Annotated in this window: 74 protein-coding genes, 1 tRNA gene and 1 pseudogene; 34 read left to right on the top strand and 42 right to left on the bottom strand. The window is 63.5% G+C overall.

Annotation, left to right across the window (positions count from 1 at the left end):
* Positions 1-340: 340 nt before the first annotated feature.
* From BN2475_RS29760 to BN2475_RS29785, 5 genes are all read right to left on the bottom strand, one after another.
* Positions 341-2098 (bottom strand): tetratricopeptide repeat protein, encoded by a 1758-nt coding sequence (locus tag BN2475_RS29760; RefSeq protein WP_159444630.1) that lies wholly within the window; start codon positions 2096-2098, stop codon positions 341-343.
* Between the two features lie 77 nt (positions 2099-2175).
* Positions 2176-2976 (bottom strand): hypothetical protein, encoded by an 801-nt coding sequence (locus BN2475_RS29765; protein WP_094782986.1) that lies wholly within the window; start codon positions 2974-2976, stop codon positions 2176-2178.
* 1023 nt (positions 2977-3999) lie between these two features.
* Positions 4000-5952: a tetratricopeptide repeat protein gene (locus tag BN2475_RS29775; RefSeq protein ID WP_094782988.1), complete on the bottom strand. Its 1953-nt coding sequence runs from the start codon at positions 5950-5952 to the stop codon at positions 4000-4002.
* Positions 5953-5956: 4 nt separating this feature from the next.
* Positions 5957-6388, bottom strand: coding sequence for a hypothetical protein (locus BN2475_RS29780; protein WP_094782989.1), 432 nt, complete (start codon positions 6386-6388; stop codon positions 5957-5959).
* Between the two features lie 470 nt (positions 6389-6858).
* A complete protein-coding gene (locus BN2475_RS29785) occupies positions 6859-9696 on the bottom strand; it encodes a UvrD-helicase domain-containing protein (protein WP_094782990.1) in 2838 nt (945 codons plus the stop codon).
* A 203-nt stretch (positions 9697-9899) separates the two neighbouring features.
* Between BN2475_RS29785 and BN2475_RS29790 the strand changes: the two genes are divergently transcribed.
* The gene (locus BN2475_RS29790) at positions 9900-10772 is read left to right on the top strand and encodes a hypothetical protein (protein ID WP_245841683.1); all 873 of its coding nucleotides are present in this window, start codon (positions 9900-9902) and stop codon (positions 10770-10772) included.
* Positions 10773-11129: 357 nt separating this feature from the next.
* Here the strand turns inward: BN2475_RS29790 and BN2475_RS29795 are convergent, their stop codons facing one another.
* Together BN2475_RS29795 and BN2475_RS29800 are read right to left on the bottom strand one after the other, a co-directional pair.
* Positions 11130-11633 carry a hypothetical protein gene (locus BN2475_RS29795; protein ID WP_094782991.1) on the bottom strand — a complete coding sequence of 168 codons (504 nt, stop codon included), beginning with the start codon at positions 11631-11633 and terminating at the stop codon, positions 11130-11132.
* Positions 11630-12109 (bottom strand): hypothetical protein, encoded by a 480-nt coding sequence (locus tag BN2475_RS29800; RefSeq protein WP_143325975.1) that lies wholly within the window; start codon positions 12107-12109, stop codon positions 11630-11632. Before BN2475_RS29800 ends, BN2475_RS29795 begins: the two co-directional genes overlap by 4 nt.
* 265 nt (positions 12110-12374) lie before the next feature.
* Here BN2475_RS29800 and BN2475_RS29805 point away from each other — a divergent pair, with 265 nt between their 5' ends.
* From BN2475_RS29805 to BN2475_RS29825, 5 genes are all read left to right on the top strand, one after another.
* A complete protein-coding gene (locus tag BN2475_RS29805) occupies positions 12375-13190 on the top strand; it encodes an HNH endonuclease (protein ID WP_094782993.1) in 816 nt (271 codons plus the stop codon).
* Complete coding sequence (locus BN2475_RS29810) at positions 13165-14019, top strand: hypothetical protein (RefSeq protein ID WP_094782994.1); 855 nt, start codon at positions 13165-13167, stop codon at positions 14017-14019. Before BN2475_RS29805 ends, BN2475_RS29810 begins: the two co-directional genes overlap by 26 nt.
* 373 nt (positions 14020-14392) lie before the next feature.
* Complete coding sequence (locus tag BN2475_RS29815) at positions 14393-15520, top strand: ABC-three component system protein (RefSeq protein WP_218023742.1); 1128 nt, start codon at positions 14393-14395, stop codon at positions 15518-15520.
* Positions 15517-16032: an ABC-three component system middle component 2 gene (locus BN2475_RS29820; RefSeq protein WP_094782995.1), complete on the top strand. Its 516-nt coding sequence runs from the start codon at positions 15517-15519 to the stop codon at positions 16030-16032. The genes BN2475_RS29815 and BN2475_RS29820 overlap by 4 nt, the downstream gene beginning before the upstream one ends.
* Before the next feature lie 2 nt (positions 16033-16034).
* On the top strand, positions 16035-17882 hold the full coding sequence (locus BN2475_RS29825; RefSeq protein WP_094782996.1) for a P-loop NTPase family protein: 1848 nt from the start codon (positions 16035-16037) through the stop codon (positions 17880-17882).
* A gap of 103 nt (positions 17883-17985) precedes the next feature.
* Here BN2475_RS29825 and BN2475_RS29830 read toward each other — a convergent pair whose 3' ends face one another.
* Complete coding sequence (locus BN2475_RS29830) at positions 17986-18246, bottom strand: CppA family protein (RefSeq protein ID WP_094782997.1); 261 nt, start codon at positions 18244-18246, stop codon at positions 17986-17988.
* 247 nt (positions 18247-18493) lie between these two features.
* Between BN2475_RS29830 and BN2475_RS29835 the strand changes: the two are divergent.
* Positions 18494-19399, top strand: a pseudogene (locus BN2475_RS29835) (GNAT family N-acetyltransferase); the annotation flags it as partial.
* Positions 19400-19408: 9 nt separating this feature from the next.
* The gene (locus BN2475_RS29840; protein WP_094782998.1) at positions 19409-19717 is read left to right on the top strand and encodes a GIY-YIG nuclease family protein; all 309 of its coding nucleotides are present in this window, start codon (positions 19409-19411) and stop codon (positions 19715-19717) included.
* A 50-nt stretch (positions 19718-19767) separates the two neighbouring features.
* On the opposite strand, the gene BN2475_RS29845 is transcribed toward BN2475_RS29840, so the two are convergent.
* From BN2475_RS29845 to BN2475_RS29870, 6 genes are all read right to left on the bottom strand, one after another.
* Positions 19768-21861, bottom strand: a complete 2094-nt coding sequence (locus BN2475_RS29845) for an FUSC family protein (protein WP_094782999.1) — start codon at positions 21859-21861, stop codon at positions 19768-19770.
* A 303-nt stretch (positions 21862-22164) separates the two neighbouring features.
* The gene (locus BN2475_RS29850) at positions 22165-22521 is read right to left on the bottom strand and encodes a copper-binding protein (RefSeq protein WP_094783000.1); all 357 of its coding nucleotides are present in this window, start codon (positions 22519-22521) and stop codon (positions 22165-22167) included.
* A gap of 79 nt (positions 22522-22600) precedes the next feature.
* Positions 22601-23896, bottom strand: a complete 1296-nt coding sequence (locus BN2475_RS29855) for a copper oxidase (RefSeq protein WP_094783001.1) — start codon at positions 23894-23896, stop codon at positions 22601-22603.
* A 2-nt stretch (positions 23897-23898) separates the two neighbouring features.
* Positions 23899-25425, bottom strand: a complete 1527-nt coding sequence (locus BN2475_RS29860) for a TolC family protein (protein ID WP_094783002.1) — start codon at positions 25423-25425, stop codon at positions 23899-23901.
* Positions 25422-25742 carry a hypothetical protein gene (locus tag BN2475_RS29865; RefSeq protein ID WP_094783003.1) on the bottom strand — a complete coding sequence of 107 codons (321 nt, stop codon included), beginning with the start codon at positions 25740-25742 and terminating at the stop codon, positions 25422-25424. The genes BN2475_RS29860 and BN2475_RS29865 overlap by 4 nt, the downstream gene beginning before the upstream one ends.
* An 87-nt stretch (positions 25743-25829) precedes the next feature.
* A complete protein-coding gene (locus BN2475_RS29870; RefSeq protein ID WP_094783004.1) occupies positions 25830-26222 on the bottom strand; it encodes a DUF2946 family protein in 393 nt (130 codons plus the stop codon).
* 244 nt (positions 26223-26466) lie between these two features.
* Here BN2475_RS29870 and BN2475_RS29875 point away from each other — a divergent pair, with 244 nt between their 5' ends.
* Positions 26467-26667, top strand: a complete 201-nt coding sequence (locus BN2475_RS29875) for a heavy-metal-associated domain-containing protein (protein WP_094783005.1) — start codon at positions 26467-26469, stop codon at positions 26665-26667.
* 146 nt (positions 26668-26813) lie between these two features.
* Here the strand turns inward: BN2475_RS29875 and ppa are convergent, their stop codons facing one another.
* Positions 26814-27341: an inorganic diphosphatase gene (ppa, locus tag BN2475_RS29880; protein WP_094783006.1), complete on the bottom strand. Its 528-nt coding sequence runs from the start codon at positions 27339-27341 to the stop codon at positions 26814-26816.
* Positions 27342-27613: 272 nt separating this feature from the next.
* Between ppa and BN2475_RS29885 the strand changes: the two genes are divergently transcribed.
* The 4 genes from BN2475_RS29885 to BN2475_RS29900 all read left to right on the top strand — a co-directional run bounded on the left by BN2475_RS29885 (position 27614) and on the right by BN2475_RS29900 (position 31531).
* The gene (locus BN2475_RS29885; RefSeq protein WP_094783007.1) at positions 27614-29053 is read left to right on the top strand and encodes an aldehyde dehydrogenase family protein; all 1440 of its coding nucleotides are present in this window, start codon (positions 27614-27616) and stop codon (positions 29051-29053) included.
* 74 nt (positions 29054-29127) lie between these two features.
* Positions 29128-29886, top strand: a complete 759-nt coding sequence (locus BN2475_RS29890) for an SDR family oxidoreductase (protein WP_094783008.1) — start codon at positions 29128-29130, stop codon at positions 29884-29886.
* Between the two features lie 45 nt (positions 29887-29931).
* On the top strand, positions 29932-30114 hold the full coding sequence (locus tag BN2475_RS34550) for a hypothetical protein (RefSeq protein ID WP_162494347.1): 183 nt from the start codon (positions 29932-29934) through the stop codon (positions 30112-30114).
* Positions 30115-30211: 97 nt separating this feature from the next.
* Positions 30212-31531, top strand: coding sequence for an MFS transporter (locus BN2475_RS29900; protein ID WP_094783010.1), 1320 nt, complete (start codon positions 30212-30214; stop codon positions 31529-31531).
* A 282-nt stretch (positions 31532-31813) separates the two neighbouring features.
* On the opposite strand, the gene BN2475_RS29905 is transcribed toward BN2475_RS29900, so the two are convergent.
* From BN2475_RS29905 to hemC, 3 genes are read right to left on the bottom strand one after another with little or no spacing between them, the layout of a single operon-like run.
* Positions 31814-33004 carry a heme biosynthesis protein HemY gene (locus tag BN2475_RS29905; protein WP_094783011.1) on the bottom strand — a complete coding sequence of 397 codons (1191 nt, stop codon included), beginning with the start codon at positions 33002-33004 and terminating at the stop codon, positions 31814-31816.
* Between the two features lie 2 nt (positions 33005-33006).
* Complete coding sequence (gene hemDX / locus BN2475_RS29910; RefSeq protein WP_094783012.1) at positions 33007-35037, bottom strand: fused uroporphyrinogen-III synthase HemD/membrane protein HemX; 2031 nt, start codon at positions 35035-35037, stop codon at positions 33007-33009.
* Positions 35037-36065, bottom strand: coding sequence for a hydroxymethylbilane synthase (gene hemC, locus BN2475_RS29915; RefSeq protein WP_094783013.1), 1029 nt, complete (start codon positions 36063-36065; stop codon positions 35037-35039). The genes hemDX and hemC overlap by 1 nt, the downstream gene beginning before the upstream one ends.
* A gap of 393 nt (positions 36066-36458) precedes the next feature.
* On the opposite strand from hemC, the gene ppc reads away from it, so the two are divergent.
* Entirely contained in the window at positions 36459-39677 is a 3219-nt protein-coding gene (gene ppc, locus BN2475_RS29920) for a phosphoenolpyruvate carboxylase (protein WP_094783014.1), read from the top strand.
* 66 nt (positions 39678-39743) lie between these two features.
* On the opposite strand, the gene BN2475_RS29925 is transcribed toward ppc, so the two are convergent.
* Complete coding sequence (locus tag BN2475_RS29925; RefSeq protein WP_094783015.1) at positions 39744-40496, bottom strand: class I SAM-dependent methyltransferase; 753 nt, start codon at positions 40494-40496, stop codon at positions 39744-39746.
* A 156-nt stretch (positions 40497-40652) separates the two neighbouring features.
* Here BN2475_RS29925 and BN2475_RS29930 point away from each other — a divergent pair, with 156 nt between their 5' ends.
* From BN2475_RS29930 to BN2475_RS29950, 5 genes are all read left to right on the top strand, one after another.
* A complete protein-coding gene (locus BN2475_RS29930; protein WP_094783016.1) occupies positions 40653-41465 on the top strand; it encodes a helix-turn-helix transcriptional regulator in 813 nt (270 codons plus the stop codon).
* Positions 41466-41721: 256 nt separating this feature from the next.
* Positions 41722-43128, top strand: a complete 1407-nt coding sequence (argH, locus tag BN2475_RS29935) for an argininosuccinate lyase (RefSeq protein WP_094783017.1) — start codon at positions 41722-41724, stop codon at positions 43126-43128.
* 334 nt (positions 43129-43462) lie between these two features.
* The gene (locus tag BN2475_RS29940) at positions 43463-44017 is read left to right on the top strand and encodes an energy transducer TonB family protein (RefSeq protein ID WP_094783018.1); all 555 of its coding nucleotides are present in this window, start codon (positions 43463-43465) and stop codon (positions 44015-44017) included.
* 590 nt (positions 44018-44607) lie between these two features.
* On the top strand, positions 44608-45915 hold the full coding sequence (locus BN2475_RS29945; protein WP_094783019.1) for an MFS transporter: 1308 nt from the start codon (positions 44608-44610) through the stop codon (positions 45913-45915).
* A 235-nt stretch (positions 45916-46150) separates the two neighbouring features.
* Positions 46151-46330: a hypothetical protein gene (locus tag BN2475_RS29950; RefSeq protein ID WP_094783020.1), complete on the top strand. Its 180-nt coding sequence runs from the start codon at positions 46151-46153 to the stop codon at positions 46328-46330.
* A gap of 32 nt (positions 46331-46362) precedes the next feature.
* Here BN2475_RS29950 and BN2475_RS34725 read toward each other — a convergent pair whose 3' ends face one another.
* Both BN2475_RS34725 and waaC read right to left on the bottom strand, forming a co-directional pair.
* Entirely contained in the window at positions 46363-46503 is a 141-nt protein-coding gene (locus tag BN2475_RS34725) for a hypothetical protein (protein WP_162844504.1), read from the bottom strand.
* Between the two features lie 613 nt (positions 46504-47116).
* Positions 47117-48124: a lipopolysaccharide heptosyltransferase I gene (gene waaC / locus BN2475_RS29960; RefSeq protein ID WP_094783022.1), complete on the bottom strand. Its 1008-nt coding sequence runs from the start codon at positions 48122-48124 to the stop codon at positions 47117-47119.
* A 212-nt stretch (positions 48125-48336) separates the two neighbouring features.
* Here waaC and BN2475_RS29965 point away from each other — a divergent pair, with 212 nt between their 5' ends.
* Positions 48337-49785, top strand: coding sequence for a chloride channel protein (locus BN2475_RS29965; RefSeq protein ID WP_094783023.1), 1449 nt, complete (start codon positions 48337-48339; stop codon positions 49783-49785).
* An 84-nt stretch (positions 49786-49869) separates the two neighbouring features.
* Here BN2475_RS29965 and minE read toward each other — a convergent pair whose 3' ends face one another.
* From minE to BN2475_RS30005, 8 genes are all read right to left on the bottom strand, one after another.
* A complete protein-coding gene (gene minE / locus BN2475_RS29970) occupies positions 49870-50124 on the bottom strand; it encodes a cell division topological specificity factor MinE (protein WP_094783024.1) in 255 nt (84 codons plus the stop codon).
* A gap of 14 nt (positions 50125-50138) precedes the next feature.
* Positions 50139-50954: a septum site-determining protein MinD gene (gene minD / locus BN2475_RS29975; protein WP_094783025.1), complete on the bottom strand. Its 816-nt coding sequence runs from the start codon at positions 50952-50954 to the stop codon at positions 50139-50141.
* Positions 50955-51058: 104 nt separating this feature from the next.
* Positions 51059-51916 (bottom strand): septum site-determining protein MinC, encoded by an 858-nt coding sequence (minC, locus tag BN2475_RS29980; RefSeq protein WP_094783026.1) that lies wholly within the window; start codon positions 51914-51916, stop codon positions 51059-51061.
* Between the two features lie 293 nt (positions 51917-52209).
* Positions 52210-52743, bottom strand: coding sequence for a GNAT family N-acetyltransferase (locus tag BN2475_RS29985; RefSeq protein ID WP_094783027.1), 534 nt, complete (start codon positions 52741-52743; stop codon positions 52210-52212).
* Positions 52744-52935: 192 nt separating this feature from the next.
* On the bottom strand, positions 52936-53721 hold the full coding sequence (map, locus tag BN2475_RS29990) for a type I methionyl aminopeptidase (protein WP_094783052.1): 786 nt from the start codon (positions 53719-53721) through the stop codon (positions 52936-52938).
* Positions 53722-54278: 557 nt separating this feature from the next.
* A tRNA-Ser gene (locus tag BN2475_RS29995) sits at positions 54279-54368 on the bottom strand.
* 247 nt (positions 54369-54615) lie between these two features.
* On the bottom strand, positions 54616-55911 hold the full coding sequence (gene serS, locus BN2475_RS30000) for a serine--tRNA ligase (protein ID WP_094783028.1): 1296 nt from the start codon (positions 55909-55911) through the stop codon (positions 54616-54618).
* Between the two features lie 139 nt (positions 55912-56050).
* Positions 56051-57364, bottom strand: a complete 1314-nt coding sequence (locus tag BN2475_RS30005; RefSeq protein WP_094783029.1) for a replication-associated recombination protein A — start codon at positions 57362-57364, stop codon at positions 56051-56053.
* 297 nt (positions 57365-57661) lie between these two features.
* On the opposite strand from BN2475_RS30005, the gene cytX reads away from it, so the two are divergent.
* Positions 57662-58978 carry a putative hydroxymethylpyrimidine transporter CytX gene (gene cytX / locus BN2475_RS30010; RefSeq protein WP_094783053.1) on the top strand — a complete coding sequence of 439 codons (1317 nt, stop codon included), beginning with the start codon at positions 57662-57664 and terminating at the stop codon, positions 58976-58978.
* Between the two features lie 141 nt (positions 58979-59119).
* Here cytX and speB read toward each other — a convergent pair whose 3' ends face one another.
* The gene (speB, locus tag BN2475_RS30015) at positions 59120-60109 is read right to left on the bottom strand and encodes an agmatinase (protein ID WP_094783054.1); all 990 of its coding nucleotides are present in this window, start codon (positions 60107-60109) and stop codon (positions 59120-59122) included.
* A 171-nt stretch (positions 60110-60280) separates the two neighbouring features.
* On the opposite strand from speB, the gene BN2475_RS30020 reads away from it, so the two are divergent.
* Entirely contained in the window at positions 60281-61201 is a 921-nt protein-coding gene (locus tag BN2475_RS30020; protein WP_094783030.1) for a LysR family transcriptional regulator, read from the top strand.
* 93 nt (positions 61202-61294) lie between these two features.
* On the opposite strand, the gene lolA is transcribed toward BN2475_RS30020, so the two are convergent.
* Together lolA and BN2475_RS30030 are read right to left on the bottom strand one after the other, a co-directional pair.
* Positions 61295-62029 (bottom strand): outer membrane lipoprotein chaperone LolA, encoded by a 735-nt coding sequence (gene lolA / locus BN2475_RS30025; RefSeq protein ID WP_094783031.1) that lies wholly within the window; start codon positions 62027-62029, stop codon positions 61295-61297.
* Between the two features lie 96 nt (positions 62030-62125).
* Positions 62126-64432: a DNA translocase FtsK gene (locus BN2475_RS30030; protein ID WP_094783032.1), complete on the bottom strand. Its 2307-nt coding sequence runs from the start codon at positions 64430-64432 to the stop codon at positions 62126-62128.
* A gap of 334 nt (positions 64433-64766) precedes the next feature.
* Here BN2475_RS30030 and trxB point away from each other — a divergent pair, with 334 nt between their 5' ends.
* The 5 genes from trxB (at position 64767) to BN2475_RS30055 (ending at position 69257) form a co-directional block, all read left to right on the top strand.
* The gene (gene trxB / locus BN2475_RS30035) at positions 64767-65765 is read left to right on the top strand and encodes a thioredoxin-disulfide reductase (RefSeq protein WP_094783033.1); all 999 of its coding nucleotides are present in this window, start codon (positions 64767-64769) and stop codon (positions 65763-65765) included.
* 225 nt (positions 65766-65990) lie between these two features.
* Positions 65991-66749: a Smr/MutS family protein gene (locus BN2475_RS30040; RefSeq protein WP_094783055.1), complete on the top strand. Its 759-nt coding sequence runs from the start codon at positions 65991-65993 to the stop codon at positions 66747-66749.
* Between the two features lie 13 nt (positions 66750-66762).
* Positions 66763-67383 carry a trimeric intracellular cation channel family protein gene (locus BN2475_RS30045; RefSeq protein WP_094783056.1) on the top strand — a complete coding sequence of 207 codons (621 nt, stop codon included), beginning with the start codon at positions 66763-66765 and terminating at the stop codon, positions 67381-67383.
* A 170-nt stretch (positions 67384-67553) separates the two neighbouring features.
* Complete coding sequence (locus BN2475_RS30050; protein WP_094783057.1) at positions 67554-68213, top strand: glutathione S-transferase family protein; 660 nt, start codon at positions 67554-67556, stop codon at positions 68211-68213.
* Positions 68214-68339: 126 nt separating this feature from the next.
* Entirely contained in the window at positions 68340-69257 is a 918-nt protein-coding gene (locus BN2475_RS30055; protein ID WP_094783034.1) for a LysR family transcriptional regulator, read from the top strand.
* A 103-nt stretch (positions 69258-69360) separates the two neighbouring features.
* Here the strand turns inward: BN2475_RS30055 and BN2475_RS30060 are convergent, their stop codons facing one another.
* The 4 genes from BN2475_RS30060 to BN2475_RS30075 form a co-directional block, all read right to left on the bottom strand.
* Entirely contained in the window at positions 69361-70476 is a 1116-nt protein-coding gene (locus tag BN2475_RS30060) for an ABC transporter ATP-binding protein (protein ID WP_094783035.1), read from the bottom strand.
* Positions 70477-70595: 119 nt separating this feature from the next.
* Positions 70596-71453: a carbohydrate ABC transporter permease gene (locus tag BN2475_RS30065; protein ID WP_094783036.1), complete on the bottom strand. Its 858-nt coding sequence runs from the start codon at positions 71451-71453 to the stop codon at positions 70596-70598.
* Positions 71443-72381 (bottom strand): carbohydrate ABC transporter permease, encoded by a 939-nt coding sequence (locus BN2475_RS30070; protein ID WP_094783037.1) that lies wholly within the window; start codon positions 72379-72381, stop codon positions 71443-71445. Before BN2475_RS30070 ends, BN2475_RS30065 begins: the two co-directional genes overlap by 11 nt.
* Positions 72382-72582: 201 nt before the next feature.
* Positions 72583-73830: an ABC transporter substrate-binding protein gene (locus tag BN2475_RS30075; protein ID WP_094783038.1), complete on the bottom strand. Its 1248-nt coding sequence runs from the start codon at positions 73828-73830 to the stop codon at positions 72583-72585.
* 543 nt (positions 73831-74373) lie between these two features.
* Between BN2475_RS30075 and zwf the strand changes: the two genes are divergently transcribed.
* The 5 genes from zwf to BN2475_RS30095 all read left to right on the top strand — a co-directional run bounded on the left by zwf (position 74374) and on the right by BN2475_RS30095 (position 79819).
* Positions 74374-75834 (top strand): glucose-6-phosphate dehydrogenase, encoded by a 1461-nt coding sequence (zwf, locus tag BN2475_RS30080; protein WP_094783039.1) that lies wholly within the window; start codon positions 74374-74376, stop codon positions 75832-75834.
* Between the two features lie 181 nt (positions 75835-76015).
* Complete coding sequence (gene pgl, locus BN2475_RS30085) at positions 76016-76792, top strand: 6-phosphogluconolactonase (RefSeq protein WP_094783040.1); 777 nt, start codon at positions 76016-76018, stop codon at positions 76790-76792.
* A complete protein-coding gene (locus tag BN2475_RS30090) occupies positions 76770-78686 on the top strand; it encodes a bifunctional transcriptional regulator/glucokinase (RefSeq protein WP_094783041.1) in 1917 nt (638 codons plus the stop codon). Before pgl ends, BN2475_RS30090 begins: the two co-directional genes overlap by 23 nt.
* The gene (locus BN2475_RS34430) at positions 78658-78831 is read left to right on the top strand and encodes a hypothetical protein (protein ID WP_159444631.1); all 174 of its coding nucleotides are present in this window, start codon (positions 78658-78660) and stop codon (positions 78829-78831) included. The genes BN2475_RS30090 and BN2475_RS34430 overlap by 29 nt, the downstream gene beginning before the upstream one ends.
* A 61-nt stretch (positions 78832-78892) precedes the next feature.
* The gene (locus BN2475_RS30095; RefSeq protein ID WP_094783042.1) at positions 78893-79819 is read left to right on the top strand and encodes a bestrophin family protein; all 927 of its coding nucleotides are present in this window, start codon (positions 78893-78895) and stop codon (positions 79817-79819) included.
* Between the two features lie 54 nt (positions 79820-79873).
* On the opposite strand, the gene BN2475_RS30100 is transcribed toward BN2475_RS30095, so the two are convergent.
* The 5 genes from BN2475_RS30100 to apbC form a co-directional block, all read right to left on the bottom strand.
* Positions 79874-80599, bottom strand: a complete 726-nt coding sequence (locus BN2475_RS30100; protein ID WP_094783058.1) for a lysozyme inhibitor LprI family protein — start codon at positions 80597-80599, stop codon at positions 79874-79876.
* A 2-nt stretch (positions 80600-80601) separates the two neighbouring features.
* Positions 80602-82887: an arginine/lysine/ornithine decarboxylase gene (locus BN2475_RS30105; RefSeq protein WP_094783043.1), complete on the bottom strand. Its 2286-nt coding sequence runs from the start codon at positions 82885-82887 to the stop codon at positions 80602-80604.
* Positions 82888-82974: 87 nt separating this feature from the next.
* The gene (gene dcd, locus BN2475_RS30110) at positions 82975-83544 is read right to left on the bottom strand and encodes a dCTP deaminase (protein WP_094783044.1); all 570 of its coding nucleotides are present in this window, start codon (positions 83542-83544) and stop codon (positions 82975-82977) included.
* A gap of 311 nt (positions 83545-83855) precedes the next feature.
* Positions 83856-84389: a superoxide dismutase family protein gene (locus tag BN2475_RS30115; protein ID WP_094783045.1), complete on the bottom strand. Its 534-nt coding sequence runs from the start codon at positions 84387-84389 to the stop codon at positions 83856-83858.
* A 120-nt stretch (positions 84390-84509) separates the two neighbouring features.
* Positions 84510-85598, bottom strand: a complete 1089-nt coding sequence (apbC, locus tag BN2475_RS30120; RefSeq protein WP_094783046.1) for an iron-sulfur cluster carrier protein ApbC — start codon at positions 85596-85598, stop codon at positions 84510-84512.
* 339 nt (positions 85599-85937) lie between these two features.
* Here apbC and BN2475_RS30125 point away from each other — a divergent pair, with 339 nt between their 5' ends.
* Positions 85938-86591, top strand: coding sequence for a YiaD family glycine zipper/OmpA-like lipoprotein (locus BN2475_RS30125; protein ID WP_094783047.1), 654 nt, complete (start codon positions 85938-85940; stop codon positions 86589-86591).
* Between the two features lie 384 nt (positions 86592-86975).
* Positions 86976-89120, top strand: a complete 2145-nt coding sequence (metG, locus tag BN2475_RS30130; RefSeq protein WP_094783048.1) for a methionine--tRNA ligase — start codon at positions 86976-86978, stop codon at positions 89118-89120.
* A 130-nt stretch (positions 89121-89250) separates the two neighbouring features.
* Here the strand turns inward: metG and BN2475_RS30135 are convergent.
* Positions 89251-92247, bottom strand: a 2997-nt coding sequence (locus BN2475_RS30135) for a translocation/assembly module TamB domain-containing protein (protein WP_094783049.1), incomplete at its 5' end; no start/stop codon positions are given.

Consider the following 92247-nt stretch of genomic DNA (forward strand, 5'->3'; position numbering starts at 1 on the left):
CTGCTGGAGAACGAGGCGGATTGCCTCATTCGCCAACATAAAGCCGCGTGACCGGCCTCTCCCTGACCTCCGGTGTCAGACCGTAGCCCCTACCGCGCGAGCGGTTTAGTCCGTCGGCCATCAAGTGACATTCAACCAGCGCTATCGAATGACCGAAGTTAGGTTCACAGCCGACGTCGAATAGGAGTTGGGATTTGGTTGTACCGCCGCGTGGTGCGCGTCGGATACGCGGTGATGCCGGTCGCACGGAAGCGCGGGTTTCCGATTTTCGTACTGATCCCAGCTGCACGTGCTCGGCGTTGCACGTGAACATCACTTCGAGCACGGCGCGCGGATAAAGTCATTCCGGCATGCGCCTGCGTTGGTCGATTAATTGCGCAACCGAGCTGAGAGTATCGTCAAAGTAGGCGTCGAAGTCGGTGATGTCCGCCCGGTGATATTCGCTAAGGGCCGATTGGATGGTTTTCACTGCTTCCTCCAACCGGGCCGTGCCGCTCTCCCGCTCGCCCAAATTCCGCAGCGCATTACCGAGGCCGTTCTGGACCACCGCCCAATCCAGCGGAACGCGTTCGCGAGTGTATTCCATCAGCGCCGCGCGGAAGGCCGCCACCGCTTCCTCTAGGTGCGCCGTGTCGCCCACCCGCGTGCCCAGGCTCGAGAGCGCGGCCCCAAGATTATTTTGGGTGCCCGCCCATCCCATCGGGTCGCGCTCGCGAGTCCGTTCGGTGAGCACGATGCGGTAGATTGCTATCGCTTCTTCCAGTCGAGCCGAGTCGCTCTTCTGCTCGCCCAGATTCCACAGCGCAGCCGCGAGATTATTTTGGGCGATCGCCCAATCCAGCGGGAAGCGCTCACGCGCGTATTCCGTCAGCGCCGCGCGGTAGGCCGCGACCGCTTCTTCCAGTCGAGCTGTGTCGCGCTCCCGCTCTCCCAGCCCCGAGAGCGCGGCCCCAAGGTTGCTCTGGATGTCCGCCCAACACAACGGGTCGCGTTCGCGTGGGTATTCGCTTAGTGCCGCGCGGCAAGCCGCCACCGCCTCTTTCAGATGGTCCGTGCCACCCTCCCGCTCGCTCAGCCTCCACAACGCGATCCCGAGATTGCTTTGGGTCACCGCCCAGCCAAACGCGTTGCGTTCGCGCGTGTTTTCGGTCAGCGCCGCCCGGAAGGTCGCTATAGATTCTTCGAGATGAGCAGTGTCGTTTTGCCGCTCGCCCAGATTGCGCAATGCTAAGCCTAGTTGGTTTTGGGTCGCCGCCCAATCAAGCGGGACGCGTTCGCGCGTGTATTCGGTCAGCGCCGCGCGAAAGGCCGCCACCGCTTCTTCTAAATGAGCCGTGTCGCCTACCCGCGCGCCCAGCGTCCGGAGCGCAGCGCCGAGGTTGGTCTGAATCGCCGCCCAGTTCAGCGGGACGCGCTCGCGCGGTGCGTCGGCGAGCGCTTGGCGGTAGATCGCGATCGCAGCGGCAAGTGCATCGTTGTTTCCAGCACGAGAGCCAAAGTCGCACAGTGCTGCCGCGGCGTCCAACGCGTATGACAAGCGCAGGTCGGAATCATCAATGGGAGCAAGCACGTGCAAGCCTTCCTCGAACCGCGCATGAGCGTCCGCGACGTTGCGTTGCCCCAGGGCGGCCCGGCCGAGTAAGGCACAGGTTTCGGCCTCTGACTGTAGTCCGGCGACCCACTCCGCCTGTGCTTCTCGCGCCCTGCGACGTCTTTGCTCAGAGATCACGCTCTTTCGTGCACGGATGTCGTTGAGTATGCTTGTCGCATCGTCGAAGGCACCTGCATCTAAAGCAGCAATCGCCCGCTGGCGAAGTTCCGCGGTCTCACCGTCCTCACTGCCGGTTAGCGCCTGACGCATCGCGCAAAATTGTGTGGCGAGGGCGAGCAACGTACCGGACCAGCGCTCAGGCGGGACATCGTCGTGGCCAACGATGCGAAGCATCGACCGTACTGCCTCGCGCGTCATGCCCAACTGCTCGGCTAATTCTTTGAGTTGCGGGGTGAATTGTTGGATAAGTCCGTCGCGTTCAGCCTTGAGGAGCTGCGCGACCTGTGCCGCGCTGTAGCCGACAGAAAGACGCTTGCCCTGCAGCACGACCGCACCGGGCCCAACATCTCCGATAAGGTATCGTGGCAGCCCCGAGGGCATGGCGCTCTGGGAGCTCATGGAGCCTACTTTACAAACGCGTCAATAGCCGCTCTGGTGGCGGCCTCGGACACCGTGCCCAGAGTCTCCTGCGCCGCCTCGCTTTTGAGAATGTCGCCGAGCGCGTTCCCTACCCCAGACGCGCTGCTGCCGAACCACGACTTGGCGTCGATCAGCGCGCGACGGAGCACGCCGGGTGATTCCTGAGCCTTGGCGAGGCCTTCGGCAACCGCCGCCGTCTTGTCCTTGGCAAGCGCGCGGGTGTCATCATCTAGCGACGCGTCCTTGTCGATCTGGTCCAGTAGCGCGGCGAATTGCCGGGCGAGCGTCTCGCCTTCGGGCAGGTCAGCGACCCCTTCGATCCAGGAGATGTTCTCGCCCTGTGCGACGCGGGCGCCCGCGCCGACATAGCCGATCTGATAGCTGCGTTCCGGTGTGGGGTTCGGTTTTTCGGACTTGGATTTGTCCTTCGTCGGGGTACGGGGCTGGGACGTCCCCGTTATTTCGGGTTCAGTGTTTCTAAGCAATTTCGCGACGTACTTTTCGCGGCCAAGTTCTGACGGTTGATTCAACCCTTCTTTTATCGAACTGGCAACCTTATCTTCTGATTTCTCGAGAGTCTCGATTATCAGCGCCTTCAGCGCCCCGTATCTTTCGGGATCTTTCTGAAATACAGAACTATCATGAACAATCTCGTTCAGCAACTCCTCGGTCTTGGGCGATTTTCTTAGTACAAGAGCTAATTCCTTTTCAAAACTCCTTTCATACTTGCTTTTCACGAAAGTCTTAAGAATATCCCGAAATGCCTTGGCGACGCCCACTCCCATCGAGATTACTGCTCCTGATACCGCGAGTATAGAAAGTGTTAAAGGCTCCATTTTTAAAACCTCATCTCATGAAATCGGGGAATGGTTCCTGAAGCCGTATATGTCTATTGTATCTTTCAGCCGTGTGGCAAACAAACATCAAAAACATTCCCGCGCCACAGACAAATAAAATAAGGGCCTCGTGGGGCGGATGTCCCTTAACGCTGAGTCCATAAAATAATATATAGAAAACTGCTTCCATGAGCGCGACGCCAAATAGACCTTGGTATTTGGATGCGACCCCGATACCAATCGCATACATCGATGCCGTCAACGCGACAGATTCCGTTTTCACTGCGTCCGAGATGAGCCATTCGAACCCGAGGGGGAAAAGCGGCCAAAGTATCGTCAAGATCACGCAAAACAGGAATTGCTGCCATGACTTTGTCATATTTTTCCCCACCCGCGTTTACGAAACTAGCAACTATCGTGGGAAACGGATAGTGTCCTTTGTTACCAGCGCAGGCGTTCGGGCTTCGAACGCTCTAGCATGAGCATAGGCGCTCATGATTCCCCACACAACGCGAGTGGCCGCCTCCAACGGCGGAGCCGCCATGCAAACGCCCGTTCCAGGTCGCGACCAAGCGACCGCAATTGGGCCGAACTTAGGCGGACACTTACCTCGCACCACGCCGTTTGCGTCGCCTCCTCGAGTCGGTCGAAAGTTCAACGGTCGGCCGGTATTGCTGCCTGCCCGTCCATCCGAAAGGCCGTCGTCGAGCGAGTTCAGTGTTTGAGAGAACTGTCGGCTCGTTTGACTCTGGATCCGGTGCACCCACTGGAATGGGACTTCCGGCCGACCGGTTTAGATGGTGACTCACGGTTCGTCGGTCGAGCCAACTCCGTTTCCGCACGTTGCGTACGGCGGCCTAGATTCCGAAGGAGAGTTCGTGCCCGCGGGTCCGTATGGTTCAAGCGCATCGCGCCAATTGACCTGCCTATTCCAGTCTCGAATGATCTCTGCCCGCAGGAAAGGTGAATCTGTTACGGCGACTTGCGCTGGCGCTCTGCAATCAATCTACCAAGCGCGCCCAATGACTCGTCGAAGTAGGTATCGAGATCACCGATGCCGGCACTTTGGTACGCACTACGCGACGAGTCGATCGCTTTCTGCGCTTCCTGCAGGCGGGCCGTGCCACTCTCCCTCTCGCCAAGTTTCCAGAGCGCAGTTCCCAGGCTGAACTGGATCGTCGCAAAGCCCAGCGGGTCTCGCTCGTGCGTGCGTTCAGCTAGCGCCTCGTGGTAGGCCGCCACCGCTGCTTCCAGGTGGGCGGGGTCATTCTCGAGTTCGCCTAGCGTCGCGAGCGCGTTTCCCAGGTTGTGTTGGGTCGTCGCCCAGTCCAGCGGGACGCGCTTGCACGTGCGTTCGGTTAGCGCCGTCTGGAAGGCTGCCACCGCTGCTTCCAAGTGGGCGGGGTCATTCTCGAGTTCGCCCAGCGTCGCGAGCGCGTTTCCCAGGTTGGCCTGAATCATTGCCCAGAACAGCGGGTCTCGCTCTCTCGAGTGTTCAGTCAGCGCCTCGTAGTAGGCCGCCACCCCTTCCAGCAGGCGGTCCGAGTTTCTCTCGCGCCGGCCTTGCATCGCGAGCGCGTTTCCCAGGCCGGACTGAATCGTCGCCCACAACAGCGGGGCTCGCTCGCGCGTGCATCCAGTCAGCGCCTCGTGGTAAGCCGCCACCGCATCCGCGAGGCGGCCCGTGCCGCTCTCCCGCTCGCTCAGCCTCAAGAGCGCATTTCCGAGATTGTGTTGGACCGTCGCCCAGAACAGCGGGTCTCGCTCGCGCGTGCATCCAGTCAGCGCCTCATGGAAGGCCTTCACCGCTTCCGCCAGGCGACCCGTGTCACTCTCGCGCTCGCTGAGGCTCAAGAGCGCATTTCCGAGATTGTTCTGGGTCGTCGCCCATCCCAGCGGGACGCGCTCGCGCGTGCGTACCGTCAACGCCTCATGGTAGGCCGCCACTGCATCCGCGAGGCGGCCCGTACCGCTCTCCCGCTCGCCTAGCTTCGCAAGTGCATTTCCGAGGTTATTCTGGATCGTCGCCCAGCCCAGCGGGTCTCGTTCAGGTGTGCATTCAGTCAGCGCCTCGTGGTAGGCCTCCACCCCTTCCAGCAGGTGGTCCGTGCCTCTCTCCCGCTCGCCTAGCTTCGCGAGCGCTGTTCCGAGGTTGCTCTGGATCTTCGCCCATTCCAGCGGGAAGCGTTCCCGCGGTGCGTCGGCGAGTGCCCGGCGGCTGCCCGCGATCGCAGCAGCAAGTGCATCGTTGTTTCCGGAACGATCTCCGAAGTCGAACAGTGTTGCTACAACGTTCAACGCGTATGAGAAGCGCGGCGCGGGATCATCAATGGGCGCAAGCACGCGCAAGCCTTCAAAGAACCGCGCATAGGCTTCCGTAACGTTGCGTTGCCCCAAGGCAGCCCGGCCGAGTAGGGCGCAGGTCTCGGCCTCTGACCGCAGTCCGGCGACCCACTCCTCGTGTGCTTCTTGCGCCCTGCGACGTCTTTGCTCAGAGATCAAGCTCTTTTTTGCGCGGATGTCGGTCAGCAGGCTAGTCGCATTGTCGAAGTCACCTGCATCCAAAGCAGCAACCGCTTGCTGTCTCAGTTCCGCAGTCTCGCCGTCCTCGCTGGCTGTCAGATCCTGGCGCATGGCGCGATATTGCGTAGCAATGGCGATCAACGTGTCTGTCCAGCGCTCGGGCGGGACATCGTCGTGGCCGGCGATGTGGAGCGTCACGCGCACCGCTTCGCGGGACATGCCAAGTTGCTCGGCTAATTCTTTGAGCTGCGGCGCATATTGCTGGACAAGTCCATCGCGCTCAGCTTTGATGAGTTGCGCGACGTCTGCCGCGCTGACGCCGACAGAAAGATGCTCTCCCTGCAACACGACAGCGTTGTTGCCAACATCGCCGACCCGGAATAGCGGCACCTCGGCGGGCATGGCGCTATTTCACAAATGAGTCAATGGCCGCCTTGGTGGCTGCCTCGGACACCGTGCCGATGGTCTTTTGCGCCGCCTCGCTTTTGAGGATATCGCCGATCGCGTTGCCTACCCAGGACGCAGTGTTGCCGAACCACGACCTGGCATCGATCAGCGCGCGACGGAGCACACCAGGCGATTCCTGAGCAGTGGCAAGGCCTTCGGCAACTGCCGCCGTCTTGTCCCGCGTAAGCGCGCGGGTGTCATCATCGAATGACGCGTCTTCGTCGATCTGCTCCAGCAGTGCGGCGAATTGCTGGGCGAGCGTCTCGCCTTCTGGCAAGCCGGCGAGCCCTTCGACCCAGGAGATGTTCTCGCCCTGTGCAACGCGGGCGCCCTCGCCGACATCGCCAATATGGTAGCTACGTTCCGGTGCTGCGTTCGGCTCGTCGGCCATGGATACCTCCTCTGTCGACACACGGGGCGGGCGCCCCCGTCCATGCAAACATCCTCGTGTTTCATTGTAGCGCCGCTCACTGCAAGGGGCACAACGGCAACTTTGGAGCGGGGTACGGACATTCGCAGACACCAACCGAGCGGCAGGTCAGGGGCGACTTCGGCCGACCGCGACGAACAGTGGTCGGCGGCACACGACGTTCAGCGAGCGGTCAGACCTACTGTTCGATTCGCTGCACTGTTACGCAAACCAAGCGAACGAGCGACGCGCACGCGAGCACGACGATCCTACGTACATCGTGATGCTGTTGCAACGCGTGATCCTCGTCAGCATCGAAACGATGGGGATTGTTCGGACCGTCCCGTCGCTGCAAGGATGAGCGTTGGACCGTTGCGCCCTCGGAACGCCCAATGCGGGGCATCCGAAGGGGCGCGGACGTACGCTAGGTTTGATCGGTGGCTTGGGCCGGCTTAGCGACGCGAGAACGGCGAGGCCGAGGTCCTGCGGTTGGCTTGGTTGACCCTTCCTCTGTGGTTGGTCGCCGGTAATGGTGCGTTTCCACTCTTCTTGGGTTTGTAGCGGCACGCAGGGAAGTTCGAGCAGGAACGAAACTCCCCATAGGGACCGGTGCGCAAGACCAAAACCCCTCGTTTGCACGCGGGGCATTCCTCCTCGTGAACGACCTTGCCATCAGTGTCGGTGGTCGACACCGCGCCGTCCTGCTCAAGCTCCCGCAAGAAGCTCGAACACTGACCGCGTGCCGTGAACATGGCCACGGTACGCCGTGCCCTGGTAAGGGCCACGTAAAACAAGCGACGCTCTTCCCCGTGCGGGTAGTTGTCCCCGGCGGGCATGGCTAACGCCAGTACCGGGTCATCAGCGCGCGTGTTCGGGAAGCTACGCCCGCGTAGCACGCTCAGCATCTCCGGCAAGATCACGTAGTCGGCTTCGCTTCCCTTCGATCGGTGGATGGTGAGGAACGACACATCCACCCAGCGCTCGAAGCGGGCCTTGTTTGCCGGGACGTACTGCCGATCGGCGTTGTACCTGCCAAGCACGAAAACCGAAACCTTCCCATCGCGGCCGGCCGGGATACTACCATCGTGGACGCCATGGGCCAGTTTCATCACGAACTGGTCGATGGCGTCGACCAGCTTTTCCTTGTTGTCCACTTGAAACGCTTGGAGCACGGGCCCCATCGCGGGGGTGACCGACATCACGCGTTTGCCGATCTGCGTTGGGTTCTTGGACACGAACCGGCTAGACACGTCGCACAGCGCTTGGGGACAGCGGAACGTCTGTTCCAGCTTGAGAACCTGCCCGTGGCCGAACCATTCCCGGAAATCGGTCATCACCGACACGTCCGCGCCGGCGAAACGGTTGATGGACTGCCAGTCGTCGCCCACGGCGAACAGGTGTCGCCCAGGTTTCTGAACCAAGGCGCGGCACAAGCGGGCCCGAGCCCGCGAGGCGTCCTGGAACTCGTCGGCCATGACCAGCTCGTAGGGCGCCTCGTAACGACCGCTTTCCAAATGCTCGGCCGCCAGGTTGAGCATGTCTTCGAAGTCGATGCCGTCTTCGTCCGCCAAGGCGGCGTCCCACGCCTTGATGATGGGCTCCGCGATGTCGAGGAACATACGATGCCGGTGCTTGAACGCATCGTCCGGCATGGCGTCCAGACGCTGGCGCAGCGCCGCCGCGCTCAGGCAGTTGCTTTTGGCGTGGCTGATGAACGTTCTCACCAAAGCCACCAGTTCCGATGGCTCCATGGGCTTTTGACCTCCGGCGGGAATCTCGCGATCCGGATTGGGGTCGAGTTGTATGCCCCGGCGGGTCAGCTCGCCAGCGAGGTGCTTGAACACGTCGCCGGTGCGGATCTGATGCGACGTCGTTTCGATCAACGACGTGCCACGTTCCCGATGCAACTTGCGCTTCCAGTCGACGCCGGCAAGGTAGTCTGCAAAGTGAGGTGGGGCGTTGCCCTTGGCGTCCAGGGCGAAATGTTCGTGGTAGAGATCAATGCCCGGGTAAAAGAAGTCCGGGCGATATTGGCGATGATCTTCGTCGGCGGTCTTGAACTTGTACCGCTCCTCGTAGCGGTAATCCACACCGTTGTAAAAGAGCCAGTTGGAAAGGGTGGCCTCTTCCTGGCTGCGCACGCGCTTCCCGTCGGCGGTAAGGGTGCGGCCGTTGCCTTGATCGTCCCAGACGTCCGGTGTGCCGATTGACCCGAACGCCGGCAGGTCCCGGCCGAAGACGAATCTGAACAGATCCCACTGGGTCCGGAAGGTCGCCGAACGATCCTTGAGCTGATCGACGATCTCGGTGAGCTTGCTGATGCCACCGGCGGTGTCGGTTGCCCAATCCGGGATGTCAGGCTTTTCCTTCGTGGCCTTGCCGATGATGCGAAGGCCCAGGGCGTGGAAAGTTGAGGCTTCCACCGCTACATCGTCCATGCCCAGCCGCTCGAAAGATTTGGCGGCACGGTCCGCCAGTTCGACGGCGGCCTGTTTGTTGAATGCCAGCATGACGATCCGCTTCGGAGCAACGAAGCCTCGATGGATGGCGTAGGCGGCTTTTGCCACCATGGTGGACGTCTTGCCCGAGCCGGCCGAGGCGACCACCTGCACGCGGTTGTCGAAGCAGATCACCGCCCGCGCTTGTTCGTCGGTCAGGGGCTTGCGCTCCACGTGGTCGAACAGGTCCTTGCACGCCGTCAACTCGCGCTCCGTATGGGCCGCGTTGAGGGAGGCCCAGAAGGGCCGATGGTCGGCTTCCCATCGGATGAGGGAACGCTCCATATCGGCAGATTCTTTTCCCAGCCTGGTGTGCACGTTGGCTTTCTGCATGCGAGCGCGAAACGCCTTGACGTCGATGGACGGTCGGGCCGCTTCAATGGCCGCCTGCATCTCGTGCGTGATCCATCGGCGACCGGCTTTTGCTGCCTGCTCTTGCTGGGTCTTGTTTTCAAGCCAGTCGAGCGCGGTTTGATGAGCACCACGCAGAAACACCACGTCCTCGTGGATCTGCTTCTCGACCAGCGCGGCTTCAACAGCGCTGGTCAAATCGGTCCCTCGGGCGTTGGGCAGTCCGTCCACCTTCACGACCCGCGCGGGGCCTGGGCGGAGCGTGACGTCGGTCCAGAAGACTCCCCGATTCACCCGGTACGAGCCGGCGTCGTCGACGTTGACGTCGTATGTTTTTCCATCCACCGTCAACGATAGTTTCAAGCCTTGAAGGATCAGGCGCCAGTCCGGCGATCGTGTCAGCTTTCGGCCCCACGCGGAGGGAGCCCATTCTTTTGTCATCGTCTACCCTGCAATAACCCCGGAAACCGGTTTCGGTCGTGCCAGAGAACCGGTCGCGTCATGATAGCCTGAGCTGCTTTGCAGGCGGCCGACGCGTGCCGTTAGCCATTCGCGCGTCGTTCACTCTCAAACCCGGGCTTGCATGCTTTCTATGACGTCGTCGCATCCTAAAGTCTGTCTTTGCGGGTAGTATTTGAATTCCCATGTCCTCCGTCCTTGTCCTTATGGCGCACTCCTACTACTCCCAGCGTAAAGGAACAAATCCGAATCAATCTGGCCTGCCCCTAAAAGACATTATTGATCTTTACATTCGCGTGTACGACCAAATGTCCGAAGGCGGATACTTCTCCGAAGCCTTCGGATATGAGTGTGTGGACGCTGGGCATATCAATGGGAACGTGCGCGACATTGATCTCGAGTTGCTCCTTACCGTTCGCAAGAAAGACCTATGGCCTCCGCACGCCTTCGGACAAGGCTACACGGAAGACGATTTTTTTGACGTCGTCGAATTCCTGTTTCAGCAGGTTTCAAAGCCGATAGACGGCTCCTTTCATAGCTACGCTCAATGTGGCATGCACTGGGAGACGTTCAATAAGCAGCAAGGTCAAATCGAGTACCGCGAAAAAGTGAATGCTGTGCTCGGCCACTATGCGAAGCCGTTTGAATTGTCAGAGAACGGCGAAATACTTCACAAGCCACAGCAGGGGTTCGAGAAGATCTTTGATGCTGACATCCCTTCAAACGACTCCAATATATCAAATCGAATCAACGCTGCGATCCTACGTTACCGTCGCCATGGTGCGACGCTCGACGACCGCAGGCAAGCCGTTCGCGATCTCGCTGATGTGCTGGAGTACACTCGCGCCGAGATCAAATCTCTTCTTACTTCAGCCGACGAGAAGGATTTATTCAATCTTGCGAACAACTTCGGGATTCGTCATCACAATGACCAACAAAAGACGGGGTACGATGCAAGTCTATGGTTGAGCTGGATGTTCTACTTTTATCTCGCGACCATTCACGTCGTTTTACGGAAACAGCAACAGGGTCGCACAGGCCTATCCACAGATGGATAAGGCACAGCTAAGTCACCATAGCAGCACGCGCCTTCTACCGTTCGACATTTCCCGCGGGAATGGGCGCTTTATGCCCCTTGCATGAAAGGCCGCGCCGCGGCGATCGCCGCGCTCTGTCGTCGGGCGCGAGCCGGCCATCCTCAGCCGTTCGTCCGAGCGTTCACGGGGACGCCCGAACGGCCGGTCCACCTTCGGGAGCAGACCGTTGCCGCGCGGCTGTGCCTATCAGATCATCGGCTATTGCCGCCATTTGCCGTTTATGCGCGGTTTTACGCAGCCGTTACCGTGCGTGGCATGGAAACCGAAGACATGACGACAACCGGCGACGCACGTAAGGAAGCTTAGGCTCCCTTTTTTTCATCCCCCTTTGAAAGCGGCGCCTTGTCCGTCTTCCGGTTTCAAGTTGGGATCACCGCTCAAGTTATATTTTTTAGGATCTATGTTCTTGCTGACCCAAAGTAAGAATGATGCAACAGTTGGGTGCTTACGCCCTACGATCGCGATGTAGTTGACCATCGCCTTCATAATTGCTCCGAAGGCGCATTCCTCAGGGTCCATGTCAACGAACCCATCTTCCTCTTTGTCCATATGCTTCATGTCGTTGATGAAGAGGACGTCGTTAATCGCGTGTCCGTGCTCTGCGCGGGTACGTTCCGCAGCGCCATTGCGCATCGCTTCCTCCATCAACGTGTCTGTGAAGTTGGAATTGTCCTTGTCTAGTGCGAGTTGCGACAGGATTACGTCTGCAGCCCCTGCAAGGGTAACCACGGCGAATCGGTCGCGGCCAACCACGAACAGACCAATAGCTGCCTCAAGCTGGCGTTCTGCTAGTTGAAGGCGAGTGTATTCGCGGAATGTCATTTTTGGGGCCTCTGCCTCTCAGGGACTGCTTGATACCGTTCCATGATCGCCTTGCCGTCAGAGTTCTGCCAAGTCCATTGCAGTATGTCCTTGACGAATGATTCCTCTTGCCCTTTCAGAACTATGTAGTCGCTAATCGCACGCACAAGCGCATTTGTGGCTTGCTTCTCCAAGTCAAGTTTGACCGTGGGTGTGTCCTTGTCGGAGTAATGTTTGTGGGCGCTGATGCCCAACCGCTTCTCGATGTGATGGAAGGCGGACCGTCTCGGCGGTGTCCTGCCAGCAAGCTCACGATGGACACGACACGCGTAGTCAACAAAGGGCTCCTTTCCTTCGCGCCTAACAAGCTCGTCGAGGATGCCGCTTGCAGCACCTGCGAGCGTGATCACAGCCGAGAAGTTGCGCTGGTTGAAGAATATTTCGGTTGCCGTGACTAGCTGCGAGCGTGCGATATCGAACTTGTGAAATCGTGGCATCCTTAGCTCCTTCATCAGGTAGCCGGGAACGATTGTTGGCGTCGACTGGTTGCGCCAACCGACGTGCTGACCGAGCGTCACTTCGGCAAGGTAAGCTTCCGCAAATCTGCCGCCTCGCGATCCTCCGCAGCCTTCTTCCGCGCATCGACGAGGCGCGTGGCGACCAGTACCAGCAGGTTGGGCACCCCGATCAGCGCGCGCGCTTGTTATGCTATCCCTCTCTCAAACCACGCGTGCAGCTCGTCAGAGGGGCTGCCCCTTCGCCATGGCGAAATACGACGCCCTCGAAACGTACCTGCGCAGCCTTGCTGGCGATACCGTCCGGCTCACATTTGACGAAATCAACAAGATTCTCCCGACGCGGCTGCCGCGCTCGGCCTACGAGCATCCGCCTTTCTGGAGCAACACTGAGGTCGGGAGCTCGCATGTCTGGGCAGACGCATGGCAGGGCGCGGGGTGGCGAACCGTGGGGCACAACCTTGAGCAGCAGTACGTGGAATTCCGCCGATTCGCGGCCGGGCCGTCCGGGGAACTGCAGGACCATGCCCAGCCGCTTATTGAAGAGGACGCCGTCGCATCGGGGCCGATCGCACGAGATGCAACTCGCAACGAGGATAGACGGAACACGAGTGAGGACAGACAACTCGCCTCAATCTGGACGCGCCGCGGACAACAAAAATTCCGGGGGCGGCTGCTGCGTGCCTATGGCTCGGTCTGTGCGGTCAGCGGCTCAACCGTCGAACCGTTGCTTGAGGCCGCCCACATCGTCCCGCATGCACTCGAAACGAACTACGCCGTCACCAATGGGCTCTTGCTGCGCGCCGACATCCACACGCTTTTCGACCTGCACCTGATCGCCGTCGACGCGGACGGACGCGTGAGCGTTACGCGGTCGCTCGAATGGACGGAGTATGCCCAGTTCCGCGGTCGTCGCCTCGTCGCGCTTCCGGTCGACCAGGCGGAACGCCCCTCACCGGAGCAGCTGAAACGCCATCACAATCTGTTCATCGCGCGCGAAGAGGCGCTGGACGACGAAGCCCCCAAGACAAGCCGCGATGAGCTCTCCTGCCGTCCAGACTGAAGCGATCTTCCTCCTCGACCGCAACGTCGTCTCACTCATCAAGGACGCCGTCGCGGGCAAGACGCAGACCGACGCGAAAAAGCAGGCCTACCTCGAATGGCTACGCACACTCGACGTTCCGGTGCACAGCATCAGCCCTCTCCTGTCTACCATGGAGGGCGAGAAGGGTTACGAAGACAGCATCAGAGAAAAGGCCGCAAGCCTGGAGAAAGAAACGTACGCGGTTGGCCAGTTCTTCAAGTGCGCGAGCACGGACGCGGCCCATCTCTTGGGCTTCAGAGACTCCGTTGCCGGGCTGTTCACGGGCATGAAGGAAAGCCTGTGGGATGAAAGGGCGGATTTCCTCATAAAGGCTGCCCCGCTCGTTGCCCAGAAGGTCGCTGTAAGCAAGCGCCGCGGCTTGGAAAACGAACTTGTACAACTCGCGCGGGCAACGGGGCTGGCTGCAAACGATGCAATCGTGATCCTGTTCCTCGCCTGCTTGTATGGAAGCGATGCCGCGCGCCGGGTGATCAAACCTGCTAAGCCGAGCGTTCACAACGTCCTTACGGATCTCCACGCGATTCCGCGCGTCGGCATGGTGAAGGCCATCGCAAAGCAACTTCCCAGTCCACTCAGAGTCCGGCTTCTGACGCGTGACGAAGGGTTGTTCGACGTACTGAAACACATGCGCATCGTACGCCCTCGGTTTGCCACAGCCAACAGGCTGGAAATGCAGATCGAGTACCGTCCGGCGCTTTTTCCCGCGCTTGCCGCTGCGGACGCATTTGCGCTGCTGCAGCGGCTTGAAGATGCTGCCACGAGTAACACGAGTTCCGGTGCAATTTGACAGTCGAGAGTCTTCGGTCGCTGACGACCGTTATACTTGGGGACCTGCCGTTGCCGTCGTTACGAGTCGAAAGGCCGTAGTGGGTCCTTAACCGCGTCGAGGTCTCAAAGGCTGTATGGGTGTCTCGTGGTGGGGCCAAACGATGGAGAGGTCGTCCGGAACCTTGAGGGTCAAAGGTTGACCGGAAATAAAAGATTTGTAATTTTTGATGCTTGGACCAGTTTTGTGAAAGTCTGCCCCCTTGAGGAGCTACCCGGTTATCGCAGTCGCACGGTTCCAAAGCAAGCACGAATGAATGCGTGGCGTACCCGTATGCAATTCGTCCAAGTAAGATTTGGTTGAAATCGCAAATAAGCATATATCCGAGGGGACTGTGGCAAAAACCGCGAAGGCGAGCGAAAGCACAGCAACAACAGCGCTGCCGATTCCGACACCGTGGCCCGGCGCCAACGCCCGCCTGCTAGGGCTGGGCGTTGGGCTTCCCGTTGCGCCCTTAACTCGCCTCGCCCAATTTAGCGCTGCGGAATTTGAGAGATTTACGCTCGAATGGGCGAGCGAATATCTTTCGAAGCAAACTCAGGTGTTCGAAGTCCAGGCGCGGGGAGGCTCTGGCGATAAAGGTCGAGACATTATCGTCTGGCTTGATGCGGCGAATATAGTCCCACGCCGCTGGCAGCTCTTTCAATGCAAGCACTATGATGCAAAACTCGGCCTGTCCAAAGCGGGTATCGAGATAGCCAAGGTGCTGTACTACACGCACATCGGTGACTACACGCCACCAGAGAGCTATTACTTTGTGACGCACAAAGGTGTCACTTCGCCATTCCAAGATTTGCTCGACGCGCCAGAAAGTCTCAAGAGTGAGATGATTGATACGTGGGATTCCTATTCGAAGGCTATAACCTCGAAGGAAACAATTGCGCTTTCTCCTGAACTCAAAGCGCATATCTTGAACTTCGATTTCAGCAATTTTTCCGCCAAGCAGCCACATGACTTAATTGCGGAGCATGCGCAAACCAAATATCACCTGACGGTGTTTGGCGCGCCATTGCTGAATAGGCCTCCGCCGCCCCCTCCTCCGTCGACGGTTGCAGCAATCGAAGCAAAATACATTGGGCAACTGTATCGCGTCATCGGCAATGACATTGGCACTGTTGTCGGAAGCTCCGAAGACTTCAAGCACAGTTCTTATCATGCCCGGATGTTCGAGCGTTCGCGATTGACCTTCTACAGCGCGGAGGGTCTGAAAGAGGTGGCGCGAGACCAGATGGCAGACCAGGCATATTTCGATACGTTGCTGGACGAGTTCTCCGACGGGCTGTACTACCAATACACCGAGCCCAATGGAACTCCGATTGCGCGCCTGAAGGCGACGGTAAGCGCCGCGCAGAGCATCCAGCTTGGGTCACACCCGCTCGAGCCGCATGTCACCAGCAAAGACCGTGAAGGCATGTGCCATCAGATGGCTAACGAAGAACGTCTCGATTGGTGCAATCCATGATTAGTGCGGACAAGCCAATCCGAACGCCTCAAGTTCGCCCGTTCAATTCAGCCCTAGAGTACGGGTTCCGGACGCTGTTCATCCTGAACGCTGCGGGCGGTCATGCAATGGACCTCCAGCGACTTGTATCCTACGACTACCTGCTCGTCCACTCCGGTGACGTGGATGATGGCCCAGCCAGCTTGCATCCGGCGATGCCCCATCGAGGCACGGAGCTGCTCGTGAAGCGCAATGTCATCCATGCTGGGCTGACCCAGATGCTGGCGAAGGAATTGATTCAAATCGTCTTTGCCCCACAAGGCTTCCTGTACCGAGCTACCGATATGACGGCCGCGTTCATCAAGCTGCTGAAATCAGCCTACGCGCATGAGTTGGGCGCGAGAGCGAACTGGATAGTCGACCGGTTTGGTCGTTACACCGACCAGGAGCTCGAGGCTTTCATGGCGCAAAACGTGGGACGATGGGGCACAGAATTCGACCGCCTCACCGCCGTTGATTTACTGGAACTTTGACTATGCTTCAAATCAGAAAGATTCTGCTCAGGGGAGCTGGGCTGGAAGACGCCGTCGTCCAGTTCTACAGCGGCGCCAATGTGCTCGCGGGCGAGTCTGACACTGGGAAAAGCTTTCTCCTGGAATGCATCAACTTCATCCTTGGAGCGGATAAGCTGAAGCATGTTGAGGAAGCGGTGCATTACACCCACCTCGTCGTCGAATTCGTCAATTCCAAGGATGAGACCATCACATTGGTGCGCCCGACAGATGGGGGCAATCTGATGGTGTATAGGGTACCCATTGAAGATATTTCAGGAAACGGCGAGGTGATAGCGCCGACCCGAAAAGGCACGAGCAAAGGCCCCGACGTCACGTCGGTCTTGCTGCCGTTTGCGGGCATCAAGGAAGCTCGCCTTCGGAAGAACGTCGGTGGCGAAACTCAACGCTTTACTATCCGCACGATTGAACCGCTATTCCTAATCGACGAAGTCTCTGTCATCGACCAACACTCCCCGGTAACGGGGAAGCCCGGATTCGGCGATACGGCCCGGAAGCGCGCCATCTCATACGTCCTGACTGGGATTGACGATGAAAGCGTGGCCGCCGGTGAAAAGAACGAAATCGTGAAGGCGCGACTGAAGGCACAGCTCGAACTTGTGGGCGAGATGTTGCAACCGTTGAACGAGCGCTTCGCACTGCCAAGAGAGTTGAATGTCTCGACAGATGATACAGAGCTAGACTCGTTGATTGGTAGCCTGACCGACGAGCTAGAGGGTCTCGCTACCGCTCGGGATGAAGCCCTGGAAAAATCGCAAGAAGCAACTCGAAATATCCTGAAAGCCGATTCGCAACTGCTCGGCATCCGTGAACTGCTTTCGAGGTATCAACTGCTGGACGAACGGTACACCTCTGACTTGGACCGGCTGGACTTCATTTCTGAAAGCTCTTTTTATTTCGAAGCGCTCCAGGAAGTCCCCTGCCCAGTATGTGACCAGATAATGGCACCGGGTCACTCGCACAGTCCGGATTCCGCCGCTCGACCAATCCGAGAGTCTGCAGTGGCCGAAGCTGCAAAAATCCACGCACATCGAACCGACTTAGCGGCGGCAATTCGCGACCTCAAGGCTCGACAAGGAGTCGTCGAATTTGACAAAATGATTTTCGATTTCGACCTCGATGTGTTGAACGCAGAGTTGAATCGCACTTTGGCCCCACGTTTGGAGTTCACTACTGAGCGCCTCGAGCAACTCATGAGTCGACACACTGAACGTGAGACTACGCGAGTCGAGCGAGAACGTTGGCAAAGTTTGGTCAAACGCCAAAACGACATTAATTCGGCTCTCGCCGAGAGTGGCGCGTCGAAGAAAAATTGGTCCGGCATTCCTCCCAAAGAACTCGGGGAATTTTGCGCTGAGATTCAAGCTGTGTTGGTCGAGTGGGCGTGGAAAGGAACTCCACATGTCCAATTCGATGAAAAGGCATACGACATCGTTGTGGATGGGAAACCGCGTCAGTCCTCGGGCAAAGGCGTCCGGGCAATACTGTACGCCGCCTTTGCAATTGGGCTACTCCGATACTGCGCAAAAAACAACCGCCCACACCCCGGCGTAATCGTCATCGACTCACCACTTACGAGCTACAAGAGTAAAAAGAGCGAAACTGTAAAAGGGGAAAATGGACAGATTGACGCGGGCATTGAAGCGGCATTCTGGAAGTCGCTGGCCAATACCTCAAAAGACATCCAAATTATAGTGATAGAAAACAAAGAACCTCCCAGCGAAATCGCCGAGGAAGTTCATTATCAGTGGTTTGCAGGCGAAAACGCGAAAGCAGATGACCGCGCTGGATTTATTCCGACGAAATCCTAGTAGACAAGCTGATACTTCTATACCGCATCTGGCGTCGAAATGGAGGAGCAAAATCTGACGCTTGATGCGACATGATTCGACCTTGTGAAGCATGGCGCCGTTTTCACTCACGCCGGATAATTTTTTTTATTTCGGAGAGGCGCTGCCGGGCTTCCTCTCTCGGAGTAATGACGACAATCTCCGGAATCGTCACACCGAGCACCTTTGCTAGATTGGATACGTATGGGCGAGTGCGGCCGGCAAGTTTTTGGCGCGCGTTAGCAACCCGCGTTTCGCCACACGTCTGGATCAAATAAGCATACCCACGGAGGTCGCGGTCGGATTCGATAATAACGTCAGCAATGGAAGGGGTAGGCTCTTCCATCGCTGCACCTCCGCAATCGGCTTTAGGTTGAATTTACAGTAGGACCTAAATCGATAAATCCAAATTTATTTTTAGCGGATTGTGCTATCTTTTCCGCGCCCCTCCCCCAGACCCCCACCCCGGTTTCGGGCATGCTTGCCCTCAACCAAAAGCGGCTCGGCTCCCTGCGGGTCGCCTTCGAAACCTTAGAGAGTCAATGCACGTAAACCCTACTCGGTCACAAACGGCTGCTTTTCGGGATACGACATATGTGTTCGATTGGGCATGGGCCGACGCATACAAACGCAACGGTCTGCCGTATTACCCGAAGCTGCTGTGCGCGGTGCCGTTCACACCGGTGCAAGGCAACCGCCTGCTGGCGGTGGGCGCGCATGCGTTGCGGCATCTGGCTGCGACGCTGATGGCGTTTGCCGAGCAAGCCGATGTGTCGTCGCTGCATGTGCTGTTTCCGACGCAGACCGAAGCGGATGCGCTGACCGGTCTCGGCATGATGCAGCGAGAGGGCGTGCAGTTCCACTGGCTCAACGACGGCTATCGCGACTTCGACGATTTCCTCTCGACGCTCGAACAGAAGAAGCGCAAGAACATTCGCGCCGAGCGTCGCAAGGTCCGCGAGGCCGGTGTGACGATGCGGCGGATTCGCGGCGAGGACATCCAGGATGCCGACTGGCGCTTCTTCAGCAAGTGCTATCGGCAGACCTACCGCGAACATTTTTCGAGTCCGTATCTGAACCTGGATTTCTTTCGCATGATCGGCGCGTCGATGCCGGAGAATCTGATGCTCGTGATCGCCGACTACGAAGGCAAGCCGATCGCCAGTTCGCTGGTGGTGTATCAGCGTGACGCGCAAACCGGCGGCACCTTGTATGGCCGCTACTGGGGCGCGCTGGAACACGTGCCGTGCCTGCACTTCGAAACCGCGTACTACCAGCCGCTCGAATTCTGCATCGAGGAAAAACTCGGCGCGTTCGAAGGCGGCGCGCAAGGCGAGCACAAGATGGCGCGCGGGTTCCTGCCCACGGTGACGCGCTCCGCGCACTGGCTCGCGCATCCGGCGTTCGCCGATGCGGTCGGCCATTTCCTCGACAACGAAAAGCACAGCATCCACGCGTACGTGGACGAGCTGCGCGACCACAATCCGTTCAAAGGCTGAAGCGCATCCATGGCGTGGTTTCTTTATTTGCTCGAATGCTCGGACGGCAGCGTCTACACCGGCATTGCCACCGACGTGCAGGCGCGCTTCGACAAACACGTGAGCGGCGCGGGCGCGCGTTATACGCGCTCACGCAAACCGGTGCGCGTGCTGGCGTCGTTCGAGCTGACGGACCGGTCGAGCGCGTTGCGTGCGGAGTATTGGGTCAAGCGGCTGTCGCCGATCGACAAGCGCGCGCTTGCCGCGGGCTCGCGCACGCTCGAATCGGTGCTGCCGGTGCCCGAGCCGTTGCTGGATGAAGGCGAAGAGGCGCAATGACAGATGGGCGCTTCGTGAGAGCGTGTTGAGTCACCCCACGCCCCTTCACACTACCCCCGCACCTCCCGCATCCGCTCAGTCAGCAACCGATGCATCCGCGCGAGTTCACCCACCGCATCGGCCTCCAGCGACGTCAATCTGTCGCGTGCGGGAAGCTCGCGCTGAACCGGCTTTAACGTCCGGTTCAATGCCGCGTCGATATCGGCGCTCGTCGCCGCGACCCAGCCGGCGAGTTCGTCGTGCATGTCGCGCCAGGTCGCACTGAGGCGCAACTGGGTCGCGGTCCCGGCCATCCTGCGCAACAGACTCAGCACCGTCAGCGCCACGGTATCGACCATCGAGTCTTCGAGCTTTTCGAGGCGCATCCGGCCGATGGCCTCCTCGGCATTATTGCTGCCGAGGCCCGCGGCTCTACGCAAGCGCTCCATGTTCTTTTCGCTCGCACGCGGCGACGCCAGCGCAGCCAGCAGATACGCGAGATTGGCCCGCACCGCCTGCGTCAGGTAAGCGCGGTAGTCGATCTTCTCGCGCGTCGGCCACAAGCAGAACGTGGCCAGCAGCGCCAGCACGCAGCCGAGCACGTTGTTGCCGAGCCGCGTCAGCGCAAACGCTAATTCGTTGGCGCCCGGCGTCGCGAAGTCGGCGACCAGTACGAAGGTCGGCGTCAGGAACAGCACGAACAGGCTATAGCTGACGGGCCGCAGCGCCATCGTCGCGATCACCAGCGGAAACACCGCGAGGGCAATGCCGAGCGGCGAATCGATCGCGTAGCCGATCGCCGCCGCCAGCACCCCGCCGACGATACTGCCCGCGGCGCGTTCGATGCTGCGTGGCCAGGTTGCGCCAATCGACGGTTGCAGGATCAGCAGCGTCGCCATGGTCGCCCAGTAGCCGAACGGCAGCCCCAGCGCGCGAATCACCAGAAAGCCCGTGGTGGTCGTCACGCCGACGCGCGCCGCATGCCGCAAGCCGACCGACTGGCGCGACAGATTGGCTTTGAGCGTCGCCCATGCGCGCGTTGTCAGCCGGGCCGCGCTCGCGGTCCACGGTTCGGGGCGCGCATGGAGCGGCGCGAAATCGACCAGTTCGAAGTCGGACTTCAGCTTGACGGGTTCCATCAACGCGGTTTCGAGCCGTCCCGCGAGACGGCGCAAGCGCCGCTGCAGATCCGCCAGCCGCGCCCAGCGCGCTTCATTGGCCGCCACCCCGATGCCGCGCAGCAGCTCGCCGATCGCGCCCAGCAATCGGACTGCACGCTTGACGCGCCATGCGTCGTCGGGGACTTTTTCGCTCGCGCCGGAAACCGCGATCAGATAGGCAAACAACGCTTCGCCATCGGTCAGCAAGGCGAGCAGCGTGTCGTAAGTCTGCCCTGCATCCGTTCGCGCTACGGGCACCCTCGCCAGCGCCGCCCGCGAGCGCTCCAGCGCGGCGCGAGCATCGGCGCGGAATTGCGCGGCATGCGTGGCCCACTCGCGCACGCTCGCGCGGTGCTCCAGCAGGCGGGCGCTGTCCAGCGCGACATCGGCGAGCCGCAGATACACGCCACGCAGCGACGACCGGCTCGCGCCGAACGGATGGATGCGCCACACGGTCAGACTCAGCGCGACCGCAAACAGGCAGCCGGCCAGGTAGACCGCGAGAAACGCCATGCCGGCGCGCGGGTCGTGCATCGGCCGGTCGACCATCACCACGCAGGCGGTCGCGGCGAGAATCATCACCTGCGAGGTGGCGGCGCCCCAGATGCGGCCGAACGCGCCGAGCGTCGTGAACACGAGAAGCGCCAGCGCCGCGTAGCCGGTCCCGGCTGCCGACGCGAACGCGGTGAGGCCGCCGCATACGGTCGACAGCAACGCGAAGCCCATCATCGACGCGAAGCGCGCACGGTTGGAACCCGCCGCGTCGGCCAGACAGGTCCAGAAAGCGCCGATCGCGGCCCACGCGAAGCTCGGATCGTGCAGCACGTCACCCAGCGCGAGCATCGCCGTCGATGCGCACGCCGCCCTCAAGCCTTCGGACAGACTGGCCTCGCTCGTCGCGAACGACACCATCCATACCGGCCGCTTGCGGTAGATCGCGGTGGCGATCGTGTACAGCCAGCTCGACCAGCGTGGCGACGACGGGTGGGACTTGCGGTTCATCATCCGGACGGTGGGCTCCTCAAAACGCGTGTGGGCGCGGCGTACGCGCATCGGTCCAGCCGGCGGTCACTGCTGCGATGGTGCGTACGACAGTGCGTACGACAGTGCGGCAGATGATAAGGGTTTATACCTAAATATAAAAATGCCTTCGCTTCATCCATTCGATGCACGACGGCTATGCACGCCACGCGAAGAGGTCGACTGCCCACCCGTCGCGAAGTGAGTCGCGGGTACACCGGATGCATCGACGATGCCGGGATTGAAGCGGGGTGTTCCGCGTGCTGCACCGCTGGCGCCCCATCACACTCACTGCTTCTGCAGTTTCATCACAGTGAGTGCGCCGTCCACTTCTTCCGCGACGAAGTCAATCTTGTCGCCGACCTTCACCTGGGACAGCATGGCCGGGTCCTTGACCTTGAACACCATCGTCATCGCTTCCATGCCGAGGTTTTCGAGGGGACCATGCTTGATGGTCAGCTTACCGGCGGCGGCATCCACTTTCTTCACCTCACCGTGCGACATGTGCGACATGCCGTTCTTCGCGTCTGCACCTTGTTGCGGGCCGCCTGTCATGTCCATGTTGCCCATATCGCCGGCTGCGTCGGCGGTTGCCGAAACGGTCACAGCACTAACCATCACAATCAAAGCCATCAGGTTCTTCATCAGGTTCTCTCCAAAGCCCAAGTGACAAAAACAAAGTGACAAAAATCTGGCCGGGCGAATGGCCCGGCTCCCAGCGCAATCAGCTATCCGGCAGTTCACCGGTGTACTCGTACGCCACGGTCCCCTTCGGGTGTCTGAACCAGCCCGGGTCGCGGTAGTCGTTGCGGCCGAGTCCCTCGCGCACCTTCACGACGCTAAACATGCCGCCCATTTCGAGCGCGCCGAACGGCCCGGTTCCCGTCATCATCGGCAGCGTGTTGTCCGGTAGCGGCATTTCCATGTCGCCCATCGAACCGCCTGTGCTGCCCATTGCCATGTAGTCCGGAATGAGTTTGTTGATGCGCATCGCGAGGTCTTTCTGCGGCACGCCGATCAGATTCGGCACCTGATGACCCATCGCATTCATCGTGTGATGCGACTTGTGGCAGTGAAACGCCCAGTCGCCCGGACGGTTTGCCGTGAACTCGATGGCCCGCATCTGACCGACCGCGACATCGGCAGTCACTTCCGGCCAGCGTGCCGAAGGGGGAATCCATCCACCGTCGGTTCCTGCCACCTCGAAGCTGTACCCATGCAGATGGATGGGGTGATTGGTCATCGTCAGGTTGCCGAAGCGGATGCGGACCCGGTCACCGGCGCGCACGGGCAGCGGGTCGATGCCCGGAAAGACCCGGGCATTCCATGCCCACATGTTGAAGTCGGTCATTTCGTTGACGCGCGGCGTGAAGCTGCCAGGGTCGATGTCGTAGGCCGACATCAGGAACACGAAGTCGCGGTCCACCGGCATGACGCTGCGCTCCCTCGGGTGGACGATGAACGTGCCCATCATGCCCATCGCCATCTGCACCATCTCGTCGGCATGCGGGTGATACATGAACGTGCCATGCTTCTCGAGCTGGAACTCATAGACGAACGTCTTGCCTGGCGGGATGTGCGGTTGCGTCAGCCCGCCCACGCCGTCCATCCCGGACGGCACCAGCATGCCGTGCCAGTGAACCGTGGTGTGTTCCGGCAGTCTGTTGGTCACGAAGATGCGGACCTTGTCGCCTTCGACCGCTTCGATGGTCGGGCCAGGCGCCTGGCCGTTGTATCCCCAGAGATTCGCTTTCATGCCCGGCGCCATTTCGCGGACCACAGGCTCGGCGATCAGATGAAATTCCTTCCAGCCGTTCTTCATGCGCCACGGCAGAGTCCAGCCATTGAGCGTTGCCACGGGTGTATAGGGGCGGCCATTGGGGGGGACGAGCGGCGCCTGGGTGCCGGTCTTATCCATGCTTGGCGCTTCTGGAAGTGACGCTGCGCCAGCCTTGCTGACCAACGCCGCGCCGAGGAGCGCAGCACCCGAGCCGCCGAGGAAACTTCGACGTGAGACCATGTTCATTGACCTTCTGAGTTCGGCGGCGACGTCGGCGACGTCGATTGAGTCGCGGGAGCGGGAGCGCTAGCGGGCAATGGCGAATCCTGCACCGGAGCCGATGGTGTTTGCGTCGCCGCAGCGGGTGTTGCTTCGCTGTGCTCTGCGCCCGGCGTCTGCGTCATCGCAAGCGGCGGGAGTCGGCCGCCAAGCGACTGTTGCAGCTCCGTCTGCGCAAGCCAGTAGTCTTTCAGCGCATCGATGTATCCGTTGACGGCAGCGATCTGATCGCGCGAATCGGCAAGCAGCTCGAATACGCTTGCGAGCATGCCGTTGTAGCGCAGCAGCATTTCGTCCGAGATGGTCTTGCGCACAGGCACGACCTCATCGCGGTAGTGGCGGGCGACGTCGTAACTCGTCACGCAGGCGGAGTACGACTCGCGTACTTCGGAACGGGCGTCGATCGCCGTCTGGGCGAGCCGGTTCGCCGACTGCATATAGATGGCTTCGGCGCGTGCGACCTTCGCACTGCCCCAGTCGAAGAGAGGAATCTCGACACTGATTTCGTACCCGTGCTCATGCCCCTTGTCGGTCTCGAAGTTGTCGAGATAGCCGACGTCGAGCGCATTGATGAAGCGGGTCGCCTGGCTGAGTCCCAGAGAGGTTGCGACGCTTTGTGTTCTCAGCTGCGCCGCCTGAATGTCCAGACGGTTCCGCATCGCAAAGCTTTCGAGGTCATCGAGTTGCGGCCTGTCCTTCGGCAGGTCAGGCAAACGGTCCGGCAGCTTGTACTGGGTTCCTGAACCCCATAAACCCATTGCACGTGTGAGCTTCTCGCGGGCCATGACTGACTGCTGCTTCGCCTTCGCCAACTGCGCGACTGATTCCGCGTAGAAAGCCTGCTCGCGCGCATAGTCGAGCTTGCTGAAATTGCCTGCCTGGCGCATGCGCAAGGCGAGTTCTGCTCCGGCCTCGGCGGAGTCCTTGACCTGAGCGGCATACAACGCAGCCTGCTCGGCGGCCACGGCGTTCACATAGGCCTTGCGAGCGTCGGCGGCCACCGCGAGCATCGCGTTAGCAGTCTCGAGCTTCGTTTGTTCAAACCGCCGGCTCTCGATGCGCGTCGCCACCGGCAGCGTGAGCACAGCCAGTACGCCCATCGAAAAGGTCCGGCTGATGCCGAAGCCATCGCTCCAGTGCGTCCGGCTGAACGTAAAGCCCGGATTGGGCAGACGGCCCGCCTGGACGAGGTCAGCCTCGGAGATGCCGAGTTCACCGTACGACGCCTGCAGTCCACTGTTGTTCAGCAGTGCAACCTGGACAGCGTCGTCCATGCCGAGCGGCTTCGAAAGGAGTTCTTGCGTACGCTGGAAAACAGCGTCGCGGTCTGCGTCGGTTTTGACGTAGACGGCGTCTTTGCCGAGGCGCTCGAAAGCAGTCGTCGATACGGTGTTGAATCCACCGTCTTTCGAGAAGGTCGTGCAGCCTGCAAGCAACACCGTCGCGATGGCAATGCAGATCACGCGGTTGTGCACGAGGTATCGCTTCATTTCGTCTCGCCCTCGTGTTCACGACCGCTCTGTTCATGACCGCTCTTTCCGTCTGGTGTCGCACCGGGTTGCTGAGCGCGCTGCATCCCGGTCATGCGTCGGCTCGGCGTAACGGCGCGATTCAGTTGTTGCCAGCTCGGGGCTTCCCCGTCCTCGTAGGACCCCTCGTAGGCCCTATAGCCGTCGAATGCGGATGACGCCGAGGCGACCGGCATCGATGCCGCTGCGTCCGTTGGGTCGGGCACTGCCGTCGCGGCATGCGCGAGCAACGGCAACACTGCGCCTGCGCAGATAAGCGCCGCAGAAATTGTTCGCATGAATTGTTCTCGTCGTGAATCATCCGGAGACCGTGACGGACTCCAGAAAAACTTGCTGGTCGCAGCCCGTGGCCGCGAGTGCGTGGATCAGATGAGAATCGCGCGGGGAGGCCGTTCGATGCCGCCGGTCAGGAACAACACGACACCGGCAGCGGGAGGCAATGGGACAGGGAAATGAGCCGGCTCAGCCGCAGCGCAAACCGCAGGCACAACCGGTAGCACTGCACCGACACAGCAGGACGCGCAGGTCAAACACGCGTGCATGTGATGGCCGCCGTTGTGGTGATGGCCATGGTGGTCATCGTCTTCGGCGATAACGGCATGTTGGTCCGCCGACCCGGATTGATGGAGATGATGGGCGGTCGCTCCGTCGTCGGCCGCTGCCGAGACGGCACAAATCATCGAGACGGCCGCAAATGACTGAACCGGCAGGCTCAGTGCAAGCAGCACGACAAGAAAGAGTTTGCGCCAGTAGGACATGGGGGCAGAGTCTAGCACGGGGTCGGGACCGCTGTAGGCGCGCGAACGTGTGAGTGCGTAACGGCAAAGCGGCTGGGTTGCGGCAGCTTCATCAGCGCGCGAGGTTTGCGAGTCGGATGAGTCGACGTGTTCGTGACGGCATCCATCGCGTTGCTCCGTCAGACCGGCAACGTCGCCCCCGTTGACATTCCCATTATGGGAAGCTTCATGCTGTAAGCGTTTCTCGTTATAAGGAGCCGCAAAAATGGAATTCAATGTAGCCGACATGTCATGCGGCGGATGTGCGAGCGCCGTAAGCAGGGCGATAACAAACCTGGACCCGGCTGCCAAAGTCGAGATTGATCTCGCAGCAAAAACGGTGAAGGTCGAGTCAGCGCTGGAGCAGGAGCAGATCGCCGGCGCAATCGAGGAAGCTGGCTTCGATCCCGTCGCCACCGCGCCGTAAACGCGACAGCCGGGGCGGTTCGCAAGCCTCACCGTCAAAATCCAGCTGAGCAAACACAAAGAGGCAAGCCGTGGTGGCTTGCCTCTTCCTGTGCTACCTGTGGTCCGCAAAGCGAAGTCAATCTCTTGCCTTGCGACTACCCTGCTCTACTTCTTGTAGTTCGCGACGCCTTCGCTGATTTCCTTGTGCGCGGCTTCGATGCCCGTCCAGCCGTCGACCTTCACCCACTTGCCCTTCTCCAGCACCTTGTATTGCTCGAAGAAGTGCTTGATCTGGTCTTTCAGGTAAGCCGGGACGTCGTCGATCGACTTCAGGTCCGCAGTCATCGGGCAGATCTTGTCGTGCGGCACGGCGATCAGCTTCGCGTCCACGCCCGATTCGTCGGTCATTTGCAGCATGCCGAGCGCACGTGCGCGCACCACCGAGCCGGCCAGCAGCGGGAACGGCGTGATCACCAGCACGTCAACCGGGTCGCCGTCGCCCGACAGCGTTTGCGGAATGAAGCCGTAGTTGGCCGGATAGCGCATGCCGGTGCCGATGAAACGGTCGACGACGAGCAGGCCCATTTCCTTGTCGGCTTCGTACTTCACCGGATCGCTCTGCGCCGGGATTTCGATGATGACGTTGAAATCTTGCGGAAGGTCTTTGCCTGCGGGGACGTGATTGAAGCTCATGAGCGCTCTCTGATCAGGATGGAAGTCGGAACACGGCGTACGGCGCGTGGGCTCTGGCGGCATGCATCGTGGATGCCTGGATCTCGCCGCGAGCGGCCACGGTACGGCCGCACAGTGCGGAATGCGCCATTATAGCCAATCGGCCGATGCCACCCGTGCGGGGATCGGCGCGATAATCGTTGGGCGTCTCTCGCTTGTGCGTCCCGCTTGTGAGTCCCATTCGTGAACACCGTGTGGCTCGACCCGGCCGCGCGACATTTCAAGGAGCATGCATGGAAGAAGCCCGACACTTCATCGGCGGCGAGTGGTGCGCCGCTTCCGGCGGCGAAACGATCGCCGTGCTCGATCCGTCGGACGGCCAGCCGTTCACCGTGTTGGCGCGCGGCACCGCGGCCGATATCGACGCCGCCGTGCACGCCGCGCGCCGCGCGTTCGACGGCGCATGGGGCGCGGCCAGCGCCGCCGAACGTGGCCGCGTGCTGTACCGGCTGTCGATGCTGGTGGCGGCCCGCCAGGAAGAGCTGGCGCAGCTCGAAGCGCGCGACACCGGCAAGCCGCTCAAGCAGGCGCGCGGCGATGCGGCCGCCCTCGCCCGCTATTTCGAGTTCTACGCAGGCGCGGCCGACAAGCTGCACGGCGAAACGCTGCCTTACCAGAGCGGCTATACGGTGCTGACGATCCGCGAGCCGCACGGCGTGACCGGTCACATCGTGCCGTGGAACTATCCGATGCAGATTTTCGGCCGCAGCGTCGGCGCGGCGCTCGCCACCGGCAATGCGTGCGTCGTCAAACCGGCCGAGGACGCCTGCCTGTCGGTGCTGCGCGTCGCCGAACTGGCTGCCGAAGCGGGCTTGCCGGTCGGCGCGCTGAATATCGTCACCGGCTATGGACACGAAGCGGGTGCCGCGCTCGCGCGTCATCCCGGCATCGATCACATTTCGTTCACCGGCTCGCCCGAAACCGGCAAGCTGGTCACGCAGATGGCCGCCGAGAATCACGTGCCGGTCACGCTGGAACTGGGCGGCAAGTCGCCGCAAATCGTCTTCGCCGACGCGGACCTCGACGCGGCGCTGCCCGTGCTGGTGTCGGCGATCGTGCAGAACGCCGGGCAGACCTGTTCGGCGGGCAGCCGCGTGCTGATCGAGCGGGCCATCTATGAACCTTTACTCGACCGGCTGGGTAACGCGTTCCAGGCGCTGCGCGTCGGGCCGTCGCATGCCGACCTCGACTGCGGGCCGCTCATCAACGCGAAGCAACAGCAGCGCGTGTGGGACTTCCTCTCCGACGCGCAGCACGACGGCATCGCGATGGCGGCACACGGCGAAGTGATTCCCGAAGCGCCGGAGAGCGGCTTCTATCAGGCGCCCACGCTGCTGCGCGACGTGCCCGCCGGCCATCGCCTCGCGTGCGACGAAGTGTTCGGGCCAGTGCTCGCCGCCATGTCCTTCAGCGACGAAGACGAAGCGCTCGCGCTCGCCAACGGCACGCAGTACGGCCTCGTAGCCGGCATCTGGACGCGCGACGGCGCGCGCCAGATGCGTCTCGCGCGGCGTGTGCGCTCCGGCCAGGTGTTCATTAACAACTATGGCGCGGGCGGCGGCGTCGAATTGCCGTTCGGCGGCGTCAGGCATTCGGGCCACGGGCGCGAAAAAGGTTTCGAAGCGCTGTACGGCTTCACCGTGCTGAAGACCATCGCGATCCGGCATGGCTAGCCGGTTGCGGGTTCGAGGCCGGCACGCATCACCATTCAGTTGCAACACCGTCCACAACAAATAGCGGAGACATCATGCGGTTGACAGGTAAAACAGCCATCGTCACGGGTGGCGGCTCGGGTTTCGGCGAAGGCATCGCGAAGACCTATGCGCGCGAAGGCGCGAACGTGGTGGTCAACGATCTGAATGGCGCGGCCGCCGAGCGCGTGGCAAGCGAGATCGCGCTAGCCGGCGGCAAGGCCATCGCGGTGCCCGGCAACGTGGCGCTACGCGATGACTGGCGCGCGTTGCGCGAGGCGGCGCTGGAAGATTTCGGCAGTGTGCAGATCGTGGTCAACAATGCCGGCACCACGCATCGCAACAAGCCGGTGCTGGAAGTGACGGAAGCCGAATTCGACCGCGTCTACGCGGTGAACGTGAAAAGCATCTACTGGAGCGTGCAGGAGTTCGTGCCGTATTTCCGCGAGCAAGGCGGCGGCAGCTTCGTCAATATCGCGTCGACGGCCGGCGTGCGGCCGCGGCCGGGGCTCGTCTGGTACAACGGCAGCAAGGGCGCGGTGATCATCGCGAGCAAGTCGCTCGCCGTCGAACTCGGTGCCGACCGGATTCGCGTGAACTGCGTGAATCCGGTGATCGGTGAAACGGCGTTGCTTTCCGAGTTCATGGGCGTCGAGGATACGCCGCAAAATCGCCAGCGCTTTCTCGCCGGCATTCCGCTCGGGCGCTTCTCGACCCCGCAGGACGTCGCCAACGCGGCGCTCTATCTGGCGTCCGACGAAGCGGAGTTCATCACCGGCGTGTGTCTCGAAGTGGACGGCGGGCGCTGCGTGTGAGCGCCGCGACGCGTTTGCAGCACCACTCGCGCAGGCGAGGGCCGCGTGCGGCTCTCGCCGAAGCCAGGGTCAGTGCCGGTGTCAGTGTCGGTGTCGGTGTCGGTGTCGGTGTCGGTGTCGGTGTCGGTGTCGGTGTCGGTGTCGGTGCCGGTGCCGGTGCCGGTGCCAGTGCCGGTGTCAGTGACGGTGTCAGTGCCGGTGTCGGTGTCGAGGTCGATGCCGAAGTAAGTGTTTCCCCCCGGTATCGATTTGCCTGCAAATGATCCCACACGGCTAGAATCGCTCGACAGCGGCACGTCAATTTCACAACAAAAGAGGAGACACGATGGCTAGTCCCGCAGACCCGCTTCACCATCCCGGCGCAGGTGCGCCGCCTTCCACCTTCGAAGAGGCGACCTACCGCAAGGTCAGCTGGCGGCTCGCGCCGTTCCTGATGCTCTGCTACGTGGTCGCGTATCTGGACCGCGTGAACGTCGGCTTCGCCAAGCTGCAAATGACCAGCGACCTCGGCTTGAGCGATGCGGTGTATGGCTTCGGCGCGGGGATTTTCTTCATCGGCTATTTCATCTTCGAGATTCCGAGCAACGTGATCCTGCACAAGGTGGGCGCACGCGTGTGGATCGCGCGGATCATGGTGTCGTGGGGCGTGATTTCGATGCTGACCATGTTCGTCACCACGCCGACCATGTTCTACGTGATGCGCTTTCTGCTCGGTCTCGCCGAGGCGGGTTTCTTCCCCGGCATCATCCTGTATCTCACCTACTGGTATCCGGCGCACCGGCGCGGCCGCATGACCACCTGGTTCATGACGGCGATCGCGCTGTCGGGCGTGATCGGCGGGCCGCTGTCGGGCTATATCCTGAAGAGCTTCAACGACCTCAACGGCTGGCATGGCTGGCAGTGGCTGTTCCTGCTCGAAGGGATTCCATCGGTGATCGTCGGGATCATGGTGTTCCTGATGCTCGACGACCGCATCGCGAACGCCAAATGGCTCACCAGGGAAGAGCAGCAATTGCTCGAAAGCCAGGTGTCGGCCGAAGAAGCCACCAAGCACGATATGCCGATCCGCCAGGTACTCACGAGCGGCCGCGTGCTGATGCTTTCGCTCACGTACTTCTCGTTCGTGATGGGTCTGTACGGCGTGAGCTTCTGGCTGCCGACCATCATCAAGGCGACCGGCGTCACCGACGCGTTCATGATCGGCCTGCTGTCCGCGATCCCATTCGCGGCGGCGGTGGTGGCGATGGTGTTCGTCGCGCGCAGCGCGGACCGCACGCGCGAGCGGCGCTGGCATATCGCGTTGCCCGCGTTCGCAGGTGCGGTCGGCCTCGTGCTGTCCGTGGTGTGGGCGCAGAGCACGGTGCTGGCGATGGCCTCGCTCACGCTCGCGACCATGGGCATTCTGACTACGCTGCCGCTGTTCTGGAGCCTGCCCACGGCGATCCTTGCCGGCACGGGCGCGGCCGCCGGTATCGCGATGATCAATTCGATCGGCAACCTGGCGGGCTTTCTGAGCCCCTACGCGGTGGGTTGGCTCAAGCAGGCGACCGCCGCGAACGACTCCGGCATGTACATGCTGGCGGCGTTCATGGTGCTAGGCGGCCTGCTCGCGATCAGCGTACCGGCGCGAATCGTCAACAGGTGAAGCGGTGCGCCGCCTGAGATCGGGCGGCGCGCGCCCGCGAACGTCGCGAACGCGGCAACGCGGCAACGCGGCAACGCAGCAACGCAGCAACGCAGCAACGCAGCAACGCAGCAGCGTGTCAGGTTAAGGCTCGGGATGCATCGCGCACGCCCGAATCTTCACGCGCCACACGTGTCAACAAAAAAAGCCCCGAGCGTCTCGTAACGCCGGGGCTTTTTCGGTCTGCCCACCTATCGCGCGAACCACACGGCGCAGGGAGCCAACCGCAGCGTGCCAATATCGTCACACCACGTTCATCGCCAGCGCGCTTTCGCGATAGTGCTGGCTCGCCTTGTCCGCATCGCCGAGCTGCTCGTGCAAACGCGCCAATGCACGATGCGAGCGGATTCTGAGCGTCTCATTGTCGGCCAGCTTCAGCGCACGTTCGAGGAACGATTGCGCCTTGCCCCACAACTGCTGATGCAGGCACAAGCGACCCAGCGTGAACATCAGGTCCGCATCTTCCGGACGATCCTTCTGCCATGCCTCGGCCTTCTGGATCAACGGCAGCGCGTCGCCCGCGGCCGTATCCGGATAGCGGCGCAAGAGGCGCGCGTCCCAGTTCTGCGCAAGCGCTTCCTCGACGATCTTGCGCGCTTCCTGCGGACGATTCAGCGCCACCAGCAGTTCCGCGGCGAGGTCGGCGAGACGCGGCGAATGACGCTCGGTCGCCGACAGCGAGTTCCACATTTCCAGCAGCGCATCGGCGTTATGACGCCGGTCGCGCAGCAGATTCTCCGCCGCCAGTTGACGCAGGCGCACCGCCACCGCCGGATGGATCGCCTCGCGCTTTTCCAGCGTCTTGACGAGCTTGTGCACCTCGCCCCAGTTCTTCAATTGCTGTTGCGCACGCAACATGATCTGCTGCGCGTGAATGCGCCGCGCGCCCTGCGACTGCATTTCGGTCAGCGCGGTCAATGCGCCGTCGGCGTCGCGGCCGTCGGCGCGCATGTCGGCGGTGGCCATCAGGCGCGCGTCCTGCCAGTCGGCGCCGTCGATCTGCGCGAGCCATTCGTCGCGCCGCGCGTATTCACGCATGCGATGCGCGGCGGTGGCGGCGATCAGACCGGCCGCGCCCTTGTTGTCGACGTTCGCGAGCGCATCTTTCGCGGCCTTTTCCGCACGCGTGAAACGCCCCGCATACAGATTGCCGATCGCATCACGCAGCGCCGCGTGCGCCTTCGCGACGCGCGAGCGCGCACGGTACGCGGCCACGCGCTGCGGCATGCGCCAGATATTGCGGACGATGCGCAGCAGTGCGTACAGCAGGATGAACAGCACCACCAGCCCGACCACGAACAGATTCAACGACATGTCGACGCGGTACGGCGGATAGATCAGCAGCACCTGCCCCGTGTCGAAGCGCCCGACCACCGCCAGCGCCACCGCGATGGCGAACAGCAACGCAAGCCATAGAAGTCCCCGGATCGCCATGATTAACCTCGGCTCCGGTATTGATTGACGGCCTGCAGGCTCGTGTTCAGATTCGGCAGTTCGACCGCGGCCGAACCCGCATCCACCTGCTTGACCAGATCGACGACGGTCTGCGTCTCTTTCGACGCGTTGTCGAAGTAGCGTGTGAGCGAGGTCTGCGCCGCCTGCAGGTCGGACTTCAGCGTGGTCTGGTTGCGCGAGAGCAGCGCGACCCGCGCGGACAGCAGACGCAGCTTCAGGTTCTGACGCACGAAGTAGCCCTGGTCGGGCGTGACCAGCATCGCATCGGCGTTGTCGATGCGGCGCACCTGCACGAGGCTCGTCAACTGCTGGCCGACACCTGCCGTCACCTCATGCAGCCACACTTCCCAGCGCGGCTTGCCGGTAGCCGCGGCCACCTTCGCGGTGTCGGCCCATGTGGCCGCGTGCGGGGTGGCATGGGGGATCGGCGCTTCGCCCGCGAGCGGCAGGCTGTCGATGTGATCGATCGCGTCGTCGAGCTTGATGGCGAGACCCGTGAGGTCGGTGGAAGGCGCGGCCTTCAGCTTGTCGATGTCTTGTGCGATGGCCTTGCGAACCGCGACGGCCTGCGGGCTGTCCGAGGCGGCGAGGCGCGTATCCGCGCTTTGCAGCGCGAACAACGCGAGCTGCGTGTTGCCGGTGAGCTGCAACTGCTGGCTCGCGGCCGACAGCATCTGTCCGACTTCGGCGAGCGTCCAGTCGTCGCGATTGCGGGCAAGGTCCGCGTACTGCTGTTGCAGCGCCTGCTGCGCGGCTTGCGCATCGGCGAGCTTGCCTTCGAGTTGCGCGACCTGCGAATCGGACTGATGCACGGTGGCCAGCGCCTGCTCGGTCTTGATGCGCAGTTCGTTGGTCTGGGTGTCGTTGGCCTGCTGGCGTTGCGCGAGCCGCTGTTCGCTGCGCTCCACCTTGCGATTGAGCGCAAAGCCGCCGACGCCCGCCGCACCAGCAATGATCAGGACGACCAACCACAGCAGCGGTCCGCTCGCGCTGCGGCGCTTTTGCGCTTCGTACGGCGTGAAGGGTTGATTCGGCGGCAACGCGGTGGTCGCGGCTGGCTGGGGTGAAGCGTGCGTGGATGCGTTCGTTTCAGTCATGCGTGAATTAGCCGGTGAATGAGCCGGGTTGGACGGTACCGGTTGGACTACGGGCGGGACGGCGGCAAGCAGTGCGCGGACAATGCGCTCGTCGCCCGGGCCGGACACCGTCATCCTATCAAAACCCAATGCCCGCGCGGTTTGCGCGATTCGGGGATGAGGTGTGACGAGGTTCGCGCGCTTGAGCTGCACGATCTCGTCGGCGGTCAGATGCTCCTGGGCGAGTTCGTGCAGATTGCGCACGCCTTCGGAACTGGTCAGCAGCCATGCGTGCGGCGCGCCGGCGAGCAGCGCATGCACGCGCGCCCAGCCGCGGATCGACGGCTCGGGCACGACGCGCCGATACGCGGCGACCGCTTCGACTTCGGCGCCCGCTTCGCGCAGACGGTCGGCGAGCCACTCGCGGCCGCCATCGCCGCGCACGATCAGCACGCGCTTGCCGTCGAGACTCGCCGCGCCGAGCGAGGCGTCGAGCGCCGCGAAGAGGCCTTCGGAATCGAAGCCGGTTGCTTCGTCATCGGCGGCGCCTGATGCCGGGCTGATCACGCGATGCGCCGGCGCGGCGACGCCGTGGCGCGCGAGCGCCTGCACGCTGCCCGGCCCGACCACGCCGATCGGCAACGCATGCGGCCAGATGCCCTGGTGGCGGGCGAAGGCGTGGTCGACCGCATTCGGCGACACGAACACGACGAGCGCATAGCGCTCCAGCGAAGCCAACGCAGCGCGCAACGGCGCGTCATCGGCGACGGGCGCGATCTCGATCAGCGGGAACTCGAGCGTGGCGAGGCCGGCAGCGTCGAGTTGCCTGATGAGCTCGCTCGACTGACCGGCCGGTCGCGTAATCACGACCGTGAACGCCGCCTCGCGCGACGCTGTGGCGGACGAAGCCGCGTGACCTGGGATGTCGGCCGCCATCACTCGCCGGACGCCGCGCTGTCCGCCGCCGCACTCCCGCGCGACGCGTCGGCGGGGTCGGCGGGACCACTGGCGGTGCTGAGCGCACGCACGATGTCGAGCGCGCCCTGCTGTTCGAGCGCGCTCGCCACTTGCTGGCCCAGCGCGAGCGCGTGCTCGATCGTGGGCGCGGGCGCCGAGGCCTGCGCGCTCAGCACGCGCTGCCCATCAGGCGTCGCGACGATGCCGCGCAGATGCAGCGCGCCGTCATGCCAGCTCGCATACGCGGCGAGCGGCACCTCGCAACTGCCGCCGAGCGCACGCGACACCATGCGTTCCGCTTCGACGGCCGCGGCCGTGTGTGCGTGATGCAGCGGCGCGAGCCACGCGGCGAGGTCTGCGCGATCGGCGCGAATCTCGATGCCGAGCGCGCCCTGCCCCGCCGCCGGCAAGCTGTCTTGCGGATCGAGCAAGGCGCGGATGCGCTCGCCCAAACCCAAACGCTTGAGCCCGGCGGCGGCGAGAATGATCGCCGCGTAGTCGCCCCGATCGAGTTTCGCCAGACGCGTATCCAGATTGCCACGCAACGGCCGCACCTCGAGGTGCGGGTATCGCATGCGCAGCATCGCCTCACGACGCAAACTCGAGGTGCCGACCACGGCGCCCGCCGGCAACGCGGCAAGCGAGTCGTACTGATTGGACACCAGCGCGTCGCGCGGATCTTCGCGCTCCATGATCGCAGTCAGCGCGAAGCCCGCGGGCAATTCCATCGGCACGTCCTTCAGGGAGTGCACGGCGAGGTCGGCGCGGCCATCGGCCAGCGCGGCTTCCAGTTCCTTGACGAAGAGGCCTTTGCCACCGACCTTCGACAGCGTGCGATCGAGAATTTGATCGCCGCGTGTTGTCATTCCGAGAATTTTTACGTCACAAGATGGATATAATTTGTGCAGCGCACATTGCACATGCTCCGCTTGCCACATGGCCAGGCGGCTTTCTCGCGACGCAATCACAAGCGTGTGGGGTGGCGTCGAAAACGTCTCGGTGTTCATTAGCTTGCTGATCGAATGACGGGATGTAATAACAATCAATGTTAGCACGCGCCCTTGTGTCCCAAGGCACAGCGAGGCGCCGTGCCGGCGCGGTATCGATGGAGGAGATGGGCTTCGCGCGACGCGCGCCGGCCCCATCCCGGCTTGTTCACGCACGGTCGTTCGCGCACCGGGGCGTGGCATGCGGGATGATGCAATGCGGCGTGACTGCGTCGCCTGCTCGCGTGCACGCGGCACATCCCGTGCGCATCCGCGGCCCCCTCTCCGGCGTCACGCCATCGGCCCATGCCGTTTCGCGCAGTTCACGTTTCACTTCACGTTGCAGTTCGTAGTGCAGTTCCGCAGTAGCAGTTCATCACTCAACAGACCCTGGCTTCCCTGAGGAAACCCATCGTGACGTCTTCCGGATCGGCGCGCTCTACCCGCCGCAACACTGCATCGCCCAACGCTCGCGCGGCCGACGCCGCCACTGCGTCCACCGCTTCCACCGGCATCGACGCCGCATCGACCCCTGCCAAACGCACCCCACGCGCCGGCAAGACTGCCCAGGCCGCGCAAGCGGCCAAAGTGCCGAAGGCCGCGACCGCTTCCACGTCGATCAAGGCGAAGGAGGCGAACAAGGCAGACAAGGCAGACAAGGCAGAGCAGGCCACGGCCTCCGCTCAAGCGCGCAAGCCGGCCAAGCCCGGCGCCACGAAGATCAAGGTTGTCGCGAGCGCCGACGCCGCGCCGCCGATCGCGCCAGCGCGCAAGCAAACCATGCCAGCCGGCAGCCCCGAGGCCGCGCTGAAAAGCGCCGGCCGCACGCGCGAAGACAAGGACCATCCGCTGTTCCAGGACATCCGTTATCTGGGACGTCTGCTCGGCGACGTGCTGCGCGAACAGGAAGGCGATGAGGTGTTCGACGTCGTCGAAACGATCCGGCAGACCGCCGTGCGGTTTCGTCGCGAGGACGACAGCGCCGCCGCGCAGACACTCGACAAGAAGCTGCGCTCGTTGAGCCCGGGCCAGACGGTCAGCGTGGTGCGCGCATTCAGCTACTTCTCGCACCTCGCGAATATCGCGGAAGACCGCCACCACAATCGCCGGCACCGCATTCACGCGCTCGCCGGCTCGACCGCGCAACCGGGCACCATCGCCCATGCGCTCGACCGGCTCGTCACGGCGGGCGCGGCCGCGACCCCCGTGTTGCAGCAGTTCTTCAACGACGCGCTGATCGTGCCGGTGCTGACCGCGCACCCGACCGAAGTGCAGCGCAAGAGCATTCTCGACGCGCAGCACGACGTCGCGCGACTGCTCGCCGAACGCGACCAGCCGTTGACCGACCGCGAACGCGCGCACAACGATGCGATGCTGCGCGCCCGCGTCACGTCGCTGTGGCAAACGCGGATGCTGCGCGACGCGCGTCTGTCCGTGGCCGACGAAATCGAGAACGCGCTGTCGTACTACCGCGCGACCTTCCTCGAAGAGATTCCGGCGCTCTATGCCGACATCGAAGAGGCGCTCAAGGAACACGGGCTCGCCGCGCGCCTGCCGCCGTTCTTCCAGATGGGCAGCTGGATCGGCGGCGACCGCGACGGCAATCCGAACGTCACCGCCGAGACCCTCGAACACGCGATCACGCGCCAGGCCGCGGTGATCCTCGAACACTACTTGGAGCAAGTGCACAAGCTCGGCGCGGAGTTGTCGGTGTCGAACCTGCTGGTCGGCTCGAGCGATGCGTTGAAAGAACTCGCGGCGGTGTCGCCCGACCAGTCGCCGCATCGCACCGACGAGCCGTATCGCCGCGCCTTGATCGGCATGTACACGCGGCTCGCCGCGAGCGCACGGGTGCGCCTCGGCGAAGGCAGCGTGCCGTTGCGCAGCGCGGGCCGCGGCGCGGCGCCGGTGCGCGCCAAACCCTACGGCGACGCCGCCGAATTCGTGCGCGACCTGCACGTGCTGCTCGACTCGCTCACCGAGCATCACGGCGCGCCGCTCGCCGCACCGCGCCTGGCGCCGCTCGCACGCGCCGCCGAAGTGTTCGGCTTTCACCTGGCGAGCATCGACTTGCGGCAAAGCTCCGACATCCACGAAGCAGTGATCGCCGAACTGCTCAAGCGCGCGGGCGTCGCGGACGATTACGCGGCGCTCTCCGAAGCCGACAAACTCGACGTGCTGCTCGCGGAACTCGCGCAACCGCGCCCCTTGCGCGTGCCGTACGCCGACTATTCCGATCTCGTGAAGAGTGAGCTCGGCGTGCTCGAAGAGGCGCGCGTCACGCGTGAAAAATTCGGTGCGCGCGCAGTGCGCAACTACATCATTTCGCACACGGAAACCGTCAGCGATCTGGTGGAAGTGATGCTGCTGCAAAAGGAGACCGGCCTGCTGCGCGGCCGTCTGGGCGATGCGAACGATCCGGCCCGCGCGGGCCTGATGGTGATCCCGCTGTTCGAGACGATCCCTGACCTGCGCAACGCGCCGCACATCATGCGCGATCTGATTGCGCTGCCGGGCGTCGATGCGCTGATCGAACATCAGGGCAACCAGCAGGAAGTGATGCTCGGCTATTCCGACAGCAACAAGGACGGCGGCTTCCTCACGTCGAACTGGGAGCTGTATCGCGCCGAACTCGCGCTGGTGTCGCTGTTCAACGAACGCGGCGTGACGCTGCGGCTGTTCCATGGACGCGGCGGCACCGTCGGCCGGGGCGGCGGTCCGACCTATCAGGCGATTCTGTCGCAACCGCCGGGCACCGTCGACGGTCAGATCCGCCTGACCGAGCAAGGCGAAGTGATCGCGAGCAAGTTCGGCAATCCGGAGATCGGCCGGCGCAATCTGGAAACGGTGGTCGCCGCGACGCTCGAAGCGTCGCTGCTGCCGCACGGCAATGCGCCCGCAGACCTGCCCGCGTTCGAACAGACCATGCAGCAGCTGTCCGACGCGGCGATGGCCGCGTATCGCGCGCTGGTCTACGAAACGCCGGGTTTCAAGGAGTACTTCTTCGAGTCGACGCCGATCGCGGAGATCGCCGAACTGAACATCGGCAGCCGGCCCGCGTCGCGCAAGCTGCAGGATCCGAAGCAACGCAAGATCGAAGATTTACGCGCGATTCCGTGGGGTTTCTCGTGGGGCCAATGCCGCCTGCTGCTGACCGGCTGGTACGGTTTCGGCAGCGCGGTGGCCGCCCATCTCGACGACGCGCCGAGCGAAGCCGAACGCGCACGACGTCTCGCGCTGCTGAAGAAAATGCACAAGACGTGGCCGTTCTTTTCGAACCTGCTGTCGAACATGGACATGGTGCTCGCGAAGACCGACCTCGCGGTCGCATCGCGCTACGCGGCGCTGGTGACGGACAAGAAGCTGCGCAAGCACGTGTTCGAGCGCATCGTCGCGGAATGGGAGCGCACCTCGAAGGTGCTGTCGGAGATCACCGGCAAGAGCGAGCGCCTTGCGGAGAATCCGCTGCTCGCGCGCTCGATCAAGAACCGCTTCCCGTATCTGGACCCGCTGAATCACCTGCAGGTGGAGCTGCTCAAGCGTCACCGCGCGGGCGACACCAATGCGCGCGTGCGGCGCGGGATTCATTTGTGCATCAACGGGATTGCGGCGGGGCTGCGCAATACGGGCTGAGCTTGCGCTGACCACGAGCCGGTTGCAAAAGCCGGGCGCGGCCTTGTCGGCCGCGCCCGGCTTTTTTCAATGCGCGTCGATCATCAACGCGTCGAGCTTGAACGAGCCGTCTTGCTGCACGTCGAAATATTGACGCACTTCATCCGGCGCGTGGTCCCACAGCGAGTGGATCGCCACCACGCGCGCCTGCGGCGTGCGCATGCGCGCCACCCACGAACTGAACTCGATATCGATGCGCCAGCGTTCGCGAATCGATGCGTTGAAACCCGCCGCCGCGAACAACGCGACCCACTCGTCGGCCCGGTAATCGCGAATGTGCGAACCGTCGCGCAATAACTCGATCGCCTGGATATGCGTGTCGAGCAACGGATGATCGATGCCGGCGATATCGATGAACAGCACCTTGCCACCCGGCTTCAATACGCGCCGGACTTCGGCGAGCGCACGCGGCACATCGTGCCAGTGATGCGCGCTCATCCGGCTGATTACCCAGTCGAACCCATGGTCGTCGAACGGCAGCGCCTCGGCCGCGCCCTGCTGCGTGCGGATGTTGGCGAGGCCGCGCTCGTGCGCCGCGCCGGCGACCGTGGCCAGCATCTGCGGCGCGATGTCGTAGGCAACGACTTCACGCGCGTGCGGCGCGACCGCGAAACTCGCGTGGCCCGCGCCACAACCCATGTCGAGCACCGTCGCCCCCGGCGTCGCGGCGATCGATTCGGCCAGCGTCCGCAGGTCCGCTCCGGTTGCATGGGTCTGACTCGTCAAGTAGGCGGCGGCGGTCGAGCCGAAGGCGTCGGCGACCTGATCGTGATGCTTCATGGGAGGCTCCGGTTGTTTGTTGGGGGTAGCGGCTGGAAGGCGGCTGGAAGGCATTGCGCCATTCCAGCCGCTACAATAGAGCCCGCCATGTACCAGTACAAGTTAAGCAATTATTCTGGTATCTCTATTACCCCCTCCGCGCGCCGCCCGCTCCGAATGATCACGCCGTCTTCCGCAGACCACCCGCCGCCGCTCGACGCCACCCCGGCTCGCGCGCTCGGCGACTTCATCCGCGCGCACCGCGAACGGCTCTCGCCGCAAGCGGTCGGCCTGCCGCCCGGGCCGCGCCGCCGCACGCCCGGCTTGCGCCGCGAGGAAGTTGCGCAGCTGTGCGGCGTGAGTCCGACCTGGTACACATGGATCGAACAGGGCCGGCCGGTCTCCGCGTCCGCCGATGCGCTCGCGCGGATCGCGGTTGCGCTGCAACTGTCGCGCGCCGAGCGCGCGTACCTGTTCGAGCTGGCCGCGCAGCGCGATCCGGCCGAGCCCGATCCGGCCGCCGCCGACGCGCCCGCCACACTGCTCGAAACGGTGCAGCTCGTGAACGCGCCGGCCTACGTGCTCGATCGCCAATGGAATGCGCTCGCGTGGAACGAACGGGCCGCCGATCTGTTCGTCGGCTGGCTGGACGGCGCGCATGATCGCAATCTGCTGCGCTACACGTTTACCGAACCCGCCGCGTGCGCGCTGATCGTCGATTGGGAAACGCGCGCGCGACGGCTTGCCGCCGAATTCCGCGCGGACTCGATCCGTCATCTGAACGATGCGCCGACCCGCGCGCTGATCGATTCGCTGTCGGCGGCAAGCGACGCGTTCGCGCGCTTCTGGGCGTCGCAGGACGTTGGCGGCCGCGAGGGCGGACGGCGCGAGTTCAACCATCCGCGCGACGGCCGCGTCGTCTACGACCAGATCACCTTCAAGCCCGCGCATCGCGAAGATCTGAAGCTGGTGGTGCTGGTACGCGAATAGCCGGCTGGCCGATGGCACCTGTTTGACCGGCGCGAGCGGCGGGCGGTGTTGCGCGTGGGCGGACCGCTCCGACTGCCTGCGCCTGCCTGTGCCGACTGCCCGCTTGCGCGCCGCATCTTGAAGCCCGCCCGCCGGTGTTAAAATCCCTGTCTTTCCTCGCTTCGGCGGCAGCTTTGCGCAGCACGCGCCGGCGCGCCGTCAGCCTCTTCACCGCTCGCTCAACTGCTGCTTAACTGCCGCTTAACTGCCCAACACCATGACGTCCCAACTGCACAAAAAAGGCGAAGCCTGGTCGGCTCGCTTCTCGGAGCCGATGTCGGAACTCGTCAAACGCTACACGTCGTCGGTTTTCTTCGACAAGCGTCTGGCGCTCGTCGATATCGAAGGGTCGCTCGCGCACGCTTCGATGCTGGCCGCGCAGAAGATCATCGGCGCCGACGACCTCGCTGCGATCCAACGCGGGATGGCGCAGATCAAGGGTGAAATCGAGCGAGGCGAGTTCGAGTGGCAACTCGATCTGGAAGACGTCCACCTGAATATCGAAGCACGCCTGACCGCGCTGATCGGCGACGCCGGCAAGCGCTTGCACACCGGCCGCTCGCGCAACGACCAGGTAGCGACCGACATCCGCCTGTGGCTGCGCGGCGAGATCGACCGGATCGGCGCTCTGCTGACTGAATTGCGCACCGCGCTGCTCGATATCGCGCAACAGAACGCGTCGACCATCATGCCGGGCTTCACGCATCTGCAAGTGGCACAGCCAGTCACGTTCGGCCATCACCTGCTCGCCTACGTCGAAATGTTCTCGCGCGACGCCGAGCGCATGATCGACTGCCGCAAGCGCGTGAATCGTCTGCCGCTCGGTGCGGCGGCGCTCGCCGGCACCAGCTATCCGATCGACCGCGATGCGGTGGCGAGGACGCTCGGCTTCGACGGCATCTGCGCGAACTCGCTCGACGCCGTGTCCGACCGCGACTTCGCGATCGAATTCACCGCGGCATCCGCGCTCGTGATGACGCACGTGTCGCGCTTCTCCGAAGAGCTCGTGCTGTGGATGAGCCCGCGCGTCGGCTTCATCGATCTGGCCGATCGCTTCTGCACCGGTTCGTCGATCATGCCGCAGAAGAAGAACCCGGACGTGCCCGAACTCGCGCGTGGCAAGACCGGCCGCGTGAACGGCCATCTGGTCGCGCTGCTGACGCTGATGAAAGGCCAGCCGCTCGCGTACAACAAGGACAATCAGGAAGACAAGGAGCCGCTGTTCGATACCGTCGACACGGTGGCCGATACGCTGCGCATCTTCGCCGAGATGGTCGCCGGCATCACGGTGAAGCCGCAAGCCATGCGCGATGCCGCGTTGCAAGGCTTCTCGACCGCGACCGATCTGGCCGACTACCTCGTCAAGCGCGGCCTGCCATTCCGCGACGCGCACGAAGCGGTGGCGCTGGCCGTGCGCGTGTGCGCGGATCGCGGCTGCGATCTGGCGGACCTGACGCTGGAAGAAATGCGCACCGAACTGCCGAACGTCGCGCATCTGATCGGCGAGGACGTGTTCTCGTATCTGACGCTCGAAGGCTCGGTCGCGAGCCGCAATCATCCGGGCGGCACGGCGCCGCAGCAAGTGCTCGCAGCGGTGAAGGCGGCACGCGCGGCGTTGAAGTAACGAACGATGTGGCAAGCGCCGGGCATCGCCCGGCGCTTGCAGCAAAAAGCGAACTCGTCGATGGGTTCGCTTTTTTTTTCGTCCTGGTCTGACAGCGTGCAAACGCACCGCACACGAAAGAAAGCCCGCACGAAGCGGGCCAAATAAAAGACTTCCACCGATGCCTCTTGCAAGAGGCCATCAACGTGTAGGCGCGTTTTTTTGCGTCGACCAATCCCCGCACATTTCACGCCATTACATGCGCGCGCAACCGCACACAGAGGGCGAACGCCAATTGAATCCCGATGGTTTTCGACTACCATCAAGTAAGTCATGTTCGTGCTGTTCGCCGCCGATGCTCCTCCGCACGCGTCACCTTCGCGGTCTCGCCAGACGCCTCACTCGACGCTTCGTTGCATACGGCGGCACATCGTCGTGGCGCACGGATTGCGTGCTGCTCACCGGGGCTTTGGCCGTCACGGTGGCCGGCTGCACGTTCACGCTGCCAGTCCACGAAAAGACTGTCGTCAGCACACCGGTCGCCGCCATCAATAGCTTGACGCTCGACGAGTACCGCAATGCGGTTGCCAAACGCATCGTCGAACGCAACCCGTCCTATGTGTTGCACGGCAAGCCGCAAGCGATGCTGCGCTCGCTGGTGGTGGTGTCGTTTACGGTCGATGCGAATGGGCACGTGGTGGAGTCGAAGATCTATCGCACCAACGGCGACGACGAAACCGAAAGCACCGCGCTCGCCACTCTGCGGCGCGCCGCGCCGCTGCCGCAACCGCCTGGCAAACTGCTGAATGGCCGTGGCCAGCTCGAGCTGTTCGAAGACTGGCTGTTCAATGACGACGGCAAGTTCCAATTACGCGAACTCGCGTCGCCGCAAGCGGAAACCTTCAACTGAACCCGGTTTGAGCCGCGCCGATATCTTGTGGGGGGCGCGTCACGCACTAGCGCGCCGAACGCATCGAACACGTCAACACGTCAACACATCAACACGCCAACACGCCAACACGCCAACACGTTGGACACACCGGACCTTGTGCCGCCATTGCTGCGCGAGGGCGACGCTCGCTATAATTTTCCGATTCCCTGCGCCGGAGTCTTCCGGCATGGCTCACGCCGCCCGCACACCCGCTGGTGCGACGCGCAGCCGATTGAAACGCCGCCGCGCCATCCGCGAGCGGCGCCTGCCCGATGCGCGATGCACGCGACGCCTGATGCCGGACGATCAGCGCGTCGTGCCGCAACGGCCGCTCGTCACCCGCACGCGTCACGCAACCCACCGGGCTACTCTGCTGGCACGGCCGCTTGCGCGGGCGAATGGCGGCAGCAGCCGTTGTATGCTGTTGCGTCGTCGCTGGCGTGGTGTGTGGCTTCATAGCAGCCCGCGACGCACGCAGAACCTGCAACCTGAACAAAAATACTGCCCTCGCGTGCCGCCAATCTTCCATGCACGGCGCGCGGCGGCCTCACGACACATGGAGACCCTGCATGTCCACTTCGCCGATTTCCGCCGCTCAGCCCGATGCAAGCGGGCAAAACAGTAGCGCGCGGATCATCTTCGCGAGCTTCATCGGCACCGCAATCGAGTTCTACGATTTCTACGTCTACGCGACCGCCGCGGCGCTCGTCATCGGACCGGTGTTTTTCCCGCACAGCTCGGCCACCGCGCAGGCGTTGTCGGCGTTCGTCACCTTCGGCATCGCCTTCGTCGCGCGGCCGATCGGCTCGTTTCTGTTCGGCCATTTCGGCGACCGCATCGGTCGTAAATCGACGCTGGTCGCTTCGCTGCTGGTAATGGGCCTGTCGACCACGCTGATCGGCTTCGTGCCGGGCTACGACGCGATCGGCAGCCTCGCGCCGATCCTGCTGTGCGTGCTGCGCTTCGGCCAGGGCATCGGCCTCGGCGGCGAATGGGGCGGCGCGGCGCTGCTCGCCACCGAGAATGCGCCGGCCGGCAAGCGCGGCTGGTTCGGCATGTTCCCGCAACTCGGACCGTCGATCGGCTTTCTCGCGTCCAATGGCTTGTTCTTCGCGCTGGCCATGTCGTTGAGCGACGAGCAGTTCCGCAGCTGGGGCTGGCGCGTGCCGTTCCTCGTCAGCTCGGTGCTGGTCGCGCTCGGCTTGTACGTGCGGTTGAAGATCGCCGAGACGCCGGCGTTCCAGGCGGCCATCGAGCGCAAGGAACGCGTCAAGGTGCCGATCGCCACGCTGCTGTCGCAACACTGGCTGCCCACTGTGCTCGGCGCACTCGCGATGGTGGTCTGCTACACGTTGTTCTACAACGCCACTACGTTCTCGCTGTCATATGGCGTGTCGGCGCTGCATATTCCGCGGCAGACGTTCCTTGGGCTGTTGTGCATCGCGGTGGTGTTCATGGCGCTCGCCACGCCGCTGTCGGCGCGCGCCAGCGACCGCTTCGGGCGCAAGCCGGTGCTGATCACCGGCATCATCGCGGCGATCCTCTCGGGCTTCACGACGGCGCCGCTGCTCGGCAGCGGAGAACCGCTGCTGGTGCTGCTGTTCCTCGTGATCCAGCTGTTCCTGATGGGCGTGACCTTCGCGCCGATGGGCGCACTGCTGCCGGAACTGTTTCCGACCAACGTGCGTTACACCGGCGCGGGTGTCGCGTATAACCTGGGCGGGATTCTCGGCGCATCGGTCGCGCCGTATATCGCCCAGCTGCTCGCCGCGCACGGCGGCTTGCCGTGGGTCGGCGCGTATGTGTCGGTTGCCGCCGCTGTCAGTCTGATCGGCGTGCTGTGCATGCGCGAAACGCGCGATACGCACCTGATGTAATCCAGCGCGCCGCAATGGCGCGTTAGTCGTCTGCAAATGCTGCAGATGCGATGCCGTCGCGCGCATGTTTTCTCGCGCGACGGCACCGGCTGAAACTCGCCTTGCGCTCTTCTGTATTACGCTCTTATTACTCGCTGATTATCCAGCACTCCTGCGTAAATCCCCTGGCCTTACGCGCCATTCTGATTTGCCTATACTCGGCCTTGAAAACCCTAAAACAAACAGGGAGGCTGGGATGAACATTCATCTTCACAACGCGGACGTCGTGATGATCATCGCGCTGGCGCTGCTCGGTTCGTTGCTGCTGGCGTTGCGCTTTCGTCCAGCGACGTGGAAGGGCATTGTCGTCGAAGCGTTGGCTGCGAACGCGGCCGCCATTGCGGCGGTAGTCGCGTTCGAATTGCTGGTGGCTTGACTGGCTTATCGGTCTAAGCGGTCCTGGCGGTCTTATCGGTAATAGTAACCGCCGCCGTGGTGGTAGTAGCCGCCACCGCCGTAGTAGTAACCGGGGGCCGGCGCGACGATGCAGCCGCCGAGCGCCGTTGCCAGCAGCGTGCCCGCGACGAGAGTCAGGATCAAGCGTTTCATATTGTTCTCCTTCGAGTCAGATTGATTCGAGCCACAACCCCGAATGACCTGATTGAACACGACGCCGCCTCGTCGGAACGTTGCCATTTGTAAGAGAAAATCACCAAGCTGTTACATGGTCGGCGCGTGTCAATCGTCGTGTCCGAAGCATGCGCGTGCCTGACTCACAGCCGCGGAAAACACCGCCTATACTGCGTTGAACATGCTCTTGCGGCGCATGCCTTGCTGGCGTGGCGTATGCGGCTCGACGGGTGGTCGATGGACACCGGTTTGAACACCAGCACGCCGCGCGGTAGCGCTCGGCCACTTCGACCGAGTGTCTGTGAGCGCGTACAGCATTCAACGAAAAGCGACAGATTTAACAGGCGTGTAATGCACGACTGCGGCACGACTGCGGCACGACTCGCAGCACGAATCGCGGCACGAGTCGCAGCCTTCGTTCCGCCGACACGGCAGCAAGATGGTGATTTGCGACGATTCCTCTGCGCCCGCTGTTCCCCGACGCGGGCGTTTTCGAGGCGTAACGTGACAGCGCCCGTTGCTTGGGCGGACGGCACGTCACGCCTCTTTTTCTATTGAGCAAACGATTGCGCGACAGCGCGACAAGCTGCGCTCAGGCGACGGCTGAACGGCGGACCTGCATCGCGGGCTCGCGTGGACTCGCATACACGTGGTCGATCGCAGCGAGAGCGGCACTGACGGGCGGCACCGAGCGGCCGTCGCCGACCGAGATCGAGCGATACGGCGATTCGATGCCGCAATGCGATGGCGAGGTCGCCACGAAGATCATCACGGTGCGCTTCTGCAACGCATGCGCAAGATGAACAAAGCCGGTATCGGTGCCGACCACCAGCGCGCAGGCGTCGATCATCTGCGCGATTCCGGTCACGCTCATTTGCGGCAGCACCGTCGAGCCCGGCACCTGGACGGCGATCTGCTCCGCCTCGGCGCGCTCGCCGGCCGAGCCCCACGGCAACATCACGCGAAAGCCGCGCTGTGTGAGCTCGCGGCCAACCGCCACCCAATGATTCGATGGCCACTTCTTCTCGTTCTTCGAAGTGGAGTGAAAGAACGCCGCGACGGGCGCGCCGTCGACCGTGAATGGCGGATTGACCGGTTCGGGCAGGCGCAGGTTGTAGAGCGCCGGGCCTTCCACCTCGTAGCCCAGCGCCTCGCTCGCGCTGATCCGCATGCCATGCCATGCATTGCACTGCGGACGCGGGCCGAATCGTCCGGTGTACGCGAATGCGGCGCCGCGCTCGCCCAGATCCTGGGACTGGTAGCCGATGCGCCGCGACGAGCGGGCGAGAAACGCGATGATCGCGCTCTTGTAGACGCCGTGAATGTCGATGATGAAATCGTAGTGATGCACCCGCAGCTCGGCGATCGACGCCCAGATCGCCTTCAGATCGTCCCAACGGCGGGTCTTCTTGAAGCGGCGCAGCGGCGCGCACAGCACGCGGTCGATGCTTTCGTTCCACTGCACCAGTTCGGCGAATGCCTCATCACCCGCCCAATCGACCTGAACGCCCGGAAACGCGCGTTTGATATCGGCGACGACCGGCAACGCCTGCACGATATCGCCGAGAGACGTGACCTTGACGATAAGGACTCGCTTCATTGAAGACCTGTTAATTGTTCGAAAATGAATTCATTCTAGTCGACGATTGAAACATTCCTCCCCAAATCGTACATTGCGCGGGCTGCTTCTCAATACGACTTATTACATTATCAACCTGACAATTGGCTATTCTGCCGTATTTCAAAATACTTTCGCCGATATCCACCGACGCCGCGGGTCTTATACTGCATTCTTTGCGCCCGCACTTCGTCATGTCCCAGCCCTTCCCTCTGCGTTCATCCGCACTCATGCGTCGCGCGAAACGCCTCTGGCGGCAATATGGCATTTTCTGGCTCGGTGCGATCGCGGTCGGCCTGGTCGCGGTGCTGTACGCACGATTGATCGATTGGGGCTACGCCGAGTTCCGCACATTGCAACACCGGTTCGTGTGGGCGCCGCTGATCGTCACGCCCGCGATCGCGGCGCTTGCCGTCTGGCTCACGCGCACCTTCTTTCGCGGCGCCGAAGGCAGCGGCATCCCACAGGTGATCGCCACGCTTCATTCGAAGCCCGCCGAATACGGCGCGCGGCTGCTGTCTTGGCGGATCCTGTTCGGCAAGATCGCCGTATCGTTCCTGGGGATTCTGGGCGGCTTCACGATCGGCCGCGAAGGACCGACCGTGCAGGTCGGCGCAGCGGTGATGTTCAACCTGCGGCGACTCTATCCACGCTCGAACGCGCTGATCGAGCGGCAACTGGTGCTGGCCGGCGCGGCCGCGGGCCTGTCCGCCGCGTTCAACACGCCGCTTGCCGGCATCGTGTTCGCAATCGAGGAATTGACGCGCAGCTTTGAAGCGCGCACGAGCGGCGTGCTGATTACCGCGATCATCATCGCCGGCGTGGTCGCGCTCGGACTGAACGGCAACTACACCTACTTCGGCACCATCCAGATCGGCGTGCACTTCCCCGATCTGCTGGCGCTCGCCGTGCTGCTCACCGCCATCGTCACGGGAATCGCGGGCGGCGTGTTCGGCTGGCTGCTGTTGAATACGGCGCGCTGGATTCCCGCGCCGCTGCGCCAGTTGCATGGCGAGCGGCCGGTCGTGTTCGCCGCGCTGTGCGGGTTCGCGATCGCGGTGGTCGGGCTGGTTGCGGGCGGCGCGACGTTCGGCAGCGGCTATGCGGAAGCGCGCGGACTACTCGACGGACACGAGCAGATGTCGGTGTTCTATCCGTTCCTGAAGATGATCGCGATGATCGGTTCCTACCTGCCCGGCATTCCGGGCGGCATCTTTGCGCCGTCGCTGTCGATCGGCGCGGGCTTCGGCAATCTGCTGCACATGGTGTTCGACACGATGCAGTTGCCGATGCTGATCGCGCTCGCGATGGTCGGCTATCTGGCCGCCGTCACGCAGTCGCCGATCACGTCGTTCGTGATCGTGATGGAGATGATCGACGGCCACGCGCTGGTGATTTCGCTGATGGCCACCGCGTTGATTGCGAGCCGCGTGTCGCGCCTGTTCGCGCCGCCGCTGTATGAGTCGCTGGCGCAGCGCTATATGGCGCCGCTGCCGCGACCGGCGCCCGCGCCGGTGCCTGAAGTGCCCGAGGTTCAAGCGCCTGAGGTTCAAGCCCATGCAGCCGACGCGTCCGAACCGGCGGCGCAACAGGTCGACGGCAAGCCGTCCGCTGATGACGGCACGGATGCCCGGCACCGATAGTCGACGCTGCGTACCGCGTGCGGCACGCGGCCTCAGGTCATCTCAATGCAACACCGCGCACCGCACATCAGGAAGAACGCACGATCACACCTGGGGTATTTCGATCTTGACCTCGAGCACTTCGAGGTCGTCCTGACGTTCGAGGCTCACGCGAATATCGTCATCGGAAATCTTCACGTACTTCGAAATCACGGCCACCAGTTCGCGTTGCAACGCAGGCAGATAATCGGCGGGTGCATGGCCGCCCGCGCGCTCGTGCGCGATGATTAACTGCAGGCGTTCCTTCGCTACCGACGCGGACTTTTTCTTCTCGCCCAGCAAAAACGAAAGAATCGACATTGCGTGCGCTCCCCTTACTTGGTGCCGAAGAGGCGCTGCAGCAGCCCGGGCTTCTGGTAGTCGGTAAAGCGAAGCGACTTCTGCTCGCCGAGGAAACGCGACACGACGTCCTTATAGGCTTCGGCCACATCGGTGCCGTCGAGGTGCACCGCCGGCAAGCCCTGGTTCGACGCATGCAGCACCGCTTCCGATTCCGGAATCACGCCGATCAGATCGATGCGCAGAATTTCCTGGATGTCGGTGAGCGACAGCATTTCGCCTTCGCTGACACGCTTGGGGTTGTAGCGGGTGATCAGCAGGTGTTCCTTGATCGGCTCCTTGCCGTCGATCGCGCGCTTGGTCTTCGACGACAGGATGCCGAGGATGCGGTCCGAGTCGCGCACCGACGACACTTCCGGATTCGTGACGATCAGCGCTTCGTCGGCGAAGTGCATCGCGAGCAGCGCGCCCGACTCGATACCGGCTGGCGAATCGCAAACGATGTAGGCGAAGTCCATCGCGATCAGATCGTTGATGACCTTCTCGACGCCTTCCATGGTCAGCGCGTCTTTATCGCGCGTTTGCGAAGCCGGCAGGATGAACAGGTTCTCGCACTTCTTGTCCTTGATCAGCGCCTGGTTCAGGTTGGCTTCGCCCTGGATCACGTTGATCAGGTCGTACACCACACGGCGCTCGCAGCCCATGATGAGATCGAGGTTACGCAGGCCGACGTCGAAGTCGATCACGGCGGTCTTGCTGCCACGCAATGCGAGGGCCGATGCAAAACTCGCGCTCGTGGTCGTCTTGCCCACGCCACCCTTGCCCGAAGTCACCACAATGATTTTTGCCATTACCCTTACCTTGTGTTCGTCAAATGCGTCAATTATGTACGGTCATATTTGCCGTGAAACGCCGCGTGTCGCCATCGCTCAGGGCCACGCGCGCTTCGCGTCGCTTATGTGAGCCGCAGTGGTTCGATCATCAATTTCTCTTGTTCCAGCCAGATCTGCACCGGCTTGCCGAGCACGTCGGCCGGCAGCGGGTTCTCGGTCGTTCGATAGATGCCCGCGATCGAGATGAGTTCCGGCTCGAGACACGTGCAGAAAATGCGTGCGTCGTGATTGCCCTGCACGCCGGCCAATGCGCGGCCGCGCAGCGGCGCGTAAATATGGATGTTGCCTTCCGCGATCACTTCCGCGCCGTAGCTCACGAGACCGAGCACGACCAGATCGCCCTTCGCGTAGATGCGCTGACCGGAGCGCAGCGGCTTGTCGACCACCATCGTTTGCGACGAGGTGGCGAGCCGCACCGGCTCCGCGGCAGGCACCGGCTCGACCGCTGCGGCGGCGGGTGTCTCGGCTGCGGGCGTCCCGGCTGCGGGCACCTCGGCTGCGGATGCGCCGGCGGCGGGTGTGCCCGCGTTCGACCCGTCGGCAACCGGCGCTTGCACCACCGCGTTCGCGCCGTCTTCGTCCGCCGATTTCGACGCAGCGCCGCGGCGATCGCGTGCTTCGAGCAGCGGCAACGCCGATTCGGCCGCCCACGTCTGCTGCGCGTCGGCGACCACGCCGACCGGGCGCATGCGCACGCTATCGAGCAGTTGCGCGATGTCGGCGAGCGGCACGCGCTCGTCATCGGCGAGACGCCGCACGTCGATCGCGACGACATCGTTAGCGAAAAATTCGGGGGTCGCCTCGAAGCGCCGGGTCAGCTCGGCACGCATGGCCTCGAGGTCGGTGGTCTTGAGCACGAACAGGAGCGTATCGACAGAGCCGCTGCGAAGTTCGAAAAAGGGCGATTTCTTGGGCGACATAGCGTTCGGCAAAAAATTTTGCGTATTTTACAGGCGTCCACGCGTGCGGACAGCTTTTTTGCCGGAACATGAGCCACTTCGATTGCGGCGTGGCCATGTGTTGGCCATTGGGAGGGCGTCGGGCCGATGGAGGAGTCCATGGCCAAATCGCTAATCGAGTCGATCATCGAGTCGATCACCGGGCCAATGAGCGGTTCGACCATCATGTCGATGGGCCGGTCGCTCACGCGGCCACGATTGCTGCACAGATGCGCGAGGAAATCGAGCGGCAGGCTGTTGCGCCGCTCGCGAGATCACTGCTGGGACGCCTCGGAGGGGGGCGCCACGTGCCGCACCAGCAGACTCTCGGCCTGCCCGGGCGGGCGCGCGACGCGCCGCGTTTCGCCAGTCGGACCGAAGCCGAGCGCCTCGTAAAAGCGCATTGCGGTGCGGTTGGCGTCGGCGACCCACGCGTAGATTTCCGTGGCTCCCGCGCCGGCGAGCCAGTCGCCGGCGGTGTCGACGAGCAGTTCGCCACCGCGCAGATGACGCACGGCCGGCGCCACCCACAACTCGCAGACGAACGCGCGGCGTTCCCCAGCGTTGTCGAAATGCGCTTCGATCAGCCCGGCCGGATGACCCTCGGTGTAGAGGATGAAGGTACCGACGGACGAGGACACTGCGTGCTCCACAGCGGTCGCGTCGAAACTGGCGGCGTCCGCCGACAGTGCGTCCTCGAGCGTGGCGCCGAACGCATAGGGCGCCTCCCGCAGCGACGCAGTACGTAGTTCGCGAAAAACGGCGCCTTGATCGGCGGCGATACGGCGAACAGTCAATGACGGACTCATGCAGACGAAAACCCTTTGAAATCCTAAGGCGTAGCTTTAACCGAACCGGCGCGCGAGTCAAATCATTATTCAACGGATGTGCCGCCGCGCCAAGCATCGACACGAGGCACGAGGCACGCGCAAGCCGGGCCGCATTTTACGCCGCCGGCATTCGCCGCAAGCTTCGGATGCCGCGTGCCGCGTGCCGCGCGCTCACGGCGCTTCGTAGCTGCCGGTGCCGTCCGGCCATGGCGTCAGCAGCTCATAGCCATCGTCCGTCACGGCGACCATGTGCTCCCACTGCGCCGACAGCGAGCGGTCTTTCGTGACCACGGTCCAGCCATCGCGCTGCACCGTGGTGCCGGCGCGGCCCGCGTTGATCATCGGTTCGATCGTGAAGACCATGCCCGGCTTCAGACGCACGCCCTGGCCCGGCTGTCCGTAATGCAGCACTTGCGGATCTTCGTGATAGACCTTGCCGATACCATGACCGCAGTAGTCGCGCACGATCGAGAAGCCGTCACGCTGCGCCACCTTCTGGATCGCGTGGCCGACGTCGCCGAGCGTGGCGCCGGGCTTCACTTCACGGATACCGGCGAGCATCGCCTCATAGGTTGTGTCGACCAGTTGGCGCGCCACCGTGCTCGGCTGGCCGACGCAGTACATGCGGCTGGTATCGCCGAAGTAGCCGTCCTTGATGATCGCGACGTCAATGTTGATGATGTCGCCGTCCTTCAGGATCTCGCCGCGATTCGGAATGCCGTGACACACCACCTGGTTGACCGACGTGCAGACCGTCTTCGGAAAACCCAGGTAGCCGACATTGGCCGGAATCGACTTCTGCGTGTTGACGATGTAGTCGTTGCACAGCGCGTCGAGTTCGTCGGTGGAGACGCCGGCCCTGACGTGCTCGCCGATCATTGCCAGCACATCGGCTGCGAGGCGGCCGGCAATGCGCAGCCTGGCGATGTCGTCGGAAGTCTTGTAGGTAATGGCCATGAATTCAATCGATGTGGGGCGGAGGTCATTCGAGGTTCGACGGACGCGATGGATGTTACGCCGCCGCAGACGACGCGGCGCTCCATGCTCACGCCGGCGATGGATCGGCCAATTGTACAGAGGATCGCCACCGGACCCCGGCGAAACGGGACATTCGGGCTGGCGAAACACTTGCGCGACGGCCTCGGCGGGCATCTTGCGCACCATCTGGCGCTGCGCGCCAGCGCGAAGTTGCGCGCGGCCGGCTAGCTCGACACGACGGCCGAGCCAGACGGCACCGGCCGTATCGCGGCAACGCAGCACGGCTCAAATAATAAGGATGTCGAAGTTAAATCACTATCCACGCATCGGCTGTTGCGCGCTGACCGCGATGCAGGAGCGGCTGCGCGGCGGGGCCGGGTAGCAATACGTTCGACCACCCAGGCGATCACGGCAGCGACGGTGATGCAGCAGATCGAAGCGACGATGACGCGCGTATCGCATATCGCGCTACCGACAGACCCGGAAAAAGCAAAAGCCCCGCAAGCGTTTTAACTTGCGGGGCTTTTCTATCAATCTGGCGGAAAGGGTGAGATTCGAACTCACGGTACCCCTAAAGGTACACTGGATTTCGAGTCCAGCGCATTCGACCACTCTGCCACCTTTCCGGGGTTTCCAACTCAAAGCAGCCTGCTTGTTGCTTGACGGTGCTTCGTCAGAACCAAGCGGGTCGTTGCTTGGGAGAGAAAGATTATAGAACAGCTAAATTGGATTTCCAAGCCCCTCGCGAAAAATTTTTCGAAGAGGACTGGCAACCCAGTGCGACACGTTACGACACGACACCTCACTGCACTTCACGAAGCAGCGGGCATCACACAGCACGTCGCTGCATCAGCCCGTCAGCCCGGCATGCAATCAAGCCACCGCGATTTCCAGCCGCTCCGCACCGCCAAGGTACGGCCGCAGTGCCCCCGGCACCGTCACCGAGCCGTCGGCGTTCTGGAAATTCTCCAGCACTGCCACCAGCGTGCGGCCCACCGCCAGGCCCGAGCCGTTTAGCGTATGAACCAGTTCCGGCTTGCCCTGCGCATTGCGATAACGCGCATGCATGCGCCGCGCCTGGAACGACTCCGTGTTCGAGCAGCTAGAAATCTCGCGATACGTGTTCTGCGCGGGCACCCACACTTCGAGGTCGTAGGTCTTCGCCGCCGAGAAGCCCATGTCGCCCGTGCACAGCGTGATCACGCGATACGGCAGCTCCAGCTTCTGCAGGATCGTCTCGGCGTGGCCGACCATCTGCTCCAACGCGTCGTACGACGCTTCCGGCGCGACGATCTGCACCATCTCGACCTTGTCGAACTGATGCTGACGGATCAGGCCACGCGTGTCGCGGCCATACGAGCCCGCTTCCGAGCGGAAGCACGGCGAATGCGCGGTCAGCTTGATCGGTAGCGCGTCCGCTTCGACGATACTGTCGCGCACCGTGTTCGTCAGCGAAATCTCCGACGTGGAGATCAGGTACTGCGTGACCGTATTCTCTTCGCCGCCCTTCTCGACGCGGAACATGTCGTCGGCGAATTTCGGCAGTTGACCGGTGCCGAAGAGAATCTCCGGATTCACGATGTACGGCGTGTAAATCTCCGTATAGCCGTGCTGTTGCGTATGCGTGTCGAGCATGAACTGCGCGAGCGCACGATGCAGCCGCGCAACCTGTCCGCGCAGCAGCGTGAAGCGCGCGCCCGAGAGCTTCGCGCCGGTTTCGAAATCGAGCCCGAGCGGCGCGCCGACATCGACGTGATCCTTCACCTCGAAATCGAACTGGCGCGGCGTGCCCCAGCGGCGCACTTCGACATTGCCGGTTTCGTCGTCGCCGACCGGCACGCTCTCGTGCGGCAGATTGGGCACGCCGAGCAGCAGGTCCAACAAACGTTTCTGGATATCGTCGAGCTTCGCGGCCGACGCCTTCATCTCGTCGCCGATGCCGCCGACTTCGGCCATCACCGCCGAGGTGTCCTCGCCCCGCCCTTTCATCGCGCCGATCTGCTTGGACAGGCTGTTGCGGCGTGCCTGCATCTCTTCGGTACGGGTCTGGGTATCGCGGCGTTCCGCTTCGAGCGCGGTGAATGCCGCCACGTCGAGGGTAAAGCCGCGGTCGGCGAGGCGCCTGGCGACGCCATCGAGGTCTTTGCGCAGCAGCTGAATGTCGAGCATGGGATGGGACGGGTGTTCGTTGTATGAAGAGGGGATTTTAGCGCACCGGCGCATGCGGCCGGTGGGTTGGATGGTCGACGCATGCGGATTGCCGGTGGCGCCGTGCGCCGCCATGCGATCTCATGCGCCGGAGCAAGGCTCAGCCTTTCTTCGGCTTGTTCTCGCTGCGCCATTGCGCGTCCAGTTCGGCCAGACGCGCCAGCTTGTCGCCGATCTTGCCTTCGAGACCGCGTGGCGTCGGCTGGTACCAGTGCGGCTCACGCATGTTGTCGGGCAGATAGGTTTCACCGGCCGCGTATGCATCGGGCTCGTCGTGCGCGTAGCGGTAATCGTGGCCGTAGCCCAGCTCTTTCATCAGCCTGGTCGGCGCATTGCGCAGATGCACCGGCACCCCGCGCGACTGGTCCTTGCTGACGAAGCGGCGCGCTTCGTTATACGCGTTGTATCCGGCGTTCGACTTCGGCGCGACCGCCAGATAGATGATCGCCTGCGCCAGCGCCAGTTCGCCTTCCGGCGTGCCGAGGCGTTCGTAGGTTTCGGCGGCGTCGAGCGCGATGCGCGCGGCGCGCGGATCGGCGAGCCCGATGTCCTCCCACGCCATGCGCACGATACGCCGCGCCAGGTAGCGCGGGTCCACGCCGCCGTCGAGCATCCGGCAGAACCAGTACAGCGCGCCGTCCGGGTTGCTGCCGCGCACCGATTTATGCAGCGCGCTGATCTGGTCGTAGAAGGCGTCGCCGCCTTTGTCGAAGCGGCGCAGATTTTCCGCGAGCGCGCTGCCGAGCAATGCACCGTTGATCTCGGTCGTGTTTTGCCGCGCCGCTGCACGCGCGACGATCTCGAGGTTGTTCAGCAGCTTGCGGCCGTCGCCGTCGGCCGAGCCGATCAGCGCGTCGCGCGCTTCGTCGGTGAACGTGAGGCCGCCCAGTTCCTGCTGCGCACGGTCCAGCAGTTCGCGCTGCTCGTCGTCGGTGAGGCTTTTGAGCACGTAGACCGCGGCTCGCGAGAGCAACGCGCTGTTCACCTCGAACGACGGATTCTCGGTGGTCGCGCCGACGAACACGAACAGCCCCGACTCGACGTGCGGCAAGAACGCGTCCTGCTGGCTCTTGTTGAAGCGATGCACTTCGTCGACGAACATCAGCGTCTGACGGCCATTCGCGCGATGAATCTGCGCGGTCTCGACCGCTTCGCGGATATCCTTCACGCCCGAGAGCACCGCGGATAACGCGATGAATTCGGCGTGAAACGCATCGGCCATGAGCCGCGCGAGCGTGGTCTTGCCGACGCCGGGCGGGCCCCAGAGGATCATCGAATGGGCTTCGCCGGACTCGAACGCGACCCGCAGCGGCTTGTTCGGGCCGAGCAGGTGCGTCTGACCGATCACTTCGTCGATATTGCGGGGCCGCAGGCGTTCGGCGAGCGGAACATTGGCACGGGTTTCTTCAAACATGACGTTTTGGGGATAATCTCGGCTTTTGCGGACGCGGTCCGTGTGGTCCATATGATCCATGTGGTCCGTTTGGTCCGTTTGGTCCGTTTGGTCCATAGGTTCCGTGTGGTCCTTGCGGTCCGTGTAATGGCGGCGTGCTGTCGGATGAGCGCAAAGCCGGCACGCGACGCGCGGGCAACGTCCCGCATTATGACAGCGACGGCGGCCGGACGATGGCCGCGTCGATCGACGCGCAAGAACCGCACCGCAAACGATTCAGCAAGCAACAGCAACAGGGACAAGAAGGGACCAGACCAGATGGCACAAGATCCACTCGCCGGCGACGCCGGTTCCACCTACGCGCCGCTCAAGCCGGTGCCCGACGCGCGTCGCGCATTCCGCACCGGCGACGCGTTCGCGCTGTGGTTTTCACTCGGCATCGGCCTCCTGGTCGCGCAGGCCGGCGCACTGCTGGTGCCTGGGCTGTCACTGCCGCATGCGTTGCTGGCGATCGTGATCGGCAGCGTGATCGGCGTGATGCTGCTCGCGCTGGCCGGCGTGATCGGCACGGACACCGGGCTCGCCGCGATGTCGTCGCTGCGTCCGACGCTCGGCGTGCGCGGCGCGTCGGTGCCGGCGGTACTCAACGCGGTGCAGCTGGTCGGCTGGGGTTCGTTCGAAGTGATCGTGATGCGCGATTCCGCCGACGCCCTCGCCAAACAGGCGTTCGGCCTCTCGATGCCATTGATCTGGACCGTGGCGTTCGGCCTGCTCGCGACGCTGCTGGCAATCAGCGGCCCGCTGTCGTTCGTGCGGCGCTTTCTGCGCACCTGGGGCATCTGGCTGCTGCTCGCGGGCGCGCTGTGGCTCACGTGGAATCTGCTCGCGCGCCACAACCTCGCCGAACTGATGCGCCGGCCGGGCACGGGCGAGATGTCGTTCGGCGGTGCGATCGACCTGGTGGTGGCGATGCCGTTGTCGTGGCTGCCGCTGATCGCCGACTACACCCGCTTCGGCCGACGCGCCGGCGAGACGTTCCGGGGCACGCTGCTCGGCTATGGCATCGCCAATATCTGGTTCTACGCGCTCGGTGCGATCTACGGCCTCGCGGCCGGCGGCGGCGATGCGCTGCTGACCGGCGCGCTCGCGCAAGCTGGCGGCGGCTTCGCGTTGCTGCTGATCCTGATCGACGAAATCGACAACGCGTTCGCCGACATCCACTCGGCGGCCGTTTCGACCGGCACGTTCTGGACGCGCGGCAGCGTGCCGATGCTGTCGGCGGCGTTCGGCGCGCTGTGCACGCTGATTGCGCTGCTGGTGCCGATGGCGAAGTATCAGAACTTCCTGCTGCTGATCGGCTCGGTGTTCGCGCCGCTGTTCGGCGTGGTGCTGATGGATCACTTCATCGTGCGCAAGCGCCGCATCGAAGCCGCCGTGCTCGCCGACGTGCGCGGCCGCTATGGCTTTTCGGGCGGCTGGCATCTGAGCGCGTTCATCGCGTGGGCGATCGGCATCGCCGCGTACCAGGTGATCAATCAATGGCTGCCGAATCTCGGCGCGACGCTGCCGTCGCTGGCGATTGGTGCCGTGGGTTATCTCGCGTTCGTGTCGGCGCGCAAGACCGCATACGCATGATCTGTTCGACTTGAGGGCGCTGTCTTCGACTTGCGCGCGCTCACATCAGAAACGGAAAAAGCCTGCATTTGCAGGCTTTTTCCGTTCATGCATCACTGTGACGCGTGACACACCACGCGTCACCTCGTAGCGCGGCCCGGCTCAGCGCGTGGCGGTCCGATACTCGACACCCGGCAGCACGCACAGCAATTCGAACGCGAGATTCGCGCCGAGCAGCGCGGTCGTACCGAACGGATCGTACGGCGGTGCGACCTCGACCAGATCGCCGCCGACGATGTTCAACCCGCGCGCCCCGCGAATGATTTCCAGCGCCTGCGGTACCGTCAGCCCGGCGATTTCCGGCGTGCCCGTCCCAGGCGCGAACGCTGGATCGATGCCGTCGATGTCGAACGTGATGTACACCGGAGCGTCGCCCATCCGTTCGCGCACACGCGCCATCAACGGCGCAAGCGACTGGTTCCAGCACGCTTCGGCTTGCACGACCTCGAAGCCCTGATCGCGGCACCAGTCGAAGTCTTCCGCCGCGTAGCCGGTGCCGCGCAAACCAATCTGCACGACGCGCTCGCAATCCAGCAAGCCCTCTTCCACCGCGCGGCGAAACGGCGTGCCGTGGGCGATCTTCTCGCCCATCATCGTGTCGTTGACGTCGGCGTGCGCATCGACGTGAATCAGGCCGACCTTGCCATGCTTGCGATGGATCGCGCGCAGGATCGGCAGCGCGATGGTGTGATCGCCGCCCAGCGTGATCGGCTTGCAATCGTGCTGGAGGATTTCGTCGTAAGCGGTTTCGATCCGCGCGATCGAATCGTGCAGGTTGTACGGATTGATCGCGACATCGCCGAGATCGGCCACGCGCAGCGAATCGAACGGCGCCGCACGCGTGGCCATGTTGTACGGGCGCAGCAGCACCGATTCGCTGCGAATCTGGCGCGGCCCGAAACGCGCGCCGGTGCGGTTCGACGTGCCGAGATCGAACGGCACGCCGACGAAGCATGCGTCGAACCCCTGGGCCGAGCCGACGTTCGGCAGGCGCATCATCGTCGCGATGCCGCCGCAACGCGGCATCGCATTGCCGGACAGCGGTTGCGGCCGCTCGCCGGCCTCGGGGGAAATGAAGGAAGAGGTTTTCATCGTGACTCGGCAATGAAAGATGCGGTACGCGGAAGTGCCCGCGCGGACCGGCCGAAACGCCGTGTAAAACAGCACTCGGTCGGACAAACTTTGATTCTTGAGCCGTTTGCCTGGAGTTAAAATAGCGGCGCGACGAACTTCACATCGATTTATATCGATGTATGCTGACGTATGTTCTCCCAACTCACCGACCTCGACCTGCGACTGATCCGCGTCTTTCTCGCTATTGTCGACGCGGGCGGCATCACGCCGGCTCAGGCGACGCTGAACATCGGCCAGTCGACTATCAGCACCCAGCTCGCCACGCTCGAAACGCGGCTGGGCTACCGGCTGTGCGAGCGCGGCCGCGCCGGCTTCAACCTGAGCGCGCGTGGCGAGCAGTTCGTCGACGCCGCTCGCGCGCTGCTGTCAGCCGTCGATACGTTCGGCATGCAGGTACGCAACGTCGGCCGCAAGCTGGTCGGCACGCTCGACATCGGCATGATCGGGCACACGCCGATGTCGGCCAGCGCGCGCATCAGCGACGCGATCGGCCGCTTTCGCGCACGCGACCAGTCGGTGCGTTTTTCGATTCTGGTGCGCTCGCCGGGCGAGCTCGAAGAGTTGCTGCTCAATGGCCGGATCCAGATCGGCATTGGCTATTTCTGGCATCGCGTGCCTTCGCTCGAATACACCGAGGTGTTCGCCGAGGATCAGTTCGCTTATTGCGCGAAAGGGCATCCGCTGTTCGCCCAGGCGGGCAAGGTGACGGCCGACGCGGCTGCGCAACATGAATGGGCGTGGCGCAGCTATCCGGTGCCCGAAGCCGAGAGTTCGAGCCCGCCGCGCAACGTCACCGCCGTCGCGGACAACATGGAAGCGGTCGCGATGCTGGTGCTGTCCGGACATCACCTCGGCTATTTGCCGGCGCATTTCGCGGCGCCGTTCGTCGCGCAAGGGTTGCTCGCCGCGTTGAATCCGGCGCGGATGCGCTACCGCGTCGCGTTTCATATGGTCACGCGGGCGCGGCCGCATCGCACGGATATCGTCGCGGCGTTCATCGACGACATGAAGGCCGCACACGCAGCACCGATGCGCGACGTCGACGCGTAGCGCACGCAAAACGCACGGCGGCAATCGGTCCGCGATAAAAAAAACCGCGCTCGAAAGCGCGGTTTTCTTGCCAGTCGCACTACGCCGACAGCCTCACCCGTTGATCACGTCCGCGCCCTTGGGCACCGTGAACTTGAAAGCATCGGCCGGCAGCGGCGGGTTCTTCTGAATGTTCGAGAAGGTCAGCAGCGTCACGTTGCCGAACACGTCGTGCAATTCCATCGCTTCGAGATTGCCGTCCTTGAAGCCGATGCCGACGCGTTGAAACTGCGTGTCTTTCGCCTTCGGCGTCAGTTCGAGCCAGTCGATGCCAGCCTTCTCGCCGGCATCACGCAGCGTGAAGTTCTTCTCCAGATCGTTGCTGCCGAACAGGATCGCCGCCGGGCTCGCGCCGAGCGCGCCGCCGAGGCTGCGCACGGTCACCTGGTTCAGATCCTTGTCGTACACGTAGAGCTTGTCGCCGTCCGCCTGCAGCAGTTGCGAGTATGGCTTCTCGTATTGCCAGATGAACTTGCCAGGACGCGCGAACGTGAACGTGCCGCTCGACGTGCCGGTCTTGCCCGCGCCCGTGGTGGACAGCGTGCCGCTCGCGCCCTGCGCCTTGCTCGGCGCGCGCACTTCCTGCTGCACGAAGGTGCCGCGCGCCGAGTGGACTTGCGCGACGAACGCCTTCAGTTGTTCGGTACCGCTCGCGAACGCCTGCGACGCGACCAGCACCGACGCGCCGATCGCCACGCTGCCGACGCAGCGCACGATGGTGCGCGCGAGTTGGCCGAGACGGTCCCCTTCAGTTCGGTGTCGGGCGTGCTGCTGCGCGACTGGTTGCATGTGGTTTTCTCCGTTGATTGAATTCGGTGGGCGGCCGCGATGGCGGCACGACGCGCGGCCGCCGCATCCCGCGGTGGCACGCGCAATGGATGCGGCTTATTCCGCTTCGCGCGCCGGCGCAAGAATCTCGCGATTGCCGTTCGACGACATCGCCGACACCACGCCCGAGTTTTCCATCTGCTCGAGCAAGCGCGCCGCCCGGTTGTAGCCGATGCGCAAATGCCGCTGCACCAGCGAGATCGACGCGCGGCGGTTCTTCAGCACGACATCGACCGCCTGGTCGTATAAGGGATCGGACTCGCCGTCGCTCGCGCCGGTTCCCGCCGAGCCTTCGTCGCCCTCGCCGGTCACGCCGCCTTCGAGAATGCCCTCGATGTAGTTCGGCTCGCCCTGCTCCTTGAGTTTGTCGACGACGCGATGCACTTCCTCGTCCGACACGAACGCGCCGTGCACGCGCACCGGCAATCCGGTGCCCGGCGGCAGATACAGCATGTCGCCCATGCCGAGCAGCGATTCCGCGCCCTGCTGATCGAGGATGGTCCGCGAGTCGATCTTCGACGACACCTGGAAGGCCATCCGCGTCGGCACGTTGGCCTTGATCAGACCGGTGATCACGTCGACCGACGGGCGCTGCGTCGCGAGAATCAGGTGGATGCCGGCCGCACGCGCCTTCTGCGCGATCCGGGCGATCAGTTCTTCGACCTTCTTGCCGACCACCATCATCAGGTCGGCCAGCTCGTCGATCACGACGACGATGTGCGGCAGGCGCGTGAGCGGTTCCGGATCGTCCGGCGTGAGGCTGAACGGATTCGGCAGCTTCTCTTCACGCTTGGCAGCTTCGTCGATCTTGTTGTTGTAGCCGGCGAGATTGCGCACGCCGAGCTTGCTCATCAGCTTGTAGCGGCGCTCCATTTCGGCGACCGCCCAGTTCAGCGCGTGACCCGCCTGGCGCATGTCCGTCACGACCGGACACAGCAGATGCGGAATGCCTTCATAGACGCTCATTTCGAGCATCTTCGGATCGATCAGGATCATCCGCACCTGCTCGGCGCTTGCCTTGTAGAGCAGCGACAGGATCATCGCGTTGATGCCCACCGACTTGCCCGAACCGGTCGTGCCCGCCACCAGCAAGTGCGGCATCTTCGCGAGGTCGGCGCATACCGGCTTGCCGCCGATGTCCTTGCCGAGCCCCATGGTCAGCGGCGACGCGGCATCCGCATACACCGCCGAGCCGAGAATCTCCGACAGGCTCACGGTCTGACGGCGCTGGTTCGGCAGCTCCAGCGCCATGAAATTCTTGCCCGGGATCGTTTCGACCACGCGGATCGACACGAGCGACAGCGAACGCGCGAGGTCCTTCGCCAGATTGACGATCTGGCTGCCCTTCACGCCGGTGGCCGGTTCGATTTCATAGCGCGTGACGACCGGGCCCGGATAGGCGGCGACCACGCTCACTTCGACGCCGAAGTCCTTGAGCTTCTTCTCGATCAGACGCGAGGTGAATTCCAGCGTGTCGGCGGAGATGGTTTCCTGCGCGGCGGGCGCGGGATCGAGCAGCGCGATCGGCGGCAAGGTGGAATCGCCCGGCAGGTCGGTGAAGAGCGGCACCTGCCGTTCCTTCTCGACACGCTCCGATTTGGCCGGCGTGACAAGCGGCGGCACGATCATGACCGGCTCGTGCTCTTCGATCCGCACGCGATCCTTCTCGACCTTGCCCTCGCGCTTCACCGCGGCCGCTTCGCCGAGCTTGCGGTCGCGGCCGGCCTCGCGACGCAGCTTGGCGAACGTCACCGCGGAAATGATCGACTCGCCGACCTTCTCCGAGACCGACAGCCACGAAAAACGGAAGTACAGCGACAAGCCGATCGCGAGCGCGATCAGCAGCGCGAGCGTGCCGCCCGTGAACCCCAGCGCATGCGACACCCCACGCGCGACGGCCTCGCCGACCACGCCGCCCGGGGCGCGCGGCAACTGCACCTTGAGCGACCACATGCGCAGCGCTTCGAGACCGTTGCACGCGAGCAGCACGAGCATGAACGCGAACGCGTCCGCGAGCCAGCCGACGCCGCGCGGCTCGTCGTCCTGCGAGTCTTCGTGACGGGTGATGCGTTTGTAGTTGGCGGAAATGTGGCGGCCGAGCAGCACGATCCACCAATAGGCGGACAGGCCGAACAGCAGCAGCAGGATGTCCGAGGTCCACGCGCCGACGCGGCCCGCCCAGTTGGCGATATGGTCGACCTGCGCGGCGTGGGTCCAGCTCGGATCGTGCCTGCTATAGCTGACGAGCGCCATGAGCAGGAACACGCCGAGCGCCACCTGCAGGATCCAGCGGATTTCGGTGAAAAGGCGCGACATGCGGTGCGGCAACGCCTGCGCGCTCGCGGAATAGGGAGCTTTTGCCATTGATCCTGTTGCGTGGGTAGCCGGCCGTCGCCCGGAACACGCGGCCGGAGCCTCGCCCAGCGTGGCTGCGGGTCCGATCCCGGCGACCGGTAACTTCGATCGGGCCTATTGTAAACGCACTACCACGCGCAAGGCTGTAAATGACGGTAACGTGGGCGATTGCCCACAGAAACGCGCTGCCGGCACGCGGCGACGCTATCGCCGCGATCGGAAAGCTTCATGGAGCAGCCGCGCGTGCGGCCCTTTATAATGCCGCATTGACACCCATCTACAGTTCCAGCTCAAGTCGCACGGCCTCGCATGGGCGAGCCGCGCGCCGTACAAGGATTCGATCATGCCCGCAACTTCAACGAAACACGCCAAGGTTCTGATTCTCGGTTCCGGTCCCGCCGGCTACACGGCAGCGGTCTACGCGGCGCGCGCCAACCTGGCGCCGGTGCTCGTCACGGGTCTGGCCCAGGGCGGCCAGCTGATGACCACGACCGACGTCGAAAACTGGCCCGCCGACGCCCACGGCGTGCAAGGCCCGGAACTGATGACGCGTTTCCTGGAGCACGCCGAGCGCTTCAACACCGAAATCATTTTCGACCACATCCACACGGCCAAACTGGACGAGAAGCCGATGCGCCTGATCGGCGATTCGGGCGAATACACCTGCGACTCGCTGATCATCGCGACCGGCGCATCGGCGCAGTACCTCGGCCTGCCGTCCGAAGAAGCGTTCATGGGCAAGGGCGTGTCGGCCTGCGCGACCTGCGACGGCTTCTTCTACAAGCAGCAGCACGTGGCCGTGGTCGGCGGCGGCAATACCGCGGTTGAAGAGGCACTGTATCTCGCCGGCATCGCGAAGAAAGTGACCGTGATCCATCGCCGCGACAAGTTCCGCGCCGAGCCGATCCTGATCGACCGTCTGCTGGCGAAAGAGAAGGAAGGCGTGGTCGAGATCAAGTGGAACCATACGCTCGACGAAGTGACCGGCGACCAGTCCGGCGTGACGGGCCTGCGCATCAAGCACACGCAGACCGGCGAAACCACCGACATCGCGTTGCAAGGCCTGTTCGTCGCGATCGGCCACAAGCCGAACACGGACATCTTCCAGGGCCAGCTGGAGATGAAGAACGGCTACATCATCACGAAGGGCGGCCTGAACGGTTTCGCAACCGCCACCAGCATGCCGGGCGTGTTCGCCGCCGGCGACGTGCAGGATCACGTGTATCGTCAGGCGATCACCAGCGCAGGCACGGGCTGTATGGCCGCGCTGGACGCGCAACGCTATCTGGAAACCATCAACGAGATCGGCGAGCATGTGATGAGCGCGGAAGCCGAGCGTTGATCCACGGCGCCGAACAGCAACGATAGGCGCGACGGTAAAATGGCGGCTGGGCGTGACCCGGCCGCTTGCTCGACAGAAGGCCGCGGCTGAAAAGCCGGCGGCCTTTTTTGCGTCTTTTGCGTCTCTTGCGTCTTAGTCTTATTGCGGCAACGCTACGCGGCGGCACCCGCAAAGCCCGAAGAAGGCGTCGCGCGATCGATCTACTTTTCTGCGTGTATTACCGATATGCCGAAGAATCAGCCTCATCCAAGCGAACCGAAACGTGCGCGACCCGTCGCGCGGTCCGCACCTGAACCGGTCGCGCCCGCGGCCAAACCGAAGCTCGATCCGGCGGCGGGTCTCGCCGGCCTCGGCGCGTTGCGCGACGCACTGAAGGCCGATACGCAGCGCCGTGAGCGTGAACGCGCGGCCGCCACGGCGGCGCAGCGCGAAGCGGCGGCGGACGCCGATCTGTTCCGCCGCGAGATCGGCGCGGTTGCACCACTTGCGGTACCGCCACGCGCGACACTGCCGCGCAATCCCCCGCCGCCGTTGCCGGTGCAAACGCTGCTCGACGAAGAAGCCGTCCTGCACGAAGCGATTTCCGACGAGTTCGACCCCGAAGTCCTGCTCGACACCGACGAGACGCTCTCTTATTGCCGCCCCGGCGTGAGTCAGGATGTCGTGCGAAAACTGCGGCGCGGCGACTGGATCGTGCAGGCGCAAATCGACCTGCATGGCATGCGGCGCGACGAAGCGCGCGAGGCGCTGGCCGAGTTCGTGCGCGAATCGGTGAAACGCGGCTTGCGCTGCTTGCGCGTGATCCACGGCAAAGGTCTGGGATCGATCGGCAAGGAGCCGGTGCTGAAGGGCAAGGTGCGCGCGTGGCTCGTGCAGAAGTCCGAGGTCATCGCGTTCTGTCAGGCGCGCCCGCACGACGGCGGCGCCGGCGCGGTGGTGGTGCTGTTGCAGCCCGGCGCGTCGCCGGCTCACGCCAAGCCCTGACGGAGCCACAGTGATTCATCCAAGGCTGACGCTGGCGCTGACCATCATGGAAGCGCTGGCTATTTTTGCGTATGCCATTTCCGGCTTCATCGAAGCCCGCAGCCGCCGGCTCGATGCGGTCGGCACCTTCCTCGTGGGGGTGGCCACGGCCTTCGGCGGCGGCACGTTGCGCGACGTGCTACTGGAGCGGCGGCCCTTCTACTGGGTCGAGCATCAGGACTATCTGATCGCGATCTTCGTGATGGCGATCTTCGCGCCGACAGTGCTGAAGATGACCTCGCGCCTGCTCTCCGAGCGTGTGCTGCTGGTGGCCGACGCAGTGGGACTCGGCCTGTTCAGCATCGCGGGCACCTCGATCGCGCACGACGCGCAGATGCCGTGGTTCACTTCGGTGATGATGGGCGTGCTGACGGGCGTGTTCGGCGGCGTGATCCGCGACGTGCTGTGCAACGAAGTGCCCCTGCTGCTGCGCGACTCGCGGCCTTACGCGACCTGCGCGTTCGTCGGCTGCTGGTTGTACGTGCTGCTGGACTATGTGAACTTCGACACGGTGTATAGCGTGCTGCTCGCGACCGCGTTCATCCTGCTGGCGAGGCTGGTGACCTTCAGGTTCGATATCCGCTTGCCGCATTGAGCGTGGCTGGAGCGCTCGGGCACTGATCGCGCTCGGGATGCCCGGAGTGCTCGCGGCGGCGCGACCCTGACGGCTGTCGATTTTCGCGGCCATCGACCGTCGTGTTGTAAACGGCCGTTCCGGCCGTCATTGCGCGATGGCGCACCCCGCAACCGCCCAAGGTGACCGCGATGACTCTCAAGCTCTATGCCCACCCGTTCTCCTCCTACTGCCAGAAGGTCCTGACCGCGCTCTACGAAAACGGCACGTCGTTCGAGCTGCGCCTGCTCACACACGACGACCCGCATGTAATGGCCGAATTCGCCGCGCTGTGGCCGATCAAGCGTTTTCCGGTGCTGGTCGACGGCGGCCGGACCGTGGTCGAGGCGACCATCATCATCGAATATCTCGGTCTGCATCATCCGGGGCCGGTGCCGCTCGTGCCGGCCGACGCGCGTGCCGCGCTCGAGGTGCGCAGCATGGACCGCTTCTTCGACAACTACATCTCGACACCGCAACAGAAGATCGTCTACGACAGTCTGCGCGCCGAGCCCGAGCGCGATCCGCGCGGGGTCGCCGACGCCCGCGCGCTGCTCGACACCGCGTACGGCTGGCTGGACGACGTGATGGCCGGGCGCGAATGGGCCGCAGGCGATGCCTTCAGCCTCGCCGATTGCGGCGCCGGACCGTTCCTGTTCTATGCCGACTGGACCCATCCGATCGACCCGGCATTCGTGCACGTGCGGGCCTACCGTCAGCGGCTGCTGGCGAGGCCGTCGTTTGCCCGCGCAGTGGATGAAGCGCGCCCGTATCGTCCGCTGTTCCCCCTCGGCGCGCCCGAGCGCGATTGAGCATGGTTGATCACGATCGAGCGCGGCGCCGGAGAACCGGCCGCGATCCCCTTCGAGACAACACTTTTGCCTCCCGGTAGACTGAACGTCGACAACTGCATTCGCCCACCACCGATAAGGCAAGACATGGACCGTTTCGAAGCGATGGAGATATTTACGCGCGTGGTCGAGGCGAACAGCTTTACCAAGGTATCCGAATCGCTCGACCTGCCCCGCGCCAAAGTCAGCCGCACGATCCAGGCGCTCGAAGAGCACGTCGGCGTGCGGCTGCTGAACCGTTCGACGCGCCAGGTGAGCGTCACCGAGGACGGCGCGGCGTTCTACGAGCGCTGCGTGCGCATTCTCGCCGAAGTCGCCGACGCCGAGTCGTCGCTGTCGAACACGCGCGAAAATCCGGCCGGCACGATTCGCGTCGATACCTCCGGCACGCTCGCCCGTGCGCTGCTGCTGCCCGCGCTCGACGATTTCTATCGCCAATACCCGCAGATCGACGTGCGGCTCGGTCTCGCGGATCGCAATATCGATCTGATCCAGGACGCGGTCGATTGCGTGATCCGCATGGGCACGCCCGAGGAGTCGAGCCTCGTCGTGCGGCATATCGGCGACGCGCGGATCGTCACGTGCGCATCGCCGGCGTATCTGCAGAAATACGGCACGCCGACCACGCTCGACGATCTCAGCGAGCATCGCGCCGTCAACTACGTGTCCGCGCGCACCGGCAAGACCTTCCCGTTCGAATATGAAGTGGACGGCGAGATCGCCAGGGTGCCGATGAAAAGCGTGCTCGCAGTGAACGACGGCTCGGTCTACATCGGCGCGGGCGCGCTCGGCCATGGCATCATCCAGCCGTCGCGCTTCATGGTCGCCGAGCTGATCCGGCAAGGCGCGCTCAAGGAAATCCTCACGAACTACACGAGCCCCACCACGCCGCTTTCGATCCTCTACCCGCACCGCCGCAATCTGAGTTCGCGGCTGCGCGTGTTCATCGACTGGATCGCTGAACTGGCGCGCAACAATCCGGATCTGCGCCTCAGGAATGCGTGAGGCCGCCGCAATACAAAGTACAAAGCAAAGCCCCATGCGTCGCGCGACGCATGGGGCTTTTTTTCAGGCAGCGGATCAGTCGCGGCAGGCGACTGCGTGACGCTCAGGCAATCCGTTCTTCGTTGGCCGGATCGAACAGCACCGCCTTCGACGTATCGAACAGCAGCGTCGTGCTCATCGTGGGCTGCGGATTCGACGCCGGGTGCACGCGGCTCACCACGCGCTTGCCGTTGACCTGAGCGAACACCAGCGTGTCCGGACCGGTCGGCTCGATCACGTCGACCATCACTTCGACCGGCTGCAGCTTCGAGTCGTCGCCATGTGCGCCACGTGCGTCGGTGATGCGCTCCGGCCGCAGGCCGAGCACCACCTCGCGGCCCAAGTGCGACTTCACTTTCGCCGAATCGAAAGGCAGGACCAGCACCTTGCGCGCGACACCCGTATCCAGTTCGATGCCGACACCCGCACCCTGCTCGACCAGCTTGCCCTCGATGAAGTTCATCGGCGGCGCGCCGATGAAGCCGGCCACGAACAGGTTCGACGGCGAGTCGTAAATCTCCTGCGGCGCGCCGAACTGCTGCACGATGCCGTCCTTCATCACCGCGATGCGGTCACCGAGCGTCATCGCTTCGATCTGATCGTGCGTCACGTAGACGATCGTCGTGCCGAGGCGTTGATGCAGCAGCTTGATTTCCGAACGCATCTCGATACGCAGTTTCGCGTCGAGGTTCGACAGCGGTTCGTCGAACAGGAACATCACCGGATCGCGCGCCAATGCGCGGCCCATCGCCACGCGCTGACGCTGGCCACCGGACAGTTGGCCCGGCTTGCGGTCCAGCAGGTGCTTGATCTGCAGCGTGTTCGATACGCGCTCGACGATCTGCGTCTGCTCCTGCTTCGGCACCTTGCGGATGTTCAGGCCGAACGAGATGTTGTCGCGCACCGTCATCGACGGATACAGCGCGTACGACTGGAACACCATCGCGATGTCGCGATCTTTCGGCGACAGGTTGTTGACCGTCTTGCCGTCGATCTGGATCTCGCCCTTGGTCACGGTTTCGAGGCCGGCGATCATGTTGAGCAGCGTCGACTTACCGCAGCCCGAGCCGCCGACCAGAATCAGGAACTGGCCGTCTTCGATGTCGATATTGACACCCTTCAGAACCGGCACCCCGTTCGGGTAAGTCTTGTACACGTCACGGATGGAAAGGCTTGCCATGCTGTGAATCCTCTTGTCTCTGGTACTGCCTGAAAACGTCTTTGACGGCGGCGCTCGTTCAGTGAAGCGCCGCCGCGCTCGAAGGGTCTAGCCCCTGGTTTAGCCCGGTTTAGCCTCGTTCAGCCCTTCACCGCGCCGGCCGTCAGGCCACGCACGAAATAGCGTCCGGCGATGATGTAGACGAGCAGGGTCGGCAATGCCGCGATGATCGCGCCGGCCATGTCCACGTTGTATTCCTTCACGCCGGTCGAGGTGTTCACGAGGTTGTTCAGCGCCACCGTGATCGGCATCGAATCGACGCCGGAGAACACGATACCGAACAGGAAGTCATTCCAGATCTGCGTGAATTGCCAGATCAGGCACACCATGAAGATGGGCAGCGACACCGGCAACAGGATCTTGGTGAAGATCGTGAAGAAACCCGCACCGTCGATACGCGCCGCCTTCACGAGTTCCGCCGGCACGCTGACATAGAAGTTGCGGAAGAACATCGTGGTGAACGCGATGCCGTAGATCACGTGCACGAACACGAGGCCGCTCACCGTGTTCGACAGGCCGAGGATGCCTTCGAGGCGCGCCATCGGCAGCAGGATCGCCTGGAACGGAATGAAGCAGCCGACCAGCAGCATCGTGAAGATCGGATCGGCGCCGCGGAACCGCCAGTGCGTGAGCACGTAGCCGTTGAACGCGCCGATGATCGACGAGATCAGCACGGCCGGAATCACCATGCGCACCGAGTTCATGAAGAACGGTTGCATGCCGTCGCAACGCACGCCCGTACACGCGCCGCTCCATGCCTTGATCCACGGCGCGAAGCTCCAGCTCGTCGGCGGCGTCAGCAGGTTGCCGGTACGCAGCTGATCGATGTCCTTGAACGACGTCGACAGCATCACGTACAGCGGGAACAGGAAGTACAGGGCGAACAGAACCAGGGCCGCGTAAATGACGGCACGGCTAATCGTCATCTTAGGCTGCATTGCGGGTGCTCCTCGATTCCAGATACATCAGCGGCACGAGCACGGCCACCACGGTCGCGAGCATCATGATCGACGATGCCGCGCCGACGCCGAGCTGCCCGCGATTGAACGAAAACGTGTACATGAAGATGGCCGGCAGCGACGTCGACGTGCCCGGACCGCCTGCGGTCAGCGCGACGACCAGGTCGAACGTCTTGATGGTGATGTGGCAAAGGATCAGCAGCACGGAGAAGAACACCGGCCGCATGCTCGGAATCACGATCTTGCGGTAGATGGTCGGCAAGCCCGCGCCGTCCATCTGCGCGGCCTTGAAGATTTCGCTGTCGACGCCGCGCAAACCGGCGAGGAACAGCGCCATCACGAAGCCGGTGGACTGCCAGACCGCCGCGATCACGATACAGAAGATCGCCTTGTCCGGGTCGCCGAGCCAGTTGAACGAAAAGCTCGTCCAGCCCCAGTCGTGAAACACCTTCTCGATACCGATGCTCGGCGTCAGAATCCACTGCCACGCGGTGCCGGTCACGATGAACGACAGCGCCATCGGATACAGGAACACGGCGCGCAGCGCGCCTTCGTTGCGGATCTGCTGATCGAGCAGGATCGCGAGGAACAGGCCGAGGCCGATACAGATGGCAATGAACGGAATGCCGAACCAGCCGAGATTAGCGGCCGAAGTCCAGAACACGTCGTTCTGGAACAGCTCGCGATAACGCTCGAGACCCGCGAACTCCCAACGAGGCATCAGTCGCGAAGTGGACAGCGACAGATAGCCGGTGATTGCGATGAAGCCATACACGAAGATCAGGCTGATCACGACGCTGGGTGCGAGCACCAGCTTCGGAATCAAGCGATCGGCGAGGGCCGCCATAGGGGACGTGCGGCGGGTGACGGTGGCCGTTTTCCCGTTTCCGCTGATAGAAGCAGTCACTACTCGACTCCTGCTGAAACTGTACCGCCCGGATGCTCGCGCGTGCGTCACGCAAGGCCGCGGCGGCACGGTGTGACTCCATGAAACCTGGGGAAAGCCGCCTGCAATTCGCGCACGAAGCGCCATCAGCGACCTGAAGCGTGCGCCCGGCGCTTCGTCGGGAAGCACCGGGCGCCACTTCGCTTGCTTCACTTACTTCACTTACTTGGTCTTCGCCGCCTTCGCGAGCGCCTGCACCGCGCTCTTCGAATCCTGCTGCGAGTTCATGAACTTCGTGACGACGTCCGAGATCGCGCCGGCTGCCGCATCGGGCTGAGCCATGCCGTGTGCGAGCGAAGGCACGTAGCCGCCTGCCTTGATCGCGATCTGCTCATCCGCGTACGACTTCTTCGCGCAGTCGTCGAACTTGTCCATCGGCACGCCGAGACGCACCGGGATCGAGCCCTTGTACAGGCTGAACTGCTCCTGGAAGCCCGGCGACATGATCGTCTTGGCGAGCGCGAGCTGGCCCGGCGTGGCGGCCTTCTGCCCCTTCTGCTCGAAGAACACGAACGAGTCGACGTTGAACGTGTAGGCCTTGTCGGTGTTCGGTACGACCGCGCAGATGTAGTCCGTGCCCGACTTCTTGCCGGCATTGGTGAACTCGCCCTTCGCCCAGTCGCCCATGAACTGCATGCCGGCCTTGCCGTTGATGACCATCGCCGTGGCGAGGTTCCAGTCACGGCCCGTGCGGCCCGCGTCGAAGTAGCCCTGGATCTTGCGGACCGTGTCGAACACGCCGACCATCTTGTCCGACGTCAGCGTCTTTTCATCGAGGTCGACCAGCGCCTTCCTGTAAAAGTCCGAACCCTGGGACAGCACGACGTCTTCCCACAGCGTCAGGTCTTGCCACGGCTGACCGCCCATCGCGATCGGCTGGATGCCCGCGGCCTTCATCTTGTCGGCCACCGCGAAGAACTCGGGCCACGTGGTCGGCACCTTGCCGCCCGCCTTGTCGAGTGCCGCCTTGTTGATGTACAGCCAGTTCACGCGATGCACGGAAAACGGCGCGCCGACATAGTGACCGTCCGCGCGCATGATCTTGTCGATTTCCGGCGGCAGGTTCTTCTTCCAGTCGCCCGTCACCGAATCGACCGGCACCAGCACGCCTTGCGATGCCCAGTCCTGGATCAGCGGACCCTTGATCTGCGCAGCGCTCGGCGCGTTGCCGGAGATCACCTGCGTCTTGAGTGCCGTCATGGCAGCCGCGCCCGCGCCACCCGCCACCGCGAAGTCCTTCCACGTGTAACCCTGCTTCGTCATGTCGTCCTTGAGGACACCGACGGCTTTCGATTCGCCGCCCGAGGTCCACCAGTGCAACACTTCGACCGCCTCGGCAGCCTGCACGGCCGAGACGCCACACATCAGACCCGCAGCGCACAGAGCGCCCATGATCGCGCGAAATTTCATTGCTTTTCTCCTCCAGACACCTGAACAAAAAACAAATGGCCCCTGATATCGCCAGGGTGCTTGTGGTTGGTTCTAACAGGCAAAACACTGGGCGATCGGGCACGGTCGGGCGCATGCCTGGAGCATGTGCCGGCGGACCGATGTCCGGCCGCTAGACGTTCAAGAGATGAGTGGTTCGGGATGCAACTGCTGTCTCCTCTTTTGATTTTTGCCTGCCCGCGTCGCGCGGCAGACTCGAGGTACTTCGCACATCACCGGGGCAACCACGTTGCCGACCGCTCCACTTTCCCCGGCTTTCCAGCTGGTGCGCCGAGGCATGCTGGCCCGGGCCGACACGCAATGTCCGTTAACATGCAGGGCACGCCAGCCGACTTCGGGAAAACGCGCATCCTGCCGAACAGCGCACGCTTTTTTCATCGAATTAGCGCTACCTCTTGATTTGGATTGTAGTTAAACTACAATTCAGTGTCAAAAAATATTTTATCGGACTACGGTCGCCCTTCCGGTCAGCGCGGCGGCCCCTAAGCACATCGACGGAGACTCATGCAAACCGACTCAAGCTTCACTTTCGTTCTCTTCGGCGGCACTGGCGATCTGTCGATGCGCAAGATCCTGCCGGCTTTGTTTGAAGCGCACCGTGCGGGCGGCATGCTGCACGACCACGGCAAGATCGTCGCGGTGGCGCGGCATGCGGCGGATCGCGACGAATACCTGCAGTGGGTGAACGAGCACGTCAAACCGCATGTGTCGAAGAATGTGGACCAGGCGGCATGGGCGAGCTTCCTCGCGCGCATCGAGTTCGTGAAGATCGATCTCGGCAACCCGCAGGACTTCGTCCATCTGCGCGACGCCATCCAGGACCTGCCCGGCATCCGCGTGTTCTATCTGGCCACGGGCCCGTCGCTGTTCGTGCCGATCTGCCACGCGCTCGCGTCGGTGGGGCTGAACCAGAACGCGCGCATCGTGCTGGAAAAGCCGCTCGGTTACGACCTCAAGTCGTCGAACGCAATCAACGATGCGGTCGGTGAAATCTTCGCGGAAGAACAGATCTACCGGATCGACCACTACCTCGGCAAGGAGCCGGTGCAGAACCTGCTCGCGCTGCGCTTCGGCAATGCGCTGTTCGAGCCGTTGTGGCGCCGCGAGTGGGTCGAGAGCATCCAGATCACGATTGCGGAAGAACTCGGCGTGGAAGCGCGCGGCGACTTCTACGACAACACCGGCGCGTTGCGCGACATGGTGCAAAACCACTTGCTGCAACTGCTGTCGATCGTTGCGATGGAACCGCCTCATTCGATGGATTCCGACTCGGTGCGCGACGAAAAGCTGCGCGTGCTGCGTGCGTTGAAGCCGATCGATCCGCGCGACATCGGCAAGGTCGCGGTGCGCGGCCAGTACCATTCGGGCGTGATCCGCGGCACCTCGGTGCCGGCCTATGCAACCGAGGCTGGTGTGAAGCCGGATAGCACGACCGAAACCTTCGTCGCACTGAAGGTCGAGATCGAGAACTGGCGTTGGGCCGGCGTGCCGTTTTTCCTGCGCACCGGCAAGCGGCTTGCGGATCGCGTCGCCGAGATCGTGGTGAATTTTCGTGCGGTGCCGCATTCGGCGCTCGGCGCATCCGCGCTGCGCGCCGGCGCGAATCGCCTGGTGATCCGTCTGCAGCCGAACGAATCCATTCGCCTCTACTGTCTCGCGAAGCAGCCCGGCGAGGGGATGAACCTCGCGAGCGTGCACCTCGACCTCGCCTTCGACCAGTTCTTCCGCGAAGGACGGATGGAGGCGTATCAGCGCCTGCTGCTCGACGTGATCCACGGTCGCCTCGCGCTGTTCGTGCGACGCGACGAACAGGAAGCCGCATGGCGCTGGGTCGAACCGATCCTGAACGAATGGCAGGCCGCGAACCGGCCGCCCAAGCCGTACGCGGCGGGCACGTGGGGTCCGGCCGCGGCGAGCGCGATGCTGGCGCAGCACGGCACCTGCTGGCTCGAAGAAGAGAATTGATGCACGGCGCCGCGTGCTTCGAGTGAACCGCACGCGGCGCCAGCAAGACCCACCGACGAACTGAACGGAATGGCGCCGGTATCGCGAAGGCGCCTGCAAGTCATCCCACTTTGCAGGCAGCGCGTGAGAGCAGTACGGCAAATTCCGCAGAGCTAACAAAAGAAAGCAGCACGGAGGAGAAGTGATCGAGCTTCACGCTTTCGACGACCAACGCGCCCAATCCGACGCGTTGGCGAAAGCGGTCGGCGACGCGTTACATGCGTCGCTCGCCGCACAGGCGGCCGCCACTGGTGCGGCCATGACTGGCGCGTCCGCCACCGGCACGTCCGCTACCAGCACGTCCACCACCGGCACGTCCGCCCCAGGCGCGCGCCAGGCCATGCTTGCAGTGTCCGGCGGCAGCAGTCCGCGTCCGTTCCTGCAAACGTTGTCCACGCAAGCCTTCGACTGGGCGCGCATCGCGGTGACGCTGGTCGACGACCGCTGGGTGCCGGAGACGGACAGCGCAAGCAACGCGCAACTGGTGCACGCCACGTTGCTGCAGAACGCCGCATGCAACGCCACGTTCTGGCCGCTGGTCGATACCGCCGAGGATCTGCACGCGCACGTCGCCGCGCTGAACGCCGACCCGCGCTTCGCCGCGGTGCCCGATGTCGCGATTCTCGGCATGGGCGAAGACGGCCACACCGCGTCGATCTTCGCCGACGCGCCCGAATGGGATCACGCGATCACCACCGCCGGGCACTTCGTCGCCGTGCATCCCGGCAGCGCGCCGCATGCGCGCGTGAGCTGGTCGCTCAGCGCGTTGAAACAGGTGAAGCACCTGTTCCTGCTGATCTCAGGACCACGCAAGATGGACGTGCTGAATGCCGCCGCCGCTTCGCTACAAAAAAATGCCATCTCGCAGTTGGCAAACGACAAGGGAGTGAGACTCGATGTCTACTGGTCTGCAAACTAAGGCTGTACCGGGCGCGGGCCAGCACGCCGACGGACCGAGGCTGCTGGCCGACATCGGCGGCACCAATGCGCGCTTCGCGCTCGAGACGGGCCCGGGCGAAGTCGGCTCCGTGCGGGTCTATCCGTGCGCCGACTATCCGAGCGTCGTCGATGTCATCAAGAAGTATCTGAAGGACAACAAGATTGGCCGTGTGAATCATGCGGCGATTGCGATTGCGAATCCGGTCGACGGCGATCAGGTCAGCATGACGAATCACGACTGGACCTTTTCGATCGAAGCGACGCGGCGCACGCTCGGCTTCGACACGCTGCTGGTGGTGAACGACTTCACCGCACTGGCGATGGCGCTGCCCGGCCTCACCGACGCGCAACGCGTGCAGGTGGGCGGCGGCGCACGGCGTCCGAACAGCGTGATCGGCCTGCTCGGTCCGGGCACCGGCATGGGCGTATCCGGCCTGATTCCCGCCGACGACCGCTGGATCGCGCTCGGCAGCGAAGGCGGCCACGCCACCTTCGCGCCGGTCGACGAACGCGAAGACATCGTCTTGCAGTACGCGCGCAAGAAGTGGTCGCACGTGTCGTTCGAACGCGTGGCCGCGGGCCCCGGCATCGAAGTGATTTACCGTGCGCTGGCGGGCCGCGACAAGAAGCGCGTGGCGGCCAGCGTCGACACCAGCGAGGTCGTCAAGCGCGCGCTCGCCGGCGAGCCACTCGCGGCCGAATCCGTCGATGTGTTCTGCGGCATTCTCGGCACCTTCGCGGGCAATATCGCGGTAACGCTCGGCGCACTGGGCGGCATCTACATCGGCGGCGGCGTCGTGCCGCGGCTCGGTGAGTTCTTTGCGCGCTCATCGTTTCGCAAGCGCTTCGAGGCGAAGGGCCGCTTCGAGGCGTATCTGCAGAACGTGCCGACCTACGTGATCACCGCCGAATACCCGGCATTTCTCGGCGTTTCGGCGATTCTTGCCGAACAGCTGTCGAACCGCGCGGGCGGCAGTTCGTCGGCGGTGTTCGAGCGGATTCGCCAGATGCGCGATGCGCTGACGCCAGCCGAGCGCCGTGTCGCGGATCTCGCGCTGAACCATCCGCGTTCGATCATCAACGATCCGATCGTCGACATCGCGCGCAAGGCCGACGTCAGTCAGCCGACGGTGATCCGTTTCTGTCGCTCGCTTGGCTGCCAGGGTCTGTCCGATTTCAAGCTGAAGCTGGCGACGGGTCTGACCGGCACCATTCCGGTGAGCCATAGTCAGGTGCACCTCGGCGATACGGCGACGGACTTCGGCGCGAAGGTGCTGGACAACACCGTGTCGGCGATTCTGCAGTTGCGCGAGCATCTGAACTTCGAGCACGTCGAGCGCGCGATCGATCTGTTGAACGGCGCGCGGCGCATCGAGTTCTATGGGCTCGGCAATTCGAACATCGTCGCGCAGGACGCGCACTACAAGTTCTTCCGCTTCGGTATCCCGACGATTGCCTACGGCGATCTGTACATGCAGGCCGCGTCGGCCGCGTTGCTCGGCAAGGGCGATGTGATCGTCGCGGTGTCGAAGTCGGGCCGCGCGCCCGAGTTGCTGCGCGTGCTCGATGTGGCGATGCAGGCCGGTGCCAAGGTGATCGCGATCACGTCGAGCAACACGCCGCTCGCCAAGCGCGCCACCGTCGCGCTGGAAACCGATCACATCGAGATTCGCGAGTCGCAGCTGTCGATGATTTCGCGGATCCTGCATCTGGTGATGATCGACATTCTGGCGGTGGGCGTCGCGATTCGCCGCGCGGTGCCGAGCGCCGATGTGGCGGAGACGGTCGCGAAGGCGCGCGAGGGCGCCGACGACGATGCCGCCGCGGTGCTGGACTGGCTGAGTCATGGAGCAGCCTCGTCGGCTCGCGATTGAATCGGGCCTGCGGGTCGGCATGCGGGTCGGCATGTGGGTCGGCATGTGGGTCGGCCTGCGGGTCGGCCCGCGCCGCGGCATCGTCGATGATGCGCGGTGCGGTCGGCCCCTCGTTGCGCGCCTGAATACGGCGCGCAGCGAGTAGCGCCGCGCGGACAAAAAGCGATAATAGGTCTTCTATCGCCCGAGACGCCGCGCCCAACCCGATGATCATCCGCCCGCACCTCCATTGGTTCCGCATGCTGCTCGCGTGGCGGGGCTCGGTCCTGCCGCAGTTGCTGCCGCGGCTCGGCCTGATCTTCTGCATTTCCGTCGTCGCGGTGGCCGCCCACGACCACCTGCTGCCGGTCACGCTGAATCTCAACACCACTGCGCCCTTCTCGCTGATCGGCATCGCGCTCGCGGTGTTCCTCGGCTTCAGAAACAACGCCAGCTACGACCGCTGGTGGGAAGCGCGCAGGCTGTGGGGCCAGCTGTTGAACGAAACGCGCTCGCTCACGCGCCAGGCGCTGACGTTGCCGAGCAGGCACTTGCCGCAAGAAGAATTCGGCGAATTCTTCGCTGCGCTCGGCGCGCTTCCTCATGCGCTACGCCATCAGCTGCGCAAGACCGAGCCGCGCGACGATCTCGCCGCGCGTCTGCCCGCGCCGCTCTTCGAGCGCGTCATCGCATCGCGCTACAAGCCCGCGACCTTGATGCTCTTCCTCGGCGAATGGGTGCAGCGCCACGCACGCGCGGGCGCGATCGATCCGATGGCGGTCATCGCGTTCGACCGGAACCTGAATGGACTATCGGATGTAATCGGCGGATGCGAGCGCATCGTGTCGACGCCGCTGCCGTTCGCGTACTCGGTGATGATTCACCGCACCGTGTACTTCTTTTGCGCGTCGTTGCCATTCGGACTCGTGGACAGCATCGGCATCTTCACGCCGGTGTTCGCGGTGTTCGTCGCGTACACCTTCATGGCGCACGAAGCGATCGCCTCGCAACTCGAAGAGCCCTTCGGCACCGACGACAACGACCTCGCGCTCAACCTGATGTCGGTGATAACCGAGGATGCGCTACGCGACCTGCGCGGCGAATCAGCGCTGACGCTGCCCAGCCCGCAAGCCGAGGACTACCTGCTCGATTGAATGCGCGGCGTCCGCGCGGTGCCCATAGCGTGGCGTTCGTAGCATGACGCGCGTTCAGTGGTTGCCGACCGTTTCCGACAAGCGCTTGAGCGTCGCCACCCGCGCGCCGATGATATCGATGCGGCCGCGCTCGTCGACCACCGCCGTGGTGTCGGCCAGATACGCGTTCCAGGCTCGTTGCGCGCGCACCAGCGTCGGACGCGAATGCGCCGGCATTTTCGCCTGCAGGCGGCGGTAGTAACGGTTCAGATCGAACATCGCGTGTTCGCATTGCGCGTCCGCGCCACACGCACGTGGACGCAGCGGCGGCGTGCCGCCGGCGTCGGCCACCGCGCGGCGCACCACCAGCGCCCGGTCGCGCACTGGCTGCAACTGCATGTCCGCTTCGGACAGCACGTACATCGAGCCTTGGGTCGTCGCGAACACGGCGGCGAGCAACTGCTTCTCGGCTTCGCGCGAGGCCAGCCAGCTTGCCTGGCTCTTTTGCCACAGCTTGCGCCGCGCGGGCGGCAACTTCGCCAGAAGCTGCTGCCACGCGCTGTCCAGCGCGGCCTTCCAGCCGATCCGCGCGTTGTCCATGCACTGCACCTGCCCCGCCGTCGTCGACATGTCGCTGCGCGCCAGACACGAGCGCATCGCCGTGTCGATGGGATCGGCGGCGCCGACCTCGGCATGCGCAGCCGGCAACGCCGCACCGAAGAGCGTCGCCGACGCCACCGTCAGCGCACACAACCCGCGCCGCCAGCCAGCGACGCGAGGGCGGGACCTCAGCGAGCGCATCGTCAGCCGCGCACGCAATCGACGAAGTATTCGATGCGCCCGTTGATCATTTCGCCGACGAGCCCGTGAATGTCCGTGTGGAAACCCGGGAAGCGCTCGTTGAATTCGCGGGCGAAACGCAGATAGTTGACGATGGTCCGGTTGAAGCGCTCGCCCGGGATCAGCAGCGGAATGCCCGGCGGATACGGTGTCAACAGGATCGACGTGACGCGCCCTTCGAGCTCGTCGATCGGCACCCGGTCGATCTCGCGGTGCGCGAGCTTGGCGAACGCATCGGACGGCTTCATCGCCGGCTCCATGCTCGACAGGTACATCTCGGTCGTCAGGCGCGCGATGTCGTTCGCGCGATAGACGCTGTGGATCTGCTGGCACAGGTCGCGCAGGCCGACGCGCTCGTACATCGGATGATGCGAGACGAACTCGGGCAGCACGCGCCACAGCGGCTGGTTGTTGTCGTAGTCGTCCTTGAACTGCTGAAGCTCGGTCACCATCGAGTTCCAGCGGCCCTTGGTGATGCCGATCGTGAACATGATGAAGAACGAGTACAGCCCGGTCTTCTCGACGATGATGCCGTGCTCGGCCAGGTACTTCGTGACGATCGCGGCCGGAATGCCGGTTTCGCCGAAGCCGCCGTCCATATCCAGACCCGGCGTGACGATGGTCGCCTTGATCGGGTCGAGCATGTTGAAGCCTTCGGCGAGCGGGCCGAAGCCATGCCACGGATCGTTCGGCCGCAGCATCCAGTCTTCGCGCGAGCCGATGCCTTCCTCGGCGAACTGGTCGGGGCCCCACACCTTGAAGAACCAGTCGTCGCCGTACTCGGCGTCGACCTTGCTCATCGCGCGGCGGAAGTCGAGCGCCTCGGCGATCGACTCCTCGACCAGTGCCGTGCCGCCCGGCGCTTCCATCATCGCCGCGGCCACGTCGCACGACGCGATGATCGCGTACTGCGGGCTGGTCGACGTGTGCATCAGATACGCTTCGTTGAAGCGATGCTTGTCGAAGCGGCTGTTCTTCGAATCCTGCACGACGATCTGCGAGGCCTGCGAAATGCCGGCGAGCAGCTTGTGCGTGGAGTGCGTCGCGAACACCATCGCACCGATGCGCGGACGGCCCGCGCCGATCGCGTGCATGTCCTGATAGAACTCGTGGAATTCGGCGTGCGGCAGCCAGGCCTCGTCGAAGTGCAGCGTGTCCAGCCAGTCGCCCAGCATCTGCTTGATCATCTCGACGTTGTAGACCACACCGTCGTAGGTGCTTTGCGTGATCGTCAGGATGCGCGGCTTCAGGTTCGGGTTCTTCGCGAGCGCTTCGCGGGCGAACGGATTCGCCTCGATCTTCTTGCGGATGTTCTCCGGCTCGAACTCGCTGCGCGGAATCGGGCCGATGATGCCGAAGTTGTTGCGCGTCGGCGTGAGGAACACCGGAATCGCCCCGGTCATCGTGATCGCGTGCAGGATCGACTTGTGGCAGTTGCGGTCCACCAGCACGATGTCGCCCGGCGCCACGGTGCCGTGCCAGACGATCTTGTTCGACGTCGAGGTGCCATTGGTCACGAAGAACACGTGGTCGGCGCTGAAGATGCGCGCGGCGTTGCGCTCCGAGGCCGCCACCGGACCCGTGTGATCCAGCAGCTGGCCGAGTTCGTCGACCGCGTTGCAGACGTCGGCGCGCAGCATGTTCTCGCCGAAAAACTGGTGGAACATCTGGCCGAGCGGACTCTTCAGGAACGCGACGCCACCCGAGTGACCCGGGCAGTGCCACGAGTACGAACCTTCTTCCGCGTACTGCACCAGTTCCTTGAAGAACGGCGGCGCGAGCGAGTCCAGATACACCTTCGCCTCGCGGATGATGTGGCGTGCGACGAACTCCGGCGTGTCCTCGAACATGTGGATGAAGCCGTGCAGCTCGCGCAGGATGTCGTTCGGCAGATGGCGCGAGGTACGCGTCTCGCCGTACAGGAAGATCGGGATGTCGGCGTTGCGGCGGCGCACTTCGGTCACGAACGCGCGCAACGCGACGATCGCGGCCGCGAGCTCCGGCGTCTCGCCTTCGACGACCACGTTATCGACGTACGGCAACAGTTCATCGTCGTCGATCGACAGGATGAAGCACGACGCGCGGCTCGACTGCTGCGCGAACGAGGTCAGATCGCCGTAGCTCGTCAACCCGAGCACTTCCGCGCCTTCTTTCTCGATGGCTTCGGCCAAAGCGCGGATGCCGGAACCGGAGATGTTCTCGGAGCGGAAATCTTCGTCGATGATGACGACGGGAAAACGGAACTTCATGGACGGTTCTCCAAAAAGAACGACCGCTGCATTCTCTAAATTGCAGCGGTCACCCTGTGTATCTGGTGGGTCAGTGCGCTGCCGGGCTCACGTCTTGGGCAACGTGACGCCGTGCTGACCTTGATATTTGCCGCCGCGATCCGCGTACGACGTTTCACAAATCTCGTCGCTTTCGAAAAACAGCACCTGGGCGACGCCTTCGTTCGCGTAGATTTTCGCAGGCAAAGGTGTCGTGTTCGAGAACTCGAGCGTGACGTGGCCTTCCCATTCCGGCTCGAACGGCGTCACGTTGACGATGATCCCGCAGCGCGCGTACGTGGACTTGCCCAGACACACGGTCAGCACGCTGCGCGGAATGCGGAAATACTCGACGGTGCGCGCGAGCGCGAACGAGTTCGGCGGGATGATGCAGACGTCACCCTTGAAATCGACAAACGACTTCTCGTCAAAGTTCTTCGGATCGACGATGGTCGAGTTGATGTTCGTGAAGATCTTGAATTCGTCGGCGCAGCGGATGTCGTAGCCATAGCTCGAGGTGCCGTAGCTGACAATCTTCCGGCCTTCTTCGGAGACGCGAACCTGATCGGGCGCAAACGGCTGGATCATCTTGTGCGACTCGGCCATGCGCCGGATCCACTTGTCGGATTTGATGGTCATAAAGGTGAACGCTGCTCGACGTGAATGACAGGTGTGTGACGGATAACAACCCGGTGATACCGGGCAACTTTCAGGTTATGGGCGCTGACTTCGCCGTCCCTGCGGCCGGCGGCGCGGGCCGCGTGCCCTGCAACGGGCCATGCCGCGACGGCTGGGCGCACGCCCAGCGGCGGACTCGAGGCAGCCCCCCCGACGGAAGGCGCTCATTTTACGCGATCACGAGCATGGTGCCGCAGGTGAGCTCCGCGACGCGCACTGGCCACCGCAAGCATGGACCGCAACACGGACCGCAAACCGGGCGCGGCCGTCGCTCACTGACGAATCACGCCGCAGGCGAGCGCGAGGCCCGCGCCGTGCTGCGGATAAGCATACGGATCGCTCACATCGTGATGCAGTACGATCGCGCGCTGCAACACCGAGCGGATGCCGTCGAGCGACACGTCCGGCGCAACGATGAAGCCGGTGGCCACACCGTTCGCGTCCGCGTGAATGTTGGCGAGATCGCCTTCGACCCGCGCGCCCGCTTTCAGACGCCCGGCGGCCGGCGAGAAGATCTGGCCCGCGCTGGAGCCATCGGCGGCGATGCAGTCGCCCCGCTCGTGGATTTGCAACGCGTGGTCGCTATTGGGCGGCAAGCCCGCGAGATTGTAGGTGACCTGCACGCCGTCCGAGTGCTCGATGAACGTCACGAGGCCGCGCGCCTGATTGCCCACGGTGGGCAACAACTGCGCGTCGGCGCGCTTTTCCTGCGGTCTTAGGAACACGCTACAGCCGCACAACAGCACACAGCTGGCAGTCAGGACGATGAACGCATGCACCGCCTGCCCGTCGATTCGTTTTCCCATGCGATCCTCTTGCCGACCTGGCGGCCGCCCCTGCGGCCGCCGAGCCGAACCTGTGAAGTCGACATGATACCGCGAGACCTGGCGCAAATAGACGCCTCGGGCCCTTGTCCGAAAGGCTAGTCAGGTGTTTTGCACAACGATATTGGGAAACTTCGACGTCATGTCGCGAGCCCGCTCGGCGATATGGATCGCCATCTTGCGCGCGATCGACCGGTAGATCTCCGCAATGCGCCCGTTCGGGTCGGCTACGACCGTGGGATTGCCCGAGTCGGCCTGTTCACGGATCGCGATGTCGAGCGGCAGGCTGCCGAGCACGTCGACGCCGTATTCCTTGCTCATCCGCTCGCCGCCGCCGGCGCCGAAAATAGGCTCTTCGTGGCCGCAGTTCGAGCAGATATGCATGCCCATGTTCTCGACGATGCCGAGGATCGGAATGCCGACCTTCTCGAACATCTTGAGACCCTTCTTCGCGTCGAGCAACGCGATGTCCTGCGGCGTCGTGACGATCACCGCGCCGGTCACCGGCACGCGCTGCGACAAGGTCAGCTGGATGTCGCCGGTGCCCGGCGGCATGTCGACGATCAGGTAGTCCAGATCACGCCAGTTGGTTTGCCGCAGCAACTGTTCGAGCGCGGAGGTGGCCATCGGGCCGCGCCACACCATCGGGTTGTCCTGCTCGATCAGGAAGCCGATCGAATTGGCCTGCACGCCGTGGCCGGTCATCGGGTTCATCGACTTGTCGTCGGGCGATTCGGGGCGGCCGACAATGCCAAGCATCATCGGCAAAGACGGACCGTAGATGTCCGCGTCGAGCACGCCCACCGACGCCCCTTCGCTCTCCAGCGCGAGCGCGAGGTTCACCGCGGTCGTGCTCTTGCCGACGCCGCCCTTGCCCGACGCCACCGCGACGATATTCTTGACGTTCGGCAGGAGTTTCACGCCGCGCTGCACCGCATGCGCGGCGATCTGCTGCGATACCTCGACGCGCGAGTTCGCGACGCCGGGCACGGCCCGCAACGCATCGGCGAACTGCGTGCGGATCGCTGCGAACTGGCGCATGGCGGGATAGCCGAGCACCACCTGAAGGCTGACGGTATCGCCCTCCACGGCGACATTCCTGATGTTCCTGGCTGCCGCGTACGGCGCACCGGTGTTGGGGTCAGTGACGGCCGCGAGGGCAGCGTCGACCAAAGCCCGATCGATACTCATTGACACTCCGTGGGGAACAGATACGGCGCGGAAAATCGAAGTTTCGCCCACGCGCCGGGATTTGAAAGAAATTGTTATGCGGCATTGCGAAAAAGAGGCGCGCCGGGCACCCTTCGGGCAGGCGAAACGCCGTGGGGCCTCATCACTGCGTGCTTCAGCCATCATTGTAGTGGCTGACGCCGGGCGTTGCCGGAAGACCCTTCTTCGCTGTCGGACCGGACAGAAGCAAGACTAGGATTTCCGTACTTTGAGTGCTCCGCCGCCGTTTCGTCGTAAGGTTGATGAGCTAGATTGATCCCTAGCGCTGGTTTTATTCGCTTCACTCAAGAGGATTCGAAAATGAACGCAAAAATCATGACTCGCCTGGCCGTTTTCGCCGTTGCCGGCTCGCTGCTGGCGGGCTGCGCCACCCAACAGGGCACCAACACCGCGGTCGGCGCGGGCGTGGGCGCCGGCACCGGCGCGGCATTGGGGGCGATCTTCGGCGGCGGCAAGGGTGCGGCGATCGGCGCCGCCGCCGGCGCGACGGTGGGCGGCATCACCGGCTACAACTGGCAATCGATTCGCAACCGCATGTCGGGCGCGACCAAGGGCACCGGCACGCAGATCACCGAGCAGCCGGACGGCTCGCTCAAGATGAACATTCCGAGCTCGGTCACGTTCGACACCAGCAGCTACGCGATCAAGCCGTCGTTCTCACCGGTGCTGGACGAGCTCGCGCAAACCCTGCAGCAGAATCCGGAAGTTGTCGCCTCGGTGGTCGGCCACACCGACAGCACGGGCTCGGCGGCTTATAACCAGACGCTGTCGGTCAATCGCGCGCAAAGCGTGACGGGCTACCTCGCGCAACGCGGTATCGCGCCGCAGCGCCTGTCCGCGACCGGCATGGGCCCGAACCAGCCGATCGCCGATAACAACACCGAAGCCGGCCGTTCGGCCAACCGGCGCGTGGAAATCTATCTGCGCGCCACGGCTCAGCACGCGACGCAATAAGGACAGGGCTTCAGGAGCGTGACGCGGAAGGGCGCCGGGTCGTCGGCAGTGGCGCCCGGCCGGACGTAAAAAGCGGCGGAAAGAAAATTTCGCACGACGACGAAAAAATTTCGAACTCTAGCGAAAATCCGCGGTCTTTATTTACGGTACGTGGCTGGCGAAGCCGCCGCGTCACCATTCTCCTCTTGTCGTTGTTGCTCCGGGGTTAATAGCCCCGGTTTTTTTTGGCCGCACGGTTTGCGCGCCCGCCGTTTGCAAACCCGCCGTTTGCAAACCTTCAAGCGCCGCGACGGCCCGGCTGTACGCCCATGCGGCCCACCCCGCGCCGGGCGCCCGCCCTGCTAGAATCAATCTTTCGTCCCACCGCAGGCTCCCACCATCCTTATGTCAGCACCCGCAACCGATCTCTCCGCAGACGCGCCGTCAGGCCGTCGTCAGATTCTCGTCACGTCGGCCCTTCCGTATGCGAACGGGCAAATCCATATTGGCCATCTGGTCGAATATATCCAGACGGACATCTGGGTCCGGACGTTGCGAATGCACGGGCACGAGGTCTACTACGTGGGCGCCGACGACACGCACGGCACGCCGGTCATGCTGCGCGCGGAAAAGGAAGGCCTCACGCCCAAGCAGCTGATCGACCGCGTTTGGAAAGAACACAAGCGCGATTTCGACAGCTTCGGTATTTCGTTCGACAATTACTACTCGACCGATTCCGAAGAAAACCGCGTTCTCAGCGAAAGCGTCTACCTGGCGCTCAAGGAAGCGGGCCTGATCGAGGCGCGCGATATCGAGCAGGCGTACGACCCGGTCAAGGAAATGTTCCTGCCGGACCGCTTCATCAAGGGCGAATGTCCGAAATGCGGCGCGAAAGACCAGTACGGCGACAGCTGCGAAGTATGCGGCTCGACGTATCTGCCAACCGAGCTGATCAATCCGTACTCGGTCGTCTCGGGCGCCACGCCGATCCGCAAGACATCGACGCACTATTTCTTCCGCCTGTCCGATTCGCGCTGCGAGAATTTCCTGCGCGCGTGGGTGGGCGGTCTGGCGCAGCCGGAAGCCACCAACAAGATGCGCGAGTGGCTCGGCGACGCTGGCGAAGCCAAGCTCGCCGACTGGGACATCTCGCGTGACGCGCCGTACTTCGGCTTCGAGATCCCGGGTGCGCCGGGCAAGTATTTCTACGTGTGGCTGGACGCGCCGATCGGCTACTACGCGAGCTTCAGGAACCTCGCCGAACAGCGCGGCCTCGACTTCGACGCGTGGGTTCGCGCCGGCTCGAAGGCCGAGCAGTATCACTTCATCGGCAAGGACATCCTGTATTTCCACACGCTGTTCTGGCCGGCCATGCTCGAGTTCTCCGGCCACCGCACGCCGACCAACGTGTTCGCGCACGGCTTTCTGACCGTCGACGGCGCGAAGATGTCGAAGTCGCGCGGCACCTTCATCACTGCGCAAAGCGTGATCGACACGGGCCTGAATCCGGAGTGGCTGCGCTACTACTTCGCGGCCAAGCTGAACAGCACCATGGAAGACCTCGACCTGAACCTCGACGACTTCCAGGCGCGCGTGAACAGCGATCTGGTCGGCAAGTACGTGAACATCGCGAGCCGCGCGGCAGGTTTCCTGATCAAGCGTTTCGATGGCCGCGTGCAGGACAGCGCGATGCAGCACCCGCTGCTCGCCACGCTGCGCGCCGCCGTACCGCAGATCGCCGCGAACTACGAAGCGCGCGAGTACAACCGCGCGCTGCGTCAGACCATGGAACTGGCCGATGCGGTCAACGCGTACGTCGACAGCGCGAAGCCGTGGGATCAGGCGAAAGATCCGGCCAACGCGGTCGCGCTGCATGAAACCTGCAGCGTGAGCATCGAGGCGTTCCGCCTGCTGTCGCTCGCGCTGAAGCCGGTGTTGCCGAAGCTGGCCGAAGCGGTCGAAGCCTTCCTCGGCATCGAGCCGCTGGTGTGGGCCGACGCGAGTGTGCCGCTCGTCTCCAGCCGGCCGATCAACGCCTACAAGCATCTGATGACGCGCGTCGATCCTAAGCAGATCGAAGCGTTGCTGGCCGCCAATCGCGATTCGCTGACGGCCACGCCCGAAGCGGCGGCGCCGGCCAACGCCAAAAACAAGGCCAGCGCAAAGGCGGCAGCCGCGGCGAAAGACGAAACCAAAGACGAAACCTCCGACGTGATCTCGATCGACGACTTCGCGAAGATCGATCTGCGCATCGCGAAGATCGTCGACTGCAAGGCGGTGGAAGGCTCGGACAAGCTGCTGCAACTGACGCTCGACGTCGGCGAAGAGAAAACCCGCAACGTGTTCTCTGGCATCAAGTCGGCATATCAGCCGGAGCAGCTGGTCGGCAAGCTGACGGTGATGGTCGCGAACCTCGCGCCGCGCAAGATGAAGTTCGGCCTCTCCGAGGGGATGGTGCTGGCGGCATCGGCAACCGACGAAAAAGCCGAACCGGGCCTGTACGTACTCGAACCGGATAGCGGCGCGAAGCCGGGCATGCGCGTGAAGTAACGCGCCGCGGCCCCCGCAGCGTCTTGCGCTATGGGCACATACGAAAAAGCGGCACGCTTGCCAACGCGTGCCGCTTTTTTTTGCGCGTGCGCTTTGCGAGGCGGTTATGCGGACGTCCGCGCCCTGAACATCACCAGTTGAACCGGTCGAAGCGCCGCGTATACAGCACGACGAATCCATAGAAGGTGCCGCCGTAAGTCACCAGCGACCAGTAGCGCGTCAGGTTGATGGTCGCCTTGACCGCATTGCTGGCTGATTGCAGGCCCTGCTCGTAGCCGATCACGAGCCGCTCGTTGATCGCCTTCGACACCATCACTACCTGCGGATCGGTCAGCCCGACCTCGCTGCGGCCGATCGAAAATTCGTCGAGCCCGACGGTCTTCGCGATCCGCTGGCCCGTCGCGCTGCCGAGCAGCGCAAGCGCCGTGGTCATCGTGCTCTGCTGGCCAAGGTTGTTGCCTTGATCCGTGCCGTGGCCGAACAGCAGCCACGAGAGCTTTTCGTTATCCGGCACGCTCGGCTCCGACAGCAGCCGCACCACCGGCGACTGAATCGTGCCCGTGACCTGCACGCCCGCCTCGACCTGCTGATTGCGGCGCATCGCCAGAATGTTGATGCCGGGATTCGCCACCGGACCATTGAACGTGAAGAAGCCGTTCTCGATGGCCAGCTTGCGGCCGAACGCGGTATACGTCGAGCCTTCGGTGACCCGCACGTTGCCGACCACGCGCAGCGGCAGGTTCGGCGCGCTCATCGCGGTGATCGTTCCGGTCAGGCCGAGGTCGGCACCCTTGCCGCGGAAGCGAAAATTATTGCCGAGGCTGATGTCGATATTGGCGTGCGGCGCAAATGGGCTGATCGGCTGGTTGCCGCCCGCCACCGGCCTCGGCCGCCCGCCCGAGCGGGTGCCGTCCGGGCGGATCACCACCACGTCGTCGCCGAGTCGCGGCGCGGCCTGCTCCGGCAGGTCGAACAATGCACTGTCGACCACGAATTTGCCGTTGATCGCCATGCCGCGCTGCGCGCCGCCGTTCGAGACGCTCGCGCTGCCCGACAACGACAGATTGCGATCCGGCGACGCGAACAGTTCAAGCTTGTCCGCCACGATGCTCGCGGTCAGATCCGGCTCCGCGCCGTCCAGACGCACGCGGCCGATGGCGCGCAGCGTACCGCTCGCGCCGTGAAACTCGACCTGCTGGAAGTCCACCAGATTCTCCGACAGCGCAATGCGCACCACACCGTCCTTCAACTTTATGCCCTGGTCGACCATCGTCGCGGACAGGTCGTCGCCGACCAGCGAGCCGGTCACGCTCGGTTTGGCGACCGTGCCACCCAGCGCGAGCCGCAGCGCGAGGCGGCCTTCGAGCAGATAACCCGGACCGAACAGGCCGCCGGTCGTTGTCAGTGACGGCACATTGGCGTTCACGCTGCCCGCCAGCGCGCCTTCCGGGTTGACCGTCAGCAGGCCGTCGCGCATCGCCAGCGTCGTGTGCGCGTCGGCGTCGATCACGCCGATCCGGCTCGCCTGCGCGTGCAACGTCGCGTTCAGGCGATCGCCGCCGCTGAATTCGGCGCGCGCCGTGATATCGGCGATGCCCATCGACGCGAGGCCCCGGCCGATTTCGACGGTGACGTCGCCGCTGCGCCGGTGCAGCTGGATGTGGCCGCTTGCCGTGGCGCCGAGCGAGAAATCCCAGTCGCCATCGAACATCAGGTCGGTTCTGACGGCCGGCGGCTCGCCGGTGATCTCGTGCCGCAACTCCTGCAGCCGCGCGAGCGAAACGTCGGTCAAGCTGCCCGCCGACTGGATGCGGCCGTGATCGAACGCGAACGATTTCAGGCTCAGCACCGCGCTCTCTAGCGTCAGACGTGTCGCGCCGAGCGTCAGCCGGCTCGGCGCGACACTCACCGCAAGCGGCGAGTCGAGATTCAACGCCGGCGTGCCACGGTTTTGCAGCCGGGTCACGGTGCCGTCCCAGCGCGTGCCGTCGCGCGCTTCGGTCAGCTTGCCGTTGGCGGCAACCGTCAGATCGAGCGGGCGGTCCTGCAGCTTGCCGGTGGCTGCGGCTTCGAGCGTGTGATTGGCGCGCGTGCCGGACAGGCGCGCCGTGAGCGTGGTCAGATCGACGCCACCCGCGCTGAGATTGCGCGCGTCGGTGGTGAACGCGAGCACGCCGTTCGTGCCATCGCGCAGTTCGGCGCGGCCTTGTGCATGGCCGACACGGTTGCTGCCGAACACCACGCTTTCGGCCTTGTAGTTCAGCACCACGTTGGGATGCGCGAATGAGCCGGTGACGTCGCCATCGGCGGCGATCAGGCCCGCGAGGCCGAAGCCGAGCCGCTCGAGCTGCGGTGCGTCGACGCGAAACCGCAGCCGGTCGCCGCTCGCGCCGAAGCTGCCTTGCAAGTCCACCTGGTTGCCCGCCACCGACAGATTCGCGCGACTCGGCAAAATCCTGGAGCCGGCCAACTGGATCGTGCCGCTGCCCGTCAGCGGCAGATTGTCGTAGACGCTCGGGCCCAGCATGAATTCAGCCTTGGTGGTGAAGACCGGACCGAGCATGCCGGCCGCGCTGAGCGTGCCGTTCACGCGCGCTTCGATCTTGCGCGCCGGCGTTGCGCCGCGCGCCGCGGCACGAGGCGACGCGGGCGGTAGTGGCGTTCTGCGCTGGACGACTTCGGCCTCCACCACGGCTTTGGCGGTGTTTTGCGCCATGGCAGCGGCCTGATCGCCCGGCGCCGCGCTTTTTGCGCCGGCGGTGCTGCCCGCCAGTGCCGCGGCGTGCGCGGTGCGCGCTTGCGGCGGGCGGCTCGCCGCGGGCGACGGCGCCGTCACCGGCGTGCGCGACGGCATCTGCGAAGTCAGCGTCAACGGGTCGAAATCGGTTAGCTGCGCTTTCAGGTTGTAGGTGGAATTGGCGTCGTGCTTGAGCGCGCCGGACAGATCGATGCGGCCTCGGCCCGATGTGATACGCACGTCGTTGAAGCTCATCCGCGCGGGATCGAACGTCACCTTGCCTTGCGCGCGCAGCGCCGCGCACGCCTGCATCCCGGAGATCGGCATGCCGGTCGCCTTCAGACGCATCACGAACTGCAGCCAGTCGAGATCGGCCGGCCAATACAGGCG

Origin of the sequence: Paraburkholderia ribeironis (assembly GCF_900019265.1) — a bacterium.
In the GTDB taxonomy this organism is placed as follows: Bacteria; Pseudomonadota; Gammaproteobacteria; order Burkholderiales; family Burkholderiaceae; genus Paraburkholderia; species Paraburkholderia ribeironis.

What these genes read in the sequence shown, in the direction of transcription:
- BN2475_RS29765 (WP_094782986.1), bottom strand. Translation starts at nt 2,976, where the DNA reads ATGGGAGTGGGCGTCGCCAAGGCATTTCGGGATATTCTTAAGACTTTC.
- BN2475_RS29775 (WP_094782988.1), bottom strand. Translation starts at nt 5,952, where the DNA reads ATGCCCGCCGAGGTGCCGCTATTCCGGGTCGGCGATGTTGGCAACAAC.
- BN2475_RS29780 (WP_094782989.1), bottom strand. Translation starts at nt 6,388, where the DNA reads ATGGCCGACGAGCCGAACGCAGCACCGGAACGTAGCTACCATATTGGC.
- BN2475_RS29785 (WP_094782990.1), bottom strand. Translation starts at nt 9,696, where the DNA reads ATGACAAAAGAATGGGCTCCCTCCGCGTGGGGCCGAAAGCTGACACGA.
- BN2475_RS29790 (WP_245841683.1), top strand. Translation starts at nt 9,900, where the DNA reads ATGTCCTCCGTCCTTGTCCTTATGGCGCACTCCTACTACTCCCAGCGT.
- BN2475_RS29795 (WP_094782991.1), bottom strand. Translation starts at nt 11,633, where the DNA reads ATGACATTCCGCGAATACACTCGCCTTCAACTAGCAGAACGCCAGCTT.
- BN2475_RS29800 (WP_143325975.1), bottom strand. Translation starts at nt 12,109, where the DNA reads ATGCCACGATTTCACAAGTTCGATATCGCACGCTCGCAGCTAGTCACG.
- BN2475_RS29805 (WP_094782993.1), top strand. Translation starts at nt 12,375, where the DNA reads ATGGCGAAATACGACGCCCTCGAAACGTACCTGCGCAGCCTTGCTGGC.
- BN2475_RS29810 (WP_094782994.1), top strand. Translation starts at nt 13,165, where the DNA reads ATGAGCTCTCCTGCCGTCCAGACTGAAGCGATCTTCCTCCTCGACCGC.
- BN2475_RS29820 (WP_094782995.1), top strand. Translation starts at nt 15,517, where the DNA reads ATGATTAGTGCGGACAAGCCAATCCGAACGCCTCAAGTTCGCCCGTTC.
- BN2475_RS29825 (WP_094782996.1), top strand. Translation starts at nt 16,035, where the DNA reads ATGCTTCAAATCAGAAAGATTCTGCTCAGGGGAGCTGGGCTGGAAGAC.
- BN2475_RS29830 (WP_094782997.1), bottom strand. Translation starts at nt 18,246, where the DNA reads ATGGAAGAGCCTACCCCTTCCATTGCTGACGTTATTATCGAATCCGAC.
- BN2475_RS29840 (WP_094782998.1), top strand. Translation starts at nt 19,409, where the DNA reads ATGGCGTGGTTTCTTTATTTGCTCGAATGCTCGGACGGCAGCGTCTAC.
- BN2475_RS29845 (WP_094782999.1), bottom strand. Translation starts at nt 21,861, where the DNA reads ATGATGAACCGCAAGTCCCACCCGTCGTCGCCACGCTGGTCGAGCTGG.
- BN2475_RS29850 (WP_094783000.1), bottom strand. Translation starts at nt 22,521, where the DNA reads ATGAAGAACCTGATGGCTTTGATTGTGATGGTTAGTGCTGTGACCGTT.
- BN2475_RS29855 (WP_094783001.1), bottom strand. Translation starts at nt 23,896, where the DNA reads ATGGTCTCACGTCGAAGTTTCCTCGGCGGCTCGGGTGCTGCGCTCCTC.
- BN2475_RS29860 (WP_094783002.1), bottom strand. Translation starts at nt 25,425, where the DNA reads ATGAAGCGATACCTCGTGCACAACCGCGTGATCTGCATTGCCATCGCG.
- BN2475_RS29865 (WP_094783003.1), bottom strand. Translation starts at nt 25,742, where the DNA reads ATGCGAACAATTTCTGCGGCGCTTATCTGCGCAGGCGCAGTGTTGCCG.
- BN2475_RS29870 (WP_094783004.1), bottom strand. Translation starts at nt 26,222, where the DNA reads ATGTCCTACTGGCGCAAACTCTTTCTTGTCGTGCTGCTTGCACTGAGC.
- BN2475_RS29875 (WP_094783005.1), top strand. Translation starts at nt 26,467, where the DNA reads ATGGAATTCAATGTAGCCGACATGTCATGCGGCGGATGTGCGAGCGCC.
- ppa (WP_094783006.1), bottom strand. Translation starts at nt 27,341, where the DNA reads ATGAGCTTCAATCACGTCCCCGCAGGCAAAGACCTTCCGCAAGATTTC.
- BN2475_RS29885 (WP_094783007.1), top strand. Translation starts at nt 27,614, where the DNA reads ATGGAAGAAGCCCGACACTTCATCGGCGGCGAGTGGTGCGCCGCTTCC.
- BN2475_RS29890 (WP_094783008.1), top strand. Translation starts at nt 29,128, where the DNA reads ATGCGGTTGACAGGTAAAACAGCCATCGTCACGGGTGGCGGCTCGGGT.
- BN2475_RS29900 (WP_094783010.1), top strand. Translation starts at nt 30,212, where the DNA reads ATGGCTAGTCCCGCAGACCCGCTTCACCATCCCGGCGCAGGTGCGCCG.
- BN2475_RS29905 (WP_094783011.1), bottom strand. Translation starts at nt 33,004, where the DNA reads ATGGCGATCCGGGGACTTCTATGGCTTGCGTTGCTGTTCGCCATCGCG.
- hemDX (WP_094783012.1), bottom strand. Translation starts at nt 35,037, where the DNA reads ATGGCGGCCGACATCCCAGGTCACGCGGCTTCGTCCGCCACAGCGTCG.
- hemC (WP_094783013.1), bottom strand. Translation starts at nt 36,065, where the DNA reads ATGAACACCGAGACGTTTTCGACGCCACCCCACACGCTTGTGATTGCG.
- BN2475_RS29925 (WP_094783015.1), bottom strand. Translation starts at nt 40,496, where the DNA reads ATGAAGCATCACGATCAGGTCGCCGACGCCTTCGGCTCGACCGCCGCC.
- BN2475_RS29930 (WP_094783016.1), top strand. Translation starts at nt 40,653, where the DNA reads ATGATCACGCCGTCTTCCGCAGACCACCCGCCGCCGCTCGACGCCACC.
- argH (WP_094783017.1), top strand. Translation starts at nt 41,722, where the DNA reads ATGACGTCCCAACTGCACAAAAAAGGCGAAGCCTGGTCGGCTCGCTTC.
- BN2475_RS29940 (WP_094783018.1), top strand. Translation starts at nt 43,463, where the DNA reads ATGCTCCTCCGCACGCGTCACCTTCGCGGTCTCGCCAGACGCCTCACT.
- BN2475_RS29945 (WP_094783019.1), top strand. Translation starts at nt 44,608, where the DNA reads ATGTCCACTTCGCCGATTTCCGCCGCTCAGCCCGATGCAAGCGGGCAA.
- BN2475_RS29950 (WP_094783020.1), top strand. Translation starts at nt 46,151, where the DNA reads ATGAACATTCATCTTCACAACGCGGACGTCGTGATGATCATCGCGCTG.
- BN2475_RS34725 (WP_162844504.1), bottom strand. Translation starts at nt 46,503, where the DNA reads ATGAAACGCTTGATCCTGACTCTCGTCGCGGGCACGCTGCTGGCAACG.
- waaC (WP_094783022.1), bottom strand. Translation starts at nt 48,124, where the DNA reads ATGAAGCGAGTCCTTATCGTCAAGGTCACGTCTCTCGGCGATATCGTG.
- BN2475_RS29965 (WP_094783023.1), top strand. Translation starts at nt 48,337, where the DNA reads ATGTCCCAGCCCTTCCCTCTGCGTTCATCCGCACTCATGCGTCGCGCG.
- minE (WP_094783024.1), bottom strand. Translation starts at nt 50,124, where the DNA reads ATGTCGATTCTTTCGTTTTTGCTGGGCGAGAAGAAAAAGTCCGCGTCG.
- minD (WP_094783025.1), bottom strand. Translation starts at nt 50,954, where the DNA reads ATGGCAAAAATCATTGTGGTGACTTCGGGCAAGGGTGGCGTGGGCAAG.
- minC (WP_094783026.1), bottom strand. Translation starts at nt 51,916, where the DNA reads ATGTCGCCCAAGAAATCGCCCTTTTTCGAACTTCGCAGCGGCTCTGTC.
- BN2475_RS29985 (WP_094783027.1), bottom strand. Translation starts at nt 52,743, where the DNA reads ATGAGTCCGTCATTGACTGTTCGCCGTATCGCCGCCGATCAAGGCGCC.
- map (WP_094783052.1), bottom strand. Translation starts at nt 53,721, where the DNA reads ATGGCCATTACCTACAAGACTTCCGACGACATCGCCAGGCTGCGCATT.
- serS (WP_094783028.1), bottom strand. Translation starts at nt 55,911, where the DNA reads ATGCTCGACATTCAGCTGCTGCGCAAAGACCTCGATGGCGTCGCCAGG.
- BN2475_RS30005 (WP_094783029.1), bottom strand. Translation starts at nt 57,364, where the DNA reads ATGTTTGAAGAAACCCGTGCCAATGTTCCGCTCGCCGAACGCCTGCGG.
- cytX (WP_094783053.1), top strand. Translation starts at nt 57,662, where the DNA reads ATGGCACAAGATCCACTCGCCGGCGACGCCGGTTCCACCTACGCGCCG.
- speB (WP_094783054.1), bottom strand. Translation starts at nt 60,109, where the DNA reads ATGAAAACCTCTTCCTTCATTTCCCCCGAGGCCGGCGAGCGGCCGCAA.
- BN2475_RS30020 (WP_094783030.1), top strand. Translation starts at nt 60,281, where the DNA reads ATGTTCTCCCAACTCACCGACCTCGACCTGCGACTGATCCGCGTCTTT.
- lolA (WP_094783031.1), bottom strand. Translation starts at nt 62,029, where the DNA reads ATGCAACCAGTCGCGCAGCAGCACGCCCGACACCGAACTGAAGGGGAC.
- BN2475_RS30030 (WP_094783032.1), bottom strand. Translation starts at nt 64,432, where the DNA reads ATGGCAAAAGCTCCCTATTCCGCGAGCGCGCAGGCGTTGCCGCACCGC.
- trxB (WP_094783033.1), top strand. Translation starts at nt 64,767, where the DNA reads ATGCCCGCAACTTCAACGAAACACGCCAAGGTTCTGATTCTCGGTTCC.
- BN2475_RS30040 (WP_094783055.1), top strand. Translation starts at nt 65,991, where the DNA reads ATGCCGAAGAATCAGCCTCATCCAAGCGAACCGAAACGTGCGCGACCC.
- BN2475_RS30050 (WP_094783057.1), top strand. Translation starts at nt 67,554, where the DNA reads ATGACTCTCAAGCTCTATGCCCACCCGTTCTCCTCCTACTGCCAGAAG.
- BN2475_RS30055 (WP_094783034.1), top strand. Translation starts at nt 68,340, where the DNA reads ATGGACCGTTTCGAAGCGATGGAGATATTTACGCGCGTGGTCGAGGCG.
- BN2475_RS30060 (WP_094783035.1), bottom strand. Translation starts at nt 70,476, where the DNA reads ATGGCAAGCCTTTCCATCCGTGACGTGTACAAGACTTACCCGAACGGG.
- BN2475_RS30065 (WP_094783036.1), bottom strand. Translation starts at nt 71,453, where the DNA reads ATGCAGCCTAAGATGACGATTAGCCGTGCCGTCATTTACGCGGCCCTG.
- BN2475_RS30075 (WP_094783038.1), bottom strand. Translation starts at nt 73,830, where the DNA reads ATGAAATTTCGCGCGATCATGGGCGCTCTGTGCGCTGCGGGTCTGATG.
- zwf (WP_094783039.1), top strand. Translation starts at nt 74,374, where the DNA reads ATGCAAACCGACTCAAGCTTCACTTTCGTTCTCTTCGGCGGCACTGGC.
- BN2475_RS30090 (WP_094783041.1), top strand. Translation starts at nt 76,770, where the DNA reads ATGTCTACTGGTCTGCAAACTAAGGCTGTACCGGGCGCGGGCCAGCAC.
- BN2475_RS34430 (WP_159444631.1), top strand. Translation starts at nt 78,658, where the DNA reads ATGGAGCAGCCTCGTCGGCTCGCGATTGAATCGGGCCTGCGGGTCGGC.
- BN2475_RS30095 (WP_094783042.1), top strand. Translation starts at nt 78,893, where the DNA reads ATGATCATCCGCCCGCACCTCCATTGGTTCCGCATGCTGCTCGCGTGG.
- BN2475_RS30100 (WP_094783058.1), bottom strand. Translation starts at nt 80,599, where the DNA reads ATGCGCTCGCTGAGGTCCCGCCCTCGCGTCGCTGGCTGGCGGCGCGGG.
- BN2475_RS30105 (WP_094783043.1), bottom strand. Translation starts at nt 82,887, where the DNA reads ATGAAGTTCCGTTTTCCCGTCGTCATCATCGACGAAGATTTCCGCTCC.
- dcd (WP_094783044.1), bottom strand. Translation starts at nt 83,544, where the DNA reads ATGACCATCAAATCCGACAAGTGGATCCGGCGCATGGCCGAGTCGCAC.
- BN2475_RS30115 (WP_094783045.1), bottom strand. Translation starts at nt 84,389, where the DNA reads ATGGGAAAACGAATCGACGGGCAGGCGGTGCATGCGTTCATCGTCCTG.
- apbC (WP_094783046.1), bottom strand. Translation starts at nt 85,598, where the DNA reads ATGAGTATCGATCGGGCTTTGGTCGACGCTGCCCTCGCGGCCGTCACT.
- BN2475_RS30125 (WP_094783047.1), top strand. Translation starts at nt 85,938, where the DNA reads ATGAACGCAAAAATCATGACTCGCCTGGCCGTTTTCGCCGTTGCCGGC.
- metG (WP_094783048.1), top strand. Translation starts at nt 86,976, where the DNA reads ATGTCAGCACCCGCAACCGATCTCTCCGCAGACGCGCCGTCAGGCCGT.